The sequence below is a fragment of the Pectobacterium sp. PL64 genome, from assembly GCF_022477975.1.
In the GTDB taxonomy this organism is placed as follows: Bacteria; Pseudomonadota; Gammaproteobacteria; order Enterobacterales; family Enterobacteriaceae; genus Pectobacterium; species Pectobacterium jejuense.
Genome location: NZ_CP092070.1, coordinates 4,896,962 through 5,012,304, shown reverse-complemented (window position 1 = coordinate 5,012,304; position 115,343 = coordinate 4,896,962). Strand labels below are relative to the sequence as shown.

The following is a 115,343-nucleotide window of genomic DNA, read 5'->3' as shown; positions in this document are numbered from 1 at the left end:
GAAAAACGCTTTTTACCGTTTGGCTCAGATAAAGAAGTCAGCAGCGATTTTCAGCTGATCGCTGGTACACACCGCAACCTGCGCGAGTGGATCACACAGGGCAAATTCCGTGAAGATCTCTACGCCCGTATCAACATGTGGACCTTCCCTTTGCCGGGGCTGGCGGAGCGTCGGGAAGATATCGAACCGAACATTGAGTATGAACTCCAGCGCTTCACACGCGATCACCAAACACAGATCCGCTTCGATAAAGACGCGCGACAGCGCTACCTCGCCTTTGCTAGCTCGTCACAGGCAGCATGGCGCGGCAACTTCCGCGAACTCGGTTCCTCCATTGCCCGCATGGCGACACTGGCGGAACAAGGGCGCATCACAGTGGCACTGGTAGAGGAAGAAATCACTCGCCTGCGGGCCAGTTGGCAGAGCGATGCCCCGACAACCGCGCTATCCAAGCTGCCGCCCGAACTCGCCAACATCGACCTCTTCGAACAGCGCCAGCTTGAAACCGTGATCGACATCTGCCGCACCGCTAATTCGCTCTCCGAAGCCGGCCGACGACTGTTCGCCGTCTCACGCCAGCAAAAACAAAAGCCTAACGATGCTGACCGACTACGGAAGTATCTGGCACGTTTTGGGCTGAGCTGGGAGGGGTTGAAGCGGGTATAAATTTATCATAAATTTATACCCTAACACGTAGGCTACGATATCATTACTCTGTTATCCTCGGGTAATAGCAAGATGGAAGTGCTCGCTATACCACATGGCAGGGGTCTATTTTTCATAGCCAAAATCAATATAAGATATTGTTATAATTAAGGTATTTAACATGAAGACCACAATGTCTCAGAAGTCGGCCCGTGAAGGCCTTGGCAACCCTGAACTGTTTCAGGGGGGCGTTTATGTAACGAAAAACGGCTCCGCAGAACTCTTCGTGCAAACAGCGACGGAACGGGAAGCAGAGCTGCTGGAGAGAGAAAGAGAAAGACAATCTAACGCACTTTTAAAGCTGGTGATGACGGCCAAGAAAGAAATTAAAAACGGTCAGGGAATGTCCGCAGAGGAAGCCCTACAAAAATTACGTGAAGCGCGAACGTAAAACAAGGAGTCAATTTGGCCAGTTCGTACACCATTAAAGTCGCGCCCGCGGCTGTCTGGTCTTTGCAGGATGCTGAGTCTTATAAATCTCACTATATTGGCATTGAACAAGCTGCTACGTGGTCTGAATCCCTGTTCTTAACATCCATACAGGCCATTTCTAAAGATCCTGCCCGCTACAGACACAACGCAATATTATCCGATAAGGGAATCGCACTACGTGAACGTCTCTCGATAGAAGATGATTTTCGCTGTTTATATGATGTTGATGAAGAGCATCGCGTCATAGAGATCCTGCTCTTTGTCAGCATGAAACAGGACCTTGAGAAAATGCTTTATCGCTATCATGTGTTGAACTGATTGGTTCCTGACAAGTAAACAAGACACTTCTATCCAGTAAACTTGACGAAATATCTAAAATATTAGATATTAAATTTACTGAGATGAGGAGGTACATATTATGGCGTTAAAATTCTACGAAAGTCCGTTTCATGTGACGCATGACGCTGAAGTTGCCAGCAAGATGGCGATGAAAATGGATTTATCGATCATGATCACTAATTTAATCAAAGAGAAAGGCTGGACACAAAAAGAGGCAGCGGAAAAACTCGGCATCAACCAGTCGCGTGTTTCAGAACTGAAAAATGCCAAGATTGAGCTTTTCACTATTGATGCCATGTTCGACATGCTGGATGCACTCGGTTTCCGAGCAAAAATGTCGATGCCAAGCCTGCATCAGGCGTCAATCACAATCACTGAAGCCGAATCAGCAGGTTAACGTTTTTTGCAGCGCTCAGCCTCTCTGATATCAGTCATAAGCGCTTTTAGCCGTTGTTCAGCCACCTCTTTAGCTTTACGATCAACGCCGTTGGTCGTTTTCTTAAAGGAATGCAAAACCACCACCGTATCAAGATATTTGGCAACATAGACACATCGGTATGCGGGACTACCGTTTATCTTTAGTTCGATAACACCAATACCAACCCCATCAAGAAAATCAATTGGCAATTTAGGATCTTGTCCATACTGAATGAGGCGTAAGTCTTTTCCAAACTCATCCTGTATATCCGCAGGAAGCGCTCGATATTCCCTTTCAGCAGCATCGCTAACAAATGCGAATTTTTTCAAAACCACTCCCTGTCGTCATTTTTCGCAAACACCGCAATATCCTTTACTACGACCAATTAAAAAAGAAGAAGCCCGCTTATTTCTAGAGTTGAACCCATTTCTGCGAGCACCATTCCAAAACACGCTGTAATTCCACTGTAAATCCATCCACCCTATTTCACGTTTTTCATCGTTGGAATACAGTCTCTGTGCTGCGGCAACATCCGCAACCGGGCTTGGAACCCCGACTATCTAGAACTGAAAACGCTTTGTTTTTTCAGGGGCTACGTGCACACTCTAATCCGTGGCTCAGGCAGGGCAACCGCAAGGTTGGCCGGTCGCTAGATCCGGTGTTCCAACCCTGTCTGGGTCACACCTTTAGTTTGGAACCTGAAGGCGTGATGAAATAATTATCTAGCTATGGAAGAGTTAATCATGACGGACACTCACGCCACACCCGCTGACAGCACCATTACTATTTTCCGCGACCTGATCGCCAGCCTGCCTTTCGCGCAGTTAGATGACGTTCAGCTCTGCGATCTCGGCGCGATTGCCGCCGAATCAGTTGAAGGCCTATGCCACGGCCTCCACTACCTCGGCGACACACTGCAAAATGACGTTGAATTTCCACAGGAAAGCCTCAGCCAGCTCGGCGCTTGCCTCAACGCCACTGCACACCTGATACCGGCACTGCTGGAAATGTGTGAACAGGCCGAACGCCACGTACGAACAGCAACGCTGGTGGGTGATTCACGTCTCACTACGCAGTAAATGCGTCAGGTAAATTCTGGATTCCTTAACTCGTCTTCACAAGGGAAGAACACAGGAGCGGCGTCTGTCATCAACTGAACAAAAAAATGGCTCGAATCAGTGATGCCAGCCTGCTGAAAACAAAAAAGGCGCTAATGTTATTCATACATTAACGCCTTTCAGTAGGACAAAAATCACTTCAGATCGACAGTCAATTCAGGGGCACCAAAACTCACCACGGTAGCTTTAGACGCTGCGAAATATTGTCGCCAGAAGACTTCAAGCTGCTGCATGATCTTGCCGGAGCGATAGTTGTTTTTCGAATCAGTATCGATCAGCCCTGCCCCTGCGATATACACATTCGCACCAGCGAAATCCGCCACCAGATTTTGCTTCCCAGCACGCGCCATCTCTTTTTCCGGCTCTAACAAACGAATACTGTTGTTGCTGTAAAAGCTGCCAAATTCGCTATTTTCTAGCATATCGGATACCAACAGAATCGTTTTGCTAGCCGCAGAGGCCTCTTTTAGATCATCACCAATACGCTTGAGGCTATCCATGATCTCACTTTTGGCGATGTTATCCCCGCGTTCGGCGAAGCTTTCGGCCATTTTCTTCCCGATGTTTTGCGCAAAAAACTGTCTTTGCTGCACAAGACAGCCATCCAATGATTTCAGGCTGTCCATCCCTAAGCTGTTGCGTACCTTCTGATCGGTAAACGGCATTTCCAGCTTACCGTCAAACACGCGCTTCATGTAGTTATCCTGCAACAGCGCCGAGAACTGATACATCACGACATGATCGCCAGGCTGCACGTAACGTACAACCTGGTTCCAGACTGACTTTTTTAGGTCGACGGGCACTTTAACCGTCTGGTCAACAATCACTACCAACTCCCGGCCACTATCCGCAGGTCGATGCTGATCGAGTTTGGCAAAACTGTAGCAACTGGGGATATCGTTACGTTCTGCGGCCTGCGCCACACAAGTTACTCCCAGCAACAACAGCGAGAGTAATGTCTTCATATACTCTCCTTCGCACGTGCCTTATTCAGCAGCGCCTGTACGCGCTGACGTTTCTTCAAGGACTCCAGCGACAGCGCCTGATCGTCAGCAATCAGTTGCAGTTCTTCTTCGCTGAATAGCGTCAAATCACCGAGTTCATGGATACGCTGTTTCTCATCATCATTCTCCGGCGCATTAACTGCCGTAGCGACTGGTTTCGCGGCCTGAATAGGTTCAACGGCCGTTGCTGCCAACCCAGGTGCAGCAGGCTGGCTAGCCACCTCCGCAGGTGCGGGCTCAACGGGCTGAACCACAGCGGGTTGAGCAACAAGCGTCGACTGTGCAGGTTCGTTTGCCGCTTGTAAATGCGCATTCAACTCAGCGTTAGAACGCGCTTTATCACGCAGCTTGCCGCTGATGTAATCATCAAACGTCGGCAGCGTGGTAAGCGGTTCACTCTGGCTATTGGTGCGCTTCATCATCAAGCGATTTTGCAACGCGGTTAGCTTTTCTTGCCCATCACGTTCCACGCGTTCACGCCGCATTGCATGCCACGACGCAAACTCCTCAGAGCCACTGAAATTACCGATATATTTCGCAGCAGCTTTGGATTCAATTCCAGCAAACGAGCGATAAATACCAATCAAAATACCAATCAGCTGCACGCCAACAAAAATGACAGACAGGATGATGAATGTCAGTTTGGAAGCGAACACGCGGTTATCCGTGATCTCTTGTGATGCCTGCGTATCCGCTTTGGCATTGTCCTCCACTGCACCCGACGGCAGATCAAACGGAGAGGCTCCGCTAGTTTGAACGACCTGTGAGAATGGCGAACCGTTCACTGCCTGCGTATCCATCGCATTGATAGTCGCAGCACGTACCAGATAGGCACCAACGGAGAAGAAAATGATCAGCGCCAGTGCGACTGCCGTAGCCCAATACTGTGGCTTAACATGAACATTGTGCGTTACGCGGTTCAACATCTGGATGTAGTTTGGCTCGTTGTCATCCAGACGAGTATTTTCCAGCGAGATTTCGTGGTTCTTGCTCAGCCCTTTAGCAGAGCCGCTATGGCGCGCTTCTGAATACCAGTAACGGATCTTTTTCAGCAGCGTATTTTTATGCAGTTCGGCCCCCATCAGGTGAGTGGCCGGAACCAGCACGACACCGATCAGAACAGAGATGACAATCGCCGAGAATTCAGCCTGATTAGCAGAAATGTTATTAGCGATAAACGGCGAGAGCACCAACGCAAAAATAAAGGCTTCGAGCAGGACTAACACCACACTGCAACTCCACAAGATTACCCCCGTCGGTTTACGGCCTCGCTCATCTACCTTATTAAGATAGTTAACGCAACGCAGGTAAAAATCGGCATCCAGATTAGACGTTTTATAGTACTGCCAGTATTTGGCGCAAATAGCCTCTTCTGCAGGGTACCAGGCCAGTTTCCCTGTACCTTGACGGCGCGGTTCATTCGCACGGGACAAACGGGATACATGGCCGATAAGTGGCATGCTGCTCATCATGTTAAGGAAAAAGTAACTGACCTGATCCCACCAGCGGATGAAGACCAGAATCAGCGTCATCAGCACCAATAATGGCCAGAAAATGTAGCGATAAAGCGAAATCGCCTCGGCGATGCTTTGAAATAATTCCATGGTTCAATACCTTTTAATTAACTACGCGTTGGAGTGTAGTTCGCGATGTATTCTTTGCTGTGATTGCTGTAGAACAGCTGCCCTTGCTGTGCTTTATTGGCCTTTTTCGGCACCAGTAAATCTACGCAGGAAAGCGCCTGTTGTGTTTCATCTTGCAGATAAACCCGATACAGAATGCTGTCTTCACCTTCCCACGCATTCGCCACTGCATTTAATGGCGCATCCGCTTTACGGTTACCTTTGGACTGGTAATCGCGCGTGACGTACACCTTCGGATTTTCCACCACCGTAGCGTTATCGCTCAGTACTTTAACGGGCGACAGCGTGACCAAATGATTATTCACCAGCCCTGCCCATGCGCGACCGTTCATGCCCGGCAGGTATTCTCGGGTTTCATGGGTTTCCACCGCTTTCCCGCTGGCCAGATTTTTTGCTTGTCCACTGACGCGCACATTATCTGCTACACAGCTTTTTAGCATGCTGCTGGCATTCGCTTCTGGAATCAGGCTGAATCCGCTACTACGCGGCTTAAGACTCGCTGCCAGAACTGGCGTGGAGGAATTGACTGGCTGCCCGCCAAAATCAACAAAGTTCTTGCTATTGGCTGGCTCGGCGGCTTTCTTCGCGGCTGATGGCTGCGGTACTGTTGATGGCGTTACCGCCACAGTCTGTGTTTCTGCTTTACCGATAGGTTCTGCTTTACGATTTGAGGATGATGCCGCTGGTTTCGTCTTGCGATTTGATGCAGGAGAAGAACTGGTTTTAGACGCAGCCTGCTCCACCGTGCCATAACGCAGATAAGCGAGGTTACTGCCCTCCTGCTCAAGTCGCTGCTTTAACAGGGTTTCATTTGCCAGCCCCACAATTTCGACTCGACGGTTTGACGTTCTCCCTGTTACCGTAGCGTTATCAGCCACAGGACGGGAGGAGCCTGCTCCCTGGAAGTAAAGTTTTTGTGCACTCAGGCCAGCTTGTTCAAGCACACGACCGACGTTCTGTGCGCGTTGCTCTGAAAGACGCTGATTCCATTCTGCACTACCAGTAGCATCAGTATGTCCCACCACCAGAATGACACCGCTTTGATCGCCCTCTTTCATCGCTGTAGCAATCTTTTTGACCTGCCGTAAACCATCCACAGAAAGCTGTGCACTGTTGGTATCGAACATGCCGGTATCTTGAACCTGAGCCACCAGCCCTACAGTTTCAGTACCGCTTTTTTCCTGAGATTGCAGAGCACGCGTTGTCATCGCGATGTTCTCTTCCTGGGCAATTTTTGCCAGCGCTTCCTCACGGTTCTGCCAAACGTTCCCCAATGCACAACCTGCGGCACCGCCCAACAATCCCCCTGCCACGGCTTTCTTGGCATCACCCGTTACCAGATAGGTAATGCCGCCACCCAGTGCAGCCCCGCCAATACAACCAATCGCTGTTCCATAGCTGCGCCCCGCATCATGCAAGGTCGCACAGCTTGTTGTCAGCGTCACAATGGCAGCAAGCAGGCTAATTCTTCTGACTTGATAATGCTTCACTCCATATCCCTCATCCTTAACCATCCAAAACACGCAAGAACGCCGACAAACGGAATTCTTTTATCCCTTAATTAACAGACCGTTATGTCATTTTTTGAGAAAACCCGCCAAGCGTGGTGAAATATTCCGCCATGTCGCTTTCTCAGTAATCAGAACAATTAATTAATTCGGCATAATTTTTCCGCACTTAACCGCCACTCATGTAAATAGAGTGGGCGAAATGCGAAATCAGTTTTTATATTTATCTCATTGAATTAGCGTGAAAAATTAAGAAACACACGCCAGTCGATGTAAATCAGTAAGAGAGTATTTCGTATCGTAACAAAGGTGTCAACACACTGTTAAAGGGAAACATCCTAACTTAGTCCTTTGAAATACAGGCGCATTTTCTACCATATTGCAGAAAGCCCACCACTGCCCTCTCACCACGTTTCATTTGCTTGCTGTTTCGCAATAATGGCTATTCATTCGCCGAAAATATTGCCCAGCTTAGGTTGGAATTCTTCGCTCTTCTCCAGGTCATTCCATGCAGTATGGCCCATGAGAACCATATCTTCAGATCCGCTAAAGCTAGAAATAAGAAAAAATTAATCAGTGATACAACCTGTATTTTTTCTGAAGTTAGCCGACTATTCTGACATCAGTTAGCGAGGTCGTAGTCAGCGAGATGAGATAGACTAACGCTTCATATTTCGACGACATTCACCTTGCAGCGTAGGCAAACTCACATGGTTAAACGCACAGTGTCCGCCAATAAATCGATCGATATGTACGCCGTCTATGTTTTTGTGACGATGGCGGAAGCAGGAAGCATGACGGCAGCCGCAACGCGGCTAGGTCTGACGCCTTCTGCCATTTCGCAAACAATCCGGTTATTGGAAGAAGATTTTGGTGTCAAATTGGTAAACCGGGCTCGTCGCCCCTTTGTCCTGACGCCCTACGGCATTGCGTTGAAAAACCGGGGAGAAATCCTGACGGAAGAGATTGCGAACCTGAAGGCACAGGTGCTGGAAGCAGGAAAAGGGATTAAGCCTGACTTGCGTATCGGCCTGGTGGATTCGTTTGCTATCACCTGCGGTTCGGTGTTTACCAAGAGTTTGATGAAGAGTTCATCGCAGTTGCTGATTCGTACCGGGCTCAGCCCGCAGCAGGGTGAGGCGTTAATGCGACGTGAGCTGGATTTAATCGTCACCAGCGACCCGTTGATCGACAGCGATAGCGTGGTGCGTCATCAGTTGTTTTCCGAAGGCTATTTCATTATCACGCCGCCGGATTACCGCAAACGCATCAAAACGGTTGAGGACATCCGCGAGCTTTCCGCCGCACTGCCGCTGGTGCGCTTTAACCGGAACTCGCAGATTGGGATGCAGATTGAGCGTTACCTGCGCCGCATTGATGTTCGCGTACCGAACATGCTCGAATTTGATAATGCAGATACCTTAACGTCGATGGTGGCGGCTGGCATCGGTTGGGCGGTAACCACTCCGCTTAGTTTCCTGCAATCCGTTGCGCACTCCAGAGAAGTGCTGACGCATATGCCGGAACAGCTGAATATTAAGCGCTCGCTGTATATTGTCGGCCACCGTGATGAATACAGCGCGTTCTTTGAAGAAGCGTGTGATGTCACACATGACATTATTAAAACCGTATTTATTCCGAAATTGAAAACGCTGAACCGCGGAATAGAAAAGCTGGTTGAGATCAACCCAGATAATACGGAATAACCTATTCATAATTGGGAGACAGCAAATGGAGGAACATATCCACCACTAGCCATTTAACGATGCTAATTCAAAGTTCGTCTCCCCGAGAACGCTTTTTAGTCATGATTTTATACAAATCGTGATGGGTTCGTGTTACCTGAAATTCAAAAAACAGGAAAGATAAACCCTAAAAAATCATAGTCTTAATATTGAAAACGATGCTATGTACATCGAACAAGAAAAAAGGAAGAAGATCCATGTCAACGAATATCCGTATTGAAGAAGACCTGTTAGGTACCCGTGAAGTCCCTGCCGATGCCTATTATGGTATCCATACGCTGCGTGCGATTGAGAACTTTTATATCAGCAATAGCACCATCAGCGATATTCCAGAATTTGTCCGCGCCATGGTAATGGTAAAAAAAGCGGCCGCGCTGGCGAATAAAGAACTGCAAACCATCCCACGTAAAATTGCCGATACTATTCTGCAAGCCTGTGATGAAGTGCTGAATAACGGTAAATGCCTGGACCAATTCCCTGTTGATGTCTATCAGGGCGGCGCGGGTACGTCAGTCAACATGAACACCAACGAAGTGCTGGCGAATATCGGTCTGGAACTGATGGGTCACCAGAAAGGTGAATACCAATACCTGAACCCGAACGACCACCTGAACAAATGCCAGTCCACCAACGATGCCTACCCGACTGGTTTCCGTATCGCGGTGTATACCTCCATCCTGAAACTGGTCGAAGCGATTACCCAGTTGAGCGATGGCTTTGAGCGCAAAGCGAAAGAATTCGAAAACATCCTGAAAATGGGCCGTACCCAGCTGCAGGACGCCGTGCCGATGACCCTTGGCCAGGAATTCCACGCGTTCAACGTGCTGCTGAAAGAAGAAAACCGTAACCTGCTGCGCACCGCCGAGCTACTGCTGGAAGTAAACCTTGGTGCAACCGCCATCGGTACGCGTCTGAACACACCGGATGAGTACCAGAAGCTGGCTGTTCAACATCTGGCAAAAGTCAGCGGCCTGCCTTGCGTACCGGCTGAAGACCTGATCGAAGCGACCTCCGACTGTGGCGCTTACGTAATGATACACAGCGCCCTGAAACGCGTTGCGGTTAAAATGTCGAAGATCTGTAACGACCTGCGCCTGCTGTCTTCCGGTCCACGCACTGGCCTGAACGAAATCAACCTGCCGGAACTGCAGGCAGGCTCGTCCATCATGCCAGCCAAAGTTAACCCGGTCGTACCGGAAGTGGTCAATCAGGTGTGCTTCAAAGTCATCGGCAACGATACCTGCGTCACCATGGCCGCAGAAGCGGGTCAGCTGCAGTTGAACGTGATGGAACCGGTTATCGGACAAGCGATGTTCGAATCCATCCAGATTCTGTCTAATGCCTGCTACAACCTGCTGGAAAAATGCGTCGACGGCATCACCGCCAACAAAGAAGTGTGTGAAGCTTACGTCTTCAACTCTATCGGTATCGTGACCTACCTGAACCCGTTCATCGGCCACCACAACGGCGATATCGTTGGGAAAATCTGTGCCGAAACTGGTAAGAGCGTGCGTGAGGTAGTACTGGAACGCGGCCTGCTGACCGAAGAACAGCTGGACGACATTTTCTCCATCCAGAACCTGATGCACCCGGCCTACAAAGCCAAACGCTATACCGACGAAAACGAAGCCGTTTAATTTTCGTTTTCTGCCACGCTTTTCGCTAGTTGTCACACAGGCCCGAGGGAAACGTCGGGCCTTTTCTTTGCTTATTATTCACAGTATGGCGATATTATTTTTCCCGCCTAAATGCTGGCGTCACAGATATACTGTGACTGATTCCCTGCAGCCCCTCGCCCCTAAAATAAATTTCCAATTCAATCCCTTATATTATTTGAATAATTGGGAATTTAGACCAAAACTAAATCATCACAAAAAATAATACGGAACACATCACCTGCAATATGCAGTTTGTTTACCTGACGTTAGACGCTTTTTCCTCATTATGTGAAAACGGACAAGCCTTGTGCTGCTTTCGGCGGGCTTATTTTTATCAATTTGACGGTATTTGGGTAAAAGGATGATTTCACCTGTCATGCCTCGAATAACACACAGCAAACTCCGGCTTCTGACTTATTTTCCCATCGCGCTGCTGCTGTTGCAGTGCTGGTCGTCCACGGCATTTGGGCAAACCATCTCGTTTAATCAGGCCTGGGCCCGCCTGTTGCAGAGCGATGACAGCATTGCCGCTGAACACGCAGGAGTCGATCGCGCGCAGTTCCTGAAAGAATCCGCCAAAGGGCTCTATTGGCCGCAGGTCAACGTGGGCGCAAGCTATACACGCCTCGACAAACCTGTCGAACTGGACGCACGCGACTTAAACCCGCTATCGAATCACCGGGACATCTTCGCCGCGCTCAATCAGCTGATTAATATCAGCGGCAATCCCTTCGTCACCCGCTTCACAGAACAAAATGTAGTAACCAGCTCCGTTCAGGTCGTCTGGCCGTTATTCACCGGAGGCCGGATTGATGCGGCTCAGTCGATTCGTGCCGCGCAGGTCAATGAGGCTGAGCAAATGCTAATCATCCGCACGCTGGCGCAGTTTGAGGCGCTGGCACAGACTTACTACGGCGTGGTGATGGCGCATCAGGTGATGAAAACGCGTCAGGATATAGAGAAAGGCATGGCGCAGCACTATGACCACGCGCGCAAGCTGGAAGCACAAGGCCAAATCGCCCGAGTCGAGGTGCTGTCCGCCCAATCCGCTTATGACATGGCGCGTATCGAAACGCAAAAGGCGCGGCGCAGTATGGAGACCACCGAAATGGTCTTCGAAAAGCTCATCAAAACAGAAGGTGCAACCCCCTCCTCGTCGCTGTTCGTCAATAAAACGCTTCCCGAACTGCCTGCGTTGGTGAAGCAAACACTCAACACGCACCCCGGCTTAAAGGTGCTCTCTGCCAAGCGCGATCAGGCCAAGGATCTCATCCGTATAGAGCGCGCCAAATACGCTCCTGACGTATTCCTTTTCGGCAACTATCAACTCTATGAGCAGGACACGCTGGCCGCCCGAACTACGCCGGATTGGATGGTGGGTGTCGGTGTTTCCGTCCCGCTCATCAGCCGTGAAGGCCGCTCCGACAACATCGCCGCCGCGAAAAGCGCAGAAATGCAGGTTAACCATCTGGAAGCCGATATGCGGAAAAACCTTGAGATAATGGTCGAAAGTACGTGGCGAGAAGCCCGACTGGCGCTGGAAGAGTTCAATTCTCTGTCTTCGACAGAAAAACTGGCCGAAGAGAACGTCCAGCTACGTAATAAGGCGTTTATGCAGGGCATGTCTACCTCACTGGACGTCGTGGATGCGCTAAACCAGCTGGCCGGAGCCAAAACACAGCGTGCCTCTGCGGCCTATCGTTACGTGGTGTCCATCGCCAGATTGATGGCGATTTCCAGCCAGATAAACCGCTTTTCTGACTACCAGACCCAATACGCCATACAGGTGACGCCATGACACAGCCCCAGCTCCCTTCACGTTCAACACGCAAATGGTTCCTTCAGGCCGTTCTGCTGATTGTGGTTGTCTGGATAGCCTATCGCTTCTGGCTTGCCTATCAGCCCGAACCGATACGGTTGCAGGGGCAAGTCGAAGCACAGCAGTATTCGGTATCATCAAAAGTAGCGGGTCGTATCGCAGAAGTGCAGGTACAAAAAGGCCAGCAGCTTGACGTCGGCGATCTCGTCTTCACGCTCCTGACGCCGGAACTGGATGCGAAGCTGGAACAGGCAAAAGCGGGTGAAGCCGCAGCAGGCGCGGTGGCATTGGAAGCCAAAAAAGGCGCACGTGAACAGCAGATCGCCGCCGCCAAAGATCAGTGGCAAAAAGCCAAAGCCGGTTCCGAACTCAGCCATAAGACCTATCTGCGCGTACAAAATCTCTATCAGGAAGGCGTGCTGCCGCTGCAAAAACGGGATGAAGCTAAAGCCTCCTGGGATGCCGCACGCTATACCGAAGGAATGGCATGGCAGGAATATCAAATGGCGCTGGAAGGCACGCGGAAAGAAACTCAGGCTGCGGCAGAGGAAAAAGTCCGCATGGCAGCCGGCTCGGTCGCCGAGGTGGAAGCCTATCTGGCAGAGGCTCGCGTCGTCAGCCCGCATACAGGAGAAGTCAGCAATGTGTTACTGCGCAGCGGCGAAATTGCGCCACAGGGCTTTCCTGTAGTCACGCTGCTGGACATGAGCGACATCTGGATCCAACTGGCGGTGCGTGAGGATCTCCTTGAGCGCTTTGCGATGGGCACCGAGTTTGAGGCGCGTATCCCTGCGCTGAACAACCAGACATTCCGGTTTAAGGTGTCTTACGTTTCCGTCATGGGCGACTTCGCCACGTGGCGCGCAACGGATACCCGACAAGGATTCGATATGCGAACGTTCGAAGTGGAGGCGCGTCCGATTCAACCGATTAGTGGGCTGCGTGTCGGCATGAGCGCGCTGGTAGAAATGTGATGATGCGCGAAGGGAGGGCGCTGTGGCGCGACCGCTGGGGGATGGCTTTAGCGCTCTGGCTGCCGCTTGTCGCCATGCTGATTACCTGGTGGACGCTATCCGGGGCCATTGTGCGCGAACTCCCCATCGGCCTGATCGATCTGGATAACAGCACGATGTCGCGCCAGTTTGCCAGAGAGCTGCATGCTTCGCCGTCTTTCAACCTGAACCACCAGTTCCCGAGCGTGGCAGAAGGCTCAGCGTCGTTACGCGGCGGTGAGATCTACGCGCTGGTGGTCATCCCACGCCACTTTGCGCGTGATATCCGGCAAGGAACATCACCGACCATCACCGCCTGGAATAACGGGCAGTTTGTGCTGATTGCAAAGGTCATCAACAGCTCGCTGGCGTTGGTAGCGGGAACATTCAACGGGCAGATCGCCGTGGTGCAGGCGCTGGCTCAAGGCGCGGCAGTTCCAGAAGCCAAAGGGCTAGCGGTGCCGATTGGTGGACAGATTACCGCGCTGTTTAACCAAAATTCCAACTACGCCCAGTTCTTACTGAACGCGATTATTCCCTCGATCTGGTCGATCCTGCTCGCGCTATATGGCCTGAATACGCTGGCTCGGGAGGATCGGCACGGAGCGCACTGGATGCCGGAGAACCGCGCGGCCATCGGTGCTAAATTCCTGACGCACTGGCTGATCGGCTGGGCGTGGGGCGGCCTATGGAGCTACGGGCTGTATAGCCTGCTTGATTACCCGCTTAACGGCTCAGCGCTGTTGCTCTTTGTCTCAATCGGCGTGACCGCCGGCGCCTGCGTGGCACTGGGCATGGCTTTCTATGCGCTGATTCGCGATCCGGCGCGTGCCGTTTCCATTGTCGGTGCGTTAATGGCTCCCGGACTGGCATTTATGGGCATCACCTTTCCGGCGGCAGCGATGGAGACATTCGCCACATTCTGGCGGCAATTGCTGCCCGTCGCTCACTATGGCGATATCGCGATTGCCATCACCAGCTACGGTGCAGGACTCATTCAGATCGCGCCCGCATTGGCAGCACTCGCCCTATTCTGGCTGCTGCTACCGCTCACCCTCTGGCGCTATCGACCTCGTGACAAGGAGGTAGCATGCTGACCCTCGCCACCCTCATCCGGTTTGAGCTGCGCAGCTTACTGCGCGATCCGACAATCTTGCTCACTCTGTTCGGCGGGATTCTGCTCTATTCCTTTCTCTATCCGCGCCCTTACCTCACCCAGACGCCGCGCGAACTGCCGGTGGTGTTGGTTGATGAAGATGGCACTCAGCTCTCACGCCGTCTGGCATTTATGGCCGATTCCACGCCGGAAGTGCGGCTGGTGGCGCAGCGCAACACGCTGGATGAAGCCAAGGCGCTGCTTCTGCACGGCGAAGCGAAAGGGATTCTCTATATTCCGCGCCATTTCTACCGCGATATCATGCAGGGAAAAAGCGTCACGGTAAGCTATTCAGCAGATGCCAGCTACTTCCTGATCTACGGCGCAATCGCGCAATCTCTGGCGACAGTCGGCGGAACCGCGGGCGCACAGGTTAAAGTCGCACGGCTGCTGGCTCAGGGGGAAGGCATACCCGCCGCCAGCTCACAGTGGCAGGCAACCTCGCTGAATGTCGTGCCGGTATTTAACCCCACCATGGGCTATGTCGATTACGTGGTTCCCGGCGTTTTCATGTTGATCCTGCACCAGATTCTGCTGATGGGATGCGGCCTGCTCGGTGCCGGACAAAATCAGCGCTCGCAGTCTGGCGAAGTTCGCTACTGGCAATCTGCGACATCGTGGCGTTTGCTGCTGGCTCGCACGCTGGTCGTTGGCGGAGCCTATCTGCTCTCGCTACTCTACATGCTCGGCTTTTGTCTCGATGCCTACGGCATTGCACGCGAAGCCAGCATGAGCCAACTGCTGCTGTTTGCGCTGCCCTTTCTGCTCTCGACGCTATGGCTCGGTGTTGTGCTGGGAGCGGCCTTTACGCGCAAAGATCTCCCCAGTCAGGCGGTGCTGCTGTCTTCCATTCCGATTGTCTTTCTCTCCGGATTCATTTGGCCCGTTGAAATGATTCCCGCGCCTCTGAACTGGCTCGCGCAATGGGTGCCCGCCGTCTTCACGATTCAGGGGATATTGCGTCTTAACCAGATGGGCGCTGACTTTGCCCAGATCGGCGAATTTTGGTGGCACTTGTGGATGCTGGCCGCGCTGTACGGCCTGCTGGCGTGGGGAATGTTAGGGTATCGGCAGCGGCAATACCGACGGAAAAATCAGGCAGCGCGTCGATGCCTGGCACATTATTGAACATTAAAAATGAATGTCCCGACAGGTACGTCGGGACAAGAGGTTTACGGTTTTGCCGACCACACAAAGGGGGCCGAATTACGCAGTGAAACGTTAACCGTTTCACTATGGTTCATGCCTTTATATTCATGTACCTCTGCTGACGTCCCTGCATTAATGACATCTTCCGCAAAGTGACGCTGCATCTTTGTAGGTACGTTAATGTCATTGGTCCCAATCCCGATGAAGACCGGTTGGTTAACCTTGAGTGTGTTATAGCGCAAACTCGGGGTTTGGCTGTCCAGTAATCCTTGGATCGCAGGCTTCAGGCTATTCTTCGCGTTCAGCCCCTCGGCCATCACCTTTTGCGTCAGCTCACCGATACACATCTTACGTGCGTCAGCGACAATGGCCGCAGCTTTCGGTGTGAAATAATCATCAACCTTAAGCTCTTTATTGATATCGGCCGCCGAGAGATAGATATACATCACATAAGGTATTTTTGGATCGCCGCCCTCTCCACTTTCCCCAGCAAAAAGATCTGCCGCAGAGGTACTTGTCATCAAAATAGGGCGTACCGGTCAATACCGTCGATACGATATGCAGGTTCGGCGCATAATCCGGTTGGTAGCCCGCTGTCGCAAAGGCCGCATGCGCCCCCTGTGACTGGCCGACAAGCGTTAACTGATTACGCAACGGGAATGTACTCAACGATGCTTTTACGCCATCCAGCACGCTCCACGCTTCCCCTCGTGCATTGAGGTAGTGATGTAGCCCGGCAGACCCAAGCCCCGCATAGTCCGGCGCCACAATGGCAAACCCCAACGACAACCAGGTATTTAAATACTGCGCATCTCGCGCTGAACGTGGATTGAGAGACGGTGCGCAGGCAGCCGCCACACCTATCGTTCCATGCGTCCACACCACGACTGGCCAGCCACCTTCTGGCGTCTCACCTTTAGGGATGAAAACAGCGCCGGTGTCGTCGCGTAGACTTTTGCCATCCACACCACTTCGAGAGTGATACAGGATCCGATACTGCTCAGCGGCTTCCAGTAAGCCATACTCCTCAGCCAACTGCACTTTTTTTACTAGCGTGCCTGGTGCCTTCGTATCTGCGGAAGAAAACGGTGCCACCACACAGGCTGATATAATGAGACATAACGCTAAGGGGGATTGCTTTATTTTAGGTAAATGAAACATGACATCTCTCCAGAGTTATTTGATTTGGCATCCCCTAAAAGGTAGTTCAGTTATTGATTGAATGATGTCAAAAATTGATAATTTCATTATTAAATTCAATAGGTAACTAACTTTTAGCAATAGAGAAATTAGGCCATGGCGATATTAACCTTGGCGCGATAGGCATCAGGCTGATAGTCGAATGTTAACAGGGCGAACTTATACGCTTTTGATACAGCGAACCATGCGAATAGTAATGTGCGGCTCTCTGGCACGTCATGCCATAAGCCGCTAAAGAGAAGGGAGTTTATTCGTCGAAGAACCAGTAACCCTGATTAACCAGCCCGGTTAGTTCAGCCACAAATGCCGGATTATTCAGCGCTTCACCCAGCTCTTTTTGACCGAGAACAGTATAACGACACAACGCATCCGCCGCTTTCGGATCGACCGTGTCCAGCCGTTCGCTATTGATGAAGTAGCTACCGCCGACTTCCAGAACGCGCAGCCCGCTCAGACGCGTCAACACGCCGCCGTCCATCAGCGCCCCCACAACTTCATCCTGCTCGTAAGGTGGCTCAGCCGGAGCAATATCCAGCTCGTGGCGCGGCGTTGTCACAAAGCGACCAAACCACGCTTTCAGCGCTTCTGGCTGATTAATCACGTCGATCATCATCTCGCGCAGACGGTCAAACTCATACGCCTCAACCCGTCCCGGATGCTCGCGACAGGTCAAATCAGGATCGCTATAGTGCTCACCGCCGAGATCGTTCTCCAGCACGTAGTCAGCGAAGCTGCTGATTAAATCTCTGCCGTTCGGCCCGCGGAACCCCACGGAGTAGTTAAGTGCAGTTTCATGCGTGAAACCGTCATGCGGGAAGCCTGGCGGAATATAGAGAATGTCGCCCGGTTCAAGATCCTCATCAATGATCGGCGGGAAAGGATCGACATGCAGCAACGCAGGATGCGAGCAAAACTGACGCATCGGCAGCTTGTCACCCACGCGCCAACGGCGGCTGCCCATCCCCTGAATGATGAAGACATCGTACTGATCGATATGCGGACCCACGCCACCGCCCGGTACGGAAAAGGAGATCATCAGGTCATCTAAACGCCAGTCTGGCAACACGCGGAACGGGCTCACGAGTTCAGCAGACGGCGCATGCCAGTGGTTCACAGCCTGAGCCAGCAGCGACCAACCGGTTTCACCCAGATTATCAAAATGCTCAAACGGCCCGTTGCTGGCCTGCCACTGACCATTCTTATGGCTGACCAAACGGCTATCGACCTCCGCCTCCATCGCCAAACCTGCCAGCTCATCCGGCGTAATCGGGTCGACAAAATTCGGGAAAGCGTTCTTCAATACAACAGGCTGTTTTTGCCAGTATTTTTCTAAGAATTCAGGCCAGTTAAGATTAAGTTGGTAAGCCATGCGTCCACACCAGTAAGAAGAGAAACGGGCCTGATTATAAAGAAGGCCACGCCTTATCTACTTTGTCATTGGTCAATGGGCGGCTAACTATCATGCAGCCTGCATATTTTTCTTTATTAGATAGTGCCTTAACATGCCTTCCTCAGGAAAATCAGGTAAAGACATTTGCAGCTGATAACCTTGCTTTTCATAGAAGGGAAGTGCCTGAAAACTAAACGTATCCACAAGCGCATGACGGCATCCAAGACGCATAGCTTCCTGTTCCGCTTCCTTCACTAGCGCGCTGCCGAGCTTCAGGCCTCTGGATTCTTCTCCAACCCACAAATAATCAATACACAGCCACAATCCTTTACGGGTTGCGATCAGCCCGCCAAGCATAGTCCCGGCACTATTGCGGTGAAAAATTCCAATTTGCCCAAAAGACGCAGGAGTAATAAACCGATGGTTGTAGCTTCTCAAACCCGTAAAAAGTGCTTCCCGATCGCTATCGGTAATGTCGTGCGTCACGATTAACTCCACTCGCCCTCCTCCAGCTCCCGTTTATTAAAAATCATGAGGTTGCATGAATAATGCGCCGTTGAAAATGTGGTTTCAGGGATTCCTGTACTTCTGCACGCAACCCAGCACAGGCGCTGCGTTTCAGCATAAGCACAATCCGCCTTTCGGTATATGATTCTTTTTCATGGTGATTGTGGCTATCTGTGTGAGTAAGGGAAAATTGGATGATTTGAGAAGGTTGAGGGAAAAGAGATTAAGGAAAAGGTATAACCATCTGAATTTCAGACATAAAAAAAGCCACCCTAAGGTGACTTGATTTTCATACTATGGTGCGAAGGCCGGACTCATGTATTAAAATAAGACAATGAATATAAAGGATAAAATTATTATATAAATAATTTATGCCCCCTTTTGTGCCCCCATGTGGTTTTTAGCTATATATCAGAGAGATACAGATAAAACCCTGTAAATAAGATTTATTATCATCCGCTCGGATTCGATTCCGTGCAACGGATCCTAACCGAACACATCTAATGACAACGACTCAGCCAAAATAAAAAGATTTTGCACAAAACTGTTCACCCTCTTCACCAGAGGTTTTTATTATTAATAATCAATAGATTAATGGGTGATGAGTTGGTGAACAGGTGACGAGTTACTCATCACCTTGATGGTAGGTATGCTGCATAGCAAGGAAGCCGCGGGTTTAAGACATCCGCGTTTATAGTCGGTCTTTCGCTGTTTTATAAACGTCTGAGCGTTCCCGTTTGCCCACAGCTAAAACCAGCACCACGATCTCATGCTCAAGTACTTGATACACTAACCGATAGCCAGCGGAACGAAGTTCGATTTTGTAGCAGTCAGCCATTCCATGAAGTCGGTTGGCGGGAACGTGGGGATTTTGTAAAACCTCTTTCAACTTTATGGTGAACTGCTCCCGCACGGGCGCACCCAGCTTCTTAAATTCTTTCAGCGCGTGCTCTTCAAACTCCAGCTTATAACTCATCCAGATCGACCTTCACACGTTTCCCCTTCATCCGGGAACGGGCGATTTTGGCAAGTTCGATATCTTCCTGATAATCGGCCAGCGCTTCCCATGTTTCCGGGGAAACATAATAGCCAGAGATACGGCCATTGGTTAGCACGGCTACAGGTTTGCCGTTAGCTTTTTTAAGCGCGGCATTGGGCGACTTTTTAAAGTCGCTGATACTCACGGCTGCATTTGCAAGGATAGGTTGCACGGACATAATCAGCCTCTTTTAAGTATGATGTTTGATACTGAATTTAGCTCTTAACCAAAAAGGCAGTAACATCACGGTATAAACGTGATTCCACAATAAAAAGATTTTGCACAAAACTGTCCACTCTCTTCACCACGGATTTTTATTTTTACTAATCAATAAATTAATGGGTGATTGGGTATTTGCATTCACTGGACTACCCTTTTGCATTTTAGTTGACTTCCTGTTTGCATTTCGCTTGGACATCTCCAACAGAATATGAAGGCCGGTCTCCTGCTGAGTTGACCGGCAGCTAAGTGCCAAAGGCGGACGTTGCTGACGACCTAGTTAAAGCCCAATTTTGGGCCTTATTTTAATCTTAACTTCCTAATAAACTTTCAACTTCCTTTGCAATTCTATCAATCTTTTGAATCATGATTTTTGATGGGATTAAATCCTGCCCATGGACCAAAGCGTTGCGATATTTTATTATTTCCCTCAAATCATTATTCAACCGGCTATCAATGCGCCCAAATTTAACCAATTCATTTAACGCAATTGAAATAGAGCGATGCCTTTTCCCTTTCCTAGAAGAGCTATAATAATGAGTGGGAATCAAATCAATACCAATGGATTGGGCTTGATTAGAATATAATTTATTAAGTAGTCTGTTAATGAATGATTCTAACTGATTGAATTTGTATAAGAATAGAGCGAGAGAATCAGTGGTGTCATCATAGTTTTGATTTTCATTTTCATTTTTTTCTTCAATCGTATCACTATCATTGAGTTCGCTCTCATTTCCATTCATATCCGACGAGGACTGAGTAGCAGAAGTTTTATTTTTTTCATACTTGTCTATGGATTTCTTGATTTCCTCACTTGCTTTTTCAATTTTATCCAACCGCAGGACATACAGGATAAAATAACAAAAGAGAAAAATAGTTATTATGAAAAATGCCGTGCACAAATTTTTAGAAAAAACTCTAACCATGTTCACTTTATCATCAAATGACACCAAAGTAAAAACAGCCAGTAGAATTGTTGATAATGAAAAAAAAGTTAACGCAAATAATAAAACTCTTTCATTGTTTTGAGTTAAACTTATTGCATCTGTTTTAGTTGAATCACTTTCTTTCTGTTTGTCTTGGTTGTTCCTAAGAAATATATAACCTGTAACTGTTAGGCCATAAATAGCAGCAATTACTTGCGCTTGCGTGGAATATATATAAAGATGTTGTTCTTCACTAAGCAAATACCAAGGGTTCTCAAATCCCTGGTATATCCATAAAGAAGAAACAACTATTGTTAATAAAACTAAAAGAAAAATAGTCAGTTTCACTTTAAGCTATCCTGCTGATGTGATGCATTCAGTTTTGATGACCTATTTTGATAAAATTTTGATAACCAATCAATAACCGAAAATAAAAAAAGGGAGTGACCTACTCCCGGTTGATTCACACAGAATGGTGCTAGCAATGTCCGCTCCTCGCCCAAAGCAGCCTGTCAATACTGTAGATGATTTGTGTCCGTTTTTTGTTGGAGATGGTCAGTAATTTGCAAACAGGTAGTCAAGTAAGATGCGCTGGTGATGAGTGATTCATCATCTATTACGGTTTTTTGACGTAAAAAAACCGGCCGGAGCCGGTTTTGTCGCTTCTGGTGTCTACCTCGCTATCTCGCACTTGGGCAGCCAATCGGCGTCGGATTCGTCTTTCAGCTCAAGATTGGTCTGTATACCCTGATTGGTTCTGCCTTTGAGGTACGTCTGCCCGTATTCCGACATCATGTTGGGCAGCACCTTACCAAAGGCCGTCAGGCTGATCGGCTTCTGGTGGCCGTGCGACTCCATAAAGGACAGGTAGGCGTGATACAGGTATTTACGCGGGTTGCGTGGCGTAATGTTGGCGTTACCCATATACAGCCCGGTGGTGTCGCCGTGCGCCAGCAGGTAGCCGCAAAAATCAACCAGCGGGTCAGCCTGTCGTTTAATTTCCAGCGCCTCAGCGGAGTGTTGCTGTGCCTGTAACAACGTCCGGGCGTCGTTTGGCTCTTCAAAGCGTTTCATCAGGTGACGCACTATCACCGCCAGCTCTGCGCGGATTTTCTCTTTCAGCTTGGGGTCGCGTTCGTTGGCCGGGATGGTTTCGCCGAAGTGGATAATCACCCGGCGACGGGACACGCCGCCGCTGCGGTCACTAAAGCGCATCGGCGAGTTATTGACAGCCAGAATCACCGCCGGAATACGGGTGGAATAGGCGTCACGGTATTTCGGGTCAACCATCACTGCATCGCCGCCGGTAATGGCCTTGATGCCTGCACCGTCACCGCTCCATTTTTCTTGGTCAGGCAGTACGATTAAGGAGAAGCCAATAATCGACGAACGTTCACGCGATGATTCAATGGTGTTGATGGTGGCAGCCGTAGTGTTGTCCTCCCCAGCCAGCATGGTGGCGATTTCTGCCAGAATACTTTTTCCACTGCCACCGGGGCCGGTGACTTCAAGGAACAGTTGCCAGTCGTAGCAGTTCGCCAGCACCATAAACAGCGCGGCTAAAATGCGCTCCTGCTTATCCGTATTGTTCCCGGCGGCACGGGTCAGCCAGCGCCAGAAGTGCGGGGCGTTGTCGGCAAGGTTTTCCCCGGCCTTAAACGGCGTGTAATCCACATCATTGACGGTATTCAGCCAGTGCTCCCGGCGATGGGGTTTAAATTCCCCGCTGACGGTATCAAACACCCCGTTACGAAAACCGATTAACCGGCGCTGGGGTTTCTCCTGCATCGGGATAATCAGTTTCAGGGTGTCCAACACGCTGCCAATCCCGGACGCGGTAAAGGGTGCCTGTATCTTCTGAAACAGTGCGGCGATATCCCGGCTTAACAGGCGATAAGGCAACACTTTCCACGCGCCGTTCTGGTACTGGAAGAAGGTTTCCCCAAACGCGTCAATCGCCAGCGTATCGCGGTAGTGGTCGCGTATCTTCTCCGCTTTCTCGCTGGCGCTCATGGCCTTGAATTCGGCCTCGCCCAGCGACTCAAACGGGCTGACTGGCTCTGGTTGGGTAAACGCATTCAGGTGCTGCCGGGTAGCGTCAGCGCCTTCAGTAAGATAAACATCATTCCAGTCACCAAACACCGGCGGCAGCGCGACACGGCCATTGACGGCAGCGGCGGCCTGTTCCGCTTTGGTCTGCCCGGTGCCGTTCTCGTCCCGGTCAGCCGCTATCAGCAGCGTGACCGCCGGGTAGCGGGTTTTCAGCTCACGGGCAAGGGATGGCAGGTTGTTCGCGCTGAGCGCGACATACACCGCATCACCGGTTAACTGATGCAGCGTTAAGCCGGTGGCGTAGCCCTCGGCCAGCCAGATAACGCTGGCCTGTTTGCCGCTGAAACAGTTAAAGGCACCTTTGACCTGTCCGCCTTTCAGCGTGCGCTTGTCACCCTGTGCATTGATAAGCTGGAGATTCACCACCTCACCCTCTGGCGTGGTCAGCGGCACCAGTACATCACCGGGCTGATAGGTGATACCGCCCACGCGCAGCGGCTTACCTGTAAGGGTCGGTACGGTCACGTCCGGCCAGCCTTTGGCGCTCAGGTAGGTGTTACCGGACTGTATCACCGCCTCTTTCAGCTTTGCCTGTGCCTGAACCGCCGCCCGTTGCCGGGCGGCCTCGCTGTCTGCGTCGTCAGATGTTGGCGCTGCCGGGCTGTCCGGCTGGTCACCCAGCCATGCGCCCACTTTCAGGGCGGCTTCTGTCTGCGTCAGTTTCAGGGCTTTTTCTACCAGATTCAGGCCGTCACCCGCGCCGCACTGGTTGCAGAACCATGTGCCGCGTCCTTCTTTGTTATCGAAGCGGAAACGGTCTTTGCCCTCGCACATCGGGCAGGCAGTATGCTGCCCGGTGGCATCAATGCGGATCCCCACAGCAGGGAGCAGTTGCGGCCAGTGGCCGCTGGCGCGTTTCACAGCCTGTGTCACGGTAAGGTGTGCCATGCGTTGCCCCTTAATGCAGTGTGGTGTCGGTGTAGTCAACGTCGCTCAGGTCGCCGATCGTGTCGGGTGTATCCAGCGTGGCCGAAAGCACTTCCAGCCGTTCGGCCAGCACAAACAACAGCACCTCTTTTGCCATCGGGTTATCCAGCTCAATCACGGCATGCGTCAGGGCGCGGCACTGGTCGGCGATTTCATCAAGGGTCAGCGGGGTAGAATCAAACATGGCTAGCCCCCTGAACAGGCAGACGGCCAGCAAAAGCCAGTACATAGTCACGTGCCAGCAGACGGCGGGCGCTGATTTCATCCGGGGCGATAACGGCTTCACGGTGCGGTAAGGCGCGTAATTCGGCGCGGCGCACGGCCAGAAACAGAAAAGTAAATTGCGGGTGTGACGGGGTGAGGGTCGTAGCCATGTGGCATTCTCCGTTGAGTAGCATGTATAGCTACCACCGGAAACGCCAATTTCATTGGTGGTAGCCCAGACAGGGTTGGCGTAACCGGCCTCAACGAATACCGGCCAGCCCGAAGGCTGCCCTGCCTGAGCCACCATTGTTTGGATGCAATAACGGCTAAAAAGCTGCCGCACAACATGCAATAGTGCTAAGGCCGCGACGTAAAAAAAGACGCATGGCGCGTCTGGTGTCGCCGTTGAGTTGCTCGGGACGCCAATCCCGGCTACCGATTTTGCGGCAGCGGCAGAACTATAACGCCAAAAAGCCCCGGCAGGCAAGCCGGGGAAACGGATAAATTGCGCAGTCATGAACAGCCTCAGCAGTTGGTCAGCGCATCACCGGCACGGGATGCGCAGTAACGCCGGGGAGAGTCAGATGCGGCGGGCGTTGGTGCAATGCTCAGCAGCAACGCGCCGAAACGCTGTTCACGGGCGGCAATAGTGGCCGGGTTACGAATGGCGGGCAGCAGTTGATCGCACAGGCTGAGGGCTTCCCGTTCATCGAGTGTGACCGACTGACCGGCGATAGTGAAGGTGATCATGCGTGGTTCTCCTGTTGGCGGGCGGCGATACGCTCGGCCACCCAGTGATGAATTTCGGACTCAACCCACGCGACACTTTTCCCACCCAGTGAAACGTTGGCGGGAAAGGCTTTGCGGCTGCTCAGATCGTACAGCGTCGAACGGGAAATGCCGGTGACGTGCAGCACTTCCGGCAGGCGCATTAAGCGCTCTCTGGCCGGATGCTGTGGCATTGGGGGCATAGCAGGAATGGGGGCTGGGGGTGTGGCTGACAACATGTGACGCTACCTCGTTAATGTCCACACGGCTCTGGCCGGATGGCGCTGGATTTCTCTGGTAGCTCGCTATTATGTGAATATTTTCGGAGACCGCAACAAGGGGAAGTTGTGCTATCGATGAGCAAAAAACAGGCTTTGTTTGCCACCGGATTGTCATTGTTTCTCTTAGTTTTCCTTTGTTTCTCATTTGAGAAAAGTCTACGTGTTTATGGCTATTAATCACCGCGCTATCTATAGGAAATAACATCGTAAAACATGCTAGCCAGAAAAAAGGCTCAAAAAAGACGGGTGAACAGTGTGAACACTCGGTGAAGAGTTTTTTATCAACTCTTAACCCCTTTATTTATTGATTTATATATTCTTTTTTCTCAGGTGAAGAGTAGTGAATAGTTTTATAAAAGAGTTAGCTCTCAATTGGGGAAGCGGCCTGCGATAGAGATTGTTTTGTGTGGGAAGTGGCACAACCGGCTCAGATAGCGGGGGTTGTGTGGTGAATTGCACAATAGCCACCAGATAACCCAAACAGGACAACGACCATGACTAAAACCTCCGCTTCAATACTGAATGAACGTATCACCAAACAACGTAACTACTACAACAATGCTAAGGTCGCCTATCAGAAAGATAATGGTGCTTTACAGAACGTGATCAGCGCGATTGAAAATGCCCAAAATCAGCAGCGTGTGGAACAGGAGAAAAGCCAGTTACTGGAAAACGACTGGCGGCAGCGCTTCCGTGATGCAGGCGGCCAGATGTCAGACGACCTGAAATCACTCCACTTGCAGCAGGTATCCCACAAAGAGCTGGCGAAAGAGTATGACAGTATGGTGACCTCGTTAGAGTTGGATAAAGAGCAAGCTGAATTATCCGCCGCCAAAAGCGGGCTGGATTACCAAAATGCCCACCGCTCCCTGATGCGTAGTTATGCTGCTTACGAGCTGGAAAAAACGATGGAAACGGTAGAGCCGCTTATCAGGAGTATTGGCTTTACGGCTTCATGCGCTTTCCCTGCAATCACACGATGAGCAGGTCTATGATCATGTGAACTTTACGGCAAGCGCCAATCAGGTTGTGCTACAGGAGGTGACTCAGCAACTTGAAAGCCGGATGGAGAGTTATCGCTTTGACATGAAAGAAGAGGCACTGTTGCAGGAAATCGGCCTGTATAGCCCAACCCTACAGAATATCAGTGAAGCCTTGCTGACCAGTCCAATCAAACGGATGCAAAAAGGTCAGTCGATACACAAACAGCGGGAGAACGAGAAATGATGCACTGCCCGTTCTGCGGCCATGCCGCCCATGCCCGCACCAGTCGCCCGTTATCGGAGAACGTCAAGCAGCGTTATCACCAGTGCCGGAATATTGAATGCTCGGCAACTTTTCGGACACTGGAATCAATAGAGGAAATTATTCAGCCGTCGAATAGACGCGATCTGCCCGTGCCGGATATTCCGTTATCACCTGCCATGCAGAAAAAATATAAGGATTACCCAGCCTCAACCCTGAGGAATTAATTAGCCTGATTATAATTTCATTGCCGTCAGCATCAGGAAGTCGCCCGCCATTGCGCGGGCTTTTTTACGAGCTTTTTTCTCTGGCTAGCGATTTTTTGACCCTGCATGCATACGGTGTATGGATTTGCATGCAATACTTACCCCTGTATCTACCCTATAGCGCCAGTACTGGCGCGGCCTGAGCGCCTCAATGCAACTGCATGAAAAGCGCTGCATGAAGCGGGCAGGCGTGGCGGGGATAGCATTGCGCGCTGGAGTAATAATTAATTATTTTCTCGATCTGTGTTTGCCGTTGCACCGCACAAATTTGTAGGAATGCTGGATCGAAATGGTGGTATTTAAGTGGGTTAGCGGGCTTCTAATGAGTTCAGGTCAAATGGAAGGAAATGCTGCCCGGAGGTGACGGAAATCAGTCATTTTTTATCAAATACCTACTTCAGACTTAGTACATACATATGTAGACAAATATCCATCCAGAAGTATATCCTCATAAATAATTTAAACTGAGTCGCCAAAAAAATACAAGGATTTATAAATGCAATTTTACTTCCATGAAGTTGGTATAAAAGGAGCAGAGAGTGCGTTCCCCAGAACGGTTTATAAAAAAATTAAGACGGAGAACATTGCTAATTCCACTAGCAATCCAGAGCATACACAGAAAATCTTAAATGATGAATTCAGTGATGGATTTTGCAACGTATGGGGTGTACCCAAAGGAGCTGCAGGAATAATAAAAAAAATTCAAATTGGTGATATTGTCTTGCTGGTTAGGACAAGAGCTAAGGACGGAGACATACCTATATTATGCAAAATTAAATTTATATTAAATGAATCGTCGCCTGAGTTGTCAAAATCATTATGGGGTGACGAGCGTTTTCCTTTAATATTTTTATTTGAATCTGAAGTAATTAGCTATACATGGAAAGAGCTAGTACATGATTTAGGATACGACCATAAATTCCGCCCAAATGGTAGCATTTATAGAGTCATAGAAGAAAGGCTAAAGATTCATAATGGTGCAAATGGATATTTACAAAAGTTAAGAAAGTCAATCTATAGCAATAATTTAAAAAGTGAAGTTTCATTTACGGAAGGGCTACGACAAAGAAAGGAAATTTCTTTTTTCTCTAGGAACCCACGTCTTGTATCGATAGCAAAAGAAGTATATGGATATCGCTGTCATGTTTGTGACTTTGATTTTGAAGAGTATTACGGCGATATAGGAAAAGAATTCATAGAATGTCACCACTTGAATCCACTATCTGAAAGCAATTCAGAAGAAACGATTCAAACTCATCTAAAAGATGTAATAAATAAAGACAGGCATGAAGGTTGTGATCTACTTAGTGTTCCACCAAAAAGTAAGGTCACGCCTCTATGCCTGCTTCACAAGTTTGCCATAAATTTTTTAGCCAGTCCCTGAACTCACTTCATCAGTACCGTAAAAATGCTCTGCTCGATATGACCGTCGCACTGACGCGTGGCGCATCGCTCTCTCTTACCAGCATCGGCAGGTATCTGCCTGGACCGGCACGGGTTAAGCACAAGATTAAGCGTGTTGACCGGCATCTCAACAGTGACCTGATGTTTAGCGATGTCCCCGCTGTTTATCAGAAGCTTGTATCCCGCCTCACCAGCAGCCTTTCATTATGCGTTATTGCTGTGGACTGGAGCGGCTATCCGTCATCGGAGCTCAGCGTTTTGCGGGCAAGTCTACTGTGCGATGGAAGAGCTATCCCGCTGATGAGTAAAGTCATTTCCTCTCAATACCAGAACAACGCTACCGTTCAGAACGACTTTCTCGATCAGATGGCTGCCGCCATCGGCAAAGATAAGCAGGTCATTGTTGTGACTGATGCAGGCTTTCGCAGCAGTTGGTTTCACCACATTCGCTCTCTGGGCTGGCATTTTGTCGGACGTGTCAGAGGTCGCCTTTACTTTCAGATAATCGGGGATGAGGAATGGAAAATGGCGCGGAATATTACGTCAAGAGCGAAGTCATGCTATCTGGGATTTGGGCGACTGGCACGCAACGCCAGCCGTGACTGCCTCGGACATTTCTATACCGTGCATAAGCGGGCAACGGGCAGGAAAGGCAACCAGTGCTTCCCTAAAACGGACAAGATGTATCGTAAAAGCGCGCGTGAACCGTGGCTGCTTTTTACCAGCCTGATGGGATATAAACCACGTGAGATAGTTAAAATTTACAGTCGCCGTATGCAGATAGAGCAGAATTTCAGGGATGAGAAAAGTGAGCGCTATGGATTGGGGCTTAGGGCAAGTAAAAGTCGGGGCGAAAAGCGAATATCAGTGCTTTGCCTGATAGCGACACTCTACAGCATCATCATGTGGCTGACGGGTTATTATCTTGAAAGCAAAGGAATAAATAGATGGTTTCAGGCGAACAGTGAGAAATCTCGGAGGGTGTTGTCGTATCTGACATTGAGTGAAAATGTCATCCGTCAATCACCGAGGATCCTGTCGGGGATGAACCCCGACAGGGTATACGACGATATGGCGAGAGCCTATCGAAACATCATCATGGTGTATTGATGATGTTTCTGGGGATCTCTCAGCCCGTAAGGGGCTATTTTAAACTCGACCAATGTTTTGTCTTTCGAGCCTCGTGATATTTTGTAATCCACTGGGCCTCTACCATTATCAACTTCGCTGTTTACATCTGAAATACTAGCAAACCATGTCAATCGGAACATTAACTGTAAATCAGCTTCTCGTTTAACAGGGACGCCATTCAAATAGAAAATTTTATATCCGTTGTTATTTTCGATTACTTGTTTAAGATAGCTAACCCGTTTATAAGTTTCTTCGAATGTATCATCCTTCGCATAAAAGAATTCCTCATTCCTTTCAAAAATCATATTAACTAAAAGCTGGACAGCTTCAACATATCTACGTTCAGTTTCACTGACTTTTGCATCGCTCTCGCGATTAGCCCCATTTGGGTTCTGTTCTTTATAACGGATATAATAATCTATAAAGCTAGGATAGTTCTTTATTGTTAAATCTGCAGCTAGTTCTCTTTCTTTTTTCTTTGCCTCATCAGGCAAACATCTATTAAAGTAATCTGATAACTGACCACGTAATTGATCATTAGAGATACTATCACATATATCTCTAAAATCCTCTATCATTTCATTTCTATTAATCCAAGTTTCGTCTTTTGTAAGTATATCCCTTGGCGTTAAAAGAACATAATCGTCATCATATGTTGGTAGCGTGAATTTCTTTGATGACCAACTTCGGGTTTCATAATTAAATTCAACCTTCGCCACTATGTGCTCTGCGAGATATTTTTTATCTATATTATCTTTAGCGAAATCTTCAGTGTATTTTAATAGAAAAGATTTAATTAAGTTGGTGGTAAAATCACTTACACTATCCTTCCCAACGCCTTCCTTAATTAAGCACAACTTCTCAAGGTGACTACCTTCCGTTATTTCTTCTTTGCCAAAATTTTGTAGTATACTAGAGAATGAATTATTTAATGATTTTGCAAAATCGATACCTAGGCCACTACCACCATTACCAACAATACTATAACCTAACCAGTTCTGCTTTACCTCGGGGAATAAAAACCAACTTTTAATCAAGCCACTATTTAACTCACCGTGTTGAGACCGATCTCGTAAAAAAGAAACATACTTTATTATACCTTGATGTAATTCCTTATATTTTTCATTATTAAATAATAAAAAAGGATCTATAAACAAAGGAAGGTCATTAATTAATGAAATATTGAAAGCACCATAGTCTTTTATTTTTTCCGGTACAACATTAAAAAAATCAGAGAAATATATTCTTAATTTAGGCATGGTAATGTCCTTAGAAAGCTATTCTATCCAGAAAAAAAACATAACTACATTACGCTTCATGCCGCTAACATTTCAAGTCAGGTATGAGGGCTAATTCAGAGAAACGTGATGATGATGACATAACATCACACAGAATTGAGTCCGTAAACTAGCTCGACTTAGCATAATCATAAGGTGCAACATATATTTCTTTGTTCGCATTTAAGTAATCAGCCCACCACTGCACCATCAATCTCCGCTCATCTAAATGCTCAGAAGTGTGGATATAGGCCGCTCGTACATTATTACGTTCTGAGTGGCTTAACTGGCGCTCTATCGCGTCATCGCTCCATAATCCTGACTCACCTAAAGCACCACGCGCCATCGTTCTAAAACCATGCCCACATACTTCAGTTTTCGTATCGTAGCCCATCGTCCTTAAAGCACTATTTACAGTATTTTCACTCATGACTTTCGTTACGTTGTGATCGCCAGGAAACAGCAGCTCTTTATCACCACTGATTTGCTTAAGCTGTTCAAACAACGCCATAGCTTGTCGGCTGAGTGGAACGATATGTTCCTCTTTCATCTTCATACCGCGATACGAATAACGCACGCCTCTTATTTCTTCACGCGTTGCCGGTATGCGCCAGAGAGCTTTTTCGAAATCAAACTCATCCCAGCGTGCAAAACGCATTTCGCTAGAGCGGACAAAAGTCAGCAGTGAAAGCTCGACCGCGATCTTTGTCATAACCCGGCCACGATATGCAGCAAGACGTGCAAGAAACTCAGGGAACCGGCTAGAGGGTAAAGCGGGATAATGCCGCGCTTTGGTTGTCGATAGTGCACCGGCCATATCACTGGCTGGATTTGAGTCTATGTAATCGTTCTGTACGGCATAACGCATTATGGCCGTGACACGCTGTTGCAGACGCTGAGCAACGTCGTGTTTACCACTAGCATCAACTTTTTTAATTGGGGCTAACAGGTGACTGGTTTTGAGCTGGCGAATGTCGGACGAACCAATATGAGGGAAAATATAAAGCTCAAGATAGCGAAGAACGCGCGATCGATGATCTTCGCTCCAGCGCTTATTACTGGCATGCCATTCACGAGCGATAGTTTCGAAAGTATATGCCCCCGAATTCTCAGACTGAGCTTCTTTCTGTTCGGCTTTTGGGTCAATGCCCTGCACTAACAGCTTTTTAGCTTCGTCGCGCTTTGCTCTTGCCTGAGCAAGCGTCACAGTAGGCCAAACACCAAAAGCGAGGCGATCCTCTTTTTTGTCAGAGGGGCGGCGGTACTTCATCCGCCAGTATTTCGATCCCCGAGTGGTTATCTCAAGATACAGGCCGCCACCGTCCGCCATCTTATAGGTTTTATCTTTTGGCTTGGCAGTCTCGACTTGGCGGGCGTTGAGCTTCATTTTGGGGGCACATTTCTAATCGAAGTGGGGATGCCCCCAATTATGCCCCCTGCGGGGTCTGGATTGCAACGGATGTGCTCGGACTCTTGAGGACAAAAAAAAAGCCTTTCGGCTTTCTTTTTAGTAACTTACGGACTGTTACGGACGTTCTCGAACTACTAAATGGTGCCGAAGGCCGGACTCGAACCGGCACATCTTTCGATGGTTGATTTTGAATCAACTGCGTCTACCGATTTCGCCACTTCGGCACAGAAGTAGTATGCGGAAAACGGGTGCATTATACCGTTTGACGGCCCACGCGCAACGTTAATCCACTCCGCGTTCGGTTAAGTGCTGAAAAAATCATCTTTTGCAACGTGTTATGACTTTTTTACCTTCACGATTGTGTGGTAATGGGTGTTGCCGGGGGCAATTTGTCACAACCAATAAAAAAGCGCCGAGGGGTAATCCCCACTCGGCGCTTTCACTGATTTAGCTGAGGTCTATCGGCGTTTTAGCAGCAGCGCTACGCTGATGAACAGAAACACCGAGCTTGGCAAGATCGCGCCCAGAATCGGCGGGATGCCATAGACCAGACTAAGCGGGCGGAAAATCTCATTCAGCAGGTAGAAGAGGAAGCCGAAGCTGATGCCTATCACGATACGTGAACCCGCCGACACGCTGCGCAGCGGGCCGAAGATGAAAGAGACCGCCATGAGCATCATCACCGCCACTGAGACCGGGGCAAAGATTTTGCTCCACATGTTCAACTGGTAGCGATTCGACTCTTGTCCGCTTTGTTTCAGGTATTTGGCGTAATTGTGTAGCCCACGGATCGACAGCGCATCCGGCTCCAGCGCCACCACGCCGAGCTTATCCGGCGTCAGGTTGGTTTTCCATTCTCCGCTGAACGTCTGGCTGCCGCCAATCTGTTTGCCATCGCTCAAATCAGATTCATCAACCTGCGAGAGCTTCCAGACATTCCTGTCATCTTCAAACTCGGCGGAGGCCGCATAGCGCACAGATAGCAGCTTGTTCTTATCGTCGAAGTGGTAGATGTTGACGCCAGACAGCTCTTTATCGCCCGTCACTCGTTCGATATAGATAAAGTCATTGCCGTCTTTTGCCCACAGTCCGCCCTGCGTGGAGATCATCGACCCACCGGAAATCATCTGAGAGCGGTAGTTGCGCGCCATCTGTTCCCCTTGCGGAGACACCCATTCGCCAATCGCCATCGTCAGCAGCACCAGCGGGATCGCGGTTTTCATCACGGCCGTCGCAATCTGTAAGCGGGTAAAGCCGGAAGCCTGCATCACCACCAGTTCGCTGCGGGTCGCAAGCTGGCCCAGCCCGAGCAACGCGCCAAGCAGCGCCGCCATCGGGAAGAAGATCTCAATATCTTTGGGTACGCTGAGCAGCGTGTATAACCCTGCGCCCAGCGCCGAATACTCGCCCTGCCCGACTTTACGCAACTGGTCGACAAACTTGATGATGCCGGAGAGCGACACCAGCATGAACAGCGTCGTCATGATGGTGGTAAAAATCGTTTTGCCGATATAGCGGTCTAATACACCAAACATCAGGCCGCTCCTTGTGTTCTAAGAGTGCGAGGCTTAAAGCGGGCGCGTACTTTGCGCATCGGCACTGTATCCCAGAGGTTAAGCATCACTGCGATACCGAAATACACCAGGTTGGTCAGCCAGACCCATACCATCGGATCGATTTTTCCTTTACTGGCGTTAGAACGCAGCGAGCTTTGCAGCAGGAAGAAGATCAGGTATAGCAGCATCGCAGGCAGCATACTCAGTACCCTACCCTGACGTGGATTCACCACACTCAGCGGCACTACCATCAGCGCCATGATCAGTACCGAAATAATCAACGTCAGCCGCCAGTGGAACTCCGCACGCGCATCGTGTGCATCCGAATGCCACAGGGTCTGCATATCCATTTGTTGCACGTCGCTATTATTGAGCGTCACGCTCTGGTGACCAATCACGGCCTGATAGTTGGTGAAATCCGTGATTCGAAAATCACGCAGCAGCGCCGTGCCTTCATAACGCGAACCGTTATCCAACGTCACGACCTGCGCACCGTCTTCGTTTTGCTTGATATGACCGCGATCGGCGACGACGACAGAAGGCCGAGCATTACCGCTGGGGCGCAGCTGTGCCAGAAAGACGTGCTCAAACTCCGATCCTTTGACATTGCCGACAAACAGCACCGCGTTGCCGCCCTGTGCGGACTGGAACTGTCCTTCAACCAATGCTGCCATGCCGGGGTTCGCCTTCGCTTCCGCCAGCACTTCTTCCTGATGCCGCGACGACCACGGGCTGAGCCACATGACGTTAATGGTAGCGACGATGGCAGTGAACACAGCCAGGACCAGCGCGGCTTTCAACAACACGCGTTTGCCCAGCCCGCAAGCGTGCATGACGGTGATCTCGCTTTCCGCATAGAGGCGGCCAAACGTCATCAATACGCCAAGAAATAGACTTAATGGCAGGATGAGCTGCACCATTTCTGGCACACCCAATCCCAACAGGGAGATAACCAAATTTGTCGGGATTTCACCATCAACGGCGGCGCCCAATATCCGTACTAATTTCTGGCAAAAGAAAATCAGTAACAGAATGAAAAGGATGGCCAGTTGACTCTTAAAGGTTTCCCGTACCAGATATCGAATGATGATCACGCTTAATTACGCCTGTGAAAACTTGTCTTTTTGCAGGAAAATCGATAGTTTCTTCGCTAACGCGCCATTTATACTCATTTTTGGCTGCCCTCTTAGCTAAAACTGTATTACAACACACTGCGTTTGAGCTGTTGTATCAGAACCTGCTTATTAGTCACTAAAACAGGTTCGTTACGTCGTTAAGATTAACACAGGTTATGTTAACGCAACGGCGGGAAGTATTACGGAGTGTCACATTCTAGCCGTTGCCCCCGCCGTTGTCTTTAAGATTCAGGAGAGTACATGGAGTTCAGCGTAAAAAGCGGTAGCCCGGAAAAACAACGCAGTGCCTGCATTGTCGTCGGCGTGTTTGAACCGCGTCGTCTGTCCCCTATTGCCGAACAACTCGATAAAATCAGCGACGGCTACATCAGCGCGTTGCTTCGCCGTGGTGAATTAGAAGGCAAAGTGGGGCAATCACTGCTTTTGCACCATGTACCTAACATTCTTTCCGAGCGCATTCTGCTGATTGGTTGCGGTAAAGAGCGCGAACTTGATGAACGCCAGTACAAACAGGTGATTCAGAAAACGATCAACGCGCTGAACGAAACCGGTTCGATGGAAGCGGTCTGCTTCCTGACCGAGCTGCACGTGAAAGGCCGTAATACGTACTGGAAAGTGCGTCAGGCGGTCGAAACCGCAAAAGAGACGCTGTACACCTTCGATCAGCTTAAGAGCAACAAGGTCGAGCTGCGCCGTCCGCTGCGCAAAATGGTCTTCAACGTGCCGACACGCCGTGAGCTGACCAGCGGCGAGCGCGCCATTCAGCACGGTCTGGCGATTGCTGCGGGCATCAAAGCCGCGAAAGATCTCGGCAACATGCCGCCGAATATCTGCAATGCCGCGTATCTGGCTTCGCAAGCGCGTCAACTGGCAGATACCTACAGCCAGAACATCATCACGCGCGTGATTGGTGAGCAGCAGATGAAAGAGCTGGGCATGAATGCCTATCTGGCCGTGGGTCAGGGCTCGCAGAATGAATCACTGATGTCCGTGATCGAATATAAAGGCGATCCAAATCCGGAAACCCGCCCGATTGTGCTGGTAGGCAAAGGGCTGACGTTCGATTCCGGCGGCATCTCCATCAAACCTGCCGATAGCATGGACGAAATGAAGTACGACATGTGCGGCGCAGCCACGGTCTACGGAGTGATGCGTATGGCGGCCGAACTGGCGCTGCCGTTGAATATCATCGGCGTGCTGGCGGGTTGTGAAAACATGGTCGATGGGCGCGCCTACCGTCCGGGCGACGTACTGACCACGATGTCCGGCCAAACGGTAGAAGTACTGAACACCGATGCGGAAGGCCGTCTGGTCTTGTGTGATACGCTGACCTACGTCGAGCGTTATGAGCCGGACGTAGTGATTGACGTCGCAACGCTGACCGGCGCGTGCGTGATTGCGCTGGGGCACCACATCACCGGGCTGATGGCGAACCACAATCCGCTGGCGCACGAGCTGTTGAGCGCGTCCGAGCAGTCTGGCGACCGCGCATGGCGTCTGCCGCTGACCGACGAATTCCAGGAACAGCTGGAATCCAATTTTGCCGATATGGCAAATATTGGTGGTCGTCCGGGCGGGGCGATTACCGCAGGCTGCTTCCTGTCGCGCTTTACGCGTAAGTACAGCTGGGCGCATCTGGATATCGCGGGCACCGCCTGGCGTTCTGGTAAAGCCAAAGGCGCAACAGGTCGCCCGGTCGCGCTGTTATCACAGTTCCTGCTTAACCGCGCCGGACAGAACGACGTAGAATAAGACTTTCACGTCAACGGCGATGACCAAAGCCAGCGATTGCCTTATCCTTATTAAGGTAATTGTCTATCGGGCCGGATATTCCGGCCCTTATCAATAGTGTAAACAATGAAAAACGCAACGTTCTATCTTCTCGAACACGACAGCAAAAGCGGTGAGCTCAGCGCCCATGAGGCACTGGCATGCGATCTGGCGGCAGAACGTTGGCGAGCAGGAAAGCGCGTGCTGATTGCCTGTGAAGACGAACAGCAGGCCATCAGACTGGACGAGGCACTGTGGCAACGCGATCCCAACGCCTTCGTGCCGCACAATCTGGCGGGCGAAGGGCCGCGTCACGGCGCACCGGTCGAACTGGCCTGGCCGCAGCGACGTGGCAACGCGCCACGGGATCTGCTGATCAGCCTATTGCCGCAGTTCGCAGATTTTGCCACCGCTTTCCATGAAGTGATAGACTTTGTCCCTTACGAAGACTCCTTGAAACAGTTGGCGCGCGACCGCTATAAAACCTATCGCAGCGTCGGCTTCCAATTGACCACGGCTACGCCGCCAACTCACTGAATTTTGAGCATAATGGAAACGAAATATAACCCGCAAGATATCGAGCAGCCACTCTACGAACACTGGGAAAAGCAAGGCTACTTCAAGCCGCACGGCGACACGAGTAAAGAAAGCTTCAGCATCATGATCCCGCCGCCCAACGTCACCGGCAGCTTGCATATGGGTCATGCTTTCCAGCAAACCATTATGGATACGTTGATTCGCTATCAGCGTATGCAGGGTAAAAATACCCTGTGGCAGGCGGGTACTGACCACGCCGGTATCGCCACGCAGATGGTCGTTGAGCGCAAGATCGCCGCAGAAGAAGGCAAAACTCGCCACGATTACGGCCGCGAAGCGTTCATCGACAAAATCTGGCAGTGGAAAGGCGAATCCGGTGGCAACATCACCAATCAGATGCGCCGTCTGGGCAACTCCGTTGACTGGGAACGCGAGCGCTTCACCATGGATGAAGGTCTGTCCAACGCGGTGAAAGAAGTTTTTGTCCGTCTGTATAAAGAAGACCTGATTTACCGCGGCAAGCGTCTGGTGAACTGGGATCCAAAACTGCGCACCGCAATTTCCGATCTGGAAGTAGAAAACCGCGAAGTGAAAGGGTCGATGTGGCACCTGCGCTATCCGCTGGCCGATGGCGTGAAAACCGCCGACGGGAAAGACTATCTGGTCGTCGCGACCACCCGCCCGGAAACCGTGCTGGGTGATACCGGCGTCGCCGTTAACCCGGAAGATCCACGTTATAAAGATCTGATCGGCAAAGAGGTGATCCTGCCGCTGATTGGCCGTCGTATTCCGATCGTTGGCGACGAACATGCCGATATGGAAAAAGGCACCGGCTGCGTGAAGATCACGCCAGCGCACGACTTCAACGACTACGAAGTTGGTAAACGTCATCAGTTGCCGATGGTCAATATCCTGACGTTCGACGGTGATATCCGCCAGAGCGCTGAAATTTTTGATACCAATGGCGAAGCCAGCACCGTTTGCAGCAGCGACATCCCCGAAGCCTTCCAGGGTCTGGAACGTTTTGCCGCACGTAAAGCGCTGGTCGCTGCATTCGATGAGCTTGGCCTGCTGGAAGAGATCAAAGCGCACGATCTGACCGTTCCTTACGGTGACCGTGGTGGCGTTGTCATTGAGCCGATGCTGACCGACCAGTGGTACGTGCGGGCTGCCGTGCTGGCTAAACCGGCGGTGGAAGCGGTGGAAGATGGCCGCATCCAGTTCGTACCAAAACAGTATGAAAACATGTACTTCAGCTGGATGCGCGACATTCAGGACTGGTGTATCTCCCGTCAGCTGTGGTGGGGTCACCGCATTCCGGCCTGGTACGATGCCAATGGCAACGTCTATGTCGGCCGCACCGAAGCGGAAGTTCGCAGTGAAAACAACCTCGCTGATGATGTCGTTCTGAATCAGGACGAAGACGTACTGGATACCTGGTTCTCATCCGGGCTGTGGACGTTCTCTACGCTGGGTTGGCCAGAGCAAACGCCCGATCTGAAAGCGTTCCACCCAAGCAGCGTGATGGTCAGCGGTTTCGACATCATCTTCTTCTGGATTGCCCGCATGATCATGCTAACCATGCACTTCATCAAAGATGAAGACGGCAAACCACAGGTGCCATTCCATACCGTCTACATGACCGGCCTGATCCGTGATGATGAAGGCCAGAAGATGTCCAAATCCAAAGGGAACGTGATCGACCCGCTGGATATGGTCGACGGCATTTCCTTGGAAGCGCTGCTGGAAAAACGTACTGGCAACATGATGCAGCCGCAGCTGGCGGAAAAAATCCGCAAGCGCACCGAGAAACAGTTCCCGAACGGCATCGAGCCGCACGGTACGGACGCTCTGCGCTTCACGCTGGCGGCGTTGGCCTCTACTGGCCGCGACATCAACTGGGACATGAAGCGTCTGGAAGGTTACCGCAACTTCTGTAACAAGCTGTGGAACGCCAGCCGTTTTGTGCTGATGAACACCGAAGATCAGGATTGCGGCTTTGGTGCAGGCGAGAAAGTACTGTCGCTGGCTGACCGCTGGATTCTGGCGGAATTCAACCGCACGGTGAAAGCCTACCGCGAGGCGCTGGATGGTTACCGCTTTGATATTGCGGCCAACATTCTGTACGAATTCACCTGGAACCAGTTCTGCGACTGGTATCTGGAGCTGACGAAACCGGTGATGAATGGCGGTTCAGAAGCGGAACTGCGCGGTACGCGTCATACGCTGGTGACCGTGCTGGAAGCGTTGCTGCGTCTGGCACATCCGATTATTCCGTTCATTACCGAAACCATCTGGCTACGCGTTAAAGCGCTGAAAGGCATTAGCGCCGATACGATCATGTTGCAGCCGTTCCCTGAGTTCGATGCCGCGCAGGAAGATACGCTGGCGCTGAACGATCTAGAGTGGATCAAGCAGGCGATTATCGCGGTGCGTAACATTCGTGCGGAAATGAACATCGCGCCGGGCAAACCGCTGGAAGTCTTACTGCGTGATGTCACTGGTGAAGCACAGCGCCGCGTGGAAGAGAACCGCAGCTTTATCCAAACGCTGGCGCGTCTGGAAAGCATTACGCTGCTGCCTGCGGGCGATAAAGGTCCGGTTTCCGTCACTAAACTCATTGATGGTGCCGAGCTGTTAATTCCGATGGCAGGCCTGATCGATAAAGCGGCAGAGCTGGATCGTCTGACGAAAGAAGTAGCGAAAATCGAAGCAGAGATTGAGCGCATCGAAAGCAAGCTGTCCAACGAAGGCTTTGTGGCACGCGCGCCGGAAGCGGTCGTAGCCAAAGAGCGTGAGAAGCTGGACGGTTACGCCGTAGCGAAAGCTAAACTACTGGAGCAGCACGCGGTCATCGCTGCGCTGTAACGCTCACCGATTTTCTAGCGGTAGTACGGTAAGTACGAAAGCCTCGTTGCAAAACGAGGCTTTTTATTTTATTTGCTTCATACGATGCGTAAATGGAGTAACACAATGAGCAACACGAATCATGCTGAGGTCAGTAAGTTTCTTAGCTACGTTTTACGGCATAAGCCCGAAGCCATTGGGCTAACGCTGAGCAGCGAAGGCTGGGCAAACATAGCGGAATTGATTAGCGGTGCGGCAAAAGATGGACGCCTTCTTACCAGAGAAGTGATTCAGTCTGTCGTCGACAGCAGCGACAAAAAGCGTTTTTCTATTTCGGCGGATGGGTTATCGATTCGCGCAGCGCAGGGGCACTCGTCATCACAGGTCGATATGCGTTACGAGCCCAAAGCGCCGCCCGAGTTGCTTTACCACGGCACCGCAACACGATTTGTTGACTCGATAAATCAGCAGGGTTTGCTTCCTGGTTCACGTCAGTATGTGCACTTGTCTGCCGATGAAGCTACAGCGATAAATGTCGGTCAACGGCACGGCAAGCCCGTGGTATTAACAATAAAGGCGCGGGAAATGCATCAACAAGGGTTTGTTTTTTATCAGGCGGATAACGGCGTCTGGCTAACGCTGACGGTTCCTGTGCCGTTTATCGCGTCCACGCCATTGATTGATTGATGAATGAATGCATGTATGAATCGCCTGTCTTCGCCGCCCACATAACAGTAGCGAAAACAGGCGATAAACTCATTTAACAACTAGCGCGCATCGGCCAGCGCAATGTTACGGCGCAAACCGGGCAGCACGTTGTCCATTTCCATGTTTTCTCTTGCGATCTGGAAACGGGAAACGGATTGCTGCAGATTAATAACCTGCTCCTGAAGTGAATTCGCTGAGGTCGCCACTTCTGATACCAGGGACGCATTCTGCTGAGTCACACCATCCATCTGATTGATGGCGATATTGATCTGCGAAATACCGCGGCTCTGCTCGCTGGAAGCCAGCGTGATCTCATCCATGATATCGACCACTTTTTTCACATCCATCAGCACTTCGTCCATGGTGTTACCCGCGACTTCAACCAGCCCAGCGCCCTTTTCAATGCGGCTGAGAGAATCATCGATCATGGTGCCGATCTCTTTCGCTGCCGTCGCACTGCGCGCAGCCAGCATCCGCACTTCGGAAGCCACCACCGCAAAACCTTTACCGTATTGACCCGCACGCGCAGATTCCACCGCAGCGTTCAACGCCAGCAGATTGGTCTGGAAGGCGATGCCGTCGATCACACCAACAATGTCGGAGATCTTGGCGGAGCTCTGCTTGATGGAACGCATGGTATCCACCACTTCAGAAACGACATTCCCGCCGCGAGACGCGGAATTAGAGGCTTTCAGCGCCAGATCGTTGGCTTTACGCGTGTTGTCTTCGTTGTTTTTCACCGTCGACATGATCTGTTCCATGCTTGAAGCAGTTTCATCCAACGAGGCCGCCTGCTGTTCGGTACGGCTAGAGAGATCGATGTTGCCGGAGGCAATTTCCTCGACACCGACGCTGATCGCATCGGTTCCGTTACGCACTACGCGCACCATGTTTTCCAGCCCGTCACGCATACGTTGAACCGCGGCAAACAGCTGTGCGATTTCATTTTTTCCGCTGCTATCAATCTGCGCCCGCAGGTCGCCTTCGGCGATGCGGTCAAAGACGGAAATCGCCTGATTCAGTGGTTTCACGATCATGTTGGTCATCACAGACCAGGCCAGTACCGCCAGCAGCAGCGCACAGGCAATCGCACCGTACAGGATGACTTCCATCTGTTGCACACGCCCATTTGAATCCGCGTAGGCTTCATCAATGCTCTTCAGCTTGAAGGCAACCAGCGCTTTAGAGGATTTATCAAACGCGGCATACAGCACTGTCGATTTCCCGGCGCGCTGGCGATATTCATCCAGATTCCCTGCGTTAAGCGCCGCAAATGCCGGATCGATAAACTCCTGCATCAGCGTATTGCGTTTCTCGGCCATGTCCGAAGAAATGACTTTCTCCGCTTCGGACTGCGGGTATTTCAGGTATTCCTGCCACTTTTCACTGGCACCGTCGACCTTGCCTCTGGCACGCCCTAACGCGACTTTAGCTGCCTCGACATCCCCTTTCCCCATTAATGATTCGTACAGACGCAAATCCAACCGACCACGCAACAGCAATTCTGAGCTGTCATTCAGCGCAACCAGCCCTGGCAGCACTTCCATATCGACGCGAGCAAATGATTTATTCCCAGACTGAACGGCAACCAACCCTAACACGCCGACGAAAAGCAGTAACGCCGCTAACGAAAACACCATCATGCTGAGTGCAGTACGGATCTTTATCTTACGAAACATAAATTATCCCTGTGGCCTAAAAAATAAGAAAGGATGAGCGCCAGCTCCAGAGCAGAGCCGTTCCGTTATTTACGTAATAGTCGTTATTCAATTTCCAGACGTGTGAATTTCCACGAACTGAAATAAACTCGTTATAAAACCGTAATAAAATAAAGAAACGTATAAAGAAAACGATGACCGACAGAAAGAGACTTTCTGTCGGTCATGCGTTTTTATTTTTTATTATTTTTCTGAGACGGATTCTTTTCTAAAAAACGTTGTAGCTCATCTTTATAAAACTTCGCCGACATCATGGTGCCATGCCCGCTGGTATCTTTGCTGGCGGGAATAAGGAACAATGTTGCCTGCTTAATTTTCTTAAGCTCATTCTCCAGAATGCCTGTTTCAATAGGATTACGCTCATCATCCGCAGAGTTAATCACCAGAACAGGTGCCTTAATTTTATTCAGTTCCGGTGCCGCGTTATAATTTGCAGACGAACCCCAGATATAAATAAAGTCATTCGCATCGCTGGTTGATGGTGCCGCAAGGCGATCTTCTACCAGTTTGTCCGCCTGCGCGCGCGTCGGCGCTTTGCTCTGGTATGCCAGCGTGCCGCCAGTGGTGGCGATACTGAACATAATGCTGGCCGTTTTCAGCGTTGGCGGCTGTTGCGTGTAGTCGCCGTTATTCCACGTTGGATCGTTCTTGATGGATTCAATCAAGATGCGGCGCATCATCCAGTTACGACCAGATAACTCATTTGGCAGCGATGCCATTGGCACTAGCGCATCCATCATGTTTGGGTATTTTTCACCCCAGAGCCAGGTTTGCATGCCGCCCATGGAATATCCCATCACCAGGCGCAGGTGGTTAATACCCAGTCCTTCTTTGATTAAGCGATATTGTGCCTGCACCATATCGTTATAATCGTACTGCGGGAATTTCATCCGTAAGCCGTCTGACGGTTTTGACGATTTTCCAGAACCGATACTCTCCGGCATGATAATAAAGTATTTGCTGCTATCCAGCGCCTGACCCGGTCCGAACAGCTCACCGCCAAAGCCATTGGCTAGCAGTGATTTAATCGGCTGGTTCGTTCCATGTAGCAGTAAGACAGCGGGCTTGGTTTTATCACCGATCGTGTAGTAGTGAATACGCAGATCTTTTAATTTTTCGCCGCTGTTGAAGGTAAATTCTGGCGCAATCCAGTCGCCTTCTTTGGGGTCTGGGAAATTGGCCTGTGCATACGTTAATGGTGACAGCATTAACAGAAATGCGCCCACCACCCCTGATAGAATTCGATTAATCATAAATAACTCTTCGGTAATCATGAAGTCGTGAAGCCGCGATTTTAATGTCTATTAGGAAAAATCCCAATAAACATAAGCGAACTAATAATAAAAAGAGATTATTGTCTGGTTTTTTTATTTAACGCGAGAGATTCTACAGATAGTTTTTAATAGGATGATATTTAACGTATTCATGTTAATCGTCCGGCTACGCGGCTCATGCTTTGCGCTCGACATTCGCGTTTATAAAAACAGCAAAGCGCGCTTTTTTTGTTCAAATATCTAGTCATACTCTAAATAATTCGAGTTTCAGGACAAAACGTTAACGTTTTGAATAACGCAAAGCGTTAGCCCTTTAGGGCGATGCTCAGCCATGAGCATCGTAACGCGGCAAGCGAAGGAATCCCGATGAGCTTACTCAGGTAAGTGATTCGGGTGAGTGAGCGTAGCCAACGCACATGCAACTTGAAGTATGACGAGTATAGAAGGAGATCGTGTGCGGCGACACCGCACACGATTGACACAGGCAGGGTTAGATTGGAGGTGAGAATCAAGATCTGAGGATTAGTGCTTATTCATCTCGCTTTCAATGGCTTTCAGCCGCTCATCCATATCCGGGTGCGTACTCAGCCAGTCTGGTAAATCCAGCGAATCAATTTCATCATGACTGCGGTCGTTATTGATCAACGCCCGATACATCGCCTGCATCGACTGAAGCGAACGCCCTTGCTGCTGCATTTCTGCTATTGCCCATGCATCGGCTTCCCGTTCCATATCGCGAGAAAACTGCATCTCGTTGATAAAAGCAGCAGACTGCAACAAGGTATCCCCGACGCCGCTGACATCTCCTGTCATCCACATGAACGTCAGCGATACCAGCGATGAACGAACCACCATGCGCATGGGGTGGCGATAGGCGTGGTGCCCCATTTCATGCAGCATCACCGCGGCCAGCTCGTTGTCATTTTTCGCCAGCTTAACCAGATCGTCACTGATAATCAGTGTGCCATCCGCCAGCATAAAAGCATTCGGCCCGATAGGCGCAGACATAATCTCCAGGCGCAGCGGCGTTTTGTCTTCCCGCATATCCGCGGGCATAACCTGCTGAAACAGCGCTTGCATCGCCTGTTGGCGCTCAGCAGGCAGTTTGGAAGGTTTAAAATCACTGTGCTGCAGCAGCTTCATCGTACTTTGTCCTAGCTGCTGTTCGATGGCAGTAGGTATCTGAAGTGCCAGCGCAGAACTTGCCCACGGCAGTACCACGTAAACGTAGTTTATGACGAGCAAGATTGTGGCGAGTAGCGTGAGAATGACACCACGCTTATGGCGTTCCAGACGATGGACAAGTCCCGGGCGACGTCGGGCGGAATACCACGCGCGAAAAGTGGGATCGTCGGCAGGAACAAAGCGACCACCGTCAGGAAATGTGAGCGTTAGAGGAATAGAGCCCAGCGCATCGGAAACCGTGACCTGCTCTAAGGCAAATGTCGTATTCGATGATCCGGTGCTCAGCACCATCATCGAACCGTTGTCCGATAAATGAAGAGAAGCGGCCACGCGGGCCGCCAATCCGGGGTATTGATAATGCCCCTTAATATTCATATTCCTGCCTTAGAGACCGACACCCAAATCGAGCGCCTGCACGGCTTCTTCGGCCAGTGCGCTGTTTGCTGTGTCCTGATGAGCCTGAACATGCAGCAGTGCCAGATCGCCTTCAACCGCTGTCGCATTTGCGATATAGCGTGCATGACGAATCTCTGCCACTGGTGCAGCCCAACCCAAAGAGAAAATAGTGATCAGGCTATTGGTTATCAGCAGCCCCATGTAAGACAGCGTTTGCATGGAAGAGTGCAATTTCACACCACCATTCAGCGACGTCTGGTTAAACAGATAATTACGCTGTGCGACCACCAGATAGCTGCTGGAAACCAGCACACCCAGTAGCGCCACAATGAACATCATAATAAAATTAAAAGCATTGCTCAGCAGCATCATGGCAATGGTTTCCGAATCTGCGCCCATCATAATGATCTGATACAGCGTAAAAAAGAACGACCCCATGAATGACAGCGCGGCGATCAAGAAAGGAACAAAAATCAGCAGGCTAATCAGGGCGAATTTAATAAACGCCGCTTTCGTCAACTCCGCTTTAAACGCCGTTTTACCGAAGAACAGGTTATTAACATAGAGATCGAGCTGCATCATTTTCATGATGCCATTGACCGCTGCAAACCCTGGAACCACCAGCGCCAGCACGATGAGTGTAATGATAATCGGGCTATCGCTCTGCATACCAATGAACATCGCCACCGCTAAAACAGCATAAAAAGCCAGCAGCAGCAGAATAGGGCAAAGCAGCAACACCCAATACGCGCGCCCCGTCTGGCAATGATAATTAAAGCGAATACCACGATAGCTGGACATAATAGCGTCATAACGCCAGTTGCGGATCACGATAATCGGAACCAATGCCGCAAATGCCAGCGCGATAACCGTGGCAAGCACGGGTGAAAAACTCAATATGATATAAAACAGAATGATCCCAGCGATAACCAGCAAACGCCCTTTGAGAATCTGAATGGGATCCGCATGATAATCAAAACGGTCACCGTTAATTTCCGTATTGCCGTAGAAATAACGGCGGCGGCGCACTGTCGCCCAGGCAGAATAAATACCTAAGGTGATTATCGTTAATAACGCATTCACCAGCCAAATTGCAAAATATTCCCCAGCCTTACCATGAAACTGCACGCGATGCTGCGCGCTATTTTCTGAAGTATTGATAGTCATAGACCTTTCATCCTAAAAGAAATAAGCCTTATAAACGCTTCATTCGACACGTTATTGGCATACAAAAAGCGGCTTATTTAAGCATGTCTTGTTAACGACAACAATAAAAGTTAACAGTAATTAAACAACTGCATAGTCTTATAAATCGTAAGGAATAGCGCACCTCAATATTTATATCTTGAGAGATTGCAGGAAATTTTACTTATATCTTAGGTAATTCGAGCTCCAGGGTGTCATGTTATGGCGTTAACAGTAGAAAATGCTGGCGCGTTAGTGTGGATATAAAATAAAAATCACCGCAGATACCCCCCGAAGCACAGCAGGAAGAACGGGGATAGGCGTTGCATCAATGTGGTCTGAAATGGTATTACAATCGGCCAGGATCAATTCCCCTCGTAAACCGTAAGAGCAAGAGTACGTATTATGACAACCGCGACCTCCGCCAATCTTCAGGTACGCCCAATCACCGCGCAGGACGATGCCGCTATCGCTCAGGTCATCCGTCAGGTTTCTGCCGAATTTGGCTTGACGGCCGATAAAGGCTACACCGTTTCCGATCCTAATTTGGACGCGCTGTTTGCCCTCTATAGCCAGCCGCAAAGCGCCTACTGGGTGGTGGAATATGAAGGCCGCGTGGTTGGCGGTGGCGGCATTGCCCCGCTGGTCGCAGGTGAAGACGATGTGTGTGAATTACAGAAAATGTATTTCCTGCCCGTCGTGCGGGGAAAAGGGCTGGCACGTCAGCTGGCGATACAGGCGCTTGATTTTGCTCGTCAGCACGGCTTTCGCCGCTGCTATCTGGAAACAACTGGCCACCTGACCAGCGCGATCCGACTGTATGAGTCACTGGGCTTCGAGCTGATTCCCCACTCAATGGGCAACACGGGCCACACCGACTGTGAAGTGACGATGCTGAAGGTACTGTAGTTGAAGGTACTGTAATAGGCTGAAAGTACGATAATAATGCGTTGTGATGCCGAATAAAAAACGCCGCGGGCTTCCTGCGGCGTTTTCTGTGAGGCGTGTTCTTTCGAGTTAGTGACTCAATAATTAGTGGCGCTTGCCGTCATCATCTTCATCATAAAAATCTTCATCATCCCCGTCTTCTTCGCCTTCACCATCTGGATCTTCGAAGTAGGTGCCCCAACCGTCGTAATTCACACCGTGACGTTCTGCCAGCGCCAGCAGCTGTTCTACCTGTGCGTCGATCAGCTCAGCCTTCAGCGCAACTTCACTGATAGCATCGCAGCACATTAGCAACACGCCATCTTCCACTTCCAGTTCTTCCGCATCCGTCACTTCATAGCCCAGCTTGAAGGCTTCTACAGCGACTTTTTCCAACACTTCAAACTTCTCAGCAGAGAAATGGTGTTCAATGGTATAGAGCGCGTCAGGATCGCTGCCATCATCCAGCAGCTCTTCAATGATCAGGCGTGTTTCTTCCCGTTGCTCTTCCAGTAATTCGCGGTTTGCCATGCCTCAGTCCTCATTAAACGACGTAATATTACTTATTGTCCCACAGCCCTGCGGCTTGCTCCACCACAAAGTTTGATATCACCACTTGAATTTGAATAATTACACATATAAAGTGAATTTTAATTCAACCAATGGTGTTGAGCCACATGGAGAGGTACATCATGCAACCGTTCTATAAGCGTCACTTTTTAAGGTTAATGGATTTTACACCCGCAGAAATTGCCAATCTTTTAGCCCTGTCAACGAAACTGAAAGCCGACAAAAAAAACGGGACAGAAGACCGCCGTCTGCAAGGTAAAAACATCGCACTCATCTTCGAAAAAGATTCGACTCGTACTCGCTGCTCTTTCGAAGTTGCTGCATACGATCAGGGCGCGCAAGTGACCTATCTTGGCCCAAGCGGCAGCCAAATCGGCCATAAAGAATCCATCAAGGATACGGCACGCGTGCTGGGAAGAATGTACGACGGCATTCAATATCGCGGCTATGGTCAGCAAATTGTCGAAACGCTGGCGCAATACGCGGGCGTTCCGGTCTGGAACGGGCTGACGAACGAATTCCACCCTACTCAGCTGCTGGCGGATCTGCTGACGATGCAAGAGCATTTGCCGGGTAAAACGCTGTCAGAGATGACGCTCGTCTATGTTGGCGATGCACGCAACAACATGGGTAACACCATGCTGGAAGCGGCGGCGCTGACCGGGCTGAATTTACGTCTTGTTGCGCCAAAAGCCTGCTGGCCAGATGACGGTCTGGTGGCTGAGTGTCAGGCAGCGGCAGAACAAACCGGCGGCAGCATTACGCTGACGGAAGATATCGCCGCGGGCGTCGCGGGAGCAGATTTTATTTATACCGACGTCTGGGTTTCTATGGGGGAACCAAAAGAGACCTGGAAAGAGCGTATCGCGCTGCTGAAACCGTATCAGGTAAACATGGCAATGATCGCCGCGACGGGTAATCCGCAGGTGAAGTTCCTGCACTGCCTGCCCGCGTTCCACGACGATCAGACGACGATGGGCCAACAAATGGCGGAGCAGTATGGTCTGCACGGTGGAATGGAAGTCACGGATGAGGTCTTTGAATCCGCGCACAGCATCGTGTTCGATCAGGCGGAAAATCGCATGCACACCATCAAAGCGGTGATGGTCGCCACGCTGGTACAGGATTAAGGTTGACTTCCCTCCCCTGAGCGGGGAGGGAAAGGCTTTCCAGCGGTTTACACCACCAGTGACGCGTCGATTTTCACCACGGCTTTGCGCACGTGCGCAGGTTCACCAACGGCACACAGCGGTTTGTGCACTTCGCCTGGGAAGAAGACGACAAAATCCCCTTCCTGCATCACAAACTGTTTTTCCTGCTCGCCCGCAGGCAGGAAAGCAATGTCTTTATCTGCCAGCCAGTCGGTATCCGGCGTGCCCGCAGGCAGGTTACTGAACGTCATCCCTTCCACACCGGACAGCACAATCTGAATGTCCAGATATTTGGCGTGATACTCAGCGCGGCGCTTTTCCAGCAGATCGGTGCTGTCGTTGGAGATCAGCACAAACACGCTGTTGCCCTCGATATCATGCTTGCCCAGCGGCGTGTCTGCCGTAATGTTTTGCTTCACGTATTCAATCGCTTCGCGCAGTTTGGCAGGCAGATAAGGAACCAGTTCAAGGTGGTGGACGTTGCCAGTAATCATAAAAACCCTCATTGATATAAAAATGAAACCCTGTTTTACAATCCTTATACTCTCCAAATGTGACGCCCGCCAGCGTGTTAATACGAAAAAGTGAACTGCCCACCACTCTTCTCTATCGGCCTTCTCCCACTCACGAACGTTATGCATACAGCACGCGACCCGCAACCGATTGCTATGCGTAAAAAACCACGTTTTCTGCTTGAAATAGCCTAGTCGGCGCGTATAATTCCCGACAGTTTGCCGGGAGGGGTCATGCACCGTTACACCAAAAAATCCGCTGCTTATGTTGGTTCTCAACCACAACTGCCATCCGGCAGCCAGCCAGCGTTTTCCTTTCCGTTGCTCAATTATTCAATGAAGAAAGCCCCTCAATGAGGGGCTTTTTTTTGGCCCACAATCCGGGCAACCAGATACAACATTTCCTGTGTACACGTTAGGAGAAAGACAACATGGTCAATCCGCTCTATCAAAAACATATTATTTCGATTAACGACCTCAGTCGGGAAGATTTGGAACTGACGCTGCGTGTCGCTGCCAGCCTGAAAGCCAATCCTCAGCCTGAGTTGTTGAAACATAAAGTGATTGCCAGTTGCTTCTTCGAGGCCTCCACCCGGACGCGTTTATCCTTTGAAACCGCGATGCATCGCCTCGGTGCCTCCGTCGTCGGTTTCGCTGACAGCAACAACACGTCGCTGGGGAAAAAGGGCGAAACGCTGGCCGACACCATTTCCGTCATCAGCCAATACGTGGATGCCATCGTCATGCGTCACCCGCAGGAAGGCGCTTCCCGCCTGGCGACCGAGTTCTCCGGCGGTATTCCGATTCTGAACGCTGGCGACGGCGCGAACCAACACCCGACGCAGACGCTGCTCGACTTGTTCACCATTCAGGAAACGCAGGGCCGACTGAATAACATCAATATCGCGATGGTCGGTGATTTGAAATACGGCCGCACCGTGCATTCACTCACGCAGGCGCTGGCGAAGTTCGAAGGCAACCGCTTCTACTTCATCGCCCCGGACGCGTTGGCAATGCCGGACTATATTCTGAGCATGCTGAAAGAGAAGAATATCGCTTACAGCCTGCACAACAGCATCGATGATGTCGTCGGCGAGCTGGATATTCTGTACATGACGCGCGTGCAGAAAGAACGTCTGGATCCGTCCGAATACATCAACATCAAATCCCAGTTTGTTCTGCGCGCCGCCGACCTGCACAGCGCCCGCCCGAATTTGAAAGTACTGCACCCGCTGCCGCGAGTTGATGAGATCACCATTGATGTGGATGCCACGCCTTACGCCTATTATTTCCAGCAGGCGGGCAACGGTATTTACGCCCGTCAGGCGCTGCTGGCGCTGGTCCTGAATCGCGAACTGGTTCTGTAAGAGGAAGAAGCCATCATGACACACGATAATAAATTACAGGTTGAAGCGATCAAACGTGGCACGGTGATCGACCACATTCCCGCACAGGTGGGTTTTAAGCTGCTGACGCTGTTTAAACTGACCGCGACAGACCAGCGCATCACTATCGGCCTGAATTTGCCGTCCAACCATCTTGGGCGCAAAGATCTGATCAAGATCGAAAACGTTTTCCTGACCGAACAGCAGGCGAATCAGTTGGCGATCTATGCACCGCAGGCGACCGTCAATCAGATCGATGATTATGACGTGGTGCGCAAGCTGGTGCCGACACTGCCAGACCACATTACTGGCGTGCTCACCTGCCCTAACAGCAACTGCATCAGCCGCAGCGAACCGGTGTCATCGTCATTCAGCGTGAAACAGCGTGACGGCGACGTTCACCTGAAGTGTAAGTACTGCGAGAAAGAGTTTGAGCGTCAGGCAGTGCTGCAAGATCGCTAGTTTTCTTCGTTGCCCCGCGATGAGCATTGCCTGTCGTGGGGCTTTTTTGAATAATGGCGGCGTCCGCGTTTCTTTTACGCCCCCATCAAGGAGATACCATGTCACGCATTATCAGCACTGAGCACGCCCCAGCCGCCATCGGCCCTTATGTTCAGGGCGTCGACCTTGGCAGCATGATCTTCACGTCCGGCCAGATCCCTGTGCACCCGAAAAGCGGTCTGGTAGCAGATAACATCACCGCTCAGACTCGTCAGTCACTGGAAAACGTTCAGGCGATCGTAGAAGCCGCTGGCCTGAAAGTTTCCGATATCGTGAAAATGACCGTATTCGTGAAAGACCTGCACGATTTCGCTCTGGTCAACACCGCATATGAAGCCTTCTTCAACGAGCATAGCGCACCGTTCCCAGCTCGCTCTTGTGTTGAAGTCGCACGCCTGCCAAAAGACGTGAAGATCGAGATCGAAGCGATCGCCGTTCGTCGCTAAATATCACCTTAATATCCCCAAAAAGCGCACGGTAGCCAGTGCGCTTTTTTTCTGTTCTTTCTTTCACCACAACAACATTATTGACATTCCCATCACACATCACGGTCAAAAAACAAACAAATTTCCGCCAAGCCGCGCGTAGCAAGCCTTCCCACTCCCAGCGCCTTTTTTGACTATTTTTTGTTCAGGCTCAAATTCCCCGCGACATGAGGATTTCTTTGCTCTACATCAATTTTACAGCGATAAAACCGCAAACACCCCTACGCAATTTCAATATATAGTGCCTATCCTGTAAACATGACCTACATATAGTGTTTATCCACAGTGTCATCCACAGCCCTCTGTAACCCTTGTCAGTTACGGTTTTCGCCTGTGGATAACCTTTCCAGAGGAAGAAAACGTGAAACCAGTAGTGATTAAACGGGATGGTTGCCAGGTGCCTTTTGATGAAGTGCGTATCAAAGAGGCGGTCGAACGCGCGGCACATGCAGCCGGTGTCAATGATGCAGACTACTGTGCAACTGTGGCCTGTGCGGTCGCTCAACAAATGCAGGATAAATCGCGCGTAGATATCCGCGATATTCAGGACGCGGTCGAAAACCTGCTGATGTCCGGCAATTACAAGCAGCTGGCGCGTACCTACATCGAATACCGCCATGACCGCGATATTGCGCGTGAACGCCATGGTCGCCTGAATCAGGAAATTCGCGGTCTGGTTGAGCAGAGCAACATGGCGCTGCTGAACGAGAACGCCAACAAAGACAGTAAAGTGATTCCCACCCAGCGCGACCTGCTGGCCGGTATTGTCGCCAAGCATTACGCCAAACAGTACATCCTGCCGCGTGATGTGGTACTGGCGCACGAGCGCGGTGAGATTCACTATCACGACCTCGACTACTCGCCCTTTTTCCCTATGTTTAACTGCATGTTGATCGACCTGAACGGCATGTTGACCAACGGCTTCAAAATGGGCAACGCGGAGATTGAACCACCGAAGTCGATCTCAACCGCTACCGCCGTCACCGCGCAGATTATCGCGCAGGTCGCCAGCCACATTTATGGCGGCACCACGATTAACCGTATTGATGAGATTCTGGCGCCGTTCGTCACCGCCAGCCATGAGAAACATAAAGCCGTGGCAGAAGAGTGGCAGATTCCCGATGCGGAAAACTATGCCTTAACCCGCACGCAAAAAGAGTGCTACGACGCCTTCCAGTCACTGGAATATGAAGTCAACACGCTGCACACCGCTAACGGCCAGACGCCGTTCGTGACCTTTGGTTTCGGGCTCGGCATCAGCTGGGAATCGCGCCTGATTCAGGAATCGATCCTGCGCAACCGCATTGCTGGACTGGGTAAAAACCACAAAACGGCGGTCTTCCCGAAACTGGTCTTTGCGATTCGTGACGGTCTGAACCACAAAGCGGGCGATCCGAATTACGATATCAAACAGCTCGCGCTGGAGTGCGCCAGCAAGCGCATGTACCCGGATATTCTGAACTACGATCAGGTCGTGAACGTCACCGGTTCGTTTAAAACGCCAATGGGTTGCCGCAGCTTCCTCGGCGTTTATGAAGAAGATGGGCAGCAGATTCACGACGGCCGCAATAATCTGGGCGTAATCAGCCTGAACCTGCCGCGCATCGCGTTGGAGGCCGAAGGCAGCGAAACCCGCTTCTGGACGCTGCTCGACCAGCGTCTGGCGCTGGCGAAGAAAGCGCTGATGACGCGCATTGCGCGACTGGAAAGCGTGAAAGCCCGCGTCGCGCCAATCCTGTATATGGAAGGCGCGTGCGGCGTGCGCTTAAAAGCGGACGACAGCATCGCGGATATATTCAAGAACGGACGCGCCTCGATTTCACTGGGTTACATCGGCCTGCATGAAACGATTAACGCCCTCTTCGGTAGCCAAACACATGTGTTTGATGACGAGACGCTGCGTGCCAAAGCCGTGGCCGTTATCACTCGCCTGAAAGCCGCCACCGAGCAATGGAAAGACGAAACGGGTTACGGCTTCAGCCTGTACAGCACGCCGAGCGAGAACCTGTGCGACCGCTTCTGCCGTCTGGATACCGCCGAGTTTGGCGTCGTGCAGGGCGTGACGGACAAAGGGTATTACACCAACAGCTTCCACCTCGATGTGGAGAAGAAGGTGAACCCTTATCAGAAAATCGACTTCGAACTGCCCTATCCGCCGCTGGCTAACGGTGGGTTCATTTGCTACGGCGAATACCCGAACCTGCAGCACAACCTCAAAGCGCTGGAAGACGTGTGGGATTACAGCTACAGCCGCGTGCCTTACTACGGCACCAACACGCCGATCGACGAATGCTACGAGTGTGGCTTCACTGGTGAATTCGAGTGCACCAGCAAAGGCTTCACCTGCCCGAAATGTGGCAACCACGATTCGGCTCGCGTTTCCGTCACGCGCCGCGTGTGCGGCTACCTCGGCAGCCCGGATGCACGTCCGTTCAACGCCGGTAAGCAGGAAGAAGTAAAACGTCGAATCAAGCACTTAGGTAACGGCCAACTGGGATAATCCCTTCTGGGCCGCAGCAATGCGGCCCACCTTTCGCGGCACCGTCAACACGCGCCCGCTTCATAACATGGGCTCTACAGCATGAATTACCACCAGTATTATCCCGTTGATGTCGTCAACGGCCCCGGCACCCGCTGTACGCTGTTTGTCGCGGGCTGCGTACATGAGTGTGTGGGGTGCTACAACAAAAGCACCTGGCGACTCAACTCCGGTCAGCCGTTTACGCAGGAACAGGAAGATCGGATCATCGCCGATCTCCAGGATACAGCGATCCCCCGGCAGGGAATTTCGCTGTCTGGCGGCGATCCACTTCACCCACAGAACGTGCCTGACATCCTGCGGCTGGTCGAACGGATACGCGCGGAATGCCCAGGCAAAGATATCTGGGTCTGGACGGGCTACGTGCTGGCGGAACTCACACCGGAACAACAGCGGGTGGTCGATCTCATCAACGTGTTAGTCGATGGAAAATTTGTGCAAGATCTGAAAGATCCCGCACTGATCTGGCGCGGCAGCAGCAATCAGGTTGTCCACCGCCTGCGTTGATCGACAAGCGGCTACTGAAGCGCCTGCTGTTTACCCAGTGAACGTAATTGATCGGATTCCAGCACGGTGACCCGCGCTTTGGGCTCGGGTGAAAACGCCTGATTCAGCAACGCCTGCGCGACCGTTTTCCCTTCAATGGCTCGCCATTTTGCCGGGAACAGCCGAAACAGCGGTGCGGCCAGACTTTCTAGCGGACGGCTGTCTTCTCTTTCCCCCAGCAGCATCGACGGCTGTGCCAGTGTCAGATGCTGCCAGCCTTGCTGACGCAGCGATTTTTCCGCTTCTCCCTTCACTCGCGAATAGAAGAAAGGCGACGTCGCACTCGCGCTCAGCGAACTGACGACTAACAGGTGCGTCGCGCCCAGCGCCAGCGCCACCTTTGACCCTTCCACCACCAGCGTGTAATCCACATAGCGGAACGCCTGCTTACTGCCTGCCGTCTTGAGCGTCGATCCCAGACAGCAAAACGCGATATCGACAGGATCGGTCAATTGCGCCAGCGCGGCAGACAGATCGGGATCGTGCGGATTGACCACCTTCTCCGAAGGCTCCAGCGGCTTACGGGTCGGCGCATAGATCGTCTCAACCCGATTATTGGCTTTCAACAGCTGTAACAACTCGTGCCCCACTAACCCCGTTGCACCTAATAACAATACCCGGCTCATCGGTTTTCCCCCTTGCTCAGCGTCTTTCACTATCCCATCTTTTTACGTTTCTGTTCTTATCTGTGACAAATGTTAGTTATGACAAACGTTATCTGTGACAAATGCTCTCTGTAACGACTGTTATCTCTGAAGAACGTTAGCGCTGCCAGTGGCGTTTCTTACCAAAGCCCAACGTATTGTCCGTCATTTTGATTTCTGTCAGATCGAGCCGCCAGATCGGTGCTTGCGATGCCCGGGCAATAGGGAAACGCACGTTGTACCGTGCTCTGGCCTGCTGCGCGTCATCCCCTTCCAACTGCACCGCCTGCGCCCGAAACTGCACGCCTTTAATCAGCATAACGCTCTTCGGCTGACCGCTCACCGTACCGGCCACCTGCGGCAGCCTTACCATTATTTCACCGTGGCGCGTCTGCAACTCCGTCATTAGATAGAAGGCTATCTGTTGATCGTCATAAGTATAGAAGCAACTCGCACACCATAATTCCGAATTTTCACCCACGCATAACGTCAGTACGTGCAACTTCTTCAAATAGCGGGAGATTGCCTCAAGATCGCTATCTGTTTCTCTCAGTTCTTTCTGCATTACGCTGCCTCAATCCACTTTCTGAACGAACGTATCCTGCCCGACCACTAACTGCCCTTCCGCAGAGTGCGGCAGCATGGTTTGCAGAGGCTGGCCGGTGTGTTTATCCAATAGCAGGGAGTGCGGTTCTCCCTCTGCAAACAGCTGCTGTTCCCCCCACTGGCGTAGCGCCACAACGAGCGGAAATAACTGTTCTCCTTTTGGCGTCAGGATATATTCCTGATAGGCCGAGCTTTCAGAAACGGGCTGAACGGACAAAATACCTTCCTCAACCAAGGCGCGCAGACGGTCGGTAAGAATATTTTTGGCAACGCCCAAACTGCGCTGAAAATCGCCGAAACGGCGGCGATTGTCGAAAGCATCGCGGATAATCAGCAACGCCCAGCGATCGCCAACCACTTCTAGCGCACGAGCAACGGGACACGCATCCTCTTTCAGACTTTTGCGCTTCACCATGACTACTTCCTCCCCTTTTTCCTGTTCATCCTGCCTGCCTTACCCACAGGCTGAAAACTGACCGCACGTTTTTTGGTTGCAGAATAAAACCAGAGTATTTATGCTTCAAGTGGTTTTATTTTGAAACCAATTTGAGTAGTGAAAGCCAATACCATGAAAACAAGCCCTATTCATACCACGTCATCCGTTACCGAAGGCGATCTTTACAGCACGCAGACGGCATTGCCGCATGCTTTAGTTTTGCTGTTTGCCTGTGCCAGTGCCCTCAGCGTCGCGAATGTGTATTACGCACAGCCGCTGTTGGATGCATTATCGCTAGATTTTCACATCAGTATCGCTGCCGTTGGCGGCGTGATGACCGCAACACAGCTTGGCTGTGCGCTGGCGTTAATTCTGCTGGTGCCGCTGGGCGATATCCTCAATCGCCGCTATTTGATGCTCGCTCAGTTGGGTGCACTCATCGTAGCGCTGATCGCCGTTGGGCTATCCACCACGCCCCTGTCTTTATTGATCGGCATGCTGGCCGTGGGCATGCTCGGGACGGCAATGACGCAAGGGCTAATTGCTTATGCCGCGACCGCTTCCGCACCGCAGGAGCGCGGGCGCGTAGTCGGTGCGGCACAGGGCGGCGTGGTGATTGGGCTGTTGCTGGCGCGCGTGCTATCCGGCTTCATCGCCGATCTAGCAGGCTGGCGCAGCGTGTACTTTTTCTCTGCGCTGCTGATGCTCCTGCTTGCCGTGCTTTTATGGCGCGCACTGCCGCCTCAGCCGCTTGCCCAGCAGCGTACCCGCTATGCCGCGTTGCTGCTTTCTATGCTGACCCTGCTGCGTCAAGAGCGGGTATTGCAAATACGTGGCACCATCGCTTTACTGATGTTTGCTGCCCTGAGTATTTTCTGGAGCGCGCTGGTTCTGCCACTGAGTCGTGAGCCTTATTTCTTCTCTCATACGGTGATCGGTGCGTTTGGTCTGGTGGGGGTTCTCGGCGCATTGGCAGCGGTAAAAGCGGGTTCGCTGGCCGATAAAGGCCGCGAACAGTGGGTCAGCGGCATCGCCCTGTTATTGCTGCTGACATCGTGGCTGCCGCTGTGGTTAGCGCCCTATTCTCTCTTCGCGCTGGTGGTCGGCATCATCGTTCTCGATCTGGGCGGACAGGCCATTCACGTCACCAACCAAAGCATGATTTTCAAGACGCATCCTGATGCGCACAGCCGTCTGGTTGGCTGTTATATGCTGTTTTATAGCATCGGCAGCGGGCTTGGCGCGATGGCAACGACAGCGGCATATGACGCTGCCGGCTGGTCAGGCGTGTGTCTCCTTGGCGCAGCCGTCAGCCTGCTGGCGCTGCTTTTCTGGAAAATGACGCTGCCGTCACCGAGAGCCTCCACGCCATCGTGATAGCGGAACAGCGCCTCTTGATAACAACACCATCCGATTGATAAGGGAAAAGCATGAGCGAACTGACGTTACTGGCTGATGCCGACGAGCGCGGCCGACGTTATCTGGCTGAGACTGCACAGCGTCGGGTTTTCCCCGATGCCGATGCCCTCGCAGCGCTGGCACGTTTTGATGAAGCGCTACCGCAACAGGGCTTCTCGCCCGAAAGCACGCTGACACTGCTGGATGAGGTCGGCTCACCGGCCACCACCGCCTCCAATGGCCCGAACTATTTCGGCTTTGTTATCGGTGCCTCATTGCCGGTCGCCGCCGCTTCCGAGCGATTAATGATCGCCTGGGATCAGTGTGCATCCACCTTCGATAACTCGCCGGTATCCGCCACGCTGGAACGCCTCGCCAGCCGCTGGGTGCTCGATGCTCTGAACTTACCCAAAGAAAGTGCCGTGGGTTTCGGCACCAGCGCCACCGCCTGTACGCTTTCCTGTCTGGCCGCCGCACGTCGTGCTCTGCTAGCAAAACAGGGCTGGGATTTTGACAACGATGGACTGATCGGCGCGCCTGAAATTAAGGTCGTGATTTCGGAACTGACGCACATCACCGTGAAGAAAGCGCTACGCGTACTCGGTTTTGGGCTGCGCCATTTACGTATCGCACCTGTTAATGCGTTTGGGCAGATCGACGTGGCACAGCTTCCTCCGCTGGACGATCGTACGATTCTTTGTTTACAGGCGGGCGAGGTCAACACGGGCGAGTTCGATGACTTTGCGCAGATCATTCCCGTCGCGAAAACAGCGGGAGCCTGGGTTCACGTTGATGGCGCCTTCGGGCTGTGGGCCAGAGCTTCGTCCCACGCGGCGCTCACCGACGGCATCGATCTGGCCGATAGCTGGACAACCGACGCGCATAAATGGCTGAACACGCCCTACGACTGTGCGATGGCGATTTGCCGCGATGCGGACGTGCTGGCGGAAGCGATGAACGCGGATGCCGTCTATTCCAGTGCGGCACGAGATGCACAGAAGAACCTGACGCTCGAGTTCTCCCGTCGGCCGCGCGGCATTCCGGTGTGGGCAGCACTGCGTACGCTGGGGCGCGATGGTGTAGCGGAGATGGTCGAGCGACACTGCCGGCAGGCAACCCTCATCGCCGACGGCCTGCGCCATGTGGGATTTGAGATACTGAATCGGGTTGTGCTTAATCAGGTTCTGCTGCGGGGGGAAACCGACAGCCAAACGACGGCGATACGAGAAGCGCTACAAGCGTCGGGCAAAGCATGGTTTGGCGGCACCGTCTGGCAGGGGCGTCCGGCATTGCGCATCAGCGTGTCATCCTGGCGCACGCAGGACGACAACGTGCAGGCGCTGATCACGCTGCTGACGGAAATCAAAGCTCAGGCCCAATGCTGAGCAAAGCCTAAAGCGCTGAGCGCGGTATAAAACGACTATCCCCGCAAGTGCGGGGATAGAGAGACGTAATCAAACTACAGCGAGTCGGAATATGCTAGACGTAAACGCTAATGCTGGAGACCTGTCCCTGAAAGCGGTTCAGCGCTTCGGCGGCACGCTGCAGGCTTTCGGTATTTTGCACTTCGCTACGGGACGATGCGCCCGCGACACCTTGCTGAATGGTGTCGAAAACATTAATCGGCTGGAACACATTGGAAGGCGGAATGCTTCCCCCTTCGGCTCTCGGCGACGAGACAAAACCCAGCAGCGCGGAACCTTCTTCACGCCCCAACCGCCCACTGCTGACAAGGCCTTCAACCGTTTCATACAGCTCGGCAGGGCTAATACGGGTGAAATCATACCGCGTCGTCTGACCAACAGGAACGGCACCGCTACCCGCCTGATAAGACTGAAGCTGTTCGGACAGCGCCGCTTTCTCTGCATGCTCTGTCGAACGCTTCGCCATCACCTGCTGGCTGGCAAAAACGGACGACTCTGCGGCTTCAACTTTCATATCACCTCCTTACGGTAACGTATGGAAGACAAAATCATTGGCATAGCGCCTCACCGTGACGGTGGGGGCAAAAATGGCGTGCTTTAATACTGACACGCAATCCCTCATCGCGCCAGCCAGAAGCGGGATTTGCTCCCGCTGATGTGGGAACACGTTATAGCGCGGTGAATTATGCTGCTCTTAGCAAAAATCGCAGAACAGTCGTGTCAATCAACAAAAGCACTCACAGGAATATCGAATCGTTTAGCAAGCGCTCTCATGTGATCAAGCGTTAGAGTGCGCTCACCGTTTAGAATGCGGGATACCAGAGACTTTTTACCAATCTCAGCTTCAAAATCACTCTGCGTTAGCTGATGCTGATCCATAAGGACGCGCAGTAAAGCAATACCGGCCGGGAGTGCTTTAACACGTTCGTTGAAGGCTGCAAACTCCGGTGCATCATTCTCGTATTTGTCAATTTTGGCAGTCAGCATATCGATTAGCGGACTATCAGGCTCACTCTCGATCAGGTATTCAGTGAGTTTCAGCGCATCCTCATAATCCTTACGAGAGGTGCTACCTCCGAGGAATGGTACGATACTCGTCAGGTTGTTAGCTGCCTTGATAGCGTCTGCGTACATCATTCTTTATTCCTCCGGTAATACTCTGTCAGCCTGTCGTACTCTGCATGGGATGTAATGTGCTTGATGAAGATTTTTCCCCGCTCAAAATCAGCAAAAAACATCACTCGAAGATGCCCGCCACCAATATCAATAACCCACCATTTTTCTCGGTATTTCATCCTATCTAGGCTAGGGAAGCGTTTTTTCATATCGTCCGGCGTTGCATACATTTCGCGTTTGATAACCCGATATAGGTCAGCAAGTGCTGCCGCCTGATTCGGAAACTGAGTGGTTGCAGTGTCGAAAGGTGCCCGCGAAATAACATGCATCTGGATTCACTCCCTGATGTTTCCAGATTGGAAACAATATGCCGTAAATGGAACGAGTTGACAATAAGGAAACCGTTATAATCTACATCCCTGCTGTTCGGTTTATCCCCGCAGAGCGGGGAACACGAAGCTTACATCCAGAGAGTAAGGGAGAACCTCACGCTGTTGGTGCATTGCTCGCTAGCGCGACGACGTTCTCTTGCTCTGAGGGGGCTTTGCCGGGTTTCTCTTTTTTCTTTTCCACGTAGGTCAGTTTTTCCTGATTCTGCGCTGGCGGGGTCAGCGGATGGGATTGGCCAGTGAAGACACCGCCTTTTTCGATGGAGAGTTCATCGGTGAAAATGTCTCCGAATACTTTTCCCTGCGCCAGAATAGCTACAACGCTGGCGGCTATGCGTCCTTCAACGCGACCGTTGATGACGATCTGCTGCGACTTCATTTCGCCGTTGACCTGCCCGGTGTGCTCAACTTTAATCGTGTTATCACACTGCACATCACCTTCTACTCGGCCTTCCACGGTGATGTTGCCATCCACAGCCAGAGAGCCCGTCATACGCGCGCCCTGAGAAATGAAGGTGTCTTTTTTCACGCGCACAGGGTTCACTGAATTAATCAACTCGTTCGATGGACTGATAGCGGGAGAGCTGTTTATTTCACTGCGCTCTTGCGGTTCTTTGGCGTCTTTTTTGTTTTTATCAAATGAAAACATCGTGTTATTCCTTTTAACAGTATAGAAAAATGCGATCGTGGCACTTGCGGCTAGTACGGCAGCCACTCCCTGACCGTAATATCGAAGGGGAAGTTCGCTATAAATATCAATAAGCCAGGCGATCACCAATAAAGCCCATATCGCCCATATTCCCCAAAGCAGGTTGTAATTACGCACCGGGGCAAACCCGGAAAGAGGTGGGGTAATGCATATCCTTCTCCATTCGTCCTTTTTGCAGCTTGATTTCGCCACGCCCCATAGGATATCGGATGACAAGCCCTTTTATTTAGTCCGATGAGCGTGGCAACGTGATGACTATCGCATGAATTTTCGCCAACGCGATGTGGAAATGTGCGTTTTATTGATGTGGGTACGTCTCTGCGGTGAAGAGTATTGCTTAGCTAAACCGATTCTTCTATTTTAGCAAACAGTCTAATTATCATTGATAAGAGTAACGTTATGGCAAACAGAATTTGGGTCATGGGCGACGCGGTTGTCGATCTCATCCCGGAAGATACGGAACGCTATCTGAAATGCCCCGGCGGCGCGCCCGCCAATGTGGCGGTCGGCATTGCCAGACTCGGGGGAAACAGCGCCTTTGTTGGTCGCGTCGGCGACGATGTTTTTGGCCATTTTCTAAAAACAGTGCTGGAACGGGAAAGCGTTGATACCCGCTACATGGCACACGATCGGCTCCATCGAACCTCAACCGTGGTCGTGAGCCTTGATGAAGCAGGGGAACGCACCTTCACGTTCATGGTTCGCCCGAGTGCCGATCTGTTTTTACAGCCGGAAAATCTGCCGGTGTTCAGCCAGAGAGAGTGGCTGCACCTCTGCTCTATCGCACTCTCGCAGGAGCCCTCGCGTAGCACCGCATTTGCGGCGATGCAGCAGGTGAAAGCGACACAGGGATGGATCAGCTTCGACCCGAATATCCGTGACGACCTCTGGCAAAGCGAGCAGGAACTGCGCGACTGTCTGACACAGGCGCTGATGCTGGCCGACGTGGTGAAGCTATCGCGTGAAGAGCTGGCCTTTCTCTGTTCAACACCGGATGTTGAAGCGGGGATTCAGCAGTTTATGCAGCGCTACCCTACCCAACTCTTGCTGGTGACGCTGGGCGGCGAAGGCGTCTGGCTGCACGATCGCCACCGGCTACGGCATTTTGCCGCGCCGTTGGTGACGCCCGTCGATACCACTGGCGCGGGGGATGCCTTCGTCGCTGGTTTGCTGCACGGCCTGGCGCAGTATGACGATCTGTCACAACCGCTGAGCTGGGACCCGATTATCGAGCAGGCGCAGCAGTGCGGTGCACTGGCGACCACAGCAAAAGGCGCGATGACCGCACTCCCCTACGCTCAGCAATTGCACGCACGCCCTTAGCCAAGCCCTAATCCCCTCGTTTGATACGGTTACCGCCCGGTTTTGTAGTCAGGATCACAGTTACAGAATCGGGTGAGTGAAATTTCTTGCTAACCCTTCTTTTGGCTTTTATTTTCCTCATGAAAAACCGGTTTAGCAATTTAGCTAAACACGAAAAATCCAAAAACAAGAAATCTCCTTCACGACGAGAACGAAAAAATGAAGCCAAGCCACCTTGCTGTGACGATAGGATTATTACTTTCCTCCCCGTTTTATGTTTCCGCTGCCAACACCGACAGTATTGAAGCCCGTTTGAACGCTATGGAACAGCGTCTGCAACAGGCTGAAGCCCGCGCTCAGGCCGCCGAAGCCAGAGCCGACGCCGCAGAAAAGCAAACCCAGCAGTTAGCCACCCGCACCACCCAAACCGAACAGAAAACCCAGCAGGTGGAACAGCGTACAACGGCACTGACCAAGCAGAAGTCGTTTGCCGATGGATTTGAATTCCACGGCTACGCGCGTTCTGGCCTGTCGATCAATGATTCTGCCACCAGCGCCAAAACCGATATCGGACCGGGCATGTCCCCTGCCGGTCAAACTGGCGGACATATTGGCCGTTTAGGCAATGAAGACGACACCTACGTCGAAATTAAACTGGAGCACAAACAGAAGCTGGATAACGGCGCAACCACCCGCTTCAAGGTGATGATGGCGGACGGCCAGCGCAGCTATAACGACTGGACAGCGGCCACCAGCGACCTGAACATTCGTGAAGCCTTCGTCGAGCTGGGCTCACTGCCAACCTTCACCGGTGCCTTTAAGGACACCACGCTGTGGGCGGGTAAACGCTTCGATCGCGATAACTTCGATATTCACTGGCTGGACAGCGACGTGGTCTTCCTCGCGGGCACCGGCGGCGGGATCTATGACGTGAAATGGGCGGATAGCGCCAAGAGTAACTTCTCGCTGTATGGCCGCAGCCTCGGCGAAATTACCTCGCTGGATAACGACATCAAAAACTACGTCTTTACCGCTAACAACTACGTCGGGCCATTCCAGTTCATGCTGAGCGGATTAACCGCGAAGAACAACGATGTAAAAGAAAACACCGGAACAAGCCGCGATAACACTGTCGTCACCAACACCAATGCAGGCGACAAAGGCTATCACGCGATGGTGGCTTACCACGGCGACAGCTTCTACGGCTTGCGCGACGGGACATCGAAAACCGCGATCCTCTACGGTCACGGACTGGGCGGCGAAGTGAAGAACATCGGCGCCGATGGCAACCTGACCAACGATGCCAACACCTGGCGCTTTGCGACCTACGGCACAACGGCGCTGAACAAGACCTGGAGCTTCGCGCCGTCCATTCTGGCGCAAACCAGTAAAGACCGTTACGTCAGCGGGGATAGCTACGAATGGGTGACGTTTAATGCGCGCCTGATTCAGGAAATCACCGAAAACTTTGCACTGGCCTATGAAGGCAGCTATCAATACATGGACCTCGATCCGCGCGGTTATCGGAGCCTGAATCAGGTTAGCGGCGGCTTCTACAAGCTGACCTTTGCACCGACGTTCAAGGTCGGCGATATCGGTAACTTCTTTAGCCGCCCTGAACTGCGCGTGTTTGCCAGCTACATGGACTGGGATAAACGACTAGATAACTACTCCAGTGAAGACACGTTTGGCTCCACCGGCTTTAAAGCAGGCGGCGAATGGAACTTCGGTATCCAGATGGAAACCTGGTTCTGATAATGGCCTAAACTTGGCGTCGATTACGTGCTAATCGACGCCAAAGAAACAGCATATCCTATTGAAAAAGAGGAATAACATGGATATCAACGCTACTGCCGCCGCGCTCATCCCCCTTCTCGGCGGGAAAGAGAACATCGCCAGTGCAGCCCACTGTGCGACTCGCCTGCGTCTGGTGCTGAATGATGACAGTCTGGCTGACAAGAAAGCGATCGAGAACGTCGACGGCGTTAAAGGCTGCTTCCAGAACGCCGGACAAATGCAGATCATTTTCGGCACAGGGCTGGTTAACAAGGTGTATGCCGAATTCATCAAAGCGGCAGGCATCAATGAATCGAGCAAATCCGAAGCCGCCTCCATTGCCGCGAAAAAACTAAACCCGCTGCAACGTCTGGCTCGCCTGCTGTCGAACATCTTCGTCCCTATCATGCCGGCGATTATCGCGTCCGGCTTGCTGATGGGGCTGCTCGGCATGATCAAGACCTACGGCTGGGTCGATTCCAGCAGCGCGATCTTCGTGATGCTGGATATGTTCAGCTCCGCGGCATTTATTATCCTGCCTGTTCTGATCGGTTTTACCGCCGCGCGGGAATTCGGTGGCAACCCTTATCTGGGCGCGACGCTGGGCGGTATCCTGACGCATCCAGCGCTGACCAACGCCTGGGGCGTCGCCGGTGGTTTCCAGACCATGCATTTCTTCGGCATGGACATCGCCATGATCGGCTATCAGGGCACCGTGTTTCCGGTCCTGCTGGCCGTCTGGTTCATGAGCATCGTGGAAAAACGCCTGCGTAAGATCGTACCGGATGCGCTGGACATCATCGTCACGCCGTTCCTGACTGTCATCATTTCCGGCTTTGTCGCCATGCTGCTTATCGGTCCGGCTGGACGCGCACTGGGCGATGGTATTTCTCTGGTTCTCAGCACATTGATTACTCACGCAGGTTGGCTGGCCGGTCTGCTGTTCGGCGGCCTCTACTCCGTCATCGTGATCACAGGCGTTCATCACAGCTTCCATGCCATTGAAGCCGGACTGCTTGGCAACCCGAATATCGGCGTCAACTTCCTGCTGCCGATTTGGGCGATGGCAAACGTAGCACAGGGCGGCGCGTGTCTGGCGGTATACTTCAAAACGCGTGATGCTAAAACCCGAGCGATTGCCGTTCCTGCCGGACTGTCTTGCCTGCTGGGCATCACGGAAGCGGCGATATTTGGTATCAACCTGCGCTTCATTAAACCGTTCCTGGCGGCGCTGGCGGGCGGTGCACTCGGTGGCGCATGGGTGGTCTTCAATCACGTCAATATGACGGCCGTCGGGCTGACTGGTTTTCCGGGGCTGGCGATTGTGCAAGGGGGCTCGATGCTTAACTACCTGATTGGGATGTTAATTGCGTTCGGTGCTGCCTTTATCATTTCCTTACTGCTGAAATATAAAACGGATAGCGAATAATGAAGGAAGTCCACTTACTAAAGCGCATGGCGCACGCCCTGATGTCAGGCCATTCACGGAAACAGGAAGATCCGTATCGCCCGGAATGGCATCTGTCTCCGAACGTTGGTCTGCTCAACGATCCGAACGGATTTATTCATCACAACGGGCGTTACCATCTGTTTTATCAGTGGAATCCTTTAGCCTGTGCCCACGGAGCGAAATTCTGGGGGCACTGGAGTTCCGCCGATCTGGTGAATTGGACGCATGAACCCGTCGCGCTGGTGCCGAGCGAAAGCTATGAAAGCCACGGCTGCTACTCCGGTTCTGCCGTGGTGGATCATGGGGCGATCACGCTGATTTACACGGGTAACGTCAAATACGATGACGGCTCACGCACCGCGTTTCAGTGCCTCGCCCGTGAGAACCCTAACGGTGAATATGACAAGCTGGGAGCTGTTCTGACGCTCCCCAACGGCTACACCGGCCACGTTCGCGATCCCAAAGTGTGGCGCCATGACGACCACTGGTACATGGTGCTCGGCGCACAGGATCTCGATCTGCAAGGTAAAGTGCTGCTCTACCGTTCCGCCGATCTGCTGGCATGGGAAAAGATCGGTGAGATCGCAGGTTCCCGTTTGGGCGAGCTCGGTGATTTTGGCTATATGTGGGAGTGCCCAGATCTGTTCCCGTTGGATGGCAAAGACGTACTGATCTGTTGTCCACAAGGGGTTCCCGCCGAAGAGGAACGTTACCTGAATACCTTTCAGGCTGGCTATTTCATCGGCTCACTCAATTACGAAAACGGCGCTTACCCGCATCAGGATTTCCACGAACTGGATCTCGGCTTCGAGTTTTACGCCCCACAAACCACGCTGAGTGAAGACGGGCGACGCCTGCTGTTCGGTTGGATGTCGATTCCTGACGACAATGAATTTTTTGAACCGACGATCGAACATGGCTGGATCCATACCATGACCTGCCCGCGTGAGCTCACGTTGCATGGCGATCGCGTTTATCAACGTCCCGCGCGCGAGTTGCAGCAGTTGCGCGGACAGCATTACACCTGGCAGGGTGCCGCAGACTACGCGTCTCCGCTGGACGCCAGCAGCGCGGAAATCCTCATCACCGTGCAAGGGGAATTCCAGCTCAACCTCGCTTCCCAGTTGGTTCTCTGTTGGGACGGAGAACGCGTCACGCTGAGCCGACGTAACCGTCGCACCGGCGAGCCCGAGCATCGCTACTGGCGTGGAGACTTGAGCCAATTGCAGATCCTGTGCGATCGCTCCAGCGTTGAAATTTTTATCAACGACGGCGAAGCCGTGATGTCTGCACGCTACTTCCCGGAAAGCGAGCCGTTCGTGACGTTCAGCGGCTCTGGGCAATTAACGCTACAGCACTGGCTGTTAGCGCCATGCGTGATAGAATAACTTCCCTTTTTTCTGATAGCAGACCTCGCGGTGAAACCGACTAAACGCATAACAATCAGTGACATCGCCGCGCTGGCTGGTGTATCAAAATCTACCGCCAGTCTGGTGCTTAACGGGCGCAGCAAAGAGTTTCGCGTTTCTGATGACACCCGCGATCGCATTTTAGCTGTCGCACACGAGCAACGTTATCAGCCCAGCATTCACGCACGTTCGCTGCGTTCCTCACGCAGCAACACGCTGGGGCTAGTGGTGCCGGAAATGACCAACTACGGCTTTGCCGTGATTTCCCGCGAGCTGGAAATGCTGTGTCGTGAAGCAGGGCTACAGTTGCTGATTGCCTGCACCGACGAAAATGCCAGTCAGGAGATGATGGCGGTCAACAGTCTGGTGCAGCGCCAGGTCGATGGCCTGATTGTCGCCTCCAGCCTGTTAAGCGATGTTGAATATCAGAAAATTAATCAGCAGTTGCCCGTCGTGCAGTTTGACCGGGTGATTGGTGATTCCACACTACCGATGGTGATTTCCGAAGCGGTAGAATCCACGGCGGAAATGGTCGAACGTATCGCCCGCCAGCATCGTGATGAATTCTATTTCCTTGGCGGACAGCCGCGAATCTCCCCGACTCGCCACCGTCTGGAAGGCTTCCAGCTTGGACTCACGCGCGCAGGTATCGACTGCAAGCCGGAGTGGATTATTCACGGTAGCTATCACCCCAGCGCGGGTTATGAAATGTTTGCTCAGCTGTGTGCAACGCTGGGTCGCCCGCCAAAAGCGCTGTTTGTTGCCGCTTGTGGCCTGATGGAAGGCGTGCTGCGCTATATGAACCAGCATAACCTGATGGAAAGCGGCATTCGACTGTGCTGCTTTGACGATCACTATCTGTTTGATTGCTTACCGTTGAAGATCGATACCGTGGCGCAGGATTGTGAAAATCTGGCACGTAGCAGCTTTGAGATGGTGACCAGCCTGATTGCACAACAGCCACTTCAAGAAGATCGGCGCTATATCCCGACGCGTATTCACTGGCGTCATCCTGACTCGCGGGCGTAGGCTTAACGCCCAACCACTCTGCCATATCATCCAGATGTAAACCTACAGACGTAAAAAAAGGAACGCGGTTTGAACGTCCGCATTCCTTCTTTAAACGCCAACCTCAGCCGTTATTTAGCGGCAGCGGTTTCCGCACCGACCAGGCCGACCTTGAGGTAGCCCGCTTTGCGCAGTGAATCCATCACGCTCATGATGGTTTCATAATCGACGCTTTTATCAGCCTGAAAGAAGATGGTCGTTTCTTTGTTGGCACTGGTTTTCGCATCCAGCACCTGCGCCAGCGATTGCTCGCTAACCACCTCTTCCCCCAGGAACATTTGCTTATCTGCTTTTACCGTCAGATAAAGCGGTTTTTCCGGCCGCGGCTGCGGTGCTGCCGATGAGGCTGGCAGATCGACACGAATGTCTACCGTTGCCAGCGGGGCCGCCACCATGAAGATAATCAGCAGAACCAGCATGACGTCAATGAACGGCGTGACGTTAATGTCATGCATTTCACCGTCATCACTCACGTCCTCCTTCAAATGCATCGCCATGACTTAACCCACCCGCAGTTTATGCGCTGCTGAAGACGCCCGGTTATCATTGCTGGCAGCCACGTCGAGATCGCGACTTTGCAGCAGCAGCACCTGTGCAGCCACATCGCCGACCATCGCTTTGTAGCCAGCAATCGAGCGAGCAAAGACGTTATAGATGACCACCGCAGGAATCGCAGCAACCAGACCAATCGCCGTCGCCAGCAGGGCTTCTGCGATCCCCGGCGCAACGACCGCCAGGTTAGTGGTTTGCGTCTGTGCGATACCGATGAAGCTGTTCATGATGCCCCATACCGTACCGAACAGCCCCACGAACGGGGCAACTGCGCCGACCGTTGCCAGATAGCCGTTACCACGCCCCATGTGACGCCCAGTAGCCGCCACGCGACGTTCCAGACGAAACGCGGTGCGCTCTTTAATTCCGTTGTTGTCATCAGAACGTGCGGAAAGCTCCAGCTCGTTCTGCGCATCAACCAGCAGTTGCTGTGCGACGCTGCCGGCTTTGAACGCGTCCGCAGTTTCCAGCGCGTCGTCCAGCGTTTTCGCCTGTTCCAGCGCCAGATACTCACGGCGCAGGCGACGTTTCGCGCCAGACATCTCAACGCTTTTACTAAAGAAGATCGCCCAGGTAATCACGGAGGCCAGCAGCAAACCGATCATCACCGTTTTCACCACGGCATCGGCGTGCTGGTACATACCCCAGACGGACAAATCGGTTTTCATCAGGTTATTGGTGCCCGGTGCCGCACTGGCAGGCAGCGAGAGTGCTGATGCCGGAGCCTGTGCATCGGTCGTCACAGGAGCGGAAGGCGACGCAGCAGCAGGCTGAGCGGCTGGTGCTGCATTCTCTGTCGATAACGGTGCCGTTGCTGGAGCCGCAAACGCATTTCCACTTAGTCCCGCCGTACACAGCAGGATAACCAGCACGCTACGGGAAAATGCGCTGAACGCGCCACGTTTTTTTTGCCAGGTTGATAACACCTGTTGAGTTGTATTACTGACAGCCGTCTTCACGCTGTGCCTCCACCATTCGTTCTGTACAATCATCTGTTCTGTACAATCATCTGTTCTGTACAATATCCGCACATATTCGCAGGTATAATGCCGCAATAACGCAGCCTGAAATGATACCAAACCCTGAACGAATTGATAGTCGTTCTCATTATTATTTACATCAGATAACGCACTTTCCTTGCGTTTTGACAGGATTTCAGAGGGTATTGCTCGCACATCAGCAGGAAAAGCATAAGAACGACAAGAAGAATAGCATTCAGGAATATATCAGGCGGGAGATCCCCCTAAAACTCGGTGCGATAGCCAAGATTTTTACGATCGGCTTTTTGTGATCAACATTAAGTTATCACACCATTTCATGATGACTGGCGATAAGTTTACTGAAATAAATGGATACATATGTACATAATAAGATAAATAAAAACACCAAGTTACGTATATTCCTATAAGTCAAATAGGAATAAAGTCCATATAAAACAGCATTTCATATTAGCTTTTTCTTTTGTGACACGAGTCATTCTACGAAGTTGTATAATAGGTTAGCTTAACTCACAGAGAATACTGACACACGCCACAATAATACGTAATAGGCGGTCGTCCTCTCATCATTAAACCCACTCTTCATTACGCTATTTTTCATGGGTTTATATTTTTAAATCACCCTTTGATTATCGATAATGTCACCCCACCTCTGGAGATAATTCAATGAAGCTGTCGAAAGCATTGATCGGCGTTTGTCTGGGTTCTACTGCACTCCTGATGAGCCAAGCAATTCAGGCACAACAAATTAAAGCCTCCGATGTTCACCCTGAAGGTTACCCTAATGTCGTTGCCGTTCAAAAAATGGGAGAGAAATTAAAAGCCGCCACAAATGGCAGGCTGGAAATTAAAACCTTCCCTGGCGGGGTATTGGGCGATGAGAAACAAATGATTGAGCAGGCGCAGCTCGGTGCCATTGATATTATCCGTGTATCAATGACGCCCGTTGCCGCTATTTTACCGGAAATAGAAGTCTTCACGCTGCCCTATATTTTCCGTGATGAAGATCATCTGCATAAAGTGCTGGATGGCAAAATCGGTCAGGAAATTGGTGACAAGATTACCCATAGCAGCAAATCAAAGTTGATTTTTCTGGGCTGGATGGACGCGGGCACACGTAACTTAATTACCAAAGAGCCAGTAGCGAAGCCAGAAGACCTCAAGGGCATGAAAATTCGTGTTCAAACCAGCCAGGTTGCTCTCGCAACGCTGAAAGCCATGGGCGCTAACGCGATTGCCATGGGCACCAGCGAAGTCTTCAGCGGCATGCAAACCGGCGTAATTGACGGCACCGAAAATAACCCGCCAACCTATGTTGCACATAACTACATGCCTGTTGCCAAGAATTTCACTTGGAGCCGCCACTTCATTATTCCTGAGCTGTTCCTGTATTCCAAAACCAAGTGGGACAAACTTTCTAAAGAGGATCAGGATCTTATCCTGAAGCTGGCGAAAGAAGCACAGCAAGAACAGCGCGTGCTGTGGAATGAATATACTCAGCAATCTCTGGATAAAATGAAAGCCGGCGGCGTTCAGTTCCATGAAATTGATACCGAGTACTATTTCAAAGCCACTCAGCCCGTCCGCGATCAGTTTGGTGCCAAATATCAGGATCTGATTAAAGCCGTCGCCGACGTTCAATAATCAGTACCTCATCTCAGCGGATAAATAGCCTGCTATTTATCCGCCACCATGAATAGCCTGATATCAATGTAATCCTTCGCTTATTGCTTAGCGAATATAGGTGGCACAATGGCACAGTCTTATCTTTTCAGCATGGATGTACTCTATCGTATTGCCATGTGGGTTTCTGGTCTGGCGTTATTAATTATGACGCTAATAATTCCTGTCGGCATATTCGCACGCTATGTTTTAAATGCCGCATTATCCTGGCCAGAACCCATTTCAATTATTTGTATGGTGACGTTTACTTTTGTAGGCGCCGCAGTCAGTTACCGTTCTAACTCACATATTGCCGTCAGCATGTTGACCGACAGATTGCCAGAATCCGGTAAGAAGATTTGCGTTCACCTGTCGAATATTCTGATGCTCTTAATCAGCCTGTTTATTCTCTATTACAGCACGGTGCTCTGCATGGAGTTATGGGAACAACCCGTCGCGGAGTTTCCATTATTAACCGCGGGCGAAAGTTATTTGCCCCTGCCTATCGGTTCGTTAATTACCGTGCTCTTCATCATCGAAAAAATGCTTTTCGGCCCGCAGGATAAACGCCCTGTGGTAATGCTTGGCAGTGCTTAATTCGGAGCCAATACCATGGATGCATTTATTCTTGTTGCCACGCTGGCCGTGCTGTTGGCGGTTGGCGTTCCCGTCGCCTACGCAGTAGGGTTGAGCGCGATTGTTGGCGCGTTCTGGATCGACCTGCCGCTTGAGGCAGTCATGATTCAGATTACCAACGGCGTGAACAAATTTTCGCTGCTGGCGATCCCTTTCTTTATTCTGGCTGGGGCGATTATGGCCGAAGGCGGCATCGCCCGTCGGCTGGTCAGCTTCGCTTACATCTTTGTCGGCTTTATTCGCGGCGGTTTATCGCTGGTTAACATCGTCGCATCAACATTTTTCGGCGCAATATCCGGCTCTTCCGTGGCAGACACAGCCTCTATCGGTTCGGTGATGATCCCGGAAATGGAGAAGAAAGGTTACCCGCGCGACTTCTCCGCTGCCGTCACCGCCAGCGGCTCTGTGCAGGCGATTTTGACACCGCCGAGCCACAACTCCGTGATCTACTCGCTGGCAACCGGTGGTACCGTATCCATCGCTTCGCTGTTTATTGCGGGGATCCTACCTGGCCTGCTGCTCAGCCTAACGCTGATGGTGATGTGCGTCGGCTTCGCACATCGGCGCGGTTATCCAAAAGGCGAACGCGTACCGTTCCGTCAGGCGCTGAAAATCTTTGTCGATACCCTGTGGGGATTGATGACGGTCGTCATCATCATGGGTGGGATTCTGTCCGGTATTTTTACCGCAACCGAGTCTGCGGCCATCGCCTGCCTGTGGTCCTTCTTCGTGACCATGTTCATCTATAAAGATTACAAGTGGTCAGAACTGCCCAAGCTGATGTACCGCACGGTAAAAACCGTCACGATCGTGATGATCCTGATCGGCTTCGCTGCCGCGTTCGGTGCCATCATGACCTACATGCAGTTGCCGAGCCGCATTACCGAGTTTTTTACCTCCATTTCGGATAACAAGTACGTCATCCTGATGTGGATTAACATCATGCTGCTGTTGGTCGGTACGCTGATGGACATGGCACCGCTGATCCTGATCCTGACGCCCGTTCTGCTGCCCGTCGCCCACTCGCTCGGCATCGATCCGGTGCATTTCGGTATGATCATGCTGGTGAACCTCGGGATCGGCCTGATTACACCGCCGGTAGGATCGGTACTTTTCGTCGCCAGTGCGGTGAGTAAGCAGAAGATAGAACAGGTCGTTAAGGCGATGCTGCCCTTCTACTGCGGGCTCTTCTTTGTGCTGATGCTGGTCACCTATATTCCGGCTATCTCGCTCTGGCTACCTAAGTTCTTTGGCGTCCATACGGGTTAACGCACGCCAAATTGCGCTAATGTTGGTGACTTAAGTATGGATTTACTCGCCCAGTTCCTGTGCTCGCCCTAACGGGCTGCCACAAGTGGCATTTAAAATGCGTTTGCATTTTATAGGGGGAAACACGGTGATGAGGTTCCCGCAGGGATGCCTCGCACCGTGGTAGCCCCCGGTATCTCGATCTTTAAACGATCGGCATTGCGCTATGTTTTTTGGATTGTCGCGAATAACATGGCGCTCCTTGCGTTCTTCCTGAAATGTTTTCATCTACCTCCCATCTTATCCTACTTAAGCCCACACGCCGCTCAAGCCGTGATAACGTAGACCTCATCAATCGAACGCTTATAAATCCAATCGTGCCCCCGCCATTCCCTCCGCGTTCACCGCTGGGAATTGTCGGCGTAGTGAGTCATCCGGCAGAACTGAACAGAAAAGGTGATAGTGGTTATGACAAGCAAAAAAACGGCAACAGCGTTAGTCGCCGCAGGACGCAGCAAGAAATTCACCCACGGCTCCGTCAACCCTGTTATTCAGCGCGCGTCCTCCCTGGTATTCGATACCGTGCAGGACAAAAAAAACGCCACGATTAACCGAGCAAAGGGGGCGCTGTTCTATGGACGCCGCGGTACGCTGACCCATTTCTCGCTGCAGGAAGCGATGGTTGAACTGGAAGGCGGCGCGGGCTGCGTGTTGTACCCGTGCGGTGCAGCGGCTATCTCTAACGCCATTCTTTCTTTCGTCTCAGCAGGCGATCATGTGCTGGTGACCGGTTCGGCCTATGAACCCACGCAGGATTTCTGTAATAAAGTCCTCAGCAAGATGAACGTCAGCACCACCTACTTTAACCCGCTGATCGGTGCCGATATTGCCGAGCTGATCCAGCCCAATACCAAAGTGGTCTTTCTCGAATCGCCCGGATCCATCACGATGGAAGTACACGATGTGCCAGCCATCGTACAAGCCGTGCGCCGTATCAATCCCGACATCATTGTCATGATTGATAACACCTGGGCGGCTGGCATTTTATTCAGAGCGTTCGATTTTGATATTGATATCTCCATTCAGTCTGCCACCAAATATATTGTCGGCCATTCCGATGCCATGATAGGCACGGCAGTCGCTAACGAACGCTGTTGGGCACAGCTGCGTGAACACTCTTACCTGATGGGACAAATGGTTGATGCCGATACCGCCTATGTCGCCAGCCGTGGCCTGCGCACATTGGGCGTTAGACTCAAACAACATCAGGAAAGCAGCATCCGCATTGCTAAATGGCTAGCGGAGCAACCCGAAGTCGCGGTGGTTAACCACCCAGCCTTACCAGAGTGCAAAGGGCATGAATTCTACGTACGCGACTTTAAGGGCTGCAACGGTTTGTTCTCTTTTGTGCTGAAAGAGAAATTGAGTAAAGAAGCGTTGGCGAACTATCTGGATCATTTTGAGCACTTCAGCATGGCATACTCCTGGGGCGGCTTTGAGTCGCTGATTCTGGCGAATCAGCCAGAAGATCTGGCCGCTATCCGTCCTGCTGGCGGCGTGGATTTTACCGGCACACTTATTCGGTTACATATTGGACTTGAAGACAGTGACGATCTGATCGACGATCTGGCTGCAGGTTTCAGCAGGCTGAGCGCTTAGTCTGGCAAGGTCTCAGCGAGTTCAGCTTCGCCAAACGACAGGAAACAAAATATATACCCTAAATAATTCGAGTTGCAGGAAGGCGGCAAGAGAGAGAATCCCGATGAGCTTACTCAGGTAAGTGATTCGGGTGAATGAACGTAGCCAACGCACATGCGGCTTGAAGTATGACGGGTATGGCAGGAAACAAAATATAGGAAGTGTGACGGCCATAAAACCGCCGTATCTTGATTTCCCCTGCGGCGCGGTGGGTAATGCGTTATGATGATCATGAGTCAACGCTTACCCAAAAACCGCGTTACCTTAACCAAAACTAAGCATTAAGCCCTGTCGTATTCTCATCATGCGGCAAGGCGTTTTGCCCATACCGATTTTAGGGCTTGATAAGCAGTAGATTTCAGGTAGCCCAGCGTTCCACGCCGCAGCCTGAGAGATAGTGAATATCGTCATTGGCGGGAAGTAATATGAGTGTGGTTCACGACATTATTCAGGCGCTCTGGCAGCAGGATTTTAGTGCACTGGCCGATCCCCACGTTGTTTGGGTGGTTTACGGCATTCTGTTCACAACGCTGTTTCTGGAGAACGGTCTGCTCCCTGCCTCTTTTCTGCCTGGCGATAGCCTGTTGCTGCTCACGGGTGCGATGATTGCCAAAGGTGTGATGAGCTTTTTCCCTACCATGATTCTGCTCACCGTCGCCGCCAGCCTCGGCTGCTGGCTCAGCTACCTTCAAGGGCGCTGGCTGAGTGATACACGTTTGGTAAAAGGCTGGCTGTTGCAGCTTCCCGCTCATTACCACCAGCGAGCCCATCACCTGTTTCACCGCCACGGCCTGATGGCGCTGCTGGTTGGCCGCTTTTTAGCGTTTATCCGCACGCTGCTGCCGACGATGGCGGGCATTTCCGGGTTAAACAATACGCGCTTTCAGATTTTCAACTGGCTCAGCGGGCTGCTGTGGGTCGGCGGGATTGTCACGCTCGGCTATGCGCTCAGCCACATTCCGCTGGTCAAACGCTATGAAGATCAGGTGATGACCGCGCTGATCCTGCTCCCGATTATTTTGCTGGTTAGCGGCCTGATCGGCATGGCTGTCATGGTGTGGCGCAAAAAACGTGCGGTCGCCTAATCGGGCAACAGCACGCTTTCTTCACGTCTTCAGCTTTCCTCAACCGCCAGGTGACTGGCCTTTACTCTCGTGACTTCATCGCTCGGCGTCGCGCCGAAATAGCGCTTAAATTCCCGGCTAAACTGCGACACGCTCTCATACCCGACACGAGCCGCCGCAACGCCCGCTCTCAGCCCCTCGCTGATCATCAGCACACGCGCTTTATGCAAGCGATAGGATTTCAGGTACTGCAACGGTGATGTGTTGGTGACAGCTTTGAAGTTATGATGAAACGCCGAGACGCTCATGTTCACTTCAGCCGCCAGCTGTTCCACATTCAGGCTATCGGCATAGTGGTTTTCGATACGTCGCAGAGATCTGGCAATCTGGCTGAAGTGCGTGTGCCGATTCACCAGCGCCTGTAACGCTGCACCGCGTTCTCCGCAGAGCATATGATAGATAATCTCGCGCACAATCGCTGGCCCCAGCACGCGGGCATCACGCGGGTTATCCATCGCATCCAGCAGCCGTTCAACGGCACACAGAATCTCATTGGTCAACGGCACGCTGTTCACCCCGCACGTACAGGCACAGGGGCGGATCGCGCTGTCGTCGTCACCGATGTCGATCAGCAAATCCTGAAGCATCTGGATATCGATACGGATCGCCATCCCCACCAGCGGGTGTTCAACGCTGGCTATCGTTTCACATTCGAACGGCAGCGGCACGGTCATCAACAGGTAGTTTTCCGGGTCATACTGGAACGTTTTCCCGCCCAGATAACCAATCTTTTGGCCCTGAAAAATGATGACGATCGTCGGTTCATACATCACTGGCACACGCGGATGGTGCTGTTCCGTATACAGAATTCTGACCTGCGGGACGAGCGAAGGCGTGGCCCAGCTTTTGGCTGAGCAGCGTATTGCCTGCTGCACGATGCGCTGCCGCACCGTCTGTTCTGCCTGTTGCTGTGCTGCTAGTTCCTGAACTATTGGTTCCTGAATAAGCCGCTCGCCTTGGCTTTCCGTCGACATGCTTTGGCTGTCCGTCAACATGCATTGGGTTTGCGTCAAAATGGTGTTCTCTCGCTACGGGTTCGCTTTTCCTGTCCGAAGCCTCTCTCCTGACAGAAGAAACAAAATGACATACCTGCGAATTATTATCACCCTTTTCTCCTATATTTTGGAGAAATAGGCAACAACCAAACAGAAATGTGCATTGAACGTCTTACGTAGGTTGATGACAATATTGAGCATACCGCCATCCTCTCATCCCACGGGAAAAGACATGAATAAAACGATTGAGCTGTTCACCTCACACCGCAGTGAACGTAGCTATCTTGATAAAGCGATTCCCGATGACGTGCTGGATGCCATTATTCAGTCCGCACATCTGGCACCGACCTCCGTGAACTCTCAGCAGGTCTCGCTCGTCGTCACCCGCGACCCGGAACGCAAAGCGCGCATTGCCGAACTGGCTGGCGGCCAGCCGTGGATTGCTCAGGCACCCGTCTTCATCACCGTAGTGCTGGACATGCATAAAACGCAGGTCGGGATTGCCATGAGCGACAAGCAGCAGCACGCCCATGAAAGCCTCGAAAGCCTGATCTCCGGCACAACAGATGTCGGCATCGCGCTCGGAACGCTGATGGCCGCCGCACGCTCGTTTGGGCTGGGCATCGTCCCGATTGGCGGTATTCGTCGCGACCCACAGGCGATGATCGACTTTCTGGAACTGCCTGAACTGACGTTCCCCGTTGCAGGCGTCGCTATCGGCTACGTGGATACCCCTGCGCATCAGAAACCGCGCCTGCCGCTCAATTCGTTCCGTCATGATGAAACCTATCATCAGGACGTTCTGCCTGCGGCGATTGAGCAATATAACCAAACGCTGGTGGCACACTGGCAGCAAACCAGCCGCACGGACGGCGACAACTGGGGTGATAACACCGCCAGCTACTATCAGCACATTTATTTCCCGAAAGTCTTACCCGCGATCCTCCAACAGGGCTTTAAACTGGACAAATAACCTATGCTAAATTTCACACTCCATACCCCTACCAAGATTTTGTTTGGCGAAGGCCAGATTGCTGAATTAGGCAAAGAAATTCCTGCCGATGCCCGTATTCTCATCACCTACGGCGGCGGCAGCGTGAAGCACAATGGCGTGCTGGATCAGGTCTATCGCGCCTTAGAAGGTCGCAATGTCCGTGAGTTTTCCGGCATTGAGCCGAACCCGACTTACGAAACGCTGATGAAAGCCGTCGAGGTTGTCCGGGCGGAGAAGATTGACTTCCTGCTGGCGGTTGGCGGTGGCTCTGTGGTTGATGGCACGAAATTTGTCGCTGCCGCCGCAGATTATCAGGCCGCGCAAGACCCGTGGCATATTCTGCAAACCGGCGGCGCGGAAATCGATCGCGGCGTCGCAATGGCGGCCGTGCTCACCCTGCCAGCGACCGGTTCGGAATCCAACAACGGCGCGGTCATCACGCGTAAATCGACCAACGATAAACTCTCTTTCCGTTCACGCCACACGCAGCCGCTTTTCGCCGTGCTCGATCCGGTCGTGACGTATACCCTGCCCGCTCGCCAGATCGCGAATGGCGTAGTCGATGCCTTCGTTCATACCGTTGAGCAATACCTGACGTATTCCGTCGATGCCAAAGTACAGGATCGTTTTGCGGAAGGTTTACTGCTGACGCTGGTTGAAGAAGGCCCACGCGCGCTGGCTGAACCGGAGAACTACAAGGTCAGGGCCAACGTAATGTGGAGCGCGACCATGGCGTTGAACGGCCTGATTGGCGCAGGCGTGCCGCAGGACTGGTCAACTCACATGCTGGGACACGAATTAACGGCGCTGCACGGCCTTGACCATGCCCAAACGCTGGCTATCGTTCTGCCTGCCATGCTGACGGCAAGAAAAGCCCAGAAGCGCGACAAGCTGCTGCAATACGCCGAGCGCGTCTGGAACCTGCGTGACGGTAGCGAAGATCAGCGCATTGACGGCGCAATTGCCGCCACGCGTGATTTCTTCGAGAAGATGGGCGTGCCGACCCGCATGTCTGACTACCAGTTGGATGGCAGTTCTATCCCGACACTGGTCGCCAAACTCAGTGAGCACGGTCTGACTGCACTGGGTGAGCACCACGACATTACGCTGGAAGAAAGCCAGAAGATTTACGAAGCGGCGCGTTAAGCGCCTCTGCACCCAATCATTCGAGTGACAGGAGAAAAAGCTATCGTTTAAACCACGCCTATATCAGATGATATACCCTCAATGCTGTGTCTGTTAAAGGGAGCCAATCGGCTCCCTTTAACATCAGGCGACATATAGCCGACGAATTTTTCTACTAGAATGAAATCATATGCCTGTTCCTGCGAGGGATCACATTCCTCTATGTCTGTGATATGAACAGGTCGCCCATCCAGTTAACCCTATGATATTTTTATGGATTAACGGATATAAAAGGAGAATGAGATGACGCAACCGAAAGTTAAGCTGGCGGACGGCAATATCATGCCCCAGTTGGGCCTTGGTGTCTGGCGAGCAAGCAGTGAGGACACGGTGATCGCCGTGACTGAAGCATTGTCCATCGGTTATCGGGCGATCGATACCGCCGCGATTTATAAGAACGAGGAGGCCGTTGGTCAGGCACTGAGTTCCGCGAACCTGCCGCGTGAAGAGGTATTCATCACCACCAAGCTCTGGAATGGCGATCATACCGATCCCCAAAAAGCGCTGGAAGAGAGCCTGAGAAAACTTCGGTTAGATTATATCGATCTCTACCTGATTCACTGGCCGCTCCCGCAACAGAACACCTTCGTGGATGCCTGGCGCGGACTCATCAAACTCCAGGAACAGGGTCTGGCAAAAAGCATCGGCGTCAGTAATTTCCATATTCACCACCTACAGCGGTTAAAAGAAGAAACGGGCGTATTGCCGGTCATCGATCAGGTCGAGCTACACCCTCTTCTCCAGCAAAGACAGCTCCACGCCTGGAATGCTATCCACCATATCCAGACAGAATCCTGGAGCCCGCTGGCGCAAGGCGGCGAAGGCGTTTTCGACCATCCTATTATCCGGAAACTGGCGACAAAATACGGCAAAACGCCGGCACAGATCGTGATCCGCTGGCATCTGGACTGCGGGCTGGTGGTGATTCCTAAATCGGTCACGCCGTCGCGTATCAAGGAAAACTTCGAGGTGTTTGATTTCCGTCTGGATAAAGACGAGCTCAGTGAAATTGCCAAGCTGGACTGCGGGAAGCGTCTGGGGTCAGACCCTGACGAACCGAGAAACGACTAACCTACCTTCGATGCCAGCCTGTAGCGGGCTGGCATTTTTCTTCTCATCTAATCAGCAAACTGAATCTCATACACATCGCTACGGCAATGTGCTTCGCTGTATTCCAGCAGTTCACCCCGTTCGTTATAAACATGCAGTTCGCAATACAGCGCTGGAGCCTCCGCCGCAATACCAAGCAGCGCAGCGATTTCTGCCGTACAGGCAATCGCTTTGAAACGATAGCGTTTTTTGTCGGGCGTGATGCCACGCGCCATCCAATACTGATAGAGAGACTGCTCAAGCGCTTCGGGATCGGGTAGGAATTCTTGCGGTATCCAGGTGGTTTCCAGCGAAACGGGCTCGCCATTGCTGAGCCGGACGCGTCGCAGATAGGTGACGGCTTCGCCTTCCGGCAGAGACATTTTCGCAGCGATAGCGGCTGGAGGAACCTGTATTGCCTTTTCTAGCCAGAGACTGCCAGCGACGCCGCCTTGTTTCAGTACCAGCGCAGTGAACCCTTCATCCTCGGCGCTCAACGCGTAGTTAAGCCGTTGAGTCACGCGGGTTCCCACCCCCTGCTGGCGCACAATCAGCCCTTTTTCTTCCAGAAGTGACAGGGAACGGGAAACCGTTACGCGCGACAATCCCAACTGCTGCGCAATCAGTCTTTCGGCAGGTAAGAACTGGCCGGATAACGTCTTACGGCGGCCGATTTCTGATTCAAGCAACGACGCGAGCTGCATGTAGCGAGGCGCCGACGGCGCTCCAGCCAGCTGATCCCTGACCCAAAGCAGTAATTCCCGCATAGTGCAGCCCTTTTAGTGACGCAGCGTTCTGGCTGCGTACAGGTTAAAACAGAAAGTGAACCTGATTTCATAGCGAAACGAAACGCTCGGACGCTGACATTGTTGTAATAAAAAATGTTCTTTCAGCACGAATCAGACCCGAAACAGCGCGCGACGCAAAATGCAATTCACCCTTAATTAATAGCAACATCAATATATAAGATATCGTCCGCACGGCTTCGCATCTTTAATTTTGGTTTGTCTGAATAGAGGTGGATCACATTAAGAAACAGATAAATCTCGGAAGCGTTGCCGTCTGACGAGCGAGCAGTGCGTCAGACAGCAAGGCCGTTACCTTTGTCACAGCGGAGGGGTAACGCGGAGAAACTGGCAGGCTATAAGTTGGTTTACATCGCAGACTGTACAATGAGCTGTCCCGTCGAGCCGCGATCGGCCAGTTCCAGCGTCTGGCTGTAATACAGGAAGGGGAACGCCAGTGAGGAAGGCTGCGTGAAATAAACCAGCAGCTCGACATCGTTATCCACCCACACCGTATCTTTCCAGCCGCTGTCTTCCACCGCCGGTGGTCTACCATTCGCGCTGCGCACCAGGAACTTGACGCCCTGAATGTGGAAAGCCTGCGGCGTGTCGGCGTGGATAATCCAGCGCTCACAGCGGCCAAGCTGGGTTTGCACATCGGCACGCGTCATGTCCCACATCGCACCGTTGATGCCGGGCAGACTGTCACCCAGACGGAACTCACGCGTGCGGCTGATGCTGCCTTCAATGATGTTGTCGGCCAACAAACGCATCGGCAGATTATCCGTGACTAATGGCAACAGCCCCGTCGGCTTCAGCGTGAGTATTTGAGTCGAAATCAGGATGCTGGAAGGCTCAAACAGCCCGCGCAGACGATCCATAATCCCAGCCGACTCACCTGCCGTCAGCGTGACTTCTTCGCCTTGCGACATGTCGACCAGAATTTCGCGCCGTTCGCCGGGCGCGAGAGAAAGCTGGTTCACTGCCATCGGTGCCGGCAGCAACCCTTGATCGCTGGCGATCACATGCATCGCTCGCCCATCGCTCAACCGCATCACATAGCGCCGGGAGTTCGACGCGTTTAACAATCTCAGGCGAACCCAGCCACGGGACACTTCAACAAAGGGATTTTGCACGCCGTTGACGAGCAGCGAGTCACCGACAAATCCGCCGTTAGAGGGCGGGCTATAAATAGGGACACCAAAGTTATCCAGTCGTTTATCCTGAATAATCAATGGGAAATCATCAACACCGTAGTGGTTGGGAAGCGGCAGGGATTTACTGGCGCTGTCTTCCACCAGCCATAGCCCAGCCAACCCGTTATAGATATGCGGGGCCATGCGGTTTGGCGTGTTCGCATGATACCAGCAGGTCGCCGCGGGCTGACGAACGGGCAACACTGGTGACCAGTCGGTTCCTGGAGAGATGATGCGAGCCGCGCCGCCCATCAGCGGCCCCGGCACCTGCAATCCGCCGATCGTCATCGCGACAGGTTCATTCAGGCGGTTACTGTAAATCAGCTTAACGTCGTCGCCGTCGTAGACCCGCACCGTCGGCCCCAGATAATGGCCGTTGATTCCCCAAACGGATGTCTTACGGTCACCGGAGAATGCCCAATGGGCACGCTGCATGGTCAGAAAAAGAGGCTGGCCTCGGCGCGACTCCAGTAATGGCGGTATCGGCAATGCGCCGGGATTCCCACTGGCTTTGGCTGCCAGTGGCGTCATACCCGCACATAACGCAAGACCCGATGCCTGAATAAACTGACGTCGGCTGAGTGACATAATGACTCCGTAAATCCAATAAACCGTAAGCAAAGTTTATCTTCCGATTCGTTCTTGAATAGACAATCGGAAGAAATAATCGCGTAACTCGATGGGGTAAGTTTATTTTTTGTCTGCTGCTTCGCGCGCCGCCACTTCCGCATCCAGCTCCGCAATCTTGGCAGCCATCACATCATGGCAATGTGCAGCCAGCTCGCGAACCTGCTCTTTGGTATATGCGCGGGTATCGATGGGTGGCAACATTTCTACGATAACGAGTCCGTTATTCCAGCGGTTCAACTTCACCTTGTTGCTGGTCGTAGACACGCAAATCGGCACAATCGGCACGTCTGCGCTAATCGCAGCATGAAAAGCACCGGTTTTGAAAGGCAGCAGGCCGCGTCCACGGCTGCGCGTACCTTCGGGGAACATCCAGATAGACGTGTTGCGCTCTTTAATATGCTTCACGACCTGGGCAATGGTGCCATGCGCTTTAGCACGGTTTTCACGGTCAATCAGCAAGTTGCCCGTCAGCCAATAAAGCGGCCCGAAGAATGGGATCCACAGCAGGCTTTTCTTGCCCACGGTAACCGTACGCGGCTGGACCGCTCTGGAGACCGTGACCATATCGTAATTATTCTGATGATTCGCGATATAGATGCAGTTGCCGTAATGCGCGGCTTCTTCCGGTATCCGCATTTCTACTTTCAGGCCAAACACCGTGGACAAGCGTCCAAAAAGATGACCGAAGGTCGCCACATGACGGGGATTTCTAGGGCTGAACAGGCAGTAAAACAAGCCAAAAACACAGACCAAAATCGAAAATATAACGACAATAAAAAAACGCAAAATGGATAACATAGCAACCTCATTAGCCGACAGCCGCCGCTAGTATAGCGATTTCGCGCTAAAACACACGGTGATTCAATTTGCTGCAAGATGGCAACCGGAAACTAAAGAAAGGCGGTATAACACCGCCTTTCTCAACATACACATGACAATATGGAGGAATTATTCTTCGCTGCTGCCGGTGCTAATCTGCTGTGGTGCATCCACCTCAATTCGGTCGATGCGCTGTAGCCCACGCAGCAATGTGCCTTTCCGCCCGCGCTCCCCTTGATACTTCTGAAGCTCGTTTGGACGCAGCACCAGCTTACGCTTACCGAAGTACAGCGTGACTGACGCCTGTGGTGGCAGAAGATACAGCCAAGTCAGACGGTCTTTGCCTTCCGCAAAATCAGCCGAGGAGATGGACACAATCTTGTTGCCTTTGCCTTTCGACAGCTGTGGCAGATCGGAGACAGGGAACAGCAGCATTCTGCCTGCGGCGGTGATCGCCATCAGCAGGTTATCGTCGCCTTTGATCTCGATCGGTGCCAGCGCCTTCGCGTTATCCGGCAGCGTAATAATCGCTTTACCCGCGCGGTTACGCGCCACCAGATCGTTGAAGGTACACACGAAGCCGTAGCCCGCATCGGATGCCATCAGCAGCGGCTGATCGTCTGCAGCCATCAGCACCTGTTCAATCGTCGCGCCCGGCGGCGGCGTGAGTTTGCCCGTCAGCGGCTCACCCTGACCGCGTGCAGAAGGCAGTGTGATCGGATCCAGCGCATAGCTACGCCCGGTGGAGTCAATGAACACCACGGGCTGATTGCTCTTACCTTTCGCGGCAGCGCGGAAGCTATCGCCCGCTTTATAACTCAGTCCGGCAGGATCGATGTCATGCCCTTTCGCACTGCGTACCCAGCCCATTTCCGACAGCACAATGGTAACGGGTTCGGACGGCACAAAGTCGTGCTCGCTCATCGCTTTCGCTTCGCCACGCTCACGCAGCGGCGAACGACGTTCGTCACCATAGGCTTGCGCATCGGACTGAATTTCTTTCTTAATCAAGTTGCTGAGCTTACGGTCTGACGCCAGCAGCGCTTGAAGCTGATCGCGCTCTTTTGCCAGATCGTCCTGCTCACCGCGGATTTTCATCTCTTCCAGCTTGGCCAAATGACGTAATTTCAGCTCCAGGATCGCTTCAGCCTGTGTTTCACTCAGGCTGAACTGACGCATCAGAACGGGCTTCGGCTCATCTTCCGTACGGATGATATGAATGACTTCATCGATATTCAGGAACGCGATCAGCAAGCCTTCAAGGATATGCAGGCGCTTGAGCACTTTTTCCAGACGGTAGTTCAGACGGCGGCATACGGTGTCGCGACGGAAGACCAGCCATTCGCTCAGGATCTCGACCAGCCCTTTCACGCTAGGACGACCATCCAGACCGATCATGTTCATGTTAACGCGATAGCTTTTTTCCAGATCGGTCGTGGCGAACAGATGGTTCATCACCTGATCCATATCGATCCGGTTCGAGCGTGGCACCAGCACCAGACGGGTTGGATTCTCGTGATCGGATTCATCACGCAGGTCTTCGACCATCGGCAGCTTCTTCGCACGCATCTGGCTGGCAATCTGCTCCAGCACTTTGGCACCGGAAACCTGATGTGGCAGCGCGGTAATCACAACATCACCGTCTTCTTTCTTCCACACCGCGCGCATACGCACGGAACCACGGCCATTCTGGTAGAGTTTGCGCACTTCATCACGTGGCGTGATGATTTCGGCTTCTGTCGGGAAATCTGGCCCTTGAACATGCTGCAATAACTCTTCCAGCGAGGCCTTCGGGTTTTCCAGCAGCATCACTGCGGCAGCAGCGACTTCACGCACGTTATGCGGCGGTATATCTGTTGCCATCCCGACGGCGATCCCGGTGGTGCCGTTCAGCAGAATATTCGGCAGACGCGCAGGCAGCATCTTCGGCTCTTGCATCGTGCCATCAAAGTTCGGGGTGTAATCGACCGTGCCCTGCCCGAGCTCGGACAGCAGCAGTTCCGCATATTTGGACAGCCGCGATTCGGTATAACGCATGGCGGCGAAGGATTTCGGATCGTCCGGCGCACCCCAGTTCCCTTGACCATCCACCAGCGGATAGCGATAAGAGAACGGCTGCGCCATCAGCACCATCGCTTCATAGCAGGCGCTGTCGCCGTGCGGGTGGTATTTACCCAACACGTCACCCACGGTACGGGCGGATTTTTTAAACTTGGCGCTGGCATTCAGTCCCAGCTCGGACATCGCATACACGATGCGACGCTGCACAGGCTTCAGGCCATCGCCAATGAACGGCAATGCCCTGTCCATGATGACGTACATGGAATAATTTAGGTATGCATTTTCGGTAAACGTGCGCAGCGCAAGGCTTTCTGCGCCGTCATGAGTCATCTCACTCATTTATCTCACTTCCCTCACATCGCGGCGCGATGGTTACGCTTTCCGGCACGCCATAGCGGCGGTATGTTTGGCGGGAATAGTACCTTATCTGATGAGGTGATGTCACAGGGAACCATTCGTAGCCAATCACGCCACAGGGAACCCGGTCGTCTCAGGAAAATCACACCGGAAGATTATCGGTGTGAATACGATAGTTGCCGGAGAAGGTGGCTAGCGGTAGCGATGAACGCTCGGGTGATCGGCGGTAATCGTTTCGCCATAGATGGAAATTGACGGCTCGTCGGGCCGCAGCATCGGTTTCCCCTTACGGCCAAGCAGAATGCGTTCAACGGCAGCACCGAAAGACGCCCCTTCAAACCAGAATGCCTCATGTATAAAGCTCATCCCGTAGCAGGCTCCCGCGTTATCCATCAGCAGAGCGCCGTGCGCATGATGGGTTTCGCCGACAAGAATCAACGTCGAGCCCAGAATGCCTTGCCACTCAATCAGCGTTTCATCCTGCTGCAAATCCTCGCTGCCGCCAAAAGCGATATCGCCGCTGGCACACTCTTCTCCTGCACCGCACTGCCCGACCGTCAGCCCGCCGAACGCGTGCAGGATAGCGAAGGCCGGATGATGCTCTGGCACAAACGGCGGAACTGATTGCGCTTCAGCACGCGGCCAGCCTGCCGCGTGAAACAGTGGAAGAACAGATTTGGGGATTTCAATCAACATCGTTAGTCATCTCACAGCAGCAGCTAAGGAAAAAGTCAGCGTTAATGCATGCTTTGATAGCACACATATCGTTTCATTAAGAATTATTCATCATCGTTGCAACATCAGATGATAATGCTTAGCATATTGATAATAATTATCATTACCACATGATAATTAATGTTATTCGCCGTTTTGCATTTCCCTTGCAGACGTTAGCAACCAGCACGCCATGTTTCCCCAACGCCGCTGGCCAGAACAACCTTATAGCAGAGTATCATTATGTTAATTAACAAGAATTTAAATAAAATTCTTCTCACCGGCATCTTGACTGGCGTCGCGCTGAACAGCATGGCAGCGGATAGCACCACAGGCAACAACGCACTCAACGTGAAGAACCAAGACGATTCGGCGGCGAAAACGGGACAGACTGACGATGTGATGACGGTTCACTCGCCAAAAGTCGAGAAAAAAGCCGGTTCAAGCACGACGCTGACTGCCGCAGATATGCAAAGAGAAGGCGGCAACAATTTCGGCACGATCATGCGCTATCAACCTTTGGTGAGCGCAACCGGATCCAGCGGCGGCAGTAATACAGGGAAAAGCGGCTTCGACCGCGGCGGTTACACGGGCTATAACATTCGCGGCATTGAAAGTAACCGTGTTGCGATCGATACCGATGGCATCGCCCTGCCCAACGCCACGGGCCGCAGCTACGCCAGCCGTGCCGGATTCAACACCTTCGGGATGGGACGCGACTATATTGATCCTTATATCTACAGCAGCGTCGATATTGAGTCGGGCGTCACCTCCGCAGAAAATACGGTCAACGCACTCGGGGGCAGCGTCTCCTTTCGGCCAAAATCTGCCGATGACTATCTGAAAGCAGGCAAGCAGGACTACTTCGGTTTTCAGAGCGACTACGATTCCGCCAACCATGGTTGGCACAATGGCATCACCGCCGCAGGCGGTGATGACGACCTGCGCGGTGTGCTCGTATTTAGCCGCCGTGACGGCCAGCAAACACGTAATAACAGCGACGAGATCGCCGCTTACCCCGCCAACTGGCACTCTAACGCCATTTTAGCGTCCGGTATTTGGCAGGCTAACGACGAGCATCAGCTCACCGGTACACTGGATTACTACCATAAAACCAACCACACCCATTATGACTACTGGGGTAGTTTGCCAAGCGGCAACAATACTATTTACGGCACAGCGCAACAGAGCAGCCAGACACGCCGTTGGACCGCCAGCCTGAAAGATCGCTGGATGCCGGTTAACAACACGCTGGTCGATTTGGTTGATAGCCGCATTTACTTCCAAAACAGCGAATCACACGACAATACCTGGCTGCCCGCAACCACAGGGATGGCGGCGGCAGATAGCCACCGGGTCTATTCCGACTACAATGTCACCACCTATGGATTCGATACCCATATGGTGAAAAGCTGGGATCGCCACGAGTTCAACTGGGGCCTTAACGCCAGCCAAAGCAAAACAGAGCGTCCGTTCAGGCAGTCGCCTAACCAAACGGGTGCCAACAACATCATGCAGCCGGAAGCCGATAGCAACAGCTATACCGTTGGCGGCTTTGTGCAGGATACCGCTACGTGGGATCTGGCGGGGCACGCCTTCTCGGTTGTCCCTGCAGTGCGCGCCATTCACCAGCGTACCAAACCAACCAATACGGTTCGCCTGAGCGGTGACGGCAGTGTCATCAGTGAATCCGATGTCAACAGACTGTACGGCAAAGCCAACAGCGATACGCAAGTCCTGCCGTCGCTGAGCTTCCTTTACGACATCACGCCGACGCTGACGACCTATGTGCAGTACCGCCGTGGCGCACAGTTCCCGGATGCCAGCCAGCTTTATGGCAGCACCAACCTTAACGCCAACTTTGCTAACGCTTTCGGACCGTTCCAGTACGCCTTTATCGGCAATAGCGACCTCAAAACGGAAACCAGTAACAACGTCGAGTGGGGATTAAAAGGCGAAGCGACGGAGGGGATCACCTTCCGTACCGCGCTATTCTACAACACGTATAAGAACTTTATCGCCAACACCCGCTATCGCCGTAGCACTAACCCCGATAAATTCACCAATGTGCCAAGTAATATCCATACGATATTCCAAGCAGAAAACCGCGATAAGGCTTATATCTACGGCGGCGAAGTCAGCAGCAAAATACAGCTAGGCACCTGGTTCCCAGCGGTTGATGGGCTCAGCACCACGCTGGCGTTTGGCTACACCAAAGGCCAATCGCAATCGCGCTACCTCGGCGACCGCTATGTCGATCTCGACAGCGTCGCGCCAATGAAAGCCGTGATAGGTATCGCCTACGACGATCCTGCTCAGCGCTACGGTGCCGCCCTGACGTCGACCTTCCAGAAAGGGAAGCAGGCGAAGGATACCAGCCGCGAAAGCTATACCAATGCTGGCAACGCGATCGCCACCTCGAATACCGAATATATGCGGATTCCTGGCTACGGCATGGTTGACCTAACCGCCTACTATCGCATCAGCAAGAACGTGAAAGTCAACGGTGGCGTGTATAACCTGACTGACCGTAAATATTGGGATTATCTCAGCAGCCGTCAGATTGAAACCAACGATCGGCAGGGACAGTATGATCGCGCCCTCTCCGTACAACCTGGTCGTTCCTTCCAGTTGGGTGTGAACGTGGATTTCTAATCCGCATCACTCACGCTGTCATTTAACAGGTGATGCCTCATTCGGCATCGCCACCATTCAGGCAAGAATGCGCACCGCGGCTTTCTTGCCTTTTTATTTTCCTCTACACGCTCTTCCCACCACGCCCCATTTAATTACGCCAACATCGTTATTTTCACAGCATTAAATAATGAATATGCCGATAAAAATGTCGAACTTAAATAACGTGATCGCGATCTCAATCACTATTCAGCCAGCGCCATGTTTTAATTTTGTCCTATTCAGCGGACAGCATTTAGTATTGTCCCTATCGGCTATCGCGACTAGATTCATTACTACAGCGCCCTATTTAAATAAACCGAAAGAGAAAATAAAACAGGAAATTATTTAGAAAAAGTTATCAATTCGATAAGCATCAGAAAATCTAAAGACAAATGAGGGTAATATGATGCAGCCACTCACCTCCCGTCAGAACCGTTTATTGAAATATCTGTTACAACACCAGGGATATGTAACGGTTAGAGATATTGCACATTACCTGGATGTGTCGGAAAAAACCGTCTATCGTGATATGCAATTTGTTGAAGCCTTCCTTTCTGTCTGGAATATTTATCCAGACAAAAAGGTCGGTGCGGGAATCATGTTAACGACGGATGACGACCGACACCTGGCGTTGCTGGAACAGCAAATTGTCGTGGACGATGGGGACACCGATGCCCTAATCAACAATGCTCGCCGCGTCAAAATTGCCTCGCAGCTGTTAAGCGATACGCCTCATGAAACGTCCATCAGTAAGCTGTCTGAGCGCTATTTTATCAGCAGCGCCTCTATCGTTAACGATCTGAAAATCATCGAAAGCTGGCTACATCCGCTGGGGTTGTCGCTGGTGCGCAGCCAGAGCGGTACGCACATTGAAGGCAGTGAGAATCAGGTGCGTCAGGCGATGGCCTCGCTCATTAATGACGTGATGCACCATAAAGAACCCGGCCCGCTTAGCCATTCTCGTCTCGACCCCGGCAGCTATAAGGCGCTGATTAATTATTTCGGTGAAGAAGACGTATCCTTCGTCGAATCGCTGTTACAAGGCATGGAGCGGCAGCTTTCTTATCCGCTCGGCGAGCCTTATTACATCAACATTTTCACCCATACCTTAATTATGATGCACCGCATTGCGCAGGGAAAAGCATTAATGATGGCGGAAGAATCGGTGCATCAGCAGGTTGATAATCGCATCTTCTCTATCGCTCAAAATATGGTGAGCCAAATAGAACAACGCGTCGAGAGCACGCTGCCTTCGGATGAAGTCTGGTTCATTTATCAATATATTATTTCTTCGGGCATTGTGATGGAGGAGCGGGAAAATAACCAACTGCTGCGTTATCAATTCTCTAACGGTGAATCACGCAGAATCACACGCGCCTTGACGCAGATATTTTCTGATTTAATCAATATCGACCTGCGCACGGATAAGTTACTACATGAAGGGCTACTTATTCACATCAAGCCATTGCTGAACCGCTTAAAGTACCAAATACATATTCGCAACCCGTTATTAGACGATATCAAAAGCGAGTTTGTCGATATTTATGAAATGACGCAGCAAGCCATGAGCGAAGTCTGTCAGCGGTTTCAATTAAAATCGGTCGCTGAGGATGAAGTCGGCTATTTGACCATTCATTTTCAAGCCGCGCTGGAACGACAAATTGCGCATAAACGTATTCTGGTGGTGTGTTCCAGCGGCGTCGGAACGTCACACCTGTTGAAAAACCGTATTCTGCGCGCGTTTCCTGACTGGATTATTGTTGGCGTGATCTCTGCCAGTAATATGCAGGCATTTTGCCAACAGGAAGAGATTGAGCTGATTATTTCCACGATTCATCTGGAAGAGCAACACATTCCCGTCGTCTATGTTTCCGCCTTTTTTAATGACGATGACATTAAGCGTGTTACCGAAAAAGTTATCGCTAATCAATTGCATCAGGCCGTCCCTCACTGATTATCGGCCGAACATTAATTTTTTAATTTTATAGATGAGGTGTGATCAATGGATATCAATAAAATACTGAATGCAAACCGCGTGAAGTTAAACATGTCCGCAACCAATAAAGACGAAGCCATTAATGAATTAACCGAGTTGCTGTATGCCGATGGGGCCATTACCAATAAGCAGGATTTTATTCACGATGTCTGGTTACGCGAAGCGGAAGGATCGACTGGTTTTGAAAACCATATCGCGATCCCTCATGGGAAATCCTCCGCCGTCAAACAGACCACGCTCGCGATTGGCCGCACCCGTCAGGATATTCCCTGGGAGACGCTGGACGGCAGCCAGGTTCGCTGCATTATTCTTTTTGCCGTGCGTCTGGAAGATCAGAACACGACACATATTCGCCTGCTGTCTCAGGTTGCCAGTGCACTGGCCGACGATGAGGTGATTGCTCAACTGCTCGACGAATCCGATCCCCATAAAATTATTCGGCTGTTTAGTCAGTATGCAGAAACAGCTCCCGTCACTCCGACATAAGACGAGGCTCAAAATGAATATTGTTTGTGTTGCCGCCTGCACGGCCGGTATTGCGCATACCTATATCGCACGCGAGAAACTCATTAAGGGTGCGAACGCCTTAAATTACGCCATTAAAGTGGAAACCCAAGGCACCATTGGCACTGAAAATGAATTAACGCCCGAGGAGATAGCCGCAGCCGATGTCGTTATTCTGGCCATCGATATCAAAATAACAGGCGAAGAACGATTTAAGGGTAAACCCGTCGTTCGAGTAAAAACGGAGGTCGTTATTAAATCTCCCATTAAATTTCTGGAAAAAGTCGCTAGTTCTTTAGCGGGTGCCTGAATAGCTCATTTTTCGGGGTAATCATAATGAACACCAGAAAAATCACTGTTGGACAGGAAATAAAACGGCATCTCCTTACCGGTATTTCCTGGATGATTCCGCTGATTGTCGCCGCCGGGATCTGTATTGCACTCGGTCAGGTTATCGGCGGCCCGGATGTCGGTAAGCAAACCGGCAGCATTGCGTGGATGCTCAACCAGATCGGCGGCTGGGGTATGGGGCTGATTGTGCCGCTCATCAGCGCCGCCATCGCTTACTCCATTGCCGACCGCCCCGGCTTCGCTCCCGGCCTGATCGTGGGCTTTATCTGCGGCCAGATTCAAACCGGGTTTATCGGCGGTATTCTCGGCGGCTTCTTAGTCGGCTACACCGTGCTGCTGCTGCGTCGCTACATCAAACTGCCCACCTCGATGCAGGGTCTAATGCCCGTCATGATCCTGCCGCTGCTCAGCACCATTATCGCCGGGCTGCTGATGATGACGTTTATCGGCCAGCCCATCGTCTGGCTACAAAAAACGCTGATTCATCTGCTGGAATCCATGCAGGGCGGCTCGAAATTCCTGATGGGGGCGATTTTGGGGGCGATGGCAACCTTCGATTTCGGCGGGCCGGTGAACAAAACGATGTCGCTCTTCGCAGACGGCATGCTGGTCGATGGCATCTACGGGCCGGAAGCCGTCAAGTTTGTCGGTTCAATGATTCCGCCTTTCGGCATCACGCTGTCCTTCCTGCTGACCCGCTACAAATACACCCGCGCTGAAAAAGAGGCGCTGAAAGCCGCCTTCCCGATGGGGATCTGCATGATTACCGAAGGGGTGATCCCGATTGCCGCACGCGACCTGTTCAGAGTGGTTGCCAGCTGCGTCGTCGCCTCCGCCATTGCGGGCGGGCTCATCATGGTCTGGGGCGTAGAGGCTCCCGTACCACACGGCGGCATGTTTGTGGTTCCGCTGTTTACCAAACCGCTGATGTTCTGTCTGGCGCTCGGTATCGGCACGGTCATCTGCGGCGTGATGCTGTCGCTGATTAAGAAACGCGTCACGCAGGCAGATGAAGAGTTCGACGACGTTGACGACAGCAGCGTGCGTGACGAAGACATTAAATTCACCCTCGAATAACAGGAGCCGCCATGTATGCCGCAATGAAAGCCCTCATTGATGACGCGTATCAACAGCAGTATGCCGTGCTCGCCATCAACTGTTTCAATCTGGAGACCGCCCGTGCGGCGATTGCCGCCGCCGAGCAACAGCGTGCGCCGCTGATTCTTAATGTGTATCAGGGTCACTCCGCACACTTTCCGCCGCATCTCGCGGTGCCGCTGGTCAACGCGTTGGCCGAGCAGGCCACCGTTCCGGTGGCACTCAGTCTGGATCACGGCACGGCATTCAGCCTGATTGGGCAGGCGTTCCGCGCCGGTTTTACCGGGCTAATGATCGATGCCTCCAGCCACCCGCTGGCAGAAAACATCCTGCGCACCCAGCAGGTGGTGACCATCGCCGCAACCGCGGGCGTCTGCGTGGAAGGCGAGCTTGGACATATCGCCGACGCACCCGTCTACGACCAAGAGGATGCCGCGGTGAAAATGACGCAGGTGGAAGACGTCGTTCCCTTTATCCACCAAACCGGTATCGACCTGCTTGCCGTGTCGGTCGGCACCGCTCACGGCATTTATCCACCGGGGGTGACGCCACAGATTGATTTTGAGCGTCTCGAAGCCCTGCATCAGGCATCGACCGTGCCGTTGGCGCTGCACGGCGGTAGCGGCACCAAGGCCGACGATATTCGCCGCGTCAGCCGCCACGGCGTCGCCAAAATCAACGTCGGCGCGGCCGTTTTTGAGGCCGGCAAAACCGCGTTGCAGCAGGCGCTGCATCAACACCCAACGACAGAGCTGTCCGACCTGCTGGCAACGATGGAATCCGCCTGCCGCGATGTGGTCGCCGATTACCTCAGTTGGTCAGGTTCCGCCAACCAAGCCTGATCGTTCGCCCTTTACCGACTTTCGCCATCAGTGGTTTTCCACTGGTACAGGAACGCTTTGCCCTTTATCCGACACAGGAGAGACATAACATGTTGATTTCAATGACCGACATCCTAAAACCCACGCGTGAACATCGCTTCGCTATCGGCGCCTTTAACGTGGCCGACAGCTGCTTTATCCGCGCTGTGGTGGAAGAAGCCGAAGCAACGAATACTCCAGCCATTATCTCTATCCACCCGAGCGAGCTGGAATTCGTGACCGATGAATTCTTCGCCTATGTGCGGGAAAGAACGCTGCGCAGCCCAGTGCCGTTTGTCATTCACCTCGATCATGGTGCGTCGATCGCACACGTTCTGCGCGCTATTCAGTGCGGGTTTACCTCCGTGATGATCGACGGCTCGCTGCTGCCTTATGAGGAGAACGTGGCGCTCACGACCGAAGTGGTGAAGCTGGCGCATGCCGTTGGCGTTTCAGTGGAGGGGGAATTAGGTACGATTGGCGATACCGGCACCACGATAGAAGGCGGCGTGAGCAAAGTAATCTACACCGACCCCGAGCAGGCGGAAGATTTCGTCAACCGGACCGGCGTTGATACGTTAGCCGTCGCCATCGGCACCGCGCACGGCATCTATCCCAAAGACCTGAAGCCAGAGCTGCAAATGCATATCCTGCGGGATATCTCGCAGCGGGTGTCGATCCCACTCGTCCTGCACGGCGGCTCAGCCAACCCAGACGCCGAAATTGCCGAAGCGGTGACGCTTGGCGTGGGCAAAATCAATATCTCCAGCGACATGAAATTCGCCTATTTCCAGAAAGCGCGGGAAATCCTCAGTCGTGAAACCTGGTGGGATCCTAATGCCATCTACCCGGAACCGATTAACGCGGCAAAAGAGGTGATTCGCTACAAAATGGCGCTCTTCGGCTCAATAGGAAAAGCCGATTTATATTGATTAGCTAAACGCGCAGAACAAGGCAAGGGAAGGATTCTCTTGCCTTTTTACCCCACCCACATTATTTCAATATGACGTCCACCGACTTCTGATTGTTGATATTCAGTCAATAGTGTTATGCGCTAGCGCACATTTTTCTGCACTGCTCTCTGCTCTAGACTACGCCCAACATCTTCGTTGATAACCGATTCGAGAACAGACCTATGCAGAACATTTTGCTGATTAACGCGGGCAAATCATTCGCTCACTCCAAAGGTGAGTTGAACCAAACCCTTACCGATGTCGCCGCCAGTTTCCTGCGCGATAAAGGTCACGACGTCCGCGTGACGGTCGTGGACAACGGCTATGATATTGAACAGGAAATTCAGAACTACCTGTGGGCGGACACCATCATTTACCAGATGCCCGGATGGTGGATGGATACGCCGTGGATCCTGAAGAAATACATCGATGAGGTGTTTACCGCCGGTCACGGTTCGCTTTATGCCAGCGATGGCCGCAGCCGTTCAGATGCCAGCAAGAAGTACGGTTCAGGCGGGCTGTTACAAGGCCGCAAGTACATGCTGTCTCTGACGTGGAATGCGCCGCTAGAGGCCTTCAACGATCCCGAACAGTTCTTCCACGGTGTGGGCGTGGATGGCGTGTATCTGCCGTTCCATAAAGCGAACCAGTTCATCGGGTTATCCCCACTGCCGACCTTCATCTGCAATGATGTGATGAAAGAACCGGACGTCCCCACTTATCTTGCGAATTACCGCCAGCATCTGGACGAACACTTTTCCTGATCGGCGTTTTCCCCGACTCTCTACCGCTGTGGGTCACGCCTCACAGCGGATTTTCCGTGAGTTGTTCGCTCATAAAATCGAGAAAGCAGGTAATACGCGCCGCTAGCTGACTATTGCGATAATACACCGCGTAAACCGGCAGGCTGGCGTCCACCGTCTCTTCGGTGAGGATCGGCACCAGTCGCCCCGCCGCCAAATCGTCCCGAATCAGGAAGTTGGACATGCGCACAATCCCTTCGCCCCGTAGCGCCAACTGACGCAATATCTCACCATTTGATGCCGACAATGTAGGCATGATGGGATAGAAATCTTGAAGCCCGTGCCGCAGCGGCCAGTGATTCAGGGACTCCGACTGAGTAAACCCCAGACAACGATGATTGGCCAATGACTCGACCGTCGCAGGTGTTCCATACTGTTCCAGATAGTCAGGGCTGGCGACGATTCGCAGCTTGCTTGCGCCGAGCGATCGGGCATGAATGGTGGAGTCTTTGAGCGTGCCAATGCGAATGGCGATATCGGTATGCTGTTCAAGCAAATCAATAATGAAATCATCGGTATTGAGTTCAAGAACGATCTTGGGATAACGGCGGCAAAATTCCGGCACCAGCGGCACAATCACATGCTGCATAAATGCCGAACCTGAATTAATCCGCAGCCGTCCGCTCGGTTGCTCATGCCGCAGCAGCACCTGCTCTTCAGCATGTTCCACCGCGTGAATCACGCCACGGGCGTGCTCAAGAAACATCATGCCCTCTTCAGAAAGCGAGAGGCGTCGCGTGGTGCGATGCAACAGCGTCGTCCCCAGCTTGTCCTCCAGACGCCGCAGCGCCCGGCTGATGCCCGACGTGGTTTGCCCAAGCTGCTCCGCTGCCGCCGTGATCGAACCGGTGTCGATCACCACCACAAAAGCCTGAAGTTCCTCAAGCGTGACTTTCATAAGCGCGTACACCTGCCGTCGATTCGGTATTCACCAAACGTTATCGTGTACTCGCATCATACCGCAGCCACCAGTAAATGACCGCCACCGCCTGAACATCGTCCTGCCGAGCGGCTTATCCACCTCGGCAAGATGAAACAGGATAAAGATCGCGTTAGGCGTTAGATCCGCCATCCACCGTGATCCCGGTTCCCGTAATCTGCCGGGCTGCCGGACTCGCCAGAAACGCGACGGCTGCCGCAATGTCTTCAGGCTTGCCATAATGGCCCAGAGCGATCGACGAACGCTGCGCCTCTGAATACTCGCCGTCAGCCGGGTTCATATCGGTATCGGTTGACCCCGGATGCACCAGATTCACGGTGATGCCATTCGGCCCCAGCTCACGCGCCAGCCCGCGGGTGAAAGACAGTAGCGCCGATTTAGACATCGCGTAGACCGACATGCCCGGCATCGGAACACGCTCGGCGACACTCGATCCTATCGAGATAATACGACCGCCCTGACCTAAATGCGGGATCGCCGCTTGCGATGCCAGCAACACGGCACGCACATTCACGTTCAGCGTGTCGTCAATATCCGCCAGGCTCAGCTGAGACAGCATGCCGCCGCGGGCAATTCCGGCGTTATTGACGAGAATATCCAGACCGCCCAGCGCGTCTGCTGCCTCATTCACCGAGCGCACAACGGCTTCGGCGTCCGCGCTGTCGGCCTTTATCGCAAAGGCGCGACGGCCTTTGGCTTCAATCGCCCGCACTACCTCCAATGCCCGTGCCTCAGAGTTCTGGTAGGTGATCGCCACATCTGCGCCTTTTTCCGCCAGTTCAAGCGCAATGGCCGCACCAATGCCGCGAGATGCGCCAGTCACCAGCGCTTTTTTACCTGCAAGTTCGGTCATCGTTTACCCTATTTTGTAGTGATTGATATATAATGTTATAAACGCCCTCTGGGTAACCGTCAATCCATTTATGTAACGAACGATGCAGAATTCATTTACTCCTAAAAACGTAGCAACGGAACGTCCTGCCAAAGGGCGACCACGGGCGTTCGATCGCGAAAAAGCACTGGAAAAGGCAACACACCTTTTCTGGCACAAGGGCTTTTCCGCTACCTCGATGTCAGATCTCACTGCCGCCATGGGGATCGGATCGCCCAGCCTATATGCCGCGTTTGGGTCGAAAGAGGAGCTGTACGCCGAAGCGCTTCGCTACTATGCCGAACACTACGGCCCACGCGTCTGGGCGGGTTTCGAGAGCGCCCGGACGGCCCGTGATGCCGTTCAAGCCTACCTGATGGATTCAGCCGCAGCGCTTACCGGAGCAAACGGTTCAGACGATCCTCCCGGCTGTATGCTGGTGCTGTCCGCCGTCGGCGAAGAGGGGAATTCTACCCTTGGCGCTATCGTGCGGGACGCGCGCGCGCAGGCGCTGAAAAAGCTAGAAACACGCTTTGCACAAGCGGTTTCCGAGGGGGAATTGGACGCCGCGCTGAACGTTAACGGACTGGCGCGCTATGTTCTCGCGATACAGGGCGGAATGGTGCTGCAATCACGCGATGGCACCAGCCGCGCAGAGCTGGAGAATATCGTTCAATACGCCCTGTCAGGATGGGATGCGCAGACGACGAAAGGTTGAAAAGCCAGAAGTTGAAAATTGGTTATTGAAAATTAGCTGCTGCAAACCGATCGTTGAAAATGCCGCGCCGTCGATATGGTGTTTTTCGTTGCCCCTACCACGGAGATCGCCTTAGTGGGCGGCAACGCCATAGCGGTATCATTCAATTTCGACGCAATACATTCAAAGGCCACACATAAATATGTGGCCTGAATCAGGAGATCTATGATTTAACAAGAAAAAACCAGTGATGTTCTCACTAATTTTCATCATGAAGGGATGCTCAACTCGTACGGTTATAAACCCGCACTATACCTTTTCGCATTTCTAGCGCTGCCATTTCGGTTTTGGTGGGACATAGGATAACGCTTTCTGGAGAAGGTCTTCGGGGTCATGTGAAACAATCAGCATTTCAGAGTACTCTTGCTTCATAAAACCCTTGCTGATCATCTTGTCAATGAAGGCTAACAAGTCATCGTAATAGCCATTTATATTAAGAAACGCACAGGGCTTATTGTGTAAACCAAGTTGCGCCCATGTCCAAGCTTCAAAAATCTCCTCTAACGTACCCGCTCCCCCTGGTAAAGCGATAAAGATATCAGCATGCTCTGCCATTGATGACTTTCTGGCATGCATATCTTTAACAACTTTAAGCTCATGTACTTCGCGATGGGCCAGCTCATGATCGACTAAAGATTGAGGCATAATCCCGATAACATGGACGCCTGAAGATATCGCAGCGTCAGCGAGTGTCCCCATCAATCCGACTCGTCCACCACCATAAACCAGGTCAACCTTTTCTCGCGCCATTGCTAAAGCCAAGCTTTCAGTTTTTCTTACATATTCAGGATCTGTTCCGTGACTGGAACCGCAGAAAACAGCTGCACGCATATTCAACCTTATTCCATAGTAATTATAATTCTGCTAACTAAAAGCATTTACTCGCATACCAAATGTATTATGCTTCATATATCAACTAGCTTTTAGATTAACGCATAATACTCCAGCTAAAACTAATAATACGCCCACGAGTCGCATGGGTGCAATCTCTCGTATAGGTAAGCCAAGAAGCCCAAATTTATCTAATAATAAAGACATTGATATCTGTCCAAAAATAACAAGAGAAATCATGGCCGCTATTCCTAATCTGGGAGCAAGGAATGTCGTGCCAAAAACGAAAAATGCGCCCAAAACTCCACCAGATAGCAACCCTATGTTGCAATGGCGTAATTGAATCAGCTGATTAAAACGTTCTCCCGATGCCGCACACAGGAAGAAAAGGCATAGCGTGCCAACAATAAATGAAATTAATGCGGCAAGCATGGTACTACCACCCAGTATCGATTTCAGTTGATTATTGACTGCAGATTGAGTCGCTATAGCAATACCCACGCTTACAGCTAAAAAATAATAAATAAAGCTCAAGGAAGCTCCTGCTAATTATGTTAGATATCTATTTAATCTTCTCCTATCTCGCTGAATTTTAAATAATATATCTAACAATACACCTGGAAAGATGAGTGAAGCCAGTACTTAGCAATCTTGTCAGGAAAAAAGATACCAACCGAGTATGCTCCCTATTGGCAACACGACTTTTTAGAATCCTTCTAATCTAATCTGGTTAGATGAATAGTTAGCATTACCTGTATCCAATCGTCCCCCAACTATCGCCGGGCGAAATTATTAAAATTAGATATAGTAAGTTCCGGATTTCTTTTTCAGGATATCAGCGCTTAGCCCCATATTTATTGAGGTAGATCTGGATAGCATCGATTTTCTCTTGCTCCTGACCATATTTCTGCAAACAACTGATCACGTGCTGAATGGTGGTGATAGAAAAAATATTCAGATCCAAGCGTTCCATAGCAGCTTGTAACGCTGAATTTTCCGTATCCAGAGCACATTCCTGACGATCTAACGCAACAAGATATGCCAGGGGATGCCCGCCTTGCGAACGGATGATCTCTATTGTGTCATCGATTGTCATTCCAGAGGTTATAACGTCGTCAACGATCATTACACTGGCGTTTGACAACGACTCGCCAACCAGAAGACCACCATCACCATATGACTTCACTTCTTTTCTATTAAAAGAATACTTAACTTCATAATCGAAATCACGTTGCAAAGCCAAAGCCGTCGCCACACCCAGCGGTATACCTTTATATGCTGGTCCAAAAATTATATCGGGACTTAAGCCATTCTCTATAATGAAGCGTGCATAGAAATGTGCTGTTTTATTTAATAAGCTAGCACTTGATAACTTTCCAAAGTTGAAAAAATAAGGACTAATTCTAGATGACTTAAGTTTAAACTCACCAAATTCTATTACCTGACTATCAATTAAAAATTTCGCAAACTCATCCTGAGTGTTTTTCATAATATGAACCTATTGCTTGGCTAATTGTTTCGAACCCATCTTGCCTCATAAGACATTCAATTTCAGCTAGCATCTTCGGCAAAATGGCGGGACCTTCATATATAAAGGCGGTGTATATTTGGCAAAGACTTGCACCTAAACAAATGCGTCTATAAGCTTCCGCTCCACTATCAATGCCACCAGAAGCTATAATGGGCTTGCTGTAACCAATTACCTTAAAGACTCTCGTAAGCATATCACGCGCCCTTTCCTGTAACGGTTTACCAGACATCCCACCAGTTTGTAACATTGTAGGGACCGGTGAAAAGTTATGCCTGCTAACGGTTGTATTACTCACAATCAGGCCATCAACTAAAGAGCCAGCCAGATAAGTGAGCAAATTGGCTTCGTCATGCGATTCCATATCTGGAGATAACTTGATAAGGATCGGGCAATCTACCTTCTTCTCCAGCCTTAACCGATGTAATTTTTCTAACAACGGTTCAATAGTCTCAGCATGCTGTAAATCTCTTAACCCTGGGGTATTAGGCGAAGACAGGTTAATAGTTAAGTAGTCTGCATAATCTATAAGTCCCTCAGCAACACACATGAAATCGTCAAGATAGTCTACCGAATCCTTATTCTTTCCAAGATTCACACCTAAAATAACGTTTTTCTTATCTTCAATTAAGCGTTGTTGAGCATATAACATACCTTTAGAGTTAAAACCATAACGATTAATTATTGCGCCCATATCCTTTAATCGGAATAGACGTGGTCGAGGATTACCTGGCTGTGCTTTCGGCGTTATTGAACCAACTTCTACAAAACTAAAACCTAGTTTCCCCAGTGCATTATAAGCTTCGGCATCTTTATCAAATCCAGCCCCAATCCCCAAAGGGTGAACGAAGTTTTTATTCCATATTGTCTGAGAAACACCATCAGGTATAGCGATACTGTTTTTATATGAAAAACGGCTCAAGCTAAAAATTGCAAGATGATGCGCGGTTTCTGGTGGAAGTCGAAGTAACGTTTTTCGACAGAGTTCAAGAATCATTTTTCGGTTACCAGATTATCCTGAAATGCATCGAAACTGATTTTTATTTGATTCTTTAATTGTTCACCCGTCAGCAATTTTACATTTTTCTCCTCAAGCCAAGAATCATCATAAAACTGCTCAAGGTAATTCACGCCGGAATCTGGTGCAATCGCCATGACAGAATTAATCTCCGGAAGCTGTAAAGCCATCAATGCTGAGAATATAACAACGCCGGAAGAACCACCCAACATAAGTCCGACATCTTTTGCAAGCAGTCGGCATAATGATATTGCGTTTTGATCGCTCACGCTGTGGAGAAAATCGAATACATCCAGATCGGTATTATCAGCTCGCCAGCTTAATCCCAACCCATTTAATAAGTAAGGATGAAAAGGTTTCCCGAAAATCGCCGATCCGGCAACATCACATGCCATAAATCTGACGTGGGGGTAAACAGCCTTTACTCCCTTAGTAATACCGCCGAAATGCCCTCCTGTACTGACTGAACCAACCAACATATCTACAGAGACTTCAAGAAATTCTCTTGCTGTGACTGTTTCATGATACTCAGGATTGTCGGGATTATCATATTGGTTGGTCCAATATGCTTCGGGGTTCTGATTCAATAATGCTTTAACTCTCTCAATTCTTGCCTTTTGATATCCGCCAGAAGCATCGGGAGTATTGACAATTTCCACCTTAGCACCAAAAGCGGTAAACCAATTAAGTGAATTTTTACTCACTTTCGGATCGACAACGACGATGAGATTAAACCCCATACAAGCGCTGAGCATGGCAAGGGATTTTCCCAAATTGCCCGACGTAGATTCAATAACTGTACCACCAGGACGCAATTTACCACTTTCGAATGCTTTGTTAATCAATCCCAATGCAGTCCGATCTTTTATACTAAAATTTGGATTGAATTGTTCAAGTTTAATAAAAAGCTTTTTATTCTTTGGAACCAAAGGATGCTCAAGAGAAAAAACCGGAGTATTACCAATCAGTTCACTCACATTAGTTACTGTGTACATATTTATATTCCCTTATAGAATCTTGAAGTTAGGCGCTGGATCCGAAGTTAAAAAATGGTTGCAAGAAGAGCCGACAAAAAGCGGATCCTCTATATGTAGGGCTCCCATTCCAAACTCGTAGTAAGGTGTTTCTACCGACAAAACCATCCCTTCTTGTATAATATTTTCGTCAGCAGGATTTAGTATAGGGAGTTCATAAGGTTCTAAACCAATGGCATGCCCAACATGATGACGGCGATATTCAGGAAAACCGGAACGGTGGACAACATCCATAATATGAGAAAAAATTTGCTTTCCTGTTTGTCCGGGCCGGATAAAATCAAGCGCCGATAACATTCCATTTTGCAGTGCCCGATAACGCTTTAGTATAAAAGGCTCCACACTGTCGATTGCATATACTCGTGCAATATCTGACCAATAGCCTTGATAAACTGCGTCAGAATCAAACCAAAGAAGATCGCCTGATTTCAGACACAACTCTTCATTTTGTCGCCTCTGTCCACCAACTGCAGCTCGTCCCACTTTAAGCATCGTCAGGGAAGGGAAAGCACCTTTTTTTACAAGTGCCTGATTAAACCAACTTGCTATTTCAGTCTCACTGGAACCTATGCTGACTAAATTTATCGCCTCATAAATCGCAGCCTCATTAATCTGAGCCGATTTTGTCAGCATATCGACTTCTTTTGGCGTTTTATGCCTCCTCGCCTGGCGTATCTCTTTAGATACGTCGATCCATTTGATGCCGGGCAAGTTTTTCTTAAGATAATCCAAGGTCTGTAGCGGCATGCCATCTGCATCAAACCCGATGCTAGTTATGTCACCATAGTCTCGTAGTTTACGAATCAGCTTTTCCAAAGCTTCAGCTGGTGAGGCCTGAGATAGCGCTATATTGCTAAGTTTCTGAAGTTCAGCTTCATCTTCCTTTAAGCTAATTTTGCCATCATATTCACGGTAAAATGTCCCGTAGGACTGAACATGTTGGACGGGAACATCCGCATCAAGTACTTGATCTATTTCGCCAATCGAATGCACGATGCTAACAGCACCAATATCATGCCGATGAAGTAATACATAGCATTGCCCATGATAGGGATTCAGCGTTTTAACAACAGGTGAAAAACCCGTGAAATAGTGAATATTTTCTCTGCTTGATCCAATCAATAAGTCTATTTTTTCTCTGTCGAAAAGATCTCGGATTTGAGACGTATCATAAGCCATTGTTAATAACCTTGAGCGTTTTTACGACAGCCGGAGCCATTCGCGCAGTATCAGAAAGAGAAAACCATCCCAATTCACTGACTTCAGCGCATGGGGTAACAGGTGGTAAGCATGAGATGGTAAAAATAGACAGATGAACGCTATCGCTACCATCATGATTTGGTCCGGTTACTGTAGTCAGAAAGCGCAATTCGGATGCAGGAGCAGTGAACCCGAGTTCCTCTTCAAGCTCTCGTATTAATGTTTCTTGAGGATTTTCTCCTGGCGATATTTTTCCACCAGGAAAATACCACACCGTATTGTCCCGGACACGAACCAACAACACTTTGCCTTGCTTGATATATGCCAAGCTAGCACAATGAATCATGATAAATTCTCTTTATATTATCGAGATGTTTAAATAATTCATCTTTTGGATAATTTGAATAATGCATTGCAGCTATTCTTATAGGATCGCCTGCATGATATTTTTCATATACCATTTGCCTTTGGCCAAAGCCATCGCCACTAAGATCCCATGCCAAATTCAAGAGGAAACATCTATCTTCCGCACTTATTTTTTTATTTCTTAACGCTTCTTTAAGAACCGACCCATTGCTATTCTCAAAGTCTCCATGATGAGGAACAGCAAGCATTGAACCCGCAGAGAGAGATTGAATGATATTAACCATCCGATGATACCACTTAGGAAAATGATAACGGATAGCTTGAATAGCATGAATGCTAGGATTTAAAAGTTCATTTTCTAAGGTTGCATCTTCTTCAGCTAACAAGATCGCACCACGAACTAACTCCAGACTTGAGGTCATCTCTCCTAGTTGTTCTTGGACGTTCAAGAAATTCCCCAAGCCCATTTTATTAGCCAGTTCAATCGCAACGCTAGTCAGTAATTCAGCTTTTGCCAGTCCTCGAACAATCCCTTGATGTCCATTATGGTTTCGAATTCTTGTCTTATCGTAAAATGCATTCGACTTCTCTATATCTCTGAAGACAAAAACATCACTCCATGGAATAAAGACATCCTCAAAAACCATATACGCATCCGACTCATCAAAAAGATTTGAAATTGGATGGTCTAACAGATTGTAACCATTATGGTTAAGAGGCTTTCGACAAATGAGCTTCACGCCCGGAGCCGTAACCGGTACAGCAAATGCGAGGGCAAAGTCTTCGTCACCGGGGATCAATCCCGGCATATTAAATACTAAGAGCTCATCAGCAATTGGAGCCAACGTCACTATCATTTTAGCGCCGCGGACGATCATTCCTTTTGAATCATGGGAAATAGACCGAACCCCACAGTATTTGTTTTCTTGTAACCCTAACTGAATACCCCTATCAATTTGAGGATTAATTGCGCCATGGCCCACGAACAAATTTTCATTTCGGCATCGTTCATAGTATTTGACTGCATTACTAGAAAAATCAGTGTATTGACCCGATCCGAGAACATGGGAGTTTGTTGCCATAGCCGCTAAAGCGCTATTGATGAAATCGGGTGTTCTTCCCAACATTCCAAATGATAAATCGGCAATGGCTTTATAACTGTTTCTCTTTCTCGCCAAATCCGTTTTGGTTTTAGGAGCAAGCGTACTGATATGATAATTCCTACCATTTTCTTCATAAGTAAACAATTCAGGCTGCGATTCCTGAAGCTGATAGAATTCAGCAATGCTATCAATTGCCCCGCGGAATGATGGTTCTTTATATACGTCGGATACCAATTTAGAATCAATATAAACCTGTCGCGGAATTTTCAATCTGCGTAAGTAATCTTCCTTTAACATAAAAGCAGCCTTATTAGCAATTATCTGAAATAATTCTATCTTCATTAACCCCTAGGGTATGAAGTTCATTTTTTATCAACTTGAAGAAACTTTTACCACTTCCGATATAGAAGTTGGATAGGGAAAAGTGTGATGGACTAATGGTATTTATTGTTTTCTTTATAAAAGAGATATCCCTATTGTCGTGATGTCTTTGGATTGCACTGAAATTGAAATTTTCATTTGAAATAAAAACATCATGAATATCATTATCAGTGAAATAATTAACACCTTTATCATTTATCCAGATTAATAGTGTAGGTTGTTCACTGTAATGCTTCGCTAGGTATTGAATGATCCCTCTAGCATAACTATATCCGGTATCACATACGATTAGCACGTTACCATAATCAGATTTCCGCCAATGCGCCTGCCCCATTGGTAATGAGACAGAGACACTGTTGCCAGATTGTATTTCGAGGATAATTCGATGTGATACGGAGAATAACTCGCTAAATCCAATGATTAGCTCTATGTCAATCTCATCATACTTATAATTCGATTTATTCCAGGAGGATATAGAAAAATATCTTTCGAGTTCCCCCCCACAACTTAATTTTACATATTGGCCAGGTAAATAATGATAGGAGGCTATGCAAATTCTCACCAGATAAGTCTTATCATTTAATTTCCTTAAGTCTATCTGGCTAGGTTCGATCATTATTTCTTGACTAATAAAAGACATGTTTTAGGTACTTTACCGTTTTTTAAATTAAAATAAATAAGCTAATCATTAACAATAAAATTAATTACACGTTGTTATTTTCATCATCGCGTCCCTGTGATGTATAGGTCAAAACATAAGATATATTTATAAATTACAAACCCGTTTTAATGAATCAAATTTAACTGACCATAATGAGATATAAATCTCATTATTAACTTAATAGAAATGTATACTCATCAAAAAAAGAGATATAAGTCACATTTTTTACAAAAAAATGGGAATCTGATTTTAATTCAAGTGGGTGGGATCAATAAAAACCCAATTTCTATTGGGCCTTACATCGGCTATGAGATGCTGTCACTCTGAGCATAATTGCATCACCAGCGATAGCTAAGAGAATCTACTGACAGACGTACGTAATAGTACGCCTCTAAAGGTCAGGAGTGCATTCTACGCCAGAGGCGTCTGAGGGTATCTGGAAAGGTGGGGGAAATGGGCAAGCATATCTGGATCAAATCCGGTATTCAGGCAATGCATAGGTTCTAGCCATGATTCAACAAAGGTGATTCCTCGACCATCCAATATGGTGGAAAGGAATCCCCTTGGTATTTTTTACTAGGGCATTTCATTTAATGAATCAGGATGGGTCCAATAAAGCATCCTTGCTTAAAAGACGGCTAATATCCATTTTCTGGATGATTTATAAAACGCTATTCGTTGGCAGTTAGACCTCGATCTCCGCCTTATCGCCCTTCTCTTGCAGCCAGTTGCGGCGATCTTCAGAACGTTTTTTCGCTAGCAGCATGTCCATCATCGCCATCGTCTGATCGATATCGTCTTCGTTGATGGTCAACTGCACCAGACGGCGCGTATTCGGATCCAGCGTGGTTTCACGCAGCTGTAGCGGGTTCATTTCGCCCAGACCTTTAAAGCGCTGTACGTTCGGCTTGCCTTTCTTGCGCTTAAGCTGTTCCAGCACGCCCGCTTTTTCCTCTTCGTCCAGCGCGTAGTACACCTCTTTGCCCAGATCGATACGGTACAACGGCGGCATGGCGACATAAACATGCCCGCCCTGAACCAGCGCCCGGAAATGGCGGACAAACAGCGCGCACAGCAGCGTCGCAATGTGCAGACCATCGGAGTCTGCATCCGCCAGAATGCAGATCTTGCCGTAACGCAGCTGGCTGAGATCGGCGCTGTCAGGATCGATACCGATCGCGACTGAAATATCGTGTACTTCCTGCGACGCCAGCACCTCATCGGAGGAGACTTCCCAGGTATTCAGGATCTTACCTTTCAATGGCATGATCGCCTGGAATTCACGCTCGCGCGCCTGCTTCGCCGATCCGCCCGCCGAATCCCCTTCCACCAGGAACAGCTCCGTCCGGTTAAGATCCTGCGAGGTACAATCGGCCAGTTTGCCTGGCAGTGCCGGCCCGCTGGTTAGCTTTTTACGTACCACTTTTTTGGCGGCGCGCATACGGCGCTGAGCGCTGGAAATCGCCAGCTCGGCCAGCTGCTCCGCGGCCTGCACGTTCTGGTTCAGCCACAGGCTGAAGGCGTCTTTCACGACGCCAGACACAAATGCGGCGCACTGACGAGAAGAGAGGCGTTCTTTGGTCTGCCCGGCAAACTGCGGTTCCTGCATTTTGACCGACAGCACGTAAGCACAGCGTTCCCAGATGTCATCTGCACTCAGCTTCACGCCGCGCGGCAGAATATTGCGGAATTCGCAGAATTCACGCATCGCATCCAGCAAACCTTGGCGCAGGCCGTTAACGTGCGTCCCGCCCATTGGCGTCGGGATGAGGTTAACGTAGCTTTCCATCAGCAGCTCACCGCCTTCCGGCAGCCAGAGCAGCGCCCAGTCCACGGCTTCAGTATCGCCAGTAATCGACCCCAGAAACGGTTTTTCCGGCAGCGTGATCAGGCCATTTACCGCCTCGCACAGGTAGTCATTCAGGCCATCCTGATAGCACCAGCGCTGCTCGGTGTTGTTAACTTTATCTTTGAAGATGATTTCCACACCGGGACATAAGACCGCTTTGGCCTTCAGCAGGTGCGTCAAACGGGAGACGGAAAAACGGGGGCTGTCGAAGAACTTCTCATCCGGCCAGAAATGCACGCGCGTTCCGGTGTTGCGACGTCCGCAGGTGCCAGTGACGGTGAGTTCCTGCACTTTATCGCCGTTTTCAAACGCGATGTCGTACACCTGACCGTCGCGCTTAACGGTCACTTCAACGCGGGTAGACAGGGCGTTCACCACTGAAATCCCTACGCCGTGCAAGCCACCCGAAAACTGGTAGTTTTTACCGGAAAATTTACCGCCGGCGTGCAGACGACACAGGATCAGTTCAACGGCGGGTACGCCTTCTTCCGGGTGGATATCCACCGGCATCCCACGACCGTCATCAATGACTTCCAGCGACTGATCGGCGTGCAGAATCACATCAATTCGGCGTGCATGACCCGCCAGCGCTTCATCAACGCTGTTATCTATGACCTCTTGTCCCAGATGGTTAGGACGCGTGGTATCGGTGTACATTCCCGGACGACGGCGCACCGGTTCCAGTCCGCTGAGTACTTCAATCGCATCAGCGTTATAACTTGATTGAGCCATAGTTTGCGTTAATTCTTTGAGTTCAGTGAATGGTGTTTAACGAACCGCTTTCGGCAGCTCGTTTTTCAATGCATAGGTGGCGATTCAGTCTGTCGTGAGCCCTAAAAAATTCACAATCGGTGTGAAAAAGTGCTCAAATCCGACAAAGGCATGATTGCCCCCTGACTCCACAGTTTGACGGCAGGCCGTGTAATACGCGACTGCCTGACGATAGTCCAGAACCTCATCCCCTGTCTGCAACAGCAGCCAGAGCAAATCCGGCGATTCCAGTCGGTCAACCTGCATGACCTTCAGATCGTAAACGTGCCGAGACTCTAGCACATATTGTTCACCGGTGTAGGGGTTCTGATATTCGCCCAGATGGTCCAGCAACAGTTCAAACGGCTTCACCGCAGGATTCACCACCACGGCAGGCAGCATAAAACACTGGGATAGCCAGGTGGCATAATATCCACCGAGGGAAGAGCCAACAATGCCCACCGGACGACCGGCCCGCTCCATAATCAACGACTCCATCATCTCCGCCGCCTCCGACGGATACGGTGGAAGCTGTGGAATCACCATATCAATTTCAGGATGCTGCTCTGCCAGCCACGTTTTCAGAGCCGTCGCTTTCGCCGACTGTGGCGTACTGTTGAAGCCGTGCAGATAAAGAAGCGTTGGCATTAGTAACCGTCCGAATCCATGTCAGGCAGGAATTCGCTGCCTGAGAGACGATAGACCTCGGTTTCCAGACGGCCATCCGGCAGCAGGTCCAGATAGCGCCAGCCCGGCGCCACGTCATCAATCGTGAAGTTAGTGCAGTGCGGTTTGAACTGTACGCAGGTCGACGGCGTGGCCAGCAAACGGCGGCCATGCCAGTCAAAATCCATCTCCTGATGAATATGTCCGCACAGCACGGTGTTCACCTGTGGATAGCGATCCAGCACCGCAGACAGATTATGCGCGTTACGCAGGCTGTGCTGATCGAGCCAGGTACAGCCGGAAGGATGCGGATGATGGTGCAGCAGCAACAGCGTAAAGCGATCGGGCTGACTTTTCAGGCTGCGCTCCAGCCATTCAAGCTGGTATTCGCTCAGCTCGCCGTGTGGGACGCCAAATACCTGACTGTCCAACAGGATGATTTGCCACTTGTCGCCCAGCAGCACATGCTTGGACGGTGCAATATCGGCGTCTGCCAGCGCATCAACCATCGCCGGTTGAAAATCGTGGTTACCCGGAAGCCATACGCAAGGTGCAGGGATCTGCGCAATCCCGCGTGAGAAATGGTGGTAGGCTTGCAGCGTGTGATCCTGCGCCAAATCGCCCGTCGCGACGATCAAATCAAACGCATCCTGCCGAGCCTTGATGGCATTCAGCACAGCGTGATAGCTACGATAGGTGTTGATACCCAGCAAGGTTTCATGCTCGCCCGCAAAAAGATGGGTATCGGTTATTTGTAAAATCCTGACTCTGGCGCCACTCGCCACAGGCAGTGTCAACAGGCTTTCCAAATGGTGTCCTTGGTTACGTAAATCTGTCTCTACCCGTCATCTTTCAAATTGCAGAATACGCTGCCTTCCCTTGTTGGTTCGACCGTCGCCGTCCTGCGTCTTGAAATCTATTGGGTATCAAAAACCGGTATCGACATCGAACCATACGCCAAACAATACTTTAGCCAATCAGCAAGAAACTGATTAATTTGATGCTTTTCGTCACGTTGATGTAACTTCTTATTAGGATAATCATAACGTGCTTTGAAGCGAAAGATCTGCTGGCTGGCACACACTTCCGCAACCAACGCATCATGATACAACCTCAACGCTCATCATTGGCAGGCTCCAATAGCTGACAGTGGGCGCTGTCTGCTTAATTTCCACCAATGAGGTATAGCGCGTAGACTCAAGAATTGTCAGTTGATAGACCGCATTATTGACGTGATAAACCGCGATTTCACCGACTTCATCAATTTTTGGCAGCAAACGCCGCAATTGCATGAAGTTGGTTTCACATAGCCTCATCATGGCCGGGAAATCCGGAGTATAACGTTTCATAAATTCAATCCACCCACTCACGTTTCAGTTCTTCATGGTGCAACGCCAACCATTGCAAGGCAATGACAGACGCGGCGTTATCAACGATGCCTTCTTCAACCCATTGATAACTTTGTTTACGGCTCACCACATGTACGCGAATATCTTCATTCTCTTCCGCCAGACCGTGAATACCTTTCGCCGTACGCGTATCCACTTCGCCCACTATCACCGCCAGACGCTCGCTGGTACCGCCAGGGCTGGCAAGATAGTTGATTATCGGTCGACAACGGCCAACCCTTAATCCGGCTTCTTCCTCTGCTTCGCGCCGCGCCACCTCTTCGTGGCTTTCTCCTGGCTCAATCATGCCAGCCACCAGCTCAAACAGCCAGGGAGACGCGCTGGTGTCATAGGCAGCAATGCGAATCTGTTCGATTAATACCACTTCATCACGCACCGGATCGTAAGGCAGCAACACCACGGCATGGCCGCGTTCGAAGATCTCACGGCTGACCTCATCGCTCATGCCGCCATTAAACAGGCGATGACGGAAACGGTAACGCTCCAGCGAAAAAAAACCGTCGTACAGCGTTTCGCGTGCAATAATTTCTACATCATCTTTGGTGAAAGTAACCGGACCGGATGCGGAAGACGACATAACTGCACTCCTGTAACAAGTATTAATGGAATCCGGTATTGTATGGCGGAATCCGCTGTCATTATACTCATCATTGTTTTTGAACGTTTATTAGGCGTGACGTCGGCCAAGTGAGGGGGATTCTCACCCATCGCATCACTTTTCGGTGCCTTACTGAACAGAAAAACGCCGCACTGAATCATCCAACAGGTCAATTTACCTGACCCTGTGGGCATATTCCGCTGAAAGATGGCACGTTCAGCTACCTTATCCTATTGGCAGATTCTGATAGAATCGACAATTATTCGTCTACAGACAGCGCTACCATAGCGAGATTGCTGCACAACAAGGAATGCAAATGAAGAAATTGCTCCCTCTTCTTATTGGTCTGAGCCTGGGCGGTTTTAGCGCCATGAGTCAGGCGGAAAACCTGTTACAAGTCTACCAACAGGCAAAAAGCACCAACCCTGATTTACGCAGCTCTGCGGCAACCCGCGACGCCGCGTTTGAAAAAATTAATCAAGCGCGTAGCCCATTACTGCCTCAGCTCGGTTTAGGCGCTGACTATACCTATAACAAAGGCTACCGTGACAACAAAGACGTCAACAGCAACGTCAAGAGTGCCTCACTGCAATTGACTCAGACCTTGTTCGACATGTCCAAATGGCGTGCGCTGACGTTGCAGGAAAAACAAGCGGGCATTGAAGACGTCACCTATCAGACGGCTCAGCAAAACCTGATGCTGAACACGGCAACCGCCTATTTCAACGTCCTGCGTGCTATTGATTCGCTGTCTTATATCAATGCGCAGAAACAGGCGATTTATCGCCAGTTAGATCAGACGACACAGCGCTTCAACGTGGGTCTGGTCGCGATTACCGACGTCCAGAACGCCCGTTCACAGTACGACAGCGTGCTGGCAAATGAAGTGCTGGCTCGTAATACGCTGGATAACGCGCTGGAATCCCTGCGTCAGATTACCGGCAACTTCTACCCACAGCTGGCCGGTCTGAACATCGAGCGTTTCTCTACCCAGAAACCTGAAGCGGTTAACAACCTGCTGAAAGAAGCCGAAAACCGCAACCTGAACCTGTTGTCCGCACGTTTGAGCCAGGATTTGGCGCGTGAGCAGATTCGCTCAGCCGAAACAGGCTATATGCCGACGCTGGATCTCACCGCATCAACCGGCGTGACTGATACCCGTTATTCCGGCTCACGGACGAATAGCGGCAACTCGTTTAACGATTCAGACGCCGGGCAACACCGAGTAGGCATCAACTTCACCCTGCCGCTCTACAGCGGTGGCGCGACTAACTCTCAGGTGAAGCAGGCGCAGCACAGCTACGTCAGTTCCAGTGAACTGCTGGAAAGTGCACACCGTTCTGTTATCCAGACCGTGCGTTCATCGTTTAACAATATTTCTGCATCCATCAGCAGCATCAACGCTTACAAACAGGCTGAAGTGTCTGCACAAAGCTCTCTGGATGCGATGGAAGCAGGTTATCAGGTCGGCACGCGCACCATCGTTGACGTACTGAATGCTACCACCACGCTGTATAACGCCAAACAGCAGCTCTCTAGCGCTCGTTATGATTACCTGATCAATCAGTTAAACATAAAATCCGCACAGGGCACGCTGAGCGAAACCGATCTGCAAGCGCTGAATGCATCGCTGGGCCAACCGGTTTCAACCACGCCAGCTGTAACCGACAACACCGCTCCGCAGGCCACTACCGCCTCAGCGCAGCGTTAATCGGTAGCCGCGCTTACACGCATCAAATACAGGGGAACCACGGTTCCCCTTTTTTATATCCGCGCTTTTTCCACAAAATCACGCGATAGCACCAGAACACAGGAACCGCCTTCTTTCGCCATAAAGCGAAACGTTGCACAACAGAATGTATAGCAACGTAAAGACACCTCCCGTTACACCTATTGCCGCTTTAAATTCAAGCAGCGTTCCCCTATTCTTAGGCACACTTATTTGTTATTGGCCGTGATGCTTTGCTCTGGGATAAACACGATGAAACGTACAAAAAATATTAATCAGGAAACGTTCCGCAAGGAATGGCGGACGCACCGTCTGGCACCTGTTGCTTTGGCCGTCAGCGCCGTATTTTTCCTCGCGGGCTGCGAGCAAACGGATGAAACCGTCTCCCTCTACCAGAATGCGGATGATTGTTCGTCAGCTAACCCGTCAATGGCAGCTCAGTGCACCACTGCATACAATAATGCGTTAAAAGAAGCAGAAAAAACGGCACCGAAATACGCAACGAAAGAAGACTGCGTAGCGGAATTTGGCGAAGCGCAGTGTACTCAAACGCCTGCACCGGCACAGGCCGGTATGGCAGCAGAATCTCAGCAGGGCGGCGGTATGTCCTGGATGCCGTTGATGGCCGGCTACATGATGGGCCGAATGATGGGTGGCGGTGCCGGTTTCGCACAGCAGCCGCTGTTCAGTCCAAAAACGCCAGCCAGCCCGGCCAATGGCCAGTTCGTTGATGCCGCCGGTAAAAACTACGGCAACGCGACAACAGGCCGCACGATGACCGTGCCGAAAACTGCACTGGCACCGAAGCCTGCAACCACCTCAACCATCACGCGTGGTGGCTTTGGTGAAACCGTCGCGAAGCAAAACAGCATGCAGCGCAGCAGCGCCAGTTCAAGTTCCAGCTCTTCCCGTAGCATGGGCGGCTGAGGACGTATTAGATGAAGCGGATAGATATTACAGCGCGTCCTGACTGGCAGGAAAAAGCCACCGAATTTGGTTTTCGTTTCCACACCATGTATG

The 115,343-nt window shown here is 51.2% G+C and carries 109 protein-coding genes, 1 tRNA gene and 3 pseudogenes (2 of these 113 running past the window's edge); 55 read left to right on the top strand and 58 right to left on the bottom strand.

Annotated features, from left to right (window positions below):
* The 4 genes from rtcR to HP572_RS22565 all read left to right on the top strand — a co-directional run.
* Nucleotides 1-666: the 3' end of an RNA repair transcriptional activator RtcR gene (gene rtcR / locus HP572_RS22580; protein WP_240584391.1), read on the top strand. 921 nt of this gene lie to the left of the window's left edge; 666 of the gene's 1,587 nt are visible here — the last part of the coding sequence; its start codon lies beyond the left edge, outside the window; its stop codon occupies nt 664-666.
* A 160-nt stretch (nt 667-826) separates the two neighbouring features.
* Entirely contained in the window at nt 827-1,096 is a 270-nt protein-coding gene (locus HP572_RS22575; protein ID WP_240584390.1) for a hypothetical protein, read from the top strand.
* A gap of 14 nt (nt 1,097-1,110) precedes the next feature.
* Nucleotides 1,111-1,455: a type II toxin-antitoxin system RelE/ParE family toxin gene (locus HP572_RS22570; protein WP_240584389.1), complete on the top strand. Its 345-nt coding sequence runs from the start codon at nt 1,111-1,113 to the stop codon at nt 1,453-1,455.
* A gap of 100 nt (nt 1,456-1,555) precedes the next feature.
* Nucleotides 1,556-1,873, top strand: a complete 318-nt coding sequence (locus tag HP572_RS22565) for a helix-turn-helix domain-containing protein (protein ID WP_174869129.1) — start codon at nt 1,556-1,558, stop codon at nt 1,871-1,873.
* Here HP572_RS22565 and HP572_RS22560 read toward each other — a convergent pair.
* Nucleotides 1,870-2,229 carry a type II toxin-antitoxin system RelE/ParE family toxin gene (locus HP572_RS22560; RefSeq protein ID WP_240584388.1) on the bottom strand — a complete coding sequence of 120 codons (360 nt, stop codon included), beginning with the start codon at nt 2,227-2,229 and terminating at the stop codon, nt 1,870-1,872. The genes HP572_RS22565 and HP572_RS22560 overlap by 4 nt on opposite strands.
* A 408-nt stretch (nt 2,230-2,637) precedes the next feature.
* Between HP572_RS22560 and HP572_RS22555 the strand changes: the two genes are divergently transcribed.
* Complete coding sequence (locus HP572_RS22555) at nt 2,638-2,973, top strand: hypothetical protein (protein ID WP_240584387.1); 336 nt, start codon at nt 2,638-2,640, stop codon at nt 2,971-2,973.
* Between the two features lie 173 nt (nt 2,974-3,146).
* Here the strand turns inward: HP572_RS22555 and HP572_RS22550 are convergent, their stop codons facing one another.
* The 3 genes from HP572_RS22550 to HP572_RS22540 are packed head-to-tail and all read right to left on the bottom strand — an operon-like array spanning nt 3,147 to nt 7,149.
* Entirely contained in the window at nt 3,147-3,977 is an 831-nt protein-coding gene (locus tag HP572_RS22550; protein WP_240584386.1) for a hypothetical protein, read from the bottom strand.
* On the bottom strand, nt 3,974-5,620 hold the full coding sequence (locus HP572_RS22545) for a hypothetical protein (protein WP_240584385.1): 1,647 nt from the start codon (nt 5,618-5,620) through the stop codon (nt 3,974-3,976). Before HP572_RS22545 ends, HP572_RS22550 begins: the two co-directional genes overlap by 4 nt.
* A gap of 17 nt (nt 5,621-5,637) precedes the next feature.
* Nucleotides 5,638-7,149: an OmpA family protein gene (locus HP572_RS22540; protein ID WP_205553960.1), complete on the bottom strand. Its 1,512-nt coding sequence runs from the start codon at nt 7,147-7,149 to the stop codon at nt 5,638-5,640.
* A 728-nt stretch (nt 7,150-7,877) separates the two neighbouring features.
* On the opposite strand from HP572_RS22540, the gene HP572_RS22535 reads away from it, so the two are divergent.
* The 6 genes from HP572_RS22535 (at nt 7,878) to HP572_RS22510 (ending at nt 15,665) form a co-directional block, all read left to right on the top strand.
* A complete protein-coding gene (locus HP572_RS22535; protein ID WP_014913980.1) occupies nt 7,878-8,873 on the top strand; it encodes a LysR family transcriptional regulator in 996 nt (331 codons plus the stop codon).
* A gap of 236 nt (nt 8,874-9,109) precedes the next feature.
* Nucleotides 9,110-10,549: an aspartate ammonia-lyase gene (gene aspA / locus HP572_RS22530; protein WP_240584384.1), complete on the top strand. Its 1,440-nt coding sequence runs from the start codon at nt 9,110-9,112 to the stop codon at nt 10,547-10,549.
* Nucleotides 10,550-10,946: 397 nt separating this feature from the next.
* Nucleotides 10,947-12,368, top strand: coding sequence for a TolC family protein (locus HP572_RS22525; protein WP_240584383.1), 1,422 nt, complete (start codon nt 10,947-10,949; stop codon nt 12,366-12,368).
* Nucleotides 12,365-13,363, top strand: coding sequence for an HlyD family secretion protein (locus HP572_RS22520; RefSeq protein WP_240584382.1), 999 nt, complete (start codon nt 12,365-12,367; stop codon nt 13,361-13,363). Before HP572_RS22525 ends, HP572_RS22520 begins: the two co-directional genes overlap by 4 nt.
* Nucleotides 13,363-14,478: an ABC transporter permease gene (locus HP572_RS22515; RefSeq protein WP_240584381.1), complete on the top strand. Its 1,116-nt coding sequence runs from the start codon at nt 13,363-13,365 to the stop codon at nt 14,476-14,478. The genes HP572_RS22520 and HP572_RS22515 overlap by 1 nt, the downstream gene beginning before the upstream one ends.
* A complete protein-coding gene (locus HP572_RS22510; RefSeq protein WP_240584380.1) occupies nt 14,472-15,665 on the top strand; it encodes an ABC transporter permease in 1,194 nt (397 codons plus the stop codon). The genes HP572_RS22515 and HP572_RS22510 overlap by 7 nt, the downstream gene beginning before the upstream one ends.
* Before the next feature lie 44 nt (nt 15,666-15,709).
* Here the strand turns inward: HP572_RS22510 and HP572_RS22505 are convergent.
* The 12 genes and pseudogenes from HP572_RS22505 to HP572_RS22450 form a co-directional block, all read right to left on the bottom strand.
* Nucleotides 15,710-16,847, bottom strand: a pseudogene (locus tag HP572_RS22505) (lipase family protein).
* A 286-nt stretch (nt 16,848-17,133) separates the two neighbouring features.
* The gene (locus HP572_RS22500; RefSeq protein WP_240584379.1) at nt 17,134-18,255 is read right to left on the bottom strand and encodes a cupin domain-containing protein; all 1,122 of its coding nucleotides are present in this window, start codon (nt 18,253-18,255) and stop codon (nt 17,134-17,136) included.
* A 90-nt stretch (nt 18,256-18,345) separates the two neighbouring features.
* Nucleotides 18,346-18,774 carry a GNAT family N-acetyltransferase gene (locus tag HP572_RS22495; RefSeq protein WP_240584378.1) on the bottom strand — a complete coding sequence of 143 codons (429 nt, stop codon included), beginning with the start codon at nt 18,772-18,774 and terminating at the stop codon, nt 18,346-18,348.
* Nucleotides 18,775-19,474: 700 nt separating this feature from the next.
* Complete coding sequence (locus HP572_RS22490) at nt 19,475-19,759, bottom strand: type II toxin-antitoxin system RelE/ParE family toxin (RefSeq protein ID WP_240584377.1); 285 nt, start codon at nt 19,757-19,759, stop codon at nt 19,475-19,477.
* Nucleotides 19,749-20,000, bottom strand: a complete 252-nt coding sequence (locus HP572_RS22485) for a type II toxin-antitoxin system Phd/YefM family antitoxin (RefSeq protein ID WP_240584376.1) — start codon at nt 19,998-20,000, stop codon at nt 19,749-19,751. Before HP572_RS22485 ends, HP572_RS22490 begins: the two co-directional genes overlap by 11 nt.
* A 352-nt stretch (nt 20,001-20,352) precedes the next feature.
* Nucleotides 20,353-21,315 carry a hypothetical protein gene (locus tag HP572_RS22480; protein WP_240584375.1) on the bottom strand — a complete coding sequence of 321 codons (963 nt, stop codon included), beginning with the start codon at nt 21,313-21,315 and terminating at the stop codon, nt 20,353-20,355.
* Nucleotides 21,316-21,639: 324 nt separating this feature from the next.
* Entirely contained in the window at nt 21,640-23,967 is a 2,328-nt protein-coding gene (locus HP572_RS22475; RefSeq protein WP_240584374.1) for a phage/plasmid primase, P4 family, read from the bottom strand.
* A gap of 10 nt (nt 23,968-23,977) precedes the next feature.
* Complete coding sequence (locus HP572_RS22470) at nt 23,978-24,190, bottom strand: hypothetical protein (RefSeq protein WP_240585808.1); 213 nt, start codon at nt 24,188-24,190, stop codon at nt 23,978-23,980.
* Complete coding sequence (locus HP572_RS22465; protein ID WP_121266703.1) at nt 24,183-24,380, bottom strand: host cell division inhibitor Icd-like protein; 198 nt, start codon at nt 24,378-24,380, stop codon at nt 24,183-24,185. Before HP572_RS22465 ends, HP572_RS22470 begins: the two co-directional genes overlap by 8 nt.
* Before the next feature lie 44 nt (nt 24,381-24,424).
* Nucleotides 24,425-24,727: pseudogene (locus HP572_RS22460) on the bottom strand (ash family protein); the annotation flags it as partial.
* An 8-nt stretch (nt 24,728-24,735) separates the two neighbouring features.
* Nucleotides 24,736-24,960: a hypothetical protein gene (locus HP572_RS22455; protein WP_015841426.1), complete on the bottom strand. Its 225-nt coding sequence runs from the start codon at nt 24,958-24,960 to the stop codon at nt 24,736-24,738.
* Entirely contained in the window at nt 24,957-25,217 is a 261-nt protein-coding gene (locus HP572_RS22450) for an AlpA family transcriptional regulator (protein ID WP_039539552.1), read from the bottom strand. Before HP572_RS22450 ends, HP572_RS22455 begins: the two co-directional genes overlap by 4 nt.
* A gap of 536 nt (nt 25,218-25,753) precedes the next feature.
* On the opposite strand from HP572_RS22450, the gene HP572_RS22445 reads away from it, so the two are divergent.
* From HP572_RS22445 to HP572_RS22425, 5 genes are all read left to right on the top strand, one after another.
* On the top strand, nt 25,754-26,242 hold the full coding sequence (locus HP572_RS22445; protein WP_240584373.1) for a hypothetical protein: 489 nt from the start codon (nt 25,754-25,756) through the stop codon (nt 26,240-26,242).
* Nucleotides 26,199-26,486, top strand: coding sequence for a hypothetical protein (locus tag HP572_RS22440; RefSeq protein ID WP_240584372.1), 288 nt, complete (start codon nt 26,199-26,201; stop codon nt 26,484-26,486). The genes HP572_RS22445 and HP572_RS22440 overlap by 44 nt, the downstream gene beginning before the upstream one ends.
* Nucleotides 26,483-26,731, top strand: coding sequence for an ogr/Delta-like zinc finger family protein (locus HP572_RS22435; protein WP_116362417.1), 249 nt, complete (start codon nt 26,483-26,485; stop codon nt 26,729-26,731). Before HP572_RS22440 ends, HP572_RS22435 begins: the two co-directional genes overlap by 4 nt.
* Nucleotides 26,732-27,266: 535 nt before the next feature.
* Nucleotides 27,267-28,154, top strand: a complete 888-nt coding sequence (locus tag HP572_RS22430; RefSeq protein WP_240584371.1) for a hypothetical protein — start codon at nt 27,267-27,269, stop codon at nt 28,152-28,154.
* Complete coding sequence (locus HP572_RS22425; RefSeq protein WP_240583251.1) at nt 28,109-29,284, top strand: IS4 family transposase; 1,176 nt, start codon at nt 28,109-28,111, stop codon at nt 29,282-29,284. Before HP572_RS22430 ends, HP572_RS22425 begins: the two co-directional genes overlap by 46 nt.
* On the opposite strand, the gene HP572_RS22420 is transcribed toward HP572_RS22425, so the two are convergent.
* The 5 genes from HP572_RS22420 to lptF all read right to left on the bottom strand — a co-directional run bounded on the left by HP572_RS22420 (nt 29,257) and on the right by lptF (nt 34,643).
* Nucleotides 29,257-30,564 (bottom strand): hypothetical protein, encoded by a 1,308-nt coding sequence (locus HP572_RS22420; protein WP_240584370.1) that lies wholly within the window; start codon nt 30,562-30,564, stop codon nt 29,257-29,259. The two genes, HP572_RS22425 and HP572_RS22420, sit on opposite strands and share 28 nt — an antisense overlap.
* Nucleotides 30,565-30,712: 148 nt before the next feature.
* The gene (locus tag HP572_RS22415) at nt 30,713-31,969 is read right to left on the bottom strand and encodes an integrase arm-type DNA-binding domain-containing protein (RefSeq protein WP_240584369.1); all 1,257 of its coding nucleotides are present in this window, start codon (nt 31,967-31,969) and stop codon (nt 30,713-30,715) included.
* Nucleotides 31,970-32,132: 163 nt separating this feature from the next.
* Nucleotides 32,133-32,217, bottom strand: a tRNA-Leu gene (locus HP572_RS22410).
* Between the two features lie 234 nt (nt 32,218-32,451).
* A complete protein-coding gene (gene lptG / locus HP572_RS22405) occupies nt 32,452-33,528 on the bottom strand; it encodes an LPS export ABC transporter permease LptG (protein ID WP_010284634.1) in 1,077 nt (358 codons plus the stop codon).
* A complete protein-coding gene (lptF, locus tag HP572_RS22400; RefSeq protein WP_240584368.1) occupies nt 33,528-34,643 on the bottom strand; it encodes an LPS export ABC transporter permease LptF in 1,116 nt (371 codons plus the stop codon). The genes lptG and lptF overlap by 1 nt, the downstream gene beginning before the upstream one ends.
* A gap of 282 nt (nt 34,644-34,925) precedes the next feature.
* Between lptF and pepA the strand changes: the two genes are divergently transcribed.
* From pepA to HP572_RS22380, 4 genes are all read left to right on the top strand, one after another.
* Nucleotides 34,926-36,437 (top strand): leucyl aminopeptidase, encoded by a 1,512-nt coding sequence (pepA, locus tag HP572_RS22395; RefSeq protein ID WP_010284628.1) that lies wholly within the window; start codon nt 34,926-34,928, stop codon nt 36,435-36,437.
* Nucleotides 36,438-36,542: 105 nt separating this feature from the next.
* Complete coding sequence (locus tag HP572_RS22390) at nt 36,543-36,992, top strand: DNA polymerase III subunit chi (protein WP_010284626.1); 450 nt, start codon at nt 36,543-36,545, stop codon at nt 36,990-36,992.
* Between the two features lie 12 nt (nt 36,993-37,004).
* The gene (locus tag HP572_RS22385; RefSeq protein ID WP_205554040.1) at nt 37,005-39,860 is read left to right on the top strand and encodes a valine--tRNA ligase; all 2,856 of its coding nucleotides are present in this window, start codon (nt 37,005-37,007) and stop codon (nt 39,858-39,860) included.
* A gap of 105 nt (nt 39,861-39,965) precedes the next feature.
* The gene (locus tag HP572_RS22380; protein WP_240584367.1) at nt 39,966-40,526 is read left to right on the top strand and encodes an RNA 2'-phosphotransferase; all 561 of its coding nucleotides are present in this window, start codon (nt 39,966-39,968) and stop codon (nt 40,524-40,526) included.
* Nucleotides 40,527-40,606: 80 nt separating this feature from the next.
* On the opposite strand, the gene HP572_RS22375 is transcribed toward HP572_RS22380, so the two are convergent.
* The 4 genes from HP572_RS22375 to HP572_RS22360 form a co-directional block, all read right to left on the bottom strand.
* On the bottom strand, nt 40,607-42,226 hold the full coding sequence (locus HP572_RS22375) for a methyl-accepting chemotaxis protein (RefSeq protein ID WP_240584366.1): 1,620 nt from the start codon (nt 42,224-42,226) through the stop codon (nt 40,607-40,609).
* A 212-nt stretch (nt 42,227-42,438) separates the two neighbouring features.
* On the bottom strand, nt 42,439-43,518 hold the full coding sequence (locus HP572_RS22370) for an alpha/beta fold hydrolase (RefSeq protein WP_240584365.1): 1,080 nt from the start codon (nt 43,516-43,518) through the stop codon (nt 42,439-42,441).
* A gap of 543 nt (nt 43,519-44,061) precedes the next feature.
* Complete coding sequence (locus HP572_RS22365) at nt 44,062-45,099, bottom strand: M48 family metallopeptidase (protein ID WP_240584364.1); 1,038 nt, start codon at nt 45,097-45,099, stop codon at nt 44,062-44,064.
* A gap of 9 nt (nt 45,100-45,108) precedes the next feature.
* On the bottom strand, nt 45,109-46,287 hold the full coding sequence (locus HP572_RS22360) for a YjgN family protein (protein ID WP_240584363.1): 1,179 nt from the start codon (nt 46,285-46,287) through the stop codon (nt 45,109-45,111).
* A 423-nt stretch (nt 46,288-46,710) separates the two neighbouring features.
* On the opposite strand from HP572_RS22360, the gene HP572_RS22355 reads away from it, so the two are divergent.
* Nucleotides 46,711-47,214 carry a GNAT family N-acetyltransferase gene (locus HP572_RS22355; protein WP_205554051.1) on the top strand — a complete coding sequence of 168 codons (504 nt, stop codon included), beginning with the start codon at nt 46,711-46,713 and terminating at the stop codon, nt 47,212-47,214.
* A gap of 123 nt (nt 47,215-47,337) precedes the next feature.
* Here HP572_RS22355 and rraB read toward each other — a convergent pair whose 3' ends face one another.
* Nucleotides 47,338-47,763 (bottom strand): ribonuclease E inhibitor RraB, encoded by a 426-nt coding sequence (gene rraB, locus HP572_RS22350; protein WP_010298271.1) that lies wholly within the window; start codon nt 47,761-47,763, stop codon nt 47,338-47,340.
* 161 nt (nt 47,764-47,924) lie between these two features.
* Between rraB and argF the strand changes: the two genes are divergently transcribed.
* Nucleotides 47,925-48,932, top strand: a complete 1,008-nt coding sequence (argF, locus tag HP572_RS22345) for an ornithine carbamoyltransferase (RefSeq protein WP_240584362.1) — start codon at nt 47,925-47,927, stop codon at nt 48,930-48,932.
* A gap of 47 nt (nt 48,933-48,979) precedes the next feature.
* Here argF and HP572_RS22340 read toward each other — a convergent pair whose 3' ends face one another.
* Complete coding sequence (locus HP572_RS22340) at nt 48,980-49,447, bottom strand: YhcH/YjgK/YiaL family protein (protein ID WP_095993515.1); 468 nt, start codon at nt 49,445-49,447, stop codon at nt 48,980-48,982.
* Nucleotides 49,448-49,699: 252 nt separating this feature from the next.
* Between HP572_RS22340 and HP572_RS22945 the strand changes: the two genes are divergently transcribed.
* From HP572_RS22945 to nrdG, 6 genes are all read left to right on the top strand, one after another.
* A complete protein-coding gene (locus HP572_RS22945; RefSeq protein WP_256462086.1) occupies nt 49,700-49,822 on the top strand; it encodes a hypothetical protein in 123 nt (40 codons plus the stop codon).
* A gap of 74 nt (nt 49,823-49,896) precedes the next feature.
* The gene (pyrB, locus tag HP572_RS22335; RefSeq protein WP_010298257.1) at nt 49,897-50,832 is read left to right on the top strand and encodes an aspartate carbamoyltransferase; all 936 of its coding nucleotides are present in this window, start codon (nt 49,897-49,899) and stop codon (nt 50,830-50,832) included.
* Nucleotides 50,833-50,847: 15 nt separating this feature from the next.
* Nucleotides 50,848-51,312, top strand: a complete 465-nt coding sequence (gene pyrI, locus HP572_RS22330; protein ID WP_010284552.1) for an aspartate carbamoyltransferase regulatory subunit — start codon at nt 50,848-50,850, stop codon at nt 51,310-51,312.
* Nucleotides 51,313-51,410: 98 nt separating this feature from the next.
* The gene (ridA, locus tag HP572_RS22325; protein WP_014913940.1) at nt 51,411-51,797 is read left to right on the top strand and encodes a 2-iminobutanoate/2-iminopropanoate deaminase; all 387 of its coding nucleotides are present in this window, start codon (nt 51,411-51,413) and stop codon (nt 51,795-51,797) included.
* A gap of 400 nt (nt 51,798-52,197) precedes the next feature.
* Complete coding sequence (gene nrdD / locus HP572_RS22320) at nt 52,198-54,336, top strand: anaerobic ribonucleoside-triphosphate reductase (RefSeq protein ID WP_240584361.1); 2,139 nt, start codon at nt 52,198-52,200, stop codon at nt 54,334-54,336.
* 81 nt (nt 54,337-54,417) lie between these two features.
* Nucleotides 54,418-54,882, top strand: a complete 465-nt coding sequence (nrdG, locus tag HP572_RS22315; RefSeq protein ID WP_039470412.1) for an anaerobic ribonucleoside-triphosphate reductase-activating protein — start codon at nt 54,418-54,420, stop codon at nt 54,880-54,882.
* Nucleotides 54,883-54,893: 11 nt separating this feature from the next.
* Here nrdG and HP572_RS22310 read toward each other — a convergent pair whose 3' ends face one another.
* The 3 genes from HP572_RS22310 to HP572_RS22300 form a co-directional block, all read right to left on the bottom strand.
* Complete coding sequence (locus HP572_RS22310) at nt 54,894-55,547, bottom strand: hypothetical protein (RefSeq protein ID WP_205554319.1); 654 nt, start codon at nt 55,545-55,547, stop codon at nt 54,894-54,896.
* Nucleotides 55,548-55,683: 136 nt separating this feature from the next.
* Nucleotides 55,684-56,130, bottom strand: a complete 447-nt coding sequence (locus HP572_RS22305) for a YhbP family protein (RefSeq protein WP_240584360.1) — start codon at nt 56,128-56,130, stop codon at nt 55,684-55,686.
* Nucleotides 56,131-56,139: 9 nt separating this feature from the next.
* Complete coding sequence (locus tag HP572_RS22300) at nt 56,140-56,586, bottom strand: helix-turn-helix domain-containing protein (protein WP_240584359.1); 447 nt, start codon at nt 56,584-56,586, stop codon at nt 56,140-56,142.
* A gap of 153 nt (nt 56,587-56,739) precedes the next feature.
* On the opposite strand from HP572_RS22300, the gene HP572_RS22295 reads away from it, so the two are divergent.
* The gene (locus HP572_RS22295) at nt 56,740-57,984 is read left to right on the top strand and encodes an MFS transporter (RefSeq protein ID WP_240584358.1); all 1,245 of its coding nucleotides are present in this window, start codon (nt 56,740-56,742) and stop codon (nt 57,982-57,984) included.
* Between the two features lie 53 nt (nt 57,985-58,037).
* Entirely contained in the window at nt 58,038-59,390 is a 1,353-nt protein-coding gene (locus HP572_RS22290) for a pyridoxal-dependent decarboxylase (RefSeq protein ID WP_240584357.1), read from the top strand.
* A 94-nt stretch (nt 59,391-59,484) separates the two neighbouring features.
* Here the strand turns inward: HP572_RS22290 and HP572_RS22285 are convergent, their stop codons facing one another.
* The 4 genes from HP572_RS22285 to HP572_RS22270 all read right to left on the bottom strand — a co-directional run bounded on the left by HP572_RS22285 (nt 59,485) and on the right by HP572_RS22270 (nt 61,583).
* Nucleotides 59,485-59,943, bottom strand: a complete 459-nt coding sequence (locus tag HP572_RS22285) for a hypothetical protein (RefSeq protein WP_014913932.1) — start codon at nt 59,941-59,943, stop codon at nt 59,485-59,487.
* Between the two features lie 206 nt (nt 59,944-60,149).
* The gene (locus HP572_RS22280; protein WP_095993507.1) at nt 60,150-60,566 is read right to left on the bottom strand and encodes a type II toxin-antitoxin system HigA family antitoxin; all 417 of its coding nucleotides are present in this window, start codon (nt 60,564-60,566) and stop codon (nt 60,150-60,152) included.
* On the bottom strand, nt 60,563-60,874 hold the full coding sequence (locus tag HP572_RS22275; protein WP_039504225.1) for a type II toxin-antitoxin system HigB family toxin: 312 nt from the start codon (nt 60,872-60,874) through the stop codon (nt 60,563-60,565). Before HP572_RS22275 ends, HP572_RS22280 begins: the two co-directional genes overlap by 4 nt.
* Before the next feature lie 157 nt (nt 60,875-61,031).
* Complete coding sequence (locus HP572_RS22270) at nt 61,032-61,583, bottom strand: polymer-forming cytoskeletal protein (protein ID WP_240584356.1); 552 nt, start codon at nt 61,581-61,583, stop codon at nt 61,032-61,034.
* A 459-nt stretch (nt 61,584-62,042) separates the two neighbouring features.
* Here HP572_RS22270 and HP572_RS22265 point away from each other — a divergent pair, with 459 nt between their 5' ends.
* The 5 genes from HP572_RS22265 to HP572_RS22245 all read left to right on the top strand — a co-directional run bounded on the left by HP572_RS22265 (nt 62,043) and on the right by HP572_RS22245 (nt 68,609).
* Nucleotides 62,043-62,966 carry an aminoimidazole riboside kinase gene (locus tag HP572_RS22265; RefSeq protein WP_240584355.1) on the top strand — a complete coding sequence of 308 codons (924 nt, stop codon included), beginning with the start codon at nt 62,043-62,045 and terminating at the stop codon, nt 62,964-62,966.
* A 198-nt stretch (nt 62,967-63,164) separates the two neighbouring features.
* Nucleotides 63,165-64,700, top strand: a complete 1,536-nt coding sequence (locus tag HP572_RS22260) for a carbohydrate porin (protein ID WP_240584354.1) — start codon at nt 63,165-63,167, stop codon at nt 64,698-64,700.
* A 79-nt stretch (nt 64,701-64,779) separates the two neighbouring features.
* Nucleotides 64,780-66,150: a sucrose-specific PTS transporter subunit IIBC gene (locus HP572_RS22255; RefSeq protein WP_240584353.1), complete on the top strand. Its 1,371-nt coding sequence runs from the start codon at nt 64,780-64,782 to the stop codon at nt 66,148-66,150.
* Nucleotides 66,150-67,559, top strand: coding sequence for a sucrose-6-phosphate hydrolase (locus HP572_RS22250; RefSeq protein ID WP_240584352.1), 1,410 nt, complete (start codon nt 66,150-66,152; stop codon nt 67,557-67,559). The genes HP572_RS22255 and HP572_RS22250 overlap by 1 nt, the downstream gene beginning before the upstream one ends.
* A 30-nt stretch (nt 67,560-67,589) precedes the next feature.
* The gene (locus HP572_RS22245; RefSeq protein ID WP_240584351.1) at nt 67,590-68,609 is read left to right on the top strand and encodes a substrate-binding domain-containing protein; all 1,020 of its coding nucleotides are present in this window, start codon (nt 67,590-67,592) and stop codon (nt 68,607-68,609) included.
* Between the two features lie 110 nt (nt 68,610-68,719).
* Here HP572_RS22245 and exbD read toward each other — a convergent pair whose 3' ends face one another.
* On the bottom strand, nt 68,720-69,145 hold the full coding sequence (exbD, locus tag HP572_RS22240) for a TonB system transport protein ExbD (protein WP_010280259.1): 426 nt from the start codon (nt 69,143-69,145) through the stop codon (nt 68,720-68,722).
* Between the two features lie 3 nt (nt 69,146-69,148).
* Nucleotides 69,149-70,159, bottom strand: a complete 1,011-nt coding sequence (gene exbB / locus HP572_RS22235) for a tol-pal system-associated acyl-CoA thioesterase (RefSeq protein WP_119874342.1) — start codon at nt 70,157-70,159, stop codon at nt 69,149-69,151.
* 705 nt (nt 70,160-70,864) lie between these two features.
* Here exbB and HP572_RS22230 point away from each other — a divergent pair.
* From HP572_RS22230 to HP572_RS22210, 5 genes are all read left to right on the top strand, one after another.
* A complete protein-coding gene (locus HP572_RS22230; RefSeq protein WP_205554087.1) occupies nt 70,865-71,842 on the top strand; it encodes a TRAP transporter substrate-binding protein in 978 nt (325 codons plus the stop codon).
* 108 nt (nt 71,843-71,950) lie between these two features.
* Complete coding sequence (locus tag HP572_RS22225) at nt 71,951-72,457, top strand: TRAP transporter small permease (protein WP_205554089.1); 507 nt, start codon at nt 71,951-71,953, stop codon at nt 72,455-72,457.
* 15 nt (nt 72,458-72,472) lie between these two features.
* A complete protein-coding gene (locus HP572_RS22220) occupies nt 72,473-73,765 on the top strand; it encodes a TRAP transporter large permease (RefSeq protein WP_010280255.1) in 1,293 nt (430 codons plus the stop codon).
* Nucleotides 73,766-74,212: 447 nt separating this feature from the next.
* Entirely contained in the window at nt 74,213-75,403 is a 1,191-nt protein-coding gene (gene metC, locus HP572_RS22215; RefSeq protein ID WP_240584350.1) for a cystathionine beta-lyase, read from the top strand.
* 464 nt (nt 75,404-75,867) lie between these two features.
* Nucleotides 75,868-76,527 (top strand): DedA family protein, encoded by a 660-nt coding sequence (locus HP572_RS22210; RefSeq protein WP_039499708.1) that lies wholly within the window; start codon nt 75,868-75,870, stop codon nt 76,525-76,527.
* A gap of 29 nt (nt 76,528-76,556) precedes the next feature.
* On the opposite strand, the gene HP572_RS22205 is transcribed toward HP572_RS22210, so the two are convergent.
* Entirely contained in the window at nt 76,557-77,561 is a 1,005-nt protein-coding gene (locus HP572_RS22205) for an AraC family transcriptional regulator (RefSeq protein WP_240585807.1), read from the bottom strand.
* A 232-nt stretch (nt 77,562-77,793) separates the two neighbouring features.
* Here HP572_RS22205 and HP572_RS22200 point away from each other — a divergent pair, with 232 nt between their 5' ends.
* The 3 genes from HP572_RS22200 (at nt 77,794) to dkgA (ending at nt 80,811) form a co-directional block, all read left to right on the top strand.
* Nucleotides 77,794-78,534: an NADPH-dependent oxidoreductase gene (locus HP572_RS22200; RefSeq protein ID WP_109410566.1), complete on the top strand. Its 741-nt coding sequence runs from the start codon at nt 77,794-77,796 to the stop codon at nt 78,532-78,534.
* Nucleotides 78,535-78,537: 3 nt separating this feature from the next.
* A complete protein-coding gene (gene yqhD / locus HP572_RS22195) occupies nt 78,538-79,701 on the top strand; it encodes an alcohol dehydrogenase (protein ID WP_240584349.1) in 1,164 nt (387 codons plus the stop codon).
* A gap of 282 nt (nt 79,702-79,983) precedes the next feature.
* Complete coding sequence (dkgA, locus tag HP572_RS22190; protein WP_039504208.1) at nt 79,984-80,811, top strand: 2,5-didehydrogluconate reductase DkgA; 828 nt, start codon at nt 79,984-79,986, stop codon at nt 80,809-80,811.
* A gap of 47 nt (nt 80,812-80,858) precedes the next feature.
* Here dkgA and HP572_RS22185 read toward each other — a convergent pair whose 3' ends face one another.
* The 5 genes from HP572_RS22185 to HP572_RS22165 all read right to left on the bottom strand — a co-directional run bounded on the left by HP572_RS22185 (nt 80,859) and on the right by HP572_RS22165 (nt 87,373).
* Entirely contained in the window at nt 80,859-81,596 is a 738-nt protein-coding gene (locus HP572_RS22185) for a GntR family transcriptional regulator (protein ID WP_240584348.1), read from the bottom strand.
* A 386-nt stretch (nt 81,597-81,982) separates the two neighbouring features.
* Nucleotides 81,983-83,398 (bottom strand): cell division protein FtsP, encoded by a 1,416-nt coding sequence (gene ftsP, locus HP572_RS22180; protein ID WP_205554098.1) that lies wholly within the window; start codon nt 83,396-83,398, stop codon nt 81,983-81,985.
* Nucleotides 83,399-83,500: 102 nt separating this feature from the next.
* Nucleotides 83,501-84,238, bottom strand: coding sequence for a 1-acylglycerol-3-phosphate O-acyltransferase (locus HP572_RS22175; RefSeq protein ID WP_240584347.1), 738 nt, complete (start codon nt 84,236-84,238; stop codon nt 83,501-83,503).
* 150 nt (nt 84,239-84,388) lie between these two features.
* The gene (parC, locus tag HP572_RS22170; protein ID WP_119874351.1) at nt 84,389-86,659 is read right to left on the bottom strand and encodes a DNA topoisomerase IV subunit A; all 2,271 of its coding nucleotides are present in this window, start codon (nt 86,657-86,659) and stop codon (nt 84,389-84,391) included.
* A 210-nt stretch (nt 86,660-86,869) separates the two neighbouring features.
* Nucleotides 86,870-87,373: an SUKH-3 domain-containing protein gene (locus HP572_RS22165; protein WP_240584346.1), complete on the bottom strand. Its 504-nt coding sequence runs from the start codon at nt 87,371-87,373 to the stop codon at nt 86,870-86,872.
* Nucleotides 87,374-87,634: 261 nt separating this feature from the next.
* On the opposite strand from HP572_RS22165, the gene HP572_RS22160 reads away from it, so the two are divergent.
* The 8 genes from HP572_RS22160 to HP572_RS22125 all read left to right on the top strand — a co-directional run bounded on the left by HP572_RS22160 (nt 87,635) and on the right by HP572_RS22125 (nt 96,593).
* Complete coding sequence (locus tag HP572_RS22160) at nt 87,635-90,046, top strand: TonB-dependent receptor domain-containing protein (protein WP_240584345.1); 2,412 nt, start codon at nt 87,635-87,637, stop codon at nt 90,044-90,046.
* Nucleotides 90,047-90,470: 424 nt separating this feature from the next.
* Complete coding sequence (locus tag HP572_RS22155; RefSeq protein WP_240584344.1) at nt 90,471-92,021, top strand: transcription antiterminator; 1,551 nt, start codon at nt 90,471-90,473, stop codon at nt 92,019-92,021.
* Nucleotides 92,022-92,069: 48 nt separating this feature from the next.
* The gene (locus HP572_RS22150; RefSeq protein ID WP_095701340.1) at nt 92,070-92,549 is read left to right on the top strand and encodes a PTS sugar transporter subunit IIA; all 480 of its coding nucleotides are present in this window, start codon (nt 92,070-92,072) and stop codon (nt 92,547-92,549) included.
* A gap of 13 nt (nt 92,550-92,562) precedes the next feature.
* On the top strand, nt 92,563-92,877 hold the full coding sequence (locus tag HP572_RS22145; RefSeq protein WP_010280229.1) for a PTS fructose transporter subunit IIB: 315 nt from the start codon (nt 92,563-92,565) through the stop codon (nt 92,875-92,877).
* Between the two features lie 26 nt (nt 92,878-92,903).
* The gene (locus HP572_RS22140; protein ID WP_014913895.1) at nt 92,904-93,995 is read left to right on the top strand and encodes a PTS fructose transporter subunit IIC; all 1,092 of its coding nucleotides are present in this window, start codon (nt 92,904-92,906) and stop codon (nt 93,993-93,995) included.
* Between the two features lie 11 nt (nt 93,996-94,006).
* On the top strand, nt 94,007-94,858 hold the full coding sequence (locus tag HP572_RS22135) for a class II fructose-bisphosphate aldolase (protein WP_240584343.1): 852 nt from the start codon (nt 94,007-94,009) through the stop codon (nt 94,856-94,858).
* 89 nt (nt 94,859-94,947) lie between these two features.
* Nucleotides 94,948-95,808 (top strand): ketose-bisphosphate aldolase, encoded by an 861-nt coding sequence (locus tag HP572_RS22130; protein ID WP_109410555.1) that lies wholly within the window; start codon nt 94,948-94,950, stop codon nt 95,806-95,808.
* Between the two features lie 203 nt (nt 95,809-96,011).
* Nucleotides 96,012-96,593, top strand: coding sequence for an NAD(P)H-dependent oxidoreductase (locus HP572_RS22125; protein ID WP_174866465.1), 582 nt, complete (start codon nt 96,012-96,014; stop codon nt 96,591-96,593).
* A 40-nt stretch (nt 96,594-96,633) separates the two neighbouring features.
* Here the strand turns inward: HP572_RS22125 and HP572_RS22120 are convergent, their stop codons facing one another.
* Both HP572_RS22120 and HP572_RS22115 read right to left on the bottom strand, forming a co-directional pair.
* The gene (locus HP572_RS22120; RefSeq protein ID WP_240584342.1) at nt 96,634-97,530 is read right to left on the bottom strand and encodes a LysR family transcriptional regulator; all 897 of its coding nucleotides are present in this window, start codon (nt 97,528-97,530) and stop codon (nt 96,634-96,636) included.
* 154 nt (nt 97,531-97,684) lie between these two features.
* Nucleotides 97,685-98,425, bottom strand: a complete 741-nt coding sequence (locus tag HP572_RS22115) for a 3-oxoacyl-ACP reductase family protein (RefSeq protein ID WP_095993485.1) — start codon at nt 98,423-98,425, stop codon at nt 97,685-97,687.
* A gap of 82 nt (nt 98,426-98,507) precedes the next feature.
* On the opposite strand from HP572_RS22115, the gene HP572_RS22110 reads away from it, so the two are divergent.
* Nucleotides 98,508-99,161: a TetR/AcrR family transcriptional regulator gene (locus tag HP572_RS22110; RefSeq protein ID WP_240584341.1), complete on the top strand. Its 654-nt coding sequence runs from the start codon at nt 98,508-98,510 to the stop codon at nt 99,159-99,161.
* A 306-nt stretch (nt 99,162-99,467) separates the two neighbouring features.
* Here HP572_RS22110 and HP572_RS22105 read toward each other — a convergent pair whose 3' ends face one another.
* From HP572_RS22105 to nudF, 14 genes and pseudogenes are all read right to left on the bottom strand, one after another.
* Complete coding sequence (locus HP572_RS22105; RefSeq protein WP_240584340.1) at nt 99,468-100,031, bottom strand: TIGR00730 family Rossman fold protein; 564 nt, start codon at nt 100,029-100,031, stop codon at nt 99,468-99,470.
* Between the two features lie 81 nt (nt 100,032-100,112).
* A complete protein-coding gene (locus tag HP572_RS22100; RefSeq protein ID WP_240584339.1) occupies nt 100,113-100,565 on the bottom strand; it encodes a DMT family transporter in 453 nt (150 codons plus the stop codon).
* Between the two features lie 301 nt (nt 100,566-100,866).
* Complete coding sequence (gene pyrE / locus HP572_RS22095; RefSeq protein WP_240584338.1) at nt 100,867-101,520, bottom strand: orotate phosphoribosyltransferase; 654 nt, start codon at nt 101,518-101,520, stop codon at nt 100,867-100,869.
* Nucleotides 101,501-102,556 carry a quinone-dependent dihydroorotate dehydrogenase gene (locus HP572_RS22090; protein WP_240584337.1) on the bottom strand — a complete coding sequence of 352 codons (1,056 nt, stop codon included), beginning with the start codon at nt 102,554-102,556 and terminating at the stop codon, nt 101,501-101,503. Before HP572_RS22090 ends, pyrE begins: the two co-directional genes overlap by 20 nt.
* Nucleotides 102,553-103,572: a cysteine synthase family protein gene (locus HP572_RS22085; RefSeq protein ID WP_240584336.1), complete on the bottom strand. Its 1,020-nt coding sequence runs from the start codon at nt 103,570-103,572 to the stop codon at nt 102,553-102,555. Before HP572_RS22085 ends, HP572_RS22090 begins: the two co-directional genes overlap by 4 nt.
* Before the next feature lie 12 nt (nt 103,573-103,584).
* Nucleotides 103,585-104,790 (bottom strand): Xaa-Pro peptidase family protein, encoded by a 1,206-nt coding sequence (locus HP572_RS22080; protein ID WP_240584335.1) that lies wholly within the window; start codon nt 104,788-104,790, stop codon nt 103,585-103,587.
* Complete coding sequence (locus HP572_RS22075) at nt 104,780-105,157, bottom strand: NUDIX domain-containing protein (RefSeq protein ID WP_240584334.1); 378 nt, start codon at nt 105,155-105,157, stop codon at nt 104,780-104,782. The genes HP572_RS22080 and HP572_RS22075 overlap by 11 nt, the downstream gene beginning before the upstream one ends.
* Nucleotides 105,141-106,622 carry a 4-hydroxyphenylacetate 3-hydroxylase family protein gene (locus HP572_RS22070; RefSeq protein WP_240584333.1) on the bottom strand — a complete coding sequence of 494 codons (1,482 nt, stop codon included), beginning with the start codon at nt 106,620-106,622 and terminating at the stop codon, nt 105,141-105,143. The genes HP572_RS22075 and HP572_RS22070 overlap by 17 nt, the downstream gene beginning before the upstream one ends.
* A complete protein-coding gene (locus HP572_RS22065; RefSeq protein WP_240584332.1) occupies nt 106,591-107,301 on the bottom strand; it encodes a hypothetical protein in 711 nt (236 codons plus the stop codon). The genes HP572_RS22070 and HP572_RS22065 overlap by 32 nt, the downstream gene beginning before the upstream one ends.
* A 706-nt stretch (nt 107,302-108,007) precedes the next feature.
* The gene (gene parE, locus HP572_RS22060) at nt 108,008-109,903 is read right to left on the bottom strand and encodes a DNA topoisomerase IV subunit B (RefSeq protein ID WP_039279159.1); all 1,896 of its coding nucleotides are present in this window, start codon (nt 109,901-109,903) and stop codon (nt 108,008-108,010) included.
* A gap of 84 nt (nt 109,904-109,987) precedes the next feature.
* Nucleotides 109,988-110,569 carry an esterase YqiA gene (gene yqiA, locus HP572_RS22055; protein WP_182813426.1) on the bottom strand — a complete coding sequence of 194 codons (582 nt, stop codon included), beginning with the start codon at nt 110,567-110,569 and terminating at the stop codon, nt 109,988-109,990.
* Nucleotides 110,569-111,396 (bottom strand): 3',5'-cyclic-AMP phosphodiesterase, encoded by an 828-nt coding sequence (cpdA, locus tag HP572_RS22050; RefSeq protein WP_240584331.1) that lies wholly within the window; start codon nt 111,394-111,396, stop codon nt 110,569-110,571. The genes yqiA and cpdA overlap by 1 nt, the downstream gene beginning before the upstream one ends.
* A gap of 107 nt (nt 111,397-111,503) precedes the next feature.
* Nucleotides 111,504-111,936 (bottom strand): annotated as a pseudogene (locus tag HP572_RS22045) (DUF1249 family protein).
* Between the two features lie 4 nt (nt 111,937-111,940).
* Nucleotides 111,941-112,573, bottom strand: coding sequence for an ADP-ribose diphosphatase (gene nudF / locus HP572_RS22040; RefSeq protein ID WP_039282778.1), 633 nt, complete (start codon nt 112,571-112,573; stop codon nt 111,941-111,943).
* A 337-nt stretch (nt 112,574-112,910) separates the two neighbouring features.
* Between nudF and tolC the strand changes: the two genes are divergently transcribed.
* From tolC to HP572_RS22025, 3 genes are all read left to right on the top strand, one after another.
* Nucleotides 112,911-114,305, top strand: coding sequence for an outer membrane channel protein TolC (gene tolC / locus HP572_RS22035; RefSeq protein WP_240584330.1), 1,395 nt, complete (start codon nt 112,911-112,913; stop codon nt 114,303-114,305).
* 270 nt (nt 114,306-114,575) lie between these two features.
* On the top strand, nt 114,576-115,250 hold the full coding sequence (locus HP572_RS22030) for a DUF1190 family protein (RefSeq protein WP_010280216.1): 675 nt from the start codon (nt 114,576-114,578) through the stop codon (nt 115,248-115,250).
* Between the two features lie 11 nt (nt 115,251-115,261).
* On the top strand, nt 115,262-115,343 hold the beginning of the coding sequence (locus tag HP572_RS22025; protein WP_240584329.1) for a glutathionylspermidine synthase family protein. The gene runs 1,079 nt beyond the window's last position; 82 of the gene's 1,161 nt are visible here — the first part of the coding sequence; the start codon lies at nt 115,262-115,264; its stop codon lies off the right edge, out of view.

Bases quoted from the DNA above. Each gene is read 5' to 3' on its own strand.
- HP572_RS22065 (WP_240584332.1), bottom strand. From the start codon at position 107,301: ATGTCTTTTATTAGTCAAGAAATAATGATCGAACCTAGCCAGATAGAC.
- HP572_RS22105 (WP_240584340.1), bottom strand. From the start codon at position 100,031: ATGCGTGCAGCTGTTTTCTGCGGTTCCAGTCACGGAACAGATCCTGAA.
- rraB (WP_010298271.1), bottom strand. From the start codon at position 47,763: ATGGCAAACCGCGAATTACTGGAAGAGCAACGGGAAGAAACACGCCTG.
- HP572_RS22210 (WP_039499708.1), top strand. From the start codon at position 75,868: ATGAGTGTGGTTCACGACATTATTCAGGCGCTCTGGCAGCAGGATTTT.
- dkgA (WP_039504208.1), top strand. From the start codon at position 79,984: ATGACGCAACCGAAAGTTAAGCTGGCGGACGGCAATATCATGCCCCAG.
- HP572_RS22385 (WP_205554040.1), top strand. From the start codon at position 37,005: ATGGAAACGAAATATAACCCGCAAGATATCGAGCAGCCACTCTACGAA.
- HP572_RS22110 (WP_240584341.1), top strand. From the start codon at position 98,508: ATGCAGAATTCATTTACTCCTAAAAACGTAGCAACGGAACGTCCTGCC.
- nrdG (WP_039470412.1), top strand. From the start codon at position 54,418: ATGAATTACCACCAGTATTATCCCGTTGATGTCGTCAACGGCCCCGGC.
- HP572_RS22275 (WP_039504225.1), bottom strand. From the start codon at position 60,874: ATGCATGTTATTTCGCGGGCACCTTTCGACACTGCAACCACTCAGTTT.
- HP572_RS22500 (WP_240584379.1), bottom strand. From the start codon at position 18,255: ATGGCTTACCAACTTAATCTTAACTGGCCTGAATTCTTAGAAAAATAC.
- pyrI (WP_010284552.1), top strand. From the start codon at position 50,848: ATGACACACGATAATAAATTACAGGTTGAAGCGATCAAACGTGGCACG.
- HP572_RS22265 (WP_240584355.1), top strand. From the start codon at position 62,043: ATGGCAAACAGAATTTGGGTCATGGGCGACGCGGTTGTCGATCTCATC.
- HP572_RS22030 (WP_010280216.1), top strand. From the start codon at position 114,576: ATGAAACGTACAAAAAATATTAATCAGGAAACGTTCCGCAAGGAATGG.
- HP572_RS22475 (WP_240584374.1), bottom strand. From the start codon at position 23,967: ATGGCACACCTTACCGTGACACAGGCTGTGAAACGCGCCAGCGGCCAC.
- HP572_RS22260 (WP_240584354.1), top strand. From the start codon at position 63,165: ATGAAGCCAAGCCACCTTGCTGTGACGATAGGATTATTACTTTCCTCC.
- yqiA (WP_182813426.1), bottom strand. From the start codon at position 110,569: ATGCCAACGCTTCTTTATCTGCACGGCTTCAACAGTACGCCACAGTCG.
- HP572_RS22450 (WP_039539552.1), bottom strand. From the start codon at position 25,217: ATGTTGTCAGCCACACCCCCAGCCCCCATTCCTGCTATGCCCCCAATG.
- nudF (WP_039282778.1), bottom strand. From the start codon at position 112,573: ATGTCGTCTTCCGCATCCGGTCCGGTTACTTTCACCAAAGATGATGTA.
- pyrB (WP_010298257.1), top strand. From the start codon at position 49,897: ATGGTCAATCCGCTCTATCAAAAACATATTATTTCGATTAACGACCTC.
- HP572_RS22280 (WP_095993507.1), bottom strand. From the start codon at position 60,566: ATGATGTACGCAGACGCTATCAAGGCAGCTAACAACCTGACGAGTATC.
- HP572_RS22525 (WP_240584383.1), top strand. From the start codon at position 10,947: ATGCCTCGAATAACACACAGCAAACTCCGGCTTCTGACTTATTTTCCC.
- HP572_RS22230 (WP_205554087.1), top strand. From the start codon at position 70,865: ATGAAGCTGTCGAAAGCATTGATCGGCGTTTGTCTGGGTTCTACTGCA.
- HP572_RS22290 (WP_240584357.1), top strand. From the start codon at position 58,038: ATGAGCGAACTGACGTTACTGGCTGATGCCGACGAGCGCGGCCGACGT.
- HP572_RS22120 (WP_240584342.1), bottom strand. From the start codon at position 97,530: ATGAAAGTCACGCTTGAGGAACTTCAGGCTTTTGTGGTGGTGATCGAC.
- HP572_RS22375 (WP_240584366.1), bottom strand. From the start codon at position 42,226: ATGTTTCGTAAGATAAAGATCCGTACTGCACTCAGCATGATGGTGTTT.
- HP572_RS22510 (WP_240584380.1), top strand. From the start codon at position 14,472: ATGCTGACCCTCGCCACCCTCATCCGGTTTGAGCTGCGCAGCTTACTG.
- HP572_RS22380 (WP_240584367.1), top strand. From the start codon at position 39,966: ATGAGCAACACGAATCATGCTGAGGTCAGTAAGTTTCTTAGCTACGTT.
- HP572_RS22565 (WP_174869129.1), top strand. From the start codon at position 1,556: ATGGCGTTAAAATTCTACGAAAGTCCGTTTCATGTGACGCATGACGCT.
- HP572_RS22140 (WP_014913895.1), top strand. From the start codon at position 92,904: ATGAACACCAGAAAAATCACTGTTGGACAGGAAATAAAACGGCATCTC.
- HP572_RS22535 (WP_014913980.1), top strand. From the start codon at position 7,878: ATGGTTAAACGCACAGTGTCCGCCAATAAATCGATCGATATGTACGCC.
- HP572_RS22130 (WP_109410555.1), top strand. From the start codon at position 94,948: ATGTTGATTTCAATGACCGACATCCTAAAACCCACGCGTGAACATCGC.
- HP572_RS22520 (WP_240584382.1), top strand. From the start codon at position 12,365: ATGACACAGCCCCAGCTCCCTTCACGTTCAACACGCAAATGGTTCCTT.
- HP572_RS22430 (WP_240584371.1), top strand. From the start codon at position 27,267: ATGCAATTTTACTTCCATGAAGTTGGTATAAAAGGAGCAGAGAGTGCG.
- HP572_RS22455 (WP_015841426.1), bottom strand. From the start codon at position 24,960: ATGATCACCTTCACTATCGCCGGTCAGTCGGTCACACTCGATGAACGG.
- HP572_RS22515 (WP_240584381.1), top strand. From the start codon at position 13,363: ATGATGCGCGAAGGGAGGGCGCTGTGGCGCGACCGCTGGGGGATGGCT.
- lptG (WP_010284634.1), bottom strand. From the start codon at position 33,528: ATGTTTGGTGTATTAGACCGCTATATCGGCAAAACGATTTTTACCACC.
- HP572_RS22465 (WP_121266703.1), bottom strand. From the start codon at position 24,380: ATGGCTACGACCCTCACCCCGTCACACCCGCAATTTACTTTTCTGTTT.
- HP572_RS22075 (WP_240584334.1), bottom strand. From the start codon at position 105,157: ATGATTCATTGTGCTAGCTTGGCATATATCAAGCAAGGCAAAGTGTTG.
- HP572_RS22155 (WP_240584344.1), top strand. From the start codon at position 90,471: ATGATGCAGCCACTCACCTCCCGTCAGAACCGTTTATTGAAATATCTG.
- HP572_RS22085 (WP_240584336.1), bottom strand. From the start codon at position 103,572: ATGTACACAGTAACTAATGTGAGTGAACTGATTGGTAATACTCCGGTT.
- HP572_RS22150 (WP_095701340.1), top strand. From the start codon at position 92,070: ATGGATATCAATAAAATACTGAATGCAAACCGCGTGAAGTTAAACATG.
- parC (WP_119874351.1), bottom strand. From the start codon at position 86,659: ATGAGTGAGATGACTCATGACGGCGCAGAAAGCCTTGCGCTGCGCACG.
- HP572_RS22555 (WP_240584387.1), top strand. From the start codon at position 2,638: ATGACGGACACTCACGCCACACCCGCTGACAGCACCATTACTATTTTC.
- argF (WP_240584362.1), top strand. From the start codon at position 47,925: ATGCAACCGTTCTATAAGCGTCACTTTTTAAGGTTAATGGATTTTACA.
- HP572_RS22420 (WP_240584370.1), bottom strand. From the start codon at position 30,564: ATGCCTAAATTAAGAATATATTTCTCTGATTTTTTTAATGTTGTACCG.
- HP572_RS22415 (WP_240584369.1), bottom strand. From the start codon at position 31,969: ATGAAGCTCAACGCCCGCCAAGTCGAGACTGCCAAGCCAAAAGATAAA.
- HP572_RS22070 (WP_240584333.1), bottom strand. From the start codon at position 106,622: ATGAAGATAGAATTATTTCAGATAATTGCTAATAAGGCTGCTTTTATG.
- HP572_RS22305 (WP_240584360.1), bottom strand. From the start codon at position 56,130: ATGCAGAAAGAACTGAGAGAAACAGATAGCGATCTTGAGGCAATCTCC.
- yqhD (WP_240584349.1), top strand. From the start codon at position 78,538: ATGCTAAATTTCACACTCCATACCCCTACCAAGATTTTGTTTGGCGAA.
- HP572_RS22360 (WP_240584363.1), bottom strand. From the start codon at position 46,287: ATGACTATCAATACTTCAGAAAATAGCGCGCAGCATCGCGTGCAGTTT.
- HP572_RS22255 (WP_240584353.1), top strand. From the start codon at position 64,780: ATGGATATCAACGCTACTGCCGCCGCGCTCATCCCCCTTCTCGGCGGG.
- exbD (WP_010280259.1), bottom strand. From the start codon at position 69,145: ATGGCGATGCATTTGAAGGAGGACGTGAGTGATGACGGTGAAATGCAT.
- HP572_RS22550 (WP_240584386.1), bottom strand. From the start codon at position 3,977: ATGAAGACATTACTCTCGCTGTTGTTGCTGGGAGTAACTTGTGTGGCG.
- HP572_RS22470 (WP_240585808.1), bottom strand. From the start codon at position 24,190: ATGTTTGATTCTACCCCGCTGACCCTTGATGAAATCGCCGACCAGTGC.
- parE (WP_039279159.1), bottom strand. From the start codon at position 109,903: ATGGCTCAATCAAGTTATAACGCTGATGCGATTGAAGTACTCAGCGGA.
- HP572_RS22355 (WP_205554051.1), top strand. From the start codon at position 46,711: ATGACAACCGCGACCTCCGCCAATCTTCAGGTACGCCCAATCACCGCG.
- HP572_RS22370 (WP_240584365.1), bottom strand. From the start codon at position 43,518: ATGATTAATCGAATTCTATCAGGGGTGGTGGGCGCATTTCTGTTAATG.
- HP572_RS22545 (WP_240584385.1), bottom strand. From the start codon at position 5,620: ATGGAATTATTTCAAAGCATCGCCGAGGCGATTTCGCTTTATCGCTAC.
- HP572_RS22310 (WP_205554319.1), bottom strand. From the start codon at position 55,547: ATGAGCCGGGTATTGTTATTAGGTGCAACGGGGTTAGTGGGGCACGAG.
- HP572_RS22250 (WP_240584352.1), top strand. From the start codon at position 66,150: ATGAAGGAAGTCCACTTACTAAAGCGCATGGCGCACGCCCTGATGTCA.
- HP572_RS22490 (WP_240584377.1), bottom strand. From the start codon at position 19,759: ATGAGTTATAAGCTGGAGTTTGAAGAGCACGCGCTGAAAGAATTTAAG.
- ftsP (WP_205554098.1), bottom strand. From the start codon at position 83,398: ATGTCACTCAGCCGACGTCAGTTTATTCAGGCATCGGGTCTTGCGTTA.
- HP572_RS22295 (WP_240584358.1), top strand. From the start codon at position 56,740: ATGAAAACAAGCCCTATTCATACCACGTCATCCGTTACCGAAGGCGAT.
- HP572_RS22445 (WP_240584373.1), top strand. From the start codon at position 25,754: ATGACTAAAACCTCCGCTTCAATACTGAATGAACGTATCACCAAACAA.
- HP572_RS22365 (WP_240584364.1), bottom strand. From the start codon at position 45,099: ATGAATATTAAGGGGCATTATCAATACCCCGGATTGGCGGCCCGCGTG.
- HP572_RS22135 (WP_240584343.1), top strand. From the start codon at position 94,007: ATGTATGCCGCAATGAAAGCCCTCATTGATGACGCGTATCAACAGCAG.
- HP572_RS22200 (WP_109410566.1), top strand. From the start codon at position 77,794: ATGAATAAAACGATTGAGCTGTTCACCTCACACCGCAGTGAACGTAGC.
- aspA (WP_240584384.1), top strand. From the start codon at position 9,110: ATGTCAACGAATATCCGTATTGAAGAAGACCTGTTAGGTACCCGTGAA.
- HP572_RS22225 (WP_205554089.1), top strand. From the start codon at position 71,951: ATGGCACAGTCTTATCTTTTCAGCATGGATGTACTCTATCGTATTGCC.
- HP572_RS22080 (WP_240584335.1), bottom strand. From the start codon at position 104,790: ATGGCTTATGATACGTCTCAAATCCGAGATCTTTTCGACAGAGAAAAA.
- HP572_RS22390 (WP_010284626.1), top strand. From the start codon at position 36,543: ATGAAAAACGCAACGTTCTATCTTCTCGAACACGACAGCAAAAGCGGT.
- HP572_RS22435 (WP_116362417.1), top strand. From the start codon at position 26,483: ATGATGCACTGCCCGTTCTGCGGCCATGCCGCCCATGCCCGCACCAGT.
- HP572_RS22425 (WP_240583251.1), top strand. From the start codon at position 28,109: ATGCCTGCTTCACAAGTTTGCCATAAATTTTTTAGCCAGTCCCTGAAC.
- HP572_RS22575 (WP_240584390.1), top strand. From the start codon at position 827: ATGAAGACCACAATGTCTCAGAAGTCGGCCCGTGAAGGCCTTGGCAAC.
- HP572_RS22145 (WP_010280229.1), top strand. From the start codon at position 92,563: ATGAATATTGTTTGTGTTGCCGCCTGCACGGCCGGTATTGCGCATACC.
- tolC (WP_240584330.1), top strand. From the start codon at position 112,911: ATGAAGAAATTGCTCCCTCTTCTTATTGGTCTGAGCCTGGGCGGTTTT.
- ridA (WP_014913940.1), top strand. From the start codon at position 51,411: ATGTCACGCATTATCAGCACTGAGCACGCCCCAGCCGCCATCGGCCCT.
- HP572_RS22485 (WP_240584376.1), bottom strand. From the start codon at position 20,000: ATGTCCGTGCAACCTATCCTTGCAAATGCAGCCGTGAGTATCAGCGAC.
- pepA (WP_010284628.1), top strand. From the start codon at position 34,926: ATGGAGTTCAGCGTAAAAAGCGGTAGCCCGGAAAAACAACGCAGTGCC.
- HP572_RS22300 (WP_240584359.1), bottom strand. From the start codon at position 56,586: ATGGTGAAGCGCAAAAGTCTGAAAGAGGATGCGTGTCCCGTTGCTCGT.
- HP572_RS22115 (WP_095993485.1), bottom strand. From the start codon at position 98,425: ATGACCGAACTTGCAGGTAAAAAAGCGCTGGTGACTGGCGCATCTCGC.
- HP572_RS22945 (WP_256462086.1), top strand. From the start codon at position 49,700: ATGCACCGTTACACCAAAAAATCCGCTGCTTATGTTGGTTCTCAACCA.
- HP572_RS22270 (WP_240584356.1), bottom strand. From the start codon at position 61,583: ATGTTTTCATTTGATAAAAACAAAAAAGACGCCAAAGAACCGCAAGAG.
- HP572_RS22185 (WP_240584348.1), bottom strand. From the start codon at position 81,596: ATGCGGGAATTACTGCTTTGGGTCAGGGATCAGCTGGCTGGAGCGCCG.
- HP572_RS22090 (WP_240584337.1), bottom strand. From the start codon at position 102,556: ATGATTCTTGAACTCTGTCGAAAAACGTTACTTCGACTTCCACCAGAA.
- HP572_RS22160 (WP_240584345.1), top strand. From the start codon at position 87,635: ATGTTAATTAACAAGAATTTAAATAAAATTCTTCTCACCGGCATCTTG.
- HP572_RS22340 (WP_095993515.1), bottom strand. From the start codon at position 49,447: ATGATTACTGGCAACGTCCACCACCTTGAACTGGTTCCTTATCTGCCT.
- HP572_RS22175 (WP_240584347.1), bottom strand. From the start codon at position 84,238: ATGTTATCCATTTTGCGTTTTTTTATTGTCGTTATATTTTCGATTTTG.
- HP572_RS22165 (WP_240584346.1), bottom strand. From the start codon at position 87,373: ATGTTGATTGAAATCCCCAAATCTGTTCTTCCACTGTTTCACGCGGCA.
- HP572_RS22220 (WP_010280255.1), top strand. From the start codon at position 72,473: ATGGATGCATTTATTCTTGTTGCCACGCTGGCCGTGCTGTTGGCGGTT.
- HP572_RS22205 (WP_240585807.1), bottom strand. From the start codon at position 77,561: ATGTTGACGGACAGCCAAAGCATGTCGACGGAAAGCCAAGGCGAGCGG.
- pyrE (WP_240584338.1), bottom strand. From the start codon at position 101,520: ATGAAAAACACTCAGGATGAGTTTGCGAAATTTTTAATTGATAGTCAG.
- HP572_RS22125 (WP_174866465.1), top strand. From the start codon at position 96,012: ATGCAGAACATTTTGCTGATTAACGCGGGCAAATCATTCGCTCACTCC.
- HP572_RS22285 (WP_014913932.1), bottom strand. From the start codon at position 59,943: ATGAAAGTTGAAGCCGCAGAGTCGTCCGTTTTTGCCAGCCAGCAGGTG.
- metC (WP_240584350.1), top strand. From the start codon at position 74,213: ATGACAAGCAAAAAAACGGCAACAGCGTTAGTCGCCGCAGGACGCAGC.